Here is a 115343-nt window from a genome sequence, read left to right as displayed (position 1 = left end):
ATCACTGGGAGTGCTTGCCTGGTATCAATTTATTCGCCGTAAACTAGATTTTCAACCCACCCTGCTTAGTAAAATTAATACTGCCTTACAATTAACCTTGGTGACTTCTTGTTTATTTGAGTTAGCCTATTTTGAATTTCCTCCCTATTTGCTCAATGTTTTGATTATTTTAACAACACTGACTACCGCAATTACATATATAGACTATATTTGGACTTGGGGCAGAAAAGCATGGCCTAAAAAAGAACCCTCATAATGAACAAGCAGTTGTCCTTAGCGATTAAATTAAAAGACGAAGCGAATTTATCCGACTTTAATTGGGGAAGCAATCAATTATTACAACAGCAATTGCATAACATGCTCTTACATCAGGAGGAGCGGCTTCTTTATCTCTGGGGCAATATAGGTAGTGGCAAAAGCCATTTATTACAGGCATGCTGCCAATATACCAAATCCCAATCTGCAATATATCTCCCTTTGTCCCTTCTTAAAGAATGGGGACCCCAAGCTATTGAGGGATTGGAAGAACAAGAATTAATCTGTATCGACGATATTGATGTCATAGCAAAGGATTCTAAATGGGAAGAAGCTTTATTCCATTTTTATAATAGAATAAAAGATATGGAAAAAAGCATTTTAATTATCTCTGGCAATCAATCTCCTGCGACTATTCCCATACAACTTGCTGATTTACGTTCCAGATTAAGTTGGGGCTTAGTCATCCATTTAATGGAACTCAATGATGAAGATAAAATTGAAACTTTGAGACGTCAAGCTTTCAAAAGAGGATTTGATTTACCGGTCACTGTGTGCCAATTTCTTTTAAACAGATGCTCCCGGAATATGCATGATTTACAATTAATACTCAATCGATTAGATGATGCATCTCTTGCAGCGCAGAGAAAGATAACCATTCCATTTGTAAAAGATATTTTAGAAATATAAATTTTAAAATATTAGATAAAACAACATACGCTCTCATCTGTATATTCATCATCGATTGAAGAAACCAAAGAGGTGCTGAGCGGTTGTTGCACCTTGAAAAAAGTAAATAAGCTGTGCGTCATGATTTCATCTTTTACTTCAACGCTTTTTTCTGTAAGCATGGGAGAGTGATCCATTTGTTCTTCATAAATCATATGCTCCAAATAGGATACTTTATTCGTCAATTCTGAAACCAATTTAATCTTGTGTTCTAAACGTTCTAATTTTTCAGCTTCCTTTTTTATTGAAGCCTCATCACACAATTTCTCTACATTCTCCTCATTTAAGCCAAACCAACTGCTGACCAGTTTATCTAAAGAAGGGCGCTCAACAAACCAATAAAGGCTGAATGCGGCCAAACCCACCAGGATACTAAATAGAGTAACAGGCCAAAAAGCAGGAATAAGTGAATTTACGATGAGACTTGCTAAAAAAAGAGCTACTGATTGGCCGCTAAAAAAACCGCCCCCAAAGAAGAGAAATGCCGAAATGCCCGATATGAATCGTTTCACTGTTTTTATTTTTTCGCTATGAAGTGCCTTTTCAAATTGTTCACTTGCTTTGGTAATAGATTTAAATCGTTCTTTCAATAAGGAAACAATCTGCATCTGTTCTTTTAAGGCGGTGGCGGATAACACAGAAAGATCATAACCATCCAGTGTTTCTCGTAGTTCTTTGATCAATTGTAGCTGCAATAAATAGGTATCTAACAATTTATAAGCTTCACTCAGTTTTACCCCTAACGCGTTAGAAACTTTTACTAAATCAAATCCACAAAAAACAATGACTGATATCAATGAAAAAGCAAAACCAGCTCCTAAAATTATCAGGGATGGCAGGCTAAAAATACTGAGCATGGTCACAATGCCATCAAATCCCTGGCAAGCTGCTACCAGAATACCCGCCAAGGTAAGTAGTATGAATTTGATTTTGTCTTTACTTGAATTTTTATTTGCACCAGGCACAACAACATGATCTCTCCTCTCCAAAAGGAGGAGATCAGATAATAAAGAGGCTTGTAATGAGGCAAGAATATACTCGTTTTTTTGTTGAAGTCTTTTTGGTTGATTAATTTTTTTAGTTTGCTCTACGGTTAATAAATCAATCAGGGTATTCAGATCGATGATCGATATAGAGGGCATTTCGTAGGAAGATACGCCAGATGCTAATAAATATTTTTTTATTAAATTTTGAGAGTGCTGACTGACTTCAATTTTCATTGCTCGAATTTAATGTATCGTTTATTCCGTTAGAATTCGTGATAGTACAAATAAAGTTTACCGATGTGAACATGCTTTATCCAATTTAAATTAGCTAAGAGCTTGAAGTAAAAAGATTTTTCATCACTATATGATTTAAATATAACTTTTTTGAATTAAATATGACCTTAGAGTATAATTAATGTGCGAACATTAACTAAGGAAGCGATCATGAAAAAGCTTATTATCGCAGTTCTAGTGTTTGTACCTACACTTCTTCTCAGCGGTTGTTATGTTACAACAGCTACTCCTGGAAGTTACTATTATTCCAGCTATTATCCCTCATATTACAGCGGTTATCCTTACTCCTATTACTCAGGTTATTCAATTTATCCTAGATACTATACTGGCTGGGGCCGTCACCATCGTAACTGGGGTTATTGGGGAGGCAATAACTGGCGTTGGCATGGTGGTGGTTGGCATGGTAGCGCCTGGAATTTGGGTCATCGCCATTGGAGATAGACTACAAAGCGAGTTAACCTAAATTCTTCAAGAGTTTAGGTTAACATTTAAGTATGTGCCACCTTGTACACTTCTAGCAATATCAAAACAGCATCACGCATTTAGATCTGAAGCCGCTTAATCCGTTTGAATCATAAAACATCTTGATACAGAGTATTCGGCTTCTTTTATTTCCTGGTGCAAGTCAGATGGCTTTTTTACTGCGATAAAACGGCTCAACCTTGGTGATACCAACCACATGCATAAGGAAATCAATAATGTAACGATTCCGATACATGCAAATACATGAGTATAAATCATCAAAGATTCGACTCCTGGTTTAATCTGTTCAGGTAACGCTGTGTAGGATGCAACGCTCGCCCCGATAAATCCAGCTATTGCGGAAGTTAAGAACCACATTCCCATAACAAACCCTGCAATTTGTGCAGGCACCAGTTCGGCTACCATTGCCACCCCGAGTGCCGAAACCAACAATTCACCAAGGCTTTGAAATAAATAACTGATAATGAGCCACCAGGAAGAAACCATACCTTGTTCGCTATAGAAATAGCGGGCAAAGAAGAGCATTAAAAAGCTCAAGCCACACATAGTCATGCCTAAAGAAAATTTATAAGGAATAGAAAATCCAATTCCTTTTTTATTCAGAAAATTATAAAAATAGGCCAACACAGGACTCATGATCACAATCCATATTGGATTTAGTGCTTGAAAGCTTTGCGCATCAATGGTGATGCCAAAAAAAATAGGCACTACATTATTTACGGCAAATAAATTTAAAGAGGTTGGCATTTGTTGATATAAAGTGAAGAAAATAATCGCTTCCAACATTAGTATCAGGGCAACTAACATTCGCATTCTTGCTGCTTTGGTTTCTTTGCGTGCCATAAACAAATAATAAATAATAACCACAATGGTAATAAGCCAAAATAAATTTTTAGCAATCATCACGTGTTGTAATAAATATGCGGAACACTCCGTTAAAAAAAATATGCCCATTAAAATCAAAAACCATTGAATGAACGATATTTTTCGTTGGTCAGATTCCGTATTAATATGCGCTACAAATTGGTGTTGGAACCAATAATTGGCTAATCCAATAGATAAACCGATAGCGCTCATCATATAAGCATAAGAATAACCGTAACGGCTTGAAATCGCAGGTCCTGCAAATAATGCAATCATACTACCTAAGTTGATTGCCATGTAATACAAAGTAAAGCCACCATGCAAACGGGGGTCGTTTTCCTCATAACACTTAGCAAGTAAATTTGAGGGATTTGCCTTAAATAAACCGTTTCCTACACAAATTATGCCCAAGGCCAAAAATACATGTTCTTTATCTGTCACTGCTAAAGAAAAATAGCCTGCTGCTAAAGTGATAAGCCCAAGGACTATCGTCCTTTTGGTTCCTAAAATTCTATCTCCTAAATACCCCCCAATAACTACCATGCCATACACTAAAGCTGAATAAGCACCGAATGTATAGTATGAAATGGTTTCGTTATAACCTAAATAACGAATAAAAAACAAAGCCAAAATCCCTTGAACAGTATAAAACCCAAAACGTTCCCATAATTCCAATAGAAAAATCATGTGAAATGCACGAGGCTGTTCGCGAAGGATGTTCACCATGAATTTATTCCTTTAAGGTGGGTAAAATTTTAAATTAAAGGAGTTTTGAGTTTTTTGCAATGAGGTTTTTACTTAAATGAAACATATTGGCTGTGTTAAAAAATATTAATATGAACGGGAAGGTAAAATTTACTGCATCTATTTATTAAAGTATCAGCCCCAATAGAACTGGACAACTCTTGTCTTTTTCTATCGTGAGTCCATCAGCGCATTGAAATAGGGATTGCGTACCAGATAGCGAGAAATCATCATCTTCTTTATTAAGATATTTCTTGGCAATTTTTTTACTACCAAAAAAACGAGTTAGCATAGAGTCCGTTGAAAGCTCTTGATTCAATTCACAAGTTTGTTTCAATTCATTATTTGAGGTATTTTTGCAGTCTCCTAGTGGCAACTTACTTAAAATCCACTTTCCAACTGATTGAATTAAAGGTAAAGCAAAGCGAGCAATCAGGTACAACAGCGAAATGACTGATACTGCCGTTATAATTCCTAATCCTGCCATAGGAAAATATAAAGATACAATAAGTCCAACCATACCCAATATAGACAAACTCAGTCCCACACTTTTATCCAATAATGGTAAAAATCCGGTTTTTTTTATTTTTTTTCCTAATTTGGTTTCTTTTAAGCTGAGCTTCATGAGTAATTCCTTTTGCTTGATAGAGCGTTCCTCTAAAAATGCAATTTGTTCGCAAACTTTAAAGAGCTCCTGTTCCGTGTTGATTTTTTTTAAATCTTGATGGATCAGAGCAGCCTCAAGCTGAATATCTTCCATTTCAAGTTCTGCATGACGCCTCAATTTTTTAATCGTCTTTTTTTCTTTGAATAATCCGTACCATTTACCTAGCGTTTGGCCGATTAGAAATATACTTAAAGCTAAAGAAAATGAAGCGGTTGTAAAGGCAATTGCTACTGCTATCGCAGGAACACACAGGGCGGTTATAGTCAGTGCTAACAACAATGCGGAATACAGCCAGCGAGCATTATTACTCCAACTGATTGGCGCTTTTCCATCTAAAAGGTAACAAGAAAGATAAATTGCAGGAATGAGAAAAAAATCTAAAGAAGAAAGTACAATTGCGCCTATATTTAGCCCAAACTTAAGTGAATGAGAAGGCGTAATATCATTAAAAGTTCTAATTGATGAATCAATCTGCAACATTGCCTTGCCTGAGTCACCTGTAGTTTTAATAATATGGGATAAAAACAGGATAAATTTTGAATATTTTTTATTCTTTTTTTTAAAATTCCTTATAGATTTATATTCAATTGGACATTGTATCTTCTCAAGTCTTTCAGTTGCTTCAGACAAAATGTTAGCAATCTCAAACTCTCTCACATTGTCTACCATTTATTCATTGTGGATAAAATCGCATAATATAACATCTTTTTTAACCTTGTGGTGATTTTTTTTACAATCAATTAATAACTTGCTAATCCTATAGAAACTCAACTATATTTCCACATAGAAACCTAACGAATGCGAAAATTATAATCATTATGTCTAAAAAAGCTCTTTATTTGGCAGGTGGTGGTGCTCGGGGGGCCTATCAAGCTGGCGTTCTGAAAGCTATTTGTCATATCTTACAAGTAAAAACTTTGCCTTTTGAAATGGTCAGTGGCGTGAGTGTGGGAAGTATCAATGCAGCAGTACTTGCAGAAAATGCCGAGGATTTCCCGTCTGCCATTGATAAACTTGAGACCATTTGGAGTGAAATTCACTGCCAGCACGTATATAAAGCAAGTAATTTTGAACTGGGTAAATCGGTGATGCGTAATATGAGCACGATGATGCTTAAACAAAGACAAGCAGCTCATTTACTTGACACTTCCCCGCTTAAGGAAATGGTTGAAACTGGATTAGATTTCACCAAAATCGCGCAAAATATAAATGATGGCTATCTTGAAACCTTAGAAATAATCAGTAGTTGTTACGAAACACGCCAGACCATTTCTTTTTACGAACATAATAATCCGGAGTTTACAGACTGGAATTATCCACGCCATGGCAGCAAACGCGTTAGTTTCCAGGCAGAGCATATACTAGCTTCCAGTGCATTGCCCTTATTCTTTCCAACAGTATTGCTTGATGGCTTTCACTATGGAGATGGAAGTGTGGGTCTGGCTGCCCCCCTTCGTGGTTCCATTCGTTTTGAGGTAGACAAAATTCTTATTCTAGGTACTCGTGCATTACCTACATTTGTTGATCACGATAATTTGCGTAATGACGACGACATCCCTTTTTCCCATATTTTTGGGAACATGCTCAATGCCCTTTTTTTGGACAATCTAGATCGCGACATTGAGATGGTTAATCGAATGAATGAAATTGCCATGCTCCTGTCCATTTGGAAAAAACGTCGCTCGCCATGGCGTCCCATTACCACATTGCATATTCGTCCCAGTAGGGATTTAGCACCCTTAGCGCAATCCCACTTTAAAGCATTGCCTACTTTGCTTCGTTACCTTCTCAATATTTTAGGAGAAAAAAGGCATAGTGGTGATTTGTTAAGTTTTGTGCTCTTTGAAAGTGATTACACCAGAGAATTACTTGAGCTTGGTTTTCAAGACACGATGAATAATGCAAAAGAAATTATTGCTTTTTTTGAGTAGTTTTTAGTGAATATCTGTTCCTATATCGTTCTTCCCAGCTAAGTGATAATCAATACTTCAAAAAATCATCTCTGCCTTGAGCGGGACTCTTCCTTTAAAATATTGTGCTATCAATTATGGATTCCCGCCTGCGCGGGAATGACATAATTTCACGATATAAGTTCTTGTCCTTCAACTTAGGCGAAGAATGACATCAATTTAACTAAAGAATGCCAATGGACACAAAATTGATAATTTAATTAATACACTTATACCTGTCATTCCCGCGCAGGCGGGAATCCATCCTACAAATTCATTCTTCATTCTAATCGATGAGAGAAGTATCCAAGCGCGCGGATATGGCCAAATATTATAAAAAAACCTACAGTTCCGAAATTATTTATCATTTACAAAAAATAATGGATTTCAGGTTGACATAGACTGGCGCAAAAAAGTTAATACCTCTTGCGTTTCAGGCATCATCCCATGCCAAATAAAAAATGCTTCCGCAGCTTGTTCTACCAACATCCCTAAACCATCCACAGCAACACAATTTGATTCTTTGGCATATTGAACAAACGCAGTTATTCCGTTTTGTTTGTAAGATAAATCATAACAGAAAGGTTTTGCTGCCAAGCATGCTTCAGATAAAGCAATAAATTCTCCTGCTAATCCAGCAGAAGTTGCATTGATCACAACATCAAATTCTTCATTGATCTCATTTAACGGCAATCTCCTAATTTGAGGAAAAGCGCGTTGAAATTCCTCTGCTTTAGATAAAGTACGATTGGTTACCACTATCTCCTGGGGTGTATTTTCCAATAAGGGATAAATAATTCCACGTGCCGCGCCCCCAGCCCCTAAAATTAATAGGCGCTTCCCCGCCAATTCAATATATCGTGTAATATCTCGAACCAAACCAATCCCATCGGTATTATCAGCATGCAATTGATTTGCTTCCATCCATAAAGTATTTGCAGCTCCAGCTTTTAGGCAACGTTCACTGCAATTTTTTGCCATAGCAAAAGCGCGCTGTTTGAAAGGCAGCGTCACATTCATCCCCTTGCCATCCTGAGCAAAAAAATCAGATACTTGTTCCTCGAAAGAGGCCTCATCGCCTTGAATTTTTTCGTACATCAGTTGTACGTTCACTTGTTTCGCAAAGCACTGATGAATTATAGGAGATAAACTATGGGCAATGGGATTGCCAATAACTGCAAAACGTTGAGTCACTTCATCCTCCTCATTGGGGTTATTTGTTGCTTGATTGCCAATTCTTCTCAAGCTAAAAGTCTCTCAATTAACGTCTATTTAAAACTTAAGCCAGATAACCCGATTCAATCTGTAATTCAAAATTTAAATTTATATTTATCCCAGAATGAAAATTACAAACAATATGAAATTATTCCTTATCTAGAAAAATACCCATTGCATGTGACCTTATATTTGGCAAATTATCATCCCAAGCAAATACCGGAAATAATCCGTAAAGTAAAGAAATTAGTCCAGCATCAACACTCATTTTCTATCTCGACTTCTAAATTCATTCCAGAACGCAGCGGATACCTCATGTTGGGTGTAACAAGTAACCACACGATAAAAGATTTAAGTAAGAAAGTTTTAATTGAATTGGCTCCTCTCCGAGATTTAAATGCGGTGATACCGGCCTGGGCAGCACATGATCCTGTTCGTAAAACTTTATTCAGTCAATATGGGAGTCCTACTGTACTGGATTATTTTAATCCGCACTTATCTATCTTCTCCGCAGAACATTTAAACGACCAACAGAAAAGTGCTTTATTTTTGCAGTTATTCAAATTGATATCCAAATATAACCAATCCCATTCGACGCAAATTCAGCAGCATGTCTCTGAAATTGGGGTCGGGATAGCGAATGCGCAAGGGCAGATTATTAAGGAACTAGCGATATTTTCCATGAAATGATACGCGGTATTGCCGATAGTTTAAAAAATAAAAAAAGTAGCCTGGGTCATACCCCGGCTACTATAAATTTTAATCCGCCTCAATTAAACTTTTTGATATGACTTCCGCCAGGTCACGCGATAAATCTAACTTTGCCAATTGGTGTAATTGATGCCGCATCAAATCCTGACGCGCCTTATCATAACGTTTCCAGCGGGTAAAGGGATTTGCTAGGCGCGCTGCAATTTGTGGGTTGATTTTATCCACCGTAATCAGCATGTCTGTTAAAAATTGATAACCACTTCCATCGAGTGCATGAAAATTTCTGGGATTCGCCATACAGAATGCTCCAATTAAGGAACGTACTTTATTGGGATTTTTTATACTAAAAGCTCCATGTTGTAATAAAACTTTGACGTGGGTTAAAGTCTCTGGGAGCTCACTGGTCGCTTGGATTGCAAACCATTTATCCAAGACCAGATCATCTTTAGACCATTGTTTATAAAAATCATCGATGGCTTGTTCCCTTAATCCCTGGTTGGTGCAATTGACAAGTAAGGAAAAACTTGCGATTTGATCAGTCATGGTCTGGGCCGTCATGAACTGCTTTTGACATACTTCCATAGCACTGGCCTCTTTAGCTTTCATCATAAGCCACAAGCATACATTACGTAATTTTCTGCGGCCATAGGCAGGTCCATTCATGCGATGATCTTCCATTTGCCATAATTGCTTATAGAGGGAATGGGCTGTGTCATACAAATACCATCCTAATTGCTGGTGAAGAAAATCCCTGATGTTTTCTACGGTGCCTACATCCACAATTTCCAACTGATTGGCTATGTCTTCAAAACCTGGAGGAATTAATAATTCTGCTCTTAGAGAAGCATCTAATGAATCATCAAGCAATACATGTTGCAAAGCAGAAATGAGATCAGCAGGAATTAGCCATTTATTGGAAGGTTCAATCAAACAATTTTGAATACACTTTAGAATTAAACTTTGTGCTGCATTCCATTTGGCATAACCGTCCTCTTCATGTTTCAATAAAAAAAGTAATTCTTCCTGGCTTAAATTATATTTTAATTTTACAGGTGCAGAAAACTCGCGTAATAAAGAAACAATGGGTTTATCATGCAAATTGTCAAAAGTAACAATTTGTTCCTCTTCTTTCAATTCGATAATGTCCCTCTCAATGGCTATCTGATGTCCCTGTTTATCATATAAAGCAACCCGGATGGGAATATGAAAAGGTTTCTTCTCTTTGCACTCCGGGGTTGGCGGACAATGTTGTTTCATTTTTAAAATCAGCTTGCCTTTTTTCATCTCACTGGTAACGGTTACTTCCGGGGTTCCTGCCTGACTGTACCACCGTTTGAATTGAGTTAAGTCCACTCCATTTGCATCTTCCATCGCCCCGACGAAATCATCGATGGTAACTGCCTGGCCATCATGGCGTTTAAAATATAAATCCATTCCCTTTCGAAAACCTGCCTTACCTAAAAGCGTATGTTGCATGCGTATGACTTCCGCACCTTTATTATAAATCGTCGCGGTATAAAAATTATTGATTTCTTCATACGATTCTGGGCGGACAGGGTGCGCCATTGCACCGGCATCTTCAGGAAATTGGGCATTAAGTAAGGCTTTAACGTCCATAATTCGATTCACATCCCGAGAGTTCATATCCCGAGAAAACTCTTGATCGCGAAAAACAGTTAATCCTTCCTTCAAACTGAGCTGAAACCAATCGCGGCATGTAACTCGATTACCAGTCCAGTTATGGAAATACTCATGAGCAACGACTCCTTCAACATCTGCAAAATCCTGATCTGTTGCAGTATCTGGCCGAGCCAGAATGTATTTGGAATTAAAAACATTTAAACCTTTATTCTCCATTGCGCCCATGTTGAAATCACTCACAGCGACAATCATAAAAATATCTAAATCATATTCGCGTCCATAGACCTCTTCATCCCAGCGCATGGAATTTTTTAAAGATTCCATAGCATGGGCACATCTGTCCTCATTGCCTGGTTCAACATATATCCTTAAATCAATTGGGCGATTAGAACAGGTGACGAATTGATCGCAGACGCATGCCAAATCTCCAGCCACCAAAGCAAATAAATAAGAGGGTTTTTTAAAAGGATCATTCCAAACTACCCAATGACGTCCATCATCGGTTACGCCTGAATCAATTAAATTTCCATTGGATAATAAAATGGGATATTGTTTTTTATCGGCTGAAATTCGCGTTGTATATATCGCTAGAACGTCAGGACGATCCAAGAAATAGGTTATCCTTCGAAAACCTTCTGCTTCACATTGGGTGCAAAACAGATGATTTGAGCGGTAAAGTCCTGATAATTGGGTATTTTTTTGAGGATAAATCCGCGTTACTATGGCTAATGTGAACTCATCGGGACAATTTTCGATAATCAGTGACTCAGGATCGGCCTTATATTCAGACGTCTCCAATTTTTGGCCATTCATATGCACACTGATTAATTCAAGCTCATCACCATATAAATGCAGAGGGCCTTCGTGTTGCCTGATTAATTTAAGTTCACTATGTACCAGAGCATGATCGTCATAGAGATCAAAATTTAAATCCACAGTCTCTATTGAAAAAAAAGGAGGCTGGTAGTTTTTTAAATAAACGGTTGTGTTAGGCATGAGTAGTACATCCTATGAAAATGCATTAAGTTTATTGAGTTATATATAAAAATTTTGTTAGTTTAGCCTATAATGATTATAAAGGGGTAACTTCTTAGGTCAATCTTTAAGTAATACGAAGTTAGCTGGAAACCATTTATTGCTTTTCAGGGAAAAATGCAATAAATGTAAAGAAACAAATATATCCTTCCAAGGATTAAAGGGGATGGCATATGAATACTCAAGACTTTTTAACCAGTTATACCAAACGCTTTGTCGATAACAAAGAAGAAGAAATGAGTTTGGAGGAATACCTGGAACTGTGTAAAAATGATCCTTCTGCTTATGCCAATCCAGCAGAACGCTTGTTAATGGCAATAGGCGAGCCTGAAATGGTAGATACGCGCCATGACCCTGTCCTATCAAGGCTTTTTTCGAATAAAATTATTCCACGTTATAATGTATTTGCCGATTTCTATGGTATGGAAGAACCCATTGAACAGATAGTAGGGTTTCTAAAGCATGCCGCTCAAGGACTTGAAGAAACAAAACAGGTGCTTTACCTCTTGGGTCCCGTAGGAGGCGGTAAATCCTCTATTGCTGAAAAATTAAAAGATTTAATGGAGAAAATACCTTTTTATGCCATAAAAGGCTCACCGGTATTTGAATCTCCGCTGTCATTATTTAATCCAGTTGAAGATGCTGAATTACTTAGAGAGCGTTTTGGGATTCCTTCAAGATACTTACGTTATCTAATGTCTCCCTGGGCAGTGAAGCGGTTACATGAATTTAATGGTGACATCAGTAAATTCAGGGTAGTTAAAGTAAGACCATCCCGTTTAAAACAAATTGCTGTAGCCAAGACTGAACCTGGAGATGAAAATAACCAGGATATTTCTTCTCTGGTCGGTAAAGTGGATATCCGAAAATTGGAAGAACATTCACAAGATGATCCTGATGCATATAGTTACTCTGGCGGACTATGCCGCGCAAACCGTGGCCTTTTAGAGTTTGTCGAAATGTTTAAAGCGCCAATAAAAGTGTTGCATCCCTTATTAACCGCAACTCAAGAAGGGAACTACAATGCAACAGAAGGGTTATCCTCAATCCCCTTTGAGGGTATCATCCTGGCGCATTCAAATGAATCCGAATGGCAAACCTTTCGCAATAATAAAAATAATGAAGCATTTATCGATCGTATCAATATCGTCAAAGTACCTTATTGTTTACGCGTTTCTGAAGAAATTAAAATTTATCAAAAACTGATTGATAACAGTTCACTAACCCATGCTCAATGCGCCCCTGGTACTTTGGATATGTTGGCTCAATTTTCAGTCTTAACACGTTTGAAAGAACCTCAAAACTCAAGTATTTATTCCAAGATGCGGGTATACAATGGCGAAAGTTTAAAAGATACCGATCCTAAAGCTAAATCTTACCAGGAATATCGAGATTTTGCCGGTGTCGATGAAGGAATGAGCGGTGTATCAACCCGTTTTGCTTTCAAAATTTTATCAAAAGTATTTAATTTCGATCATAGCGAAGTTGCTGCAAATCCAGTTCATTTAATGTATGTGTTGGAAAGACAAATTGAACAGGAGCAATTTCCTCAAGAAATACAAGAAAATTATTTAGCCTTTATTAAAGAATATTTGGCCCCCAAATATGTAGAATTTATAGGTAAGGAAATCCAGACAGCCTATTTGGAATCTTATTCAGAATATGGACAAAATATATTTGACCGCTACATCACCTATGCCGACTTTTGGATTCAGGACCAAGATTACCGTGATCCGGATACTGGTGAGATTTTTGATCGCGCACTATTGAATCAAGAATTAGAAAAAATTGAAAAGCCTGCTGGAATATCCAATCCCAAAGACTTTCGTAATGAAGTTGTGAATTTCGTTTTGCGAGCACGAGCAAATAACCGTGGTAAAAACCCAGTATGGAACAGTTATGAAAAATTAAGATCAGTGATCGAGAAAAAAATGTTCACCAACACTGAAGACTTATTACCTGTTATCTCCTTTAATGCGAAAGCCTCTGAAGATGACAAGAAAAAACATGAAGAGTTTATCTCTCGCATGGTGGATAAAGGATATACCCGCAAACAAGTACGATTACTTTGCGAATGGTATTTGCGAGTACGTAAGTCACAATAACAAATAGATTCTCCCGCTCCGATGAGGGGAAGCTAAGGGACTGACTATTTTAGTTAGGGTTGAAGCACCTAATGTATGCTTTCTTGTGTTGGTTTTAGGACATATTCAAACTATAAACAGGTGCAGAACGAAAGATTTTTTGTGGGGCTCATTATGTCTCAATTGATTGATAGACGGCAAAATGCAGGTAAAAAAAGTACGGTGAATCGTCAGCGCTTTCTTCGCCGTTATAAAAATCAGATCAAGCGTGCTGTTTCCGATGCAGTTGGTAAGAGAAGTATTACCGAAATAGATCAGGGCGAGCAAATTACGATTCCTGCTAAAGACATTTCAGAGCCCATGTTTCACCGCGGTCAAGGTGGACATATAGAACGTGTATTGCCTGGAAATGACAATTTTATTGCTGGGGATAGAATTAGACGGCCTAGCGGGAGTTCGGGAAGCGGTGGTGATGGCTCGGATGCCAGCGACAGCGGTGAAGGGGAGGATAATTTTGTTTTTGAACTGTCTCGTGAAGAATTCCTGGATCTGTACTTTGAAGATTTGGAACTTCCAGATTTAGTGAAAAAAGAATTAGCACGAATCAGTACCTTTAAAACAGTAAGGGCTGGTGTAACCACCAGCGGCATACCAAATAACATTAATGTCTTACGCTCCATGAAACAAGCCACTGGCCGCCGGGTCGCTTTAGCATCTCCCTACAAACGGCAATTGAAGGAAGCGGAAAAGGAGCTGGAAGAATTAAACCAGCAGCCTGTTCCTGATACGGACACGTTGAAAAACTTACAAAAAAAAATAGAGTTCCTCAAAAAGAAGATAAAAACCGTACCTTTTATTGACACGATTGATCTGAGGTATAATTTTCGTATTCGTGTCCCTTCTCCTTCTACTCAGGCTGTCATGTTCTGTGTCATGGACGTTTCCGGTTCCATGGATGAGGCTAAAAAAGATATTGCAAAACGTTTTTTCATTTTACTGTATATGTTCCTTACTAAAAATTATGAAAAGATAGAGCTCGTATTTATTCGGCATCATACGTCTGCTAAAGAAGTGAATGAAGAAGAGTTTTTCTATTCCCGCGAAACCGGAGGTACGGTTGTTTCAAGCGCCTTAGAACTTCTACATTCAATTATTGAATCACGTTATCCGCCAGAAGCTTGGAATATCTATGTGGCACAAGCTTCGGATGGTGATAATTGGAATGCTGATTCACCCTATTGCCAGGAATTACTGCAAGAAAAAATTATGCCATTGTTGCAATATTTTGCTTATATTGAAATCATGCCGCGTCATCATCAAAGTTTATGGGAAGTGTATCAACTGGTTAAAGAACTTTATCCCAATTTTGCTATGGAGAATATTGATACAGTAGCCGATATATACCCTGTATTCCATGAGCTTTTTAAAAGGAAAACTGCATGAGAAGAAAGAAGCCTTTATCAACAGGTGCAGAATGGACCTTTGAATTAATACAAGATTATGATCGGGAAATCGCACGCATAGCCAAAGATTTCAAGTTAGAAACTTACCCGAATCAAATCGAAGTGATTACTGCAGAGCAAATGATGGATGCTTATGCCTCTGTGGGTATGCCTATTGGCTATCATCATTGGTCATTTGGTAAACATTTTGTCAGTGTCGAGAAAAGTTATAAACGTGGGCAAATGGGGTTGGCATATGAACTGGTGATTAATTCTAATCCCTGTATTTCATACCTTATGGAAGAAAATACCATGGCCATGCAAGCCTTAGTCATTGCCCATGCTTGCTATGGCCATAATTCTTTTTTTAAAAATAATTATTTATTTAAAATGTGGACTTCAGCAGATGCCATCATCGATTATTTGGTATTTGCACGAAAATACATCAGTGATTGTGAACAACGTTATGGGATCAATGAAGTGGAATCAATCTTGGACGCCTGTCATGCATTAATGAACTATGGTGTCGATCGGTACAAGCATCCTACCCCATTATCCATCCAAGAGGAAAAAATTCGCCAACAAAATCGCGAAATTTACATGCAATCTCAAATTAATGAATTGTGGCGGACTATTCCCCAAAGCAAACAAATCACGGAGATGTCCACGAAAAAACAATTTCCCGAGGAACCACAGGAAAATATTTTGTATTTTATCGAAAAAAATGCGCCCCTATTAGAACCATGGCAGCGAGAGATTGTACGTATTGTCCGTAAAATGGCCCAATATTTTTATCCTCAAGGCCAAACCAAAGTAATGAATGAAGGCTGGGCATGCTTTTGGCATTATACCCTTTTGCATGCTTTATATGATGAGGGTTTAGTTACTGATGAATTTATGCTGGAAATTTTACAAAGCCACACCAATGTGATCATGCAGCTTCCATATAATAGTCCCTACTATAATGGGATAAATCCTTATACCCTGGGATATCATATGATGCAGGACATTAAACGTATTTGTGAAAATCCCACTGAAGAAGATAAAGCATGGTTTCCATACCTTGCAAATACAAATTGGCTCAATAGCCTGGATAATGCGATGCGACATTTCAAGGATGAAAGCTTTATCGCCCAATTTTTATCTCCAAAATTAATTCGAGATTTAAAATTGTTTCATCTCGTGGACGATGATCGCAGCCCCGATCTTTATGTAAATGCCATTCATAATGAGTCAGGATATCAAAAAATAAGAGAAGCCTTATCCCGACAATATAATTTAGGCTATTTTGAACCGGATATTCAAGTTTATTCTGTGGACTTGCAAGGTGATCGTTCCATGACATTAAGATATGCGCAACAAAACCGCGTGCCGCTGGGTAATACAACACCTGATGTTTTAAAACATCTTTATTCGTTATGGAAATTTCCAGTCGTTTTGCAAGCCGTCAATTCTGATAATGAAGTTACGGAAGAGTATCATTGCCCTCCATTGACGAACAATAAAATATAATTGGTACTATTTATCCCTGGATGCATCCTTGGCCCTATCCAGGAATAAACCGATTGAAAATGATTTATTGTTGATGGAATTTTGCTTCCTCAATCATTTCAGTACTCGGATATATCTTAATTGCATCTTCAGAGTAGGGATCTAAGCGAAGCACTGCACCAAAAATTTTGGCGGCCACTTCATTTGTATTAAGAAACCAGTCACTGATATCATCGGAATAATACTGGATGATCATGGGTCTAAACAATGCATAGGCAGTCTCCATTTGATGCCTTATGCCTATCCCTGCTTTTATAAAATATTTGTTTCCTTTAAGCGCTTGATTCAGAAGATCTACAGTCTCTTTAATGGTCGTAGGAGCAATGGCTTCCACGGGATTATACTCCTCAGTATAAACCTTTACTGTAACCACCATATTACCAAAGTCATGTTGCCGATTAATGAAATAGGCGAGTGCGCGTGCTTTATCCTCTTTGCACACTTTAATTTTTATTTCCATATCCATGCCTTCGCCTGTTAAATCTCCTACTTTGACACAAGGATCGGCATCTAGCGCGGCCACTAACTGATGATTTAACAAGTACCATGGAGGTAGTAACATTTTATTGGCTGCGTGAGTAACAGAATACAGGCCATTTAATGTAAAAGATAAAAAAAGAGCTAGAAATAACTTGATCTTATGACACATAGATTGGCTCATTATTATTTCCCAAAAAATTAGATGCCCCTATCCGCATGAAATAGAGGCATGGGTGACTTACTCCGATGCCATTTCGATAGCGAAAGCAACGGCCAATTTAGAGAAATTGGTCATATGTTCCAAACTCAATCGGTCCATAGTATCCATAGAACTATGAATGTAAGGGTTATGATCTTCAAAATTGGATTCGCAAGGGAACGCTGCTGGAATACCTACTTCATCCCAAGAAGCATGATCGCTGCAGCCATAACCGCATTCTGAATAAGCAACTGGAACCTGAACATAGGTACTAATCAAATCAGCTACAAAATTACTTAACTTTTTATCGGTATAGTCAGTAAAAACCCACATGGTGGGATCTTCAGCCTGAACACGATACCCTGTCATATCAAACTGAATTGCTGCTTTGACGGGGATTGATTTATCCATGAAGTGCTCAACGACATACTGAGAACCGACCAACCCACGCTCTTCCGCAGCATACCATATGATATAGATGGGACGTTTAAAGGTCGTTTGAGAAGACAGTAAAACCCGAGCCATTTCCATGATGGAAGACGAGCCGCTTCCATCATCCCCTGCACCAGGCATACGCCCGTCCAGGGTATCCATATGGGCCCCTATCACTACAGCAGGTGCCTTAATGTCTTTACCAATGACGGTAACCAATGAGGGTTGTTTGTAATAAGAACCTGTTTTCACGAAAAAGGTGGCTGTATCAGTTCGCCCACTCGCCGCGGCCATCTCTTCAAATGACTTTTTCAACCAATTTGCCGCATCTACTCCAGTATCTTTAGTCGCTGAGCGGTTATGGAAAGAGGTCAGATGAGTCAATGTACTTCTTATATTTGCTGAGTTGACTTTCTCTAGGGCAGTATTGACTTCATCCTGGTGCTTGATTTCATAAGATGAACTCTGTGGTTGCACAGTCTTAATCGATTTTTTATTTAAAATTAACTTGGCAGACTGCTTTTTCGCAGGCAGTAACGAACCCAGAATATGATGGCTTACATTCACAAAGCGACCACAGTTTGATTGATCGGCCAAACGAATTAGTGAATCGATATCTGAGGCAGCAATGTCTATAATTTTGAATTCTTTATTTTCTGCCAAAACCTCATATGGAGTAGCAATTTTTGCAGCAAGACATTGAGGTACTTGCAATTGTTCATGAATAGGGGTATTTGCCGCCAAAACAGTACTATTTGCAAGCATAGCCCCCATCCCGATAAAGGTCATCCATCGATTCAAACGCATTTCTACTCCTAAAGTTAAGTTAAATCACAACGCGGTTACATCGTAAAAATCCACTTTACCTAAATTCTGCCGTTGGATCTACTGTTTAATTTAAGTTTCCTTCTATAAAAAAATAACCAACTGGGTTTTTTTTGCTCTTATTGCTATTGATAATCATTTTCATTTGGGATACAGTGATGGACCTTATCCATTCATTGAGCAAATAAATGGCAGTTACTAAAAAATTTAAAAAAATTCCTCGTTACATTGCTCTGGGGTCGCTAACCGTAGGCGCTAGTTTAATCCTTGGCTTTCTAAGTTTTGGCGGGATGTATGCCTTATACCCAGCCCTATATCTGGCATTTGCTACATTCGGCTTGTCAGTAGCCTATGAGGGAGAAATATATTTAAAAAACATCAACGGAGCATTCAAAAAATTATTTAAAGGTGATTATTTAGAAAACCATTTAGCCAAAGAATATTTACTCGAACATTTCCCTAAAAATCCTGATTCAGAAGACTGCCCGTTCTTTAAAGATTATGAAGTGCAACTAAATTTGCTCAAGGAGTTTAATCATAAGCCACTTAATAAAGAAAGCCGAAAACGGAAAAAAGAAATAGAAAAAACTTTGGCTGACATGGAAAAATGGTTTGCCCTACAATTATTTTCAACTAAAAAAAAGAAAAAAGCGGATGATTTAGAGGGCGTTTCTGAATATACAAAAAAATTAAGATCCTGGTTAGTAAAACACGGACAAGAACAATGGCAGAAACGATTAGAAAAACGTAAATCCACTTTTAATCTCGTCAAAGGTTTTAGTCTATTGGCTGCAACATTCATGGGCTTAGGAAGTACCTATCTTATTGTTGAAGCATTTAGTGTTATCCCCTTGATTGCCGCAATACCTTTTGCTTTTTGGCCCATTCTGATCGTCCCTATGGCCATAGTGGCAGGTGCTGCTTACGGCATGCTAATTTACAATACAGTCACTGATCTCATTAATAATGACACCATAAACAAATGGTACAAAAGACTTCGTGATGATTTAAGCAAAGGTTTAACCGCCCGTAATCTATTTATGGCAGCAACGGCTTTATTTCTAGTCACTTTAGCCATTACTCTCACCATTTGTACCGCAGGTACCTGGTGGACTGTAGCAACCAGTGCCCGCCCCTTGTTTGAATGGATGAAGAAAATGCCCAGTTTTATCATGGGCATCATTAACCCTATTATTACGGGTTTGTCTGCAATATTCTTTAATGTAGAGAACTCTGCCGAATCCCTGGAAATGATTTATGAAGCGACGGAAGAGAGTAAAGACTCCAAAGATCGCCCTAATATATTGAAACGTGCTTATACTGCAATTGCTGATGCATTAAATCACCTATGGGAAACAGAAAATGCCCTGCAAAGGCTAAACCCATTCCGTCTCCTATTGAAATTAACGGTTACGCCACTTCGTATTTTACTTTTCTTGGGTCATTTAGTTAGCGTGGCGTTGACATCTGATCGGATGCCAGGTGTCCCGCAGATTCTTTCAGCGCTCGTAGCGATTGTCAGTGAAGGTTTTGAAGACGCCCATTATTTTGTTGGCTCCAGCACCAAAGAAAAATCAATACTGGAGGAGCGCTTAGGGGGTGGAGAAGCGCACGATGAAGGCAAAGATATTCCGACTCGAATACTCCAGTTTTTTTCTTCCCCTTTATATTTCCTTGCTGCGGGTTGGGATTGGATGATGAGTCAAAGGAATTTTGCATCTGTTGGCGATCTAAATAATAACCGCAAGGTCCTTACCTTCAGACAAGCCTGGAATAAACAACTCGGAATTGAAGAAGAAATCGATGTGACCCTCGATCAAAAAGCAGAACGCCCATCAAAAGAATGGCAAATAGAGCATACCGTTTCATTAATTGATAAATATCAGAAAAAACATTTAAATGCAGTCTGGTTTGGCGAGGAAGTCGCTGAAGATAAAATACAGCAACTCAATGTTTTGAAATCTAGAGTCAAAGCGACCGCAAATAATGATAGTTCATTAAATGAGATCCTCGCAGAAGAAAAAAATAATGGTGCTTATAATCGCCACCGATTATTTGCTCTGCAAGAAGATGAAAAGACCGGAACACAAGAATTCATCGAAGCATTACCGCAACGCATTCACGCCATGTAAGCCATCAAAGTAAAACAACTCACCAGCCCTACTCAAGGTAGGGATTAGGTGGGGTTCACTATCCAGATTCAATATCATCACAATTTTTATTGTGTCTATACTATAATCAATGATGACTTTTTGTTCAACGAGGTTTCCTAATGTTTGCTGAGATAGATGCATCTATTGCAAAAAAACAAGCAGAATTTAAGGAAAAACACAAGAACAGTACGCCACCCATTTTAGAAGAGGAAGTTTTTCATGCGCGAGAAAAATATATAGAGCATTCGAGTGAACCGCTCGATGGAATACCCTACTATGACTCTTTACTAAAATACCAAATAAATTATGTGATTTTACTAGAGATATATTGTGACAAACTCGAAGACAAAACCAAAAAATTACAAGCACTGCAACAGTTAGAGTCGTCCTATAATGTTTTAAGGGATATTTTGATTCAAGCACGATTTCAACAGCTTAGGCAAGCACCCTTTTCATCACAAGAACTTCGACGAAAAAAGATTACAGAAGAGTTGGATATGCAAAAGGCAGAACCTCAAGATAAAGAGGCACAAGATTTCATTTATTTTATGAATATCTTTAAAGATAAGCACAGGTATATTTCCTTACAGGCGGTAAATTATTCTTTAGACTATTATGAGGATGTACAACCCACTCTGATAAACCAGATAAAAGAAATTCAATCGAGATTAAGCGAATTACCCAAAGAAATTGAATCATTAAAAGAGCAGCAAAAAATGCAAAAACCATTAACCCGACTTGAAAAATGGGGACTGGATACGGCTTTTAATAGAGCAAATCCTTTAAAGCAATTATTTGTATGGCTCTATAATTTAGGTACAAGAGAATCCCTTGAAGAAAAAGCAGAGCAACGTTACCGTGATTTGGCACGCACGGATGCTGAAATAAGATCTAAAGAAGAGAGCATTCAAAAACTCCAATTAGAGTCAAAACTTATAGGAGGAGAAATAAGCGCTGCTGAACAAAAAATCGCGCAAGCTCATCGTAGGCTAAAAGAGATAGAGCCATCAAAAATAATAATGGATGAAGTTGCAGCACATTCTGCGCCCTATCAACACAATAACAATTAAAAATGGAGCCCCCTAGTATGGGAGTCACAACCGTCCTGGTACTTTTAATGTGGAGTAATCATAGCAAAGTGTGCTAACCACTTTGGAGTAATAATTCTTTAGCGTGGGATCGTGTTTGCTCTGTGATTTTCAATCCTCCCAGCATCCGTGCAATTTCATCTATTTTTTCAGAAGATTTTAATAAAGAAATATGGGTAAACGTTTCGTTGTTATCGCTACGCTTTTCTACCATGAAATGGTTATGCGCTGCTGCAGCTACCTGAGGCTGATGGGTGACACAAAACACTTGTAATCTTTCCCCTAATTGACGAAGCATCTGTCCCACTAAAGCAGCAGTAGGACCACCAATACCCACATCCACTTCATCGAATATCAAGGTAGGGGTTGCGCCTTGTTGTGCCGTAATCATTTGGATGGACAAACTAATTCGAGACAGTTCACCACCAGATGCTACTTTACTGAGTGAATCAAGCTCCATACCGGGGTTGGTGCACACTTTATATTCCACCTTATCCATTCCGTGAACCTGCATTTTATCTAAAGGAGATATTTCAATTTCCACCCTTCCTTTAGGCATTCCCAGTTGTCGGATACTGGCTGTTATTTCCCTGGCTAATTCTTTTGCTTGGGTTTGACGAACTGCCCTGAGTTTCAATGCAGCTTCTTCATAGGCAGAAGCCATTTCATGATAATTCTTTTTTAATTGATCTAAACGGCTTTCACTGTCGTGCAAATCATCTAATTCTTTTTGAAAGCTTTGTGCCAGCTCGTGAAGTTTACTGCTGTCAATGTGATATTTACGGGCAAGCTGATGGATGGCGCTCATTCTTGTTTCTATGTCATTGAGACGTTCTGGATCTAGGTGGACACGCGCAACAAATTGGTGCATTTCATCAACTGCTTCTTCACACTGGATCAGCGCACCATTAATTAGTTCACAAGTATTTTTAATTTGTGTTTGTTCTTGGGGTAACTGGCTTAACAGGCTTACAATTTGATTTAAACTGGTGCAGATATTAGGCTCATCATCTGAATTCAGCAAATCATGTATTTGCTGGCTTTTTTGTAAATATTCTTTTGCATGATGCAGCATTTGATGCTCGGTATACAAAGTCTCAATTTCATTTTCCTGAAGGTTTAAAGTGGATAACTCTTCAATTTGAAATTCCAGTAGAGTAATCCTGTCTTCTTGGTGCTCTTTGCTTTGCAATAAATCGATTTCTTGCTGGATTTTCTGACAGTGCTTATAGAGTCGGGCAACCTCATCGAGTAAGGGTTGATTCTTGCCATACTGGTCTAACTGCTGGCGATGAGTTCCATGATGCATTAAGGTTTGATGTTGATGCTGGCCGTGAATATGGACTAATTTTTCACTTAATTCTTTTACTTTCTGCAAAGGGAAAGGTTGGCCATTAATGTAAGATTTTGAACGGCCTTCTACATAAATGACGCGTCTTAAATAAATTTCACCATCATCGCAAGGGATATCATTTTCTGTAAGCCATTGGGCTGGTTCTGAGTCCTGACCAATAAAAAATCCCGCAGTGATATCGCACTTTTCTTGACCAGGACGAATCACCGAAGCATCAGCCCTTTCTCCTAAAACCAACATCAAGGCATCAATCATAATGGATTTTCCGGCACCGGTTTCCCCGGTAAAGGCGGTCATCCCTTGAATGAAATCTAACTCCAAGTGCTGCACAATCGCAAATTGTTCAATACACAAAGTAGTAAGCATAATTGTCCTATCCTTGATGTTTGGATTCCCAACCCAGCTTTGATCGTAATGTATCATAATAATGATAATCAAGAGGATGCAACAGACGAAGCTGACGACTATTTTTTTGTATGGCAACCTTTTGACCTGGTTTTACCATTCTGGATTCATGACCATCACAACTGATGCGCAAATCAGTTTCATTAAACTGGCTGATCTGAAGTTCTATATTGGCTTCACCATCAATAACCAAGGGGCGTGAGCTTAGGCTATGAGAAAACATGGGAACAAGGACAATTGCATTGAGTTGTGGATGCATGATCGGTCCGCCCGCTGATAAGGCGTATGCAGTGGACCCGGTGGGCGTCGAAAGAATCATCCCGTCGGAACGATAATGACTCACTAATTGCTTATTGACATAAACTGAAAATTCGATAAGGTGAGTTTCCTTTCCTCTTCCTAAAACCACATCATTGAGTGCATCCCCCTCAAAATAAGTGTGTTCCTCATCATAAATTCGAGTATGTAACAGAAAACGCTTCTCCTCTTCATACGACCCGCAGAGCACCGCACTTAATTGCTTTTCCATTTCATTGGGCAAAATATCAGTGAGAAATCCCAAACGCCCCCGGTTAATTCCAATGACCGGGGTGTCCACTTTGATTGCCATCCGTGCCGCAGAAAGCAAACTTCCATCACCGCCTACAACAATGATTAAATCATTTTTTTTTCCCATATCGTCCCGAGACAGTACAGGTATTTCCATATCAAAACCTGTGGCCGTATCGGTATCCTGATAGATTTCAACTGCTTGTTGTTTCAGAAAATCCACCAAACGATATAAGCTTTCATTAACACCTTGGTTTGCCCTATGCTGGCGCGCATACAAGATGATCCGTTTGAATTGAATATTATTCTTCAATATTTGCTGTTCTCGATGCTTTTTTTCTTTCATGTTCTTTCAATGATTTTTTTCTTAATCGAATCGAATCTGGAGTTACTTCAACTAACTCATCATCATCTATAAATTCCAACGCCTGCTCTAAAGTTAACTTCACCGCAGGTGTTAATATAATATTTTCGTCAGACCCTGATGCACGGATGTTGGTTAATTGCTTTTCTTTTGTTACATTCACAACCAAGTCATTATCCCGAGCATGAATTCCGACGATCATTCCTTCATAGCATACAGCTTGTGGTTCAACAAATAATCTGCCACGCTCTTGTAAGTTGAATAATGCAAAACCACGCGCCATGCCCTGGCAGTTAGCAATCATGACTCCATTTGCTCTTTTGCCTATCCGGCCTTTGATTGCAGGACCATAATGATCATAAACATGATACATTAAACCGGTACCTGAGGTAGAGGACAAGAATTCATTGTGGAAACCGATAAGACCACGGGTAGGAATCATGTAATCAAGACGTACTCTTCCTTTTCCATCTGGAACCATATTTTGCAATTCACCCCGGCGCTCACCAAGTTTTTCCATAATAGCGCCTTGATGGTTTTCTTCAACATCGACAGTCAAATGCTCATAGGGCTCTTGTTGCTCACCCTCTACTTCGCGAATGATCACCTCGGGTTTACTGATTGCTAATTCATAACCTTCACGGCGCATTGTTTCAATCAAAATGGATAAATGGAGCTCGCCACGACCGGACACCCTGAATTTATCTGGATCATCACAATCCTCAACACGTAAAGCAACATTATGCAATAATTCGGTTTCCAGGCGCTCGCGAATTTTCCGAGAAGTCACATATTTTCCTTCTTGACCAGCAAAGGGGGAATCATTGACTTGGAAAGTCATACTAATGGTGGGTTCATCTACCGAAAGTACAGGTAGCGCTTCAACCACGTTGGGATCACAAATTGTGTCGGAGATTTTGATGCCTTCAATTCCTGTAACCGCAATAATATTACCCGCACTGGCTTCTTCAACTTCAATACGTTCAAGACCTTTAAAACCTAATATTTGCAATAAACGACCTGATCGGATTGAACCGTCTTTATCAATAATTTTTACTGGGGATTTCGCCTTTATTTGGCCACGGGTAATACGTCCTATACCTATAGTGCCAACGTAAGAAGAATAATCCAGAGAACTAATTTGCATTTGGAAAGGTCCATCTGGATCCACTTTAGGTGCTTCAACCTCATCGATAATGGTTTGCAACAAAGCGCTCATATCTGTCGCTTCATCTTCCAAGTCCAGCTTCGCATAACCATTTAAAGCTGAAGTATAAACCACAGGGAAATCCAGTTGCTGATCGGTTGCACCCAAATTGTCAAAGAGATCAAATACTTGATCCATGACCCAATGTGGTCTTGCCCCGGGACGATCAATCTTGTTAATCACCACAATTGGATTTAAGCCACGGGCGAAGGCCTTTTGCGTCACAAAGCGTGTTTGGGGCATAGGTCCATCCACTGCGTCCACTAACAACAATACGCTATCAACCATCGATAAAATACGCTCTACTTCTCCACCAAAATCAGCATGCCCTGGGGTGTCTACAATATTAATTTGATGATTCTTCCAATAAACACAGGTATTCTTGGCCAGAATAGTTATTCCACGTTCTTTTTCTAAAGCATTGGAATCCATCACCCGTTCAACTTTAGGCCCTCTCTCATTTAAAGTACCTGTTTGTTGAAGTAATTTATCTACTAAAGTGGTTTTGCCATGGTCAACGTGAGCGATGATGGCAATATTGCGTATCTGATTAATCATAAATAACCTTTGAAGGAAAAGCAGAGTATTTGTACATAGTTTTGACATTATACATGAATAGGCCGCTAAAACCTATCTGCTTGTTATATTTTGTAGTCTGGTTGCAGCGGGCGAAATCTGTAAAGGTATTTTATCAAGCCTGGGTTCCGCTGCGCTGCTCCAGGCTACATCGCTACAACCTGTCTCTCACATTTGAGTATAGCAAAACTGACCCCGGAGCTCGGATTGACGCGATGAACCCAGAATAACTATGACTTTCCTTTCTTTTCATGTGTTGATTTGCAAATCACAAACAAATTCAATATCACCTCATTTTTTTATTAACTGCTAAAATAGTATTGAGGGGTTAAAAAAAAGGGAGTAATTATGAAACCATTAATTTTACATCCCACAGATATTAGCCAATGGCATGCATTGGTTAATGAGGCTCAAGTTGCGACGCAACTGATGCTTCCGGAAAATACTGAGAGTTATTTGGTATTTTTATTAATGCGCTTTTCTCAAGGTCCCAAGCTTATTGAGTCTATTGTTGCGCTGGATTTTCTGGAGTCCATGCACAGACCGAAAAACATGCAGATGGAATTGTTACGGGATGTGGGGGATAAAAGCCTTCTTTTTTGCGGCCTATTTCCTGGTATTGCCAAGAGACGACATGTGAGTCTGGATTATTTTTCAGAAATGGGGCAAGCAGCTTATTTAACCATTGGAGAATTAGAAGGAAAACACACTGATGATCTATACACTCAGCTTAGCGAACAATTTCTTACCTTAAGACAAGTATTGCAAGCGATGCGGGGAGAATGTGTGGAACTCGTCCAATCAGATAAGGACATATTATCTTCTATAAAATTCACGTTACAATAGCCCTGATTTATGATTAAAGGTAAATTCCTGTCATTTCTCATAGAAGCAGAATTCATCTTTCAAGAAAAATTCACGAATGAATGGGGAGATGGATTCCCGCTTACGCGGGACTGACCTGTTTAGATTTTCGAACAGCAGAGGACACTTAAATGTTGCGTTCTCTTAACCCTTGTGGAATAGCATCGTGACATCGATTGGATCCAAGGTGTATTTTTTATTGCAAAAATCGCAGCGAATGGCAATTTCACCTTGTTCTTTCAGTAGCTCTTTTGCATCTTCTTCCCCAAGAACAGTCAATACCTGTTTCATTTTCTCCAAACTGCAGCGGCATTTAAATTGTGTTTTACGGCTATCGAAAATCCTAAGCTCGGTTTCATGATAAAGTCGGTACAGTAAGGTTTCATTATCTAAATTGAGAAGTTCTTCTTCACTGACTGTTTGTCCCAATTGCACTGCATATTCCCAAAATTGCTCTCGTTGAACTGTATTTTGCTCAGGCATTAACTGCAACAACATTCCAGCGGCAGCATTTTCATTCACAGCCAACCAAACTTGGGTAGAGACTTGCTCTGATTGCGCAAAGTAGTTCATAAGATTTTCGCTCATGGATGTCGACTGAATCGGTACCATACTTTGATAAGAGTTCGTTTGATTGTGTTGGTTTATCGTAATCACCATCTGTCCTTCAAGAAATGCTGAAGCATATTCTTTAGTGTCTAGATTCTCAGTAAATTGAGCAAAAGCCCTTACATTAAACTCATGATCACTTTGTACCAATAGTAAGGGAAGGCGGCTATCTCCTTGAAACTGTAAATTCATGCTGCCCTGAAATTTGATACTTGAAGCGAGAAGCAGACAAGAAACAATGGCTTCACCCAATAAATGTTTGACCATTGGGGGATAATTTCGTTGGCTCATTATGGTTTGATACGTATTCTCAATATGAACAATTTCACCGCGAATATTAGCGTGTTCAAATATAAATCGTTGTAGGGTATCGGCTTCTTTCATAAATAAACTCTGATTAAATAAGGTGATTATTACGCACTGATATTAAATTTAATATACAACTCTTTTGATTATGAGTTTTTAAGCGGTATATGCTTCTCTCTACTGGATAAAAATCCTAAACAGCCAAGATGCTGTCATAATAAAAAAGGGACCTAAAACAAATGGGCACAAACCCAAAGTATACCACAATTTTTTTCCAGTTTTCCTGGAGAAAAAATTATCTTGAACTATGCTTTTAAAACCTCCCGTGAAATTTAAAGGACTAATCATGATAGATAAAAACATTTTAGCACCATTGTTTAAAACCATTGATAAGGTCTTTTTTGGTATTGAGGAGTCAAAAGAACCAGAGCCCAAGTCTGATTTTATTGAACTAGATACTGAAGAAGAGTTTGATGTTGAACGCTCCATTAATTAGTTGTTGCTTCATACAAACTATGCGGCAATAATCGCTCTTTTTTGAGTGAGAAGCCTTAAAGATGTTGAATAGCCAACAAATGGCAGCAGTACGTTATATAGACGGACCTTTATTAGTGCTTGCTGGAGCTGGAAGCGGTAAAACACGAGTGATAACGCAAAAAATAGCTTACCTAATCAATACGTGCGGGTATGCCGCCAATACTGTATGTGCTGTAACCTTTACCAACAAAGCAGCCAATGAAATGCGTTCTCGCGTTGCCGCCATTCTGCCCGCAGCCAACCGTCGCGGTTTAAAAGTGGCTACCTTCCATACTTTAGGCCTAAGTATGATCAAACGGGATTTTTCATTGTGCGGGCTGAAAAAAGGTTTTTCAATTTTTGATAGCGAAGATTGTTTGCAAATATTACGTGGGTTTTTACCTGCGAATAAATCCTCGGATCGGGACGTCCTTTATCAAATACAACAACATATTTCACGATGGAAGAATGATCTCCTATGCCCAGAACAAGTAGTCCAAAAAGTGGCAGAAGCGCCCTACTCTGAAGAGGCAGCAGTGCTATATCCACGTTATCAGCAGGCGTTAAAAGCATATAATGCCGTGGATTTTGATGATTTAATCCGCCTTCCTGTAACCTTATTAAAAGAGCATGCTTCCCTCGCTGAGTACTGGCAAAACAAAATTCGTCATTTATTAGTAGATGAATACCAGGATTCAAATACCAGTCAATATCTTTTGGTAAAACTATTAACGGGAATACAGGCACGGTTTACTGTTGTGGGCGATGATGATCAATCCATTTACGCCTGGCGAGGTGCCAGGCCTGAAAATTTAAAACAATTACAGAGTGATTATCCCAATTTAAAAATAATTAAACTAGAGCAAAACTATCGTTCGACTAATATCATTTTACATTCTGCGAATCACCTGATAGCCAATAACCAACATTTATTTGAAAAAAAATTATGGAGTGAGTTTGGTCATGGAGAACTTCTACGTGTCGTCTCTTGCAAAGATGAAAATGATGAAGCGGAACAAGTTGTGGCGGATTTAATTAGCCATAAACTGCGCTATAGAACTCAATATGGTGATTATGCCATTTTATACCGTGGAAACCATCAATCCCGCGTTTTTGAAAAAGTACTCCGGAATTACGGAGTTCCATATACAATCAGCGGCGGTCAATCCTGGTTTGCAAAAACCGAGGTTAAAGACATTTTTGCCTATTTGAAATTGTTATGTAATGAAGCGGATGATGCTGCTTTTTTAAGGGTCATCAATACCCCCAAAAGAGGGATTGGCGAAGCCAGCCTCGATGCTTTGGGTCATCATGCCCAAAGCAGAGGGTTGAGTTTATATACCGCATCAGACCATATGGCATTGAGTGAATTCATTTCTGAAAAACCTCGTGCGGCACTGGTTCATTTTAAAAATTGGATTGAAGGGATAAAAAAGCAGTTGACTACGGAATCCATTACCGAAATCCTAAAACAAATGGTGGAGGAAAGTGGTTATGAGGCGTACATTTATGAACAGTGTGATACCCCGGCGAAGGCCCAGAAAAAAATGGATAATGTGTGGGAGCTGTTAGAATGGGTAGGACGCCTGTTGGCCAAAAATCCAGAACAAACATTGGCCGACATCATCAATAAATTGATTTTAATTGATATTTTAGAACAATCGGATGAACAGGATAAAGAAAACTTGCAACTGATGACCCTTCATGCCTCAAAAGGCCTTGAGTTTCCCTATGTTTATTTGGTCGGCATGGAAGAAGAACTGTTACCGCATCGGGTTAGCATTGATGAAAATCAAATTGAAGAAGAAAGAAGGCTGGCTTATGTTGGAATCACCCGGGCACAGAAAGGCCTATGTTTCACCTTGGCAAAGCAAAGAAGGCGCTTAGGGGAGTTACAAGACTGTTTGCCGAGTCGATTTCTCGAGGAATTACCCTCCGAGCATCTCGAGTGGTTTGGTAAGAATGTGGAACGTTCGGAAGAGCAATCAAGAAATCTGGCAAAATCCCATTTAGCAGGCTTAAAAAGTTTATTGAGTGAATCCTAGTAGAATAGCCAATAGTCAGATTTATCAGTGATTGCTATACTGAACCTATGAAAAAAAATATCATTTTATTTATAGTTTCTTTTGCAATGTTCATGGAAGCGGTAGATACAACCATTCTCAATACCGCTATTCCGGTGATGGCGCAAAGTTTAAATGTCAATGCTGTGGATTTAAAATTAGCGTTGATAAGCTATCTTTTAAGCTTGGCCATCTTTATTCCGATAAGCGGCTGGATTGCTGATAAATTTGGAATAAAAATTGTGTTCATTACTGCACTTTGTATTTTTACTTTAAGTTCTATTTGGTGTGGTTTTACAAATACCTTAGGTGAATTAATTTGCGCCCGAATCGCTCAAGGATTAGGTGGGTCATTAACCATGCCCCTTGGCCGTCTCATTATTTTACGTACTTGTGAACGACATGAATTGATTAACAAAATGAGCATTGTCGTGATGGTAGCCTCGTTAGGTTTAATGCTTGGCCCCCTTCTTGGCGGAATAATTACCAATCATTTTTCATGGCGTTGGATTTTTTGGGTCAATATACCTGTAGGGATATTGGCTGTGGGGTTAGCAAGTAAATTATTGCCCTACATGCCTCCTCGTCCTGTCCCCCCACTTGATAAGCTAGGCTTTATTCTTTTTGGTTGTGGCTTGGCCACATTAACCTTCAGTTTGTCTATGGTTAGTGAATCCCACGTGACCATCATGCAATTTTTGACAACCTTTTTTATTGCCCTACTCCTCCTTGGAGGGTATATCAAACACTCCTATAAAAGACCACACCCCATTGTCAAAGTAGAACTTCTGCGGACACGTACTTTCTGTATTTCAATTATAGGCAATCTGTTGGCGCGTTTAAGTTTTGGCGGGGTTCCTTTTTTATTGCCCTTGCTATTACAAATTGCGTTAGGCTATTCCCCGAGTTTATCCGGGCTATTACTTGCTCCTACTGCTGTTGGCGTTTTTTTAGTCAAACCGATATCTTTCTATATTTTACGTTATTTTGGTTATAGAAATTTACTCATCTTAAATACACTACTGGTAAGTATTTCCCTCTGGTCCTTTTTTTCCATTAATGAACATACTTCAGTATATGGTATTGCACTTTTGACTTTTATTTATGGATTTCTTATAGCCCTCCAGTATACAGGAATTAATTCTCTAGCTTATGCCAACATCCATGAAAACAATATGAGTGCCGCCACAAGCATAATGAGTACCATTCAGCAATTGGCCCAGAGTTTCGGTGTTGCGGTTTCCGCCATTTTAATTAGTCTATTTACTTATCTCTATTCTGCAAATCATGTTTTATCGGTGCAAATATTCCATGATACCTTTTTTATGCTGGGAATTTTTACATTTTTATCAGGAATCATCTTTACCTTTTTAAAAAAAGAAGATGGCCTGGAATTAATTGAAATCCCCAATCATTAAATTCATGTCCTCAAAAGAACTCCTTTTTGCATAAAAAAGATTAAAAGATTGCAAAACATTAGAATTTTTAGACAAGATGCACTATGATGGAGGGGCATTATTTTATTGTTTTGAAGTTAAATTTAAAAAAAATTAAAAAAATTTAACAAAAAAACGGCACAACTAATAAAATAATGTTACAATATCCTGGTAACAATTTAGGAAATTAACATGTCAGAAAAAATTCGTGGTACAGTAAAGTGGTTTAATGAGTCCAAAGGTTTCGGTTTTTTAGAAAGTGGCGGTAAAGATTATTTTGTGCATTTCAGTGCTATTTTAGGCTCTGGATTTAAAACTCTCGCTGAGGGCGCAACAGTAACATTCAAGCCAAGTAACGGGCAAAAAGGTCCTCAAGCTGAAGAAGTTGAAGTAGTTTAAACATCAATTTACTGAGACCCCCTATTCACTTAAATATGAGAGTATTTCGATGGATAGGGGGTTTTTTATTGGTATAAATTCAATACGCAGAAAAGTTCCGGTAACATTTTTATCCCCAGGATAAGCTATTATGTAGATTAAATGCCTCATACAAAGGAGTGTATCATGAGTCAACGAATTGCAGTTCTAGTCGGGAGTTTGCGTAAAGAATCCTACAATAGAAAGCTGGCTAATGTACTTCTCTCCATTGCCCCTAAATCGCTAAGCCTGCACATAGTGGACATTGGCAATTTGCCTTTATACAACCAGGATTTTGATGATGAAAAACGCCCTCCGGCTTCGTGGGTCACGTTTCGTGAGCAAATGAAAACCTTTCAAGGGGTAATCTTTGTTACTCCCGAATACAACCGTTCTGTCCCTGCTGTTCTTAAAAATGCAGTGGATGTTGGCTCTCGTCCTTATGGGAAAAGTATCTGGAGCAAATTACCCGGGGCAGTGATTAGTGTTTCCCCAAGTGCTATTGGCGGATTTGGTGCCAATCATCATTTAAGACAATCTTTTGTTTTCTTGGACATTCCCACCCTACAACAACCAGAAACTTATATAGGCCATGCAAATGAGTTGTTTGATGAACAAGGTCAAATTAAAAAAGAGGATACCCTTAAATTTTTGCATCAATTTATGGAAGCATATGCCGATTGGGTTGAATTAAATACAAGGCAATGAAAAAATTCTGCAAATTTTGTTAAACCTCATTGCCATTTGCCCATTAAATAAGCAAAAATAAGCCTAATTAATCAGCCCTGATTTATAATAAGAGCTTGATTAATGAACAATAATATTGAGAAAATACTTTAGATTCCTGTTATTCATGGGTTTTTAACGTTTAGAATGGAACCTTCAGCGTTTGAAAACAGTAAATATAAAATCCATAATGTATGATAACAGAACTTCAATTTGCGAGAGGTGCTTTATGAAAAAATTAATAATGTTATCTAGTCTCCTATTTACTTCAACCGTTTTCGCAGATTCCTGCACGTTTAATTTAACCTTTAATGATAAATGGACTAACTTCAAAAACTGGATCATTATTATTACAGATGTCTCAAGTCCAGGAATTCAGGAAGTCGTGGGTGGTCCGCAATTGTTTTATGGAAAATTTCCTGATTCTGGTACATTAAAAGTTCCGGTGCCAAATTGCACAAAGAGCACTCAGATTGGTCTTTTTGCACATGCTCCTGGTAAAGCGCCAGTCACAGATAGTGGCGTACTTTCAAACACCAACTCTGGATTAAAACCTCAAGCATATGCACCCAATAGCTTTCTGGAGGGTATGGCTCATTGCGTGGGAGATATCAATCCAGGTGATTTAAACAACATCAATTTGGAAGTAGGAAGTATCGGCAAACCCGGTGATTTCGCATTTACATCTAAACCAGCTGGTAGTGAACCTGATTCCTGGACCAAAGCTCAATTGGGTGTCACTTGTAAAAACAACGAGCTGACTTCCGAACAAGATAATCCTTCTTTCTAGTTAGTTCATAACAAGTGTGTTGGTATTCTTAGCTTCATTTGCAAGAAGAGCAAAGGCATATCAACACACAGTTAGTCTTTAATATCTTCTTATTGGATTATTTCTCAATAACATGCCCCATTAATTTTGGCAAAACTCCTTTTTTATTTTGCTCAGGAACTCTATTATGCAAGCAGGCTTTAAAAAAATTAAGGGATAATAAATCATATTTATGAATCAAATAAATCGTTCCACCCTTATAGGTATTTTTTTAATCAGCTGCGCCATTTTAATAGTGGAAATTACGCTTACAAAGATTTTTTCAGTGACTTTGTGGTATCACTTTTCATATTTTGTCATTTCTTTAGCAATGTTTGGAATGGGATTTGGTGGACTGCTCATTTACCATCTGGAAGAACAATTCCAATATGAAAAAAGTAAGAATTTATATTTACTTAGCATTGCGCTCGCCATCAGTATTATCTTGAGCTTGTATGCTGTCCTATCCTATCACCTACCCGATACATTCAATTGGCAAAGCCTGTTACAGTTTGTATGTGTTTATATATTATGCACCTCACCTTTTGTATTGAGCAGTATGATTCTTTCAGTACTTTTTTTAAATTGGCCTGAAAAATCAAATGTTATTTATAGCTTTGACTTACAAGGTGCCGCTATTGGTTGTCTTGGTTGCGTGCTGTTGATTAGTTATTTCACGGCCCCACAGGTTTTATTGATTGCCAGCTTCATCTGTGTTGTTGCTGCTATTTTATTTGAATTGCCCCTACTTCGTATACCGTCCTTGATATTTTTATTTGGGATGTTGATTTTAATTTACATCGGAAACTCTTTATTTCAAATCACTCAAACAAAGAATTACTCAGAATTGGAATATGTGAAGATTTTTGAAAAATGGTCCCCATTATCCCGTATTACCGTATCTCCTGAAATATATTTCAAAGGATTGCAGAATGTTTCGCCCTTTGGATGGGGGATAAGCAGTACTTACAAACAAAAACATCCATTTACCCAATTATGGATTCAGCAAGATGCCAGTGCTATAACACCTATTGTTCCATTTGACGGTGATTTCAATAAAGTAGATTTTTTAAAATACGACATTACCGCCATACCTTATTATTTGAAAAAAAATCCAGATGTTTTTGTTTTAGGTGTTGGTGGCGGGCGTGATATTTTAACCGCATTGGCTTTTAATAGTCATCATATCACGGGTGTGGATATCCATCCTGTTATTGTTGATCTGCTTCAAAATAAATTTTCAGGATATGTGGGTCACATCTACCAAAATGACAAAGTACATATCGAAGTTTCAGAGGGACGCACTTATCTTGAATTAAAGAAAAAAACTTACGATATCATTCAAATTCCTTTAATCGATAGCTGGGCTGCGACCGTTGCAGGTGCTTTTGCTATGGCGGAAAACAGCATTTACACCATTGAAGCATTCAAAACTTATTTAAAATATCTAAAGCCCAATGGCATCCTAAGCGTTTCCCGTTTCTATTTTAAGCCAGATAATCAAACAATAAAGATTATTTTACTTGCACGAGCTGCTTTAGAACAAAGCGGAATTACTTCTCCAGAAAGGAACATCGTTGTAGTTAAAAATCGAGGGAATAATATTGATGTTGCTACCGTTTTGGTTCAAAAAGAACCTTTCTCTCTAGAACAAATCCATGAGATCAAAAAAATAACACATCAGTTCGCATTTGAAATTATTTATCTTCCTTCGGATGTTCATAATGAACCCCTGTTTCAAAAAGCCCTGACCAGCAAAAATCTAAATCGATTTTTTCAAAATTATTATTACGACATACGCCCAACAACCGACGACAGACCATTTTTTTTCCAAATGCTTTATTTCTCTAAAGTGAAAGACTTACTGACCGGTAAAAAAATAACGGGGCAAGTGTTTAATTATTTCGGGGTAGCCATCTTATTTATTTTACTCATTATTTCATCCATTTTGGTCTTATTGTTTTATTTTTTACCCTTATTATTCTCCAAAACATCCAAAAAGCCTCCGCTTTTATGGGGATTATATTTTGCTTTATTGGGGTTGGGTTTTATGCTTGTAGAAATACCTACCCTCCAACTAGGCTCTGTTTATTTAGGAGGACCGACTTATGGATTGTCTGTAGGTTTATTTTGTTTGTTATTTTTTGGGGGGATGGGCAGTATTCTCAATAATTATTCTCAAAAAGAGCGAATGCTCCAGGTTCTAAAAAGAAGTTTATTTTTTGTGGTGATGTTGGCAATTATTTTACCCTTTTACCTCCATTGGTTGATGTGGATTACCTTTGGTTACAATTGGTATTTCAAATTGGTTTTAATTATTTTAATTCTTATACCTATAGGTTTTTGCATGGGAGTTGCTTTACCCTCCGGTTTGCGCCTTGCACGGGATCTACATAGGGAGAGTATTCCTTGGTTTTGGGCTTTAAATGGAGCATTTTCAGTTTTAGGCTCCATTATCGCCATGGCCATCTCCATGACATTTGGCTATAGTTGCACCATGGTTTTAGCTTCGGCATTGTACTTGTTTACCTGGGTCTTGATTAAAAGCGGGATAACCAAATGACCCATTGGTTTAAAGAGTGGTGCACAGCAGTAATTAGGACTAATGTCGCCAGGACAAAATAGCGATCAATGTAATAAAGCATACTGGTTTTTACTTCAGAAGAGACAGGCATGCGATCATTGATCCAGCTCTTTAATGCAATACATACGGGCAGATAGAGCATTAAAACGATTTCACTAAAAATGCGTACCTCTGGAAAGTTACCTATCAGGAGCAATACAATAAAATAGAATAATGCCACGTATCGTAATGGGCGGAAAAGAAGCGGAATATAGTCATAAAATGCGAACCAAAAGAACGGTATTCCTGCAAAACAAAATATAAATAAAAAGATGTGTTGTTCATTCAACAACCATTGAAAATTCACTTTAAAATGGGTGTCATTCGAGGATTTAAAATACCATTCCAACAATGTACCTGAAGCATCGTGTAAAAATATAAGTACCAAACTGCGTGCAAGAACATACACGGCTAAAGACAGAATTATTTGCTTATAAACGGCATGCAAATGATTCCAATGTAAAGCGGGTATAAAAAGTATCAGCAGAAGACTACTTTCTCGATTTATCGTAGCTACGAAAAGTAAGGGTAGGAAGTATAACCAATTCGAACGAAGACAAAATAAGAATCCCAGAGTGAGAAAAAAAAGACTGGGCGAATCATAATAAAAGAAAAAGGTCGCAGGTCCGCCCGTAGTAAATCGATAATTGATAACGGTCATTAAGGGTAAGAGAAGAAGAAATAACCAACTAAGCAATTGCGATTGACGCAAAGTAAATTCATACTGCATCAACTTTAATAATGCAAAGTAAAATAAACTGATGAACATCCATTCAATTAAAAAATAAATTTTATCAAGATCTAATGGGGTAAAGTAGGAAATAACATGGGCGAATAACGGGATTAAAAGCCGTTGTCCAAAAGTAATAGGGGCAGAAAAGTTGGCCAGTTTATCTAATGTCACCTTGAAATAAACCCCAGTAAGCTTCACATGCATAAAGGCATAGCCAAGAAGCAAAGTCAATGTGATAAACCGCGTTTTATACCGGAGAAAATCTTCATTCATAGTTTTAACTTGATTATCTTTTATGATTTGAGATTGAACTAGAATATTAACTGATATGATTTGGATATAACTATTCCTTTTTTTAAATATTTGTCTTTGGCGGAATGATTCAATGAGTTTGTTTCTACTCCCGCGGCATCGCTCTTTATTCATTAAGGTATGAAGCAATTAGATTCCCAGCAAAAAAGGCTGTATAATAATTTCTCATTTTAAACGGTTTACAAAGTAAATAAGTGGAAAATCCTGTAATAAAGAGTTAAATTGCAGGAACAGAAATACTCCCAAATTAACAGAGAATAGACTATGCAAAATACCGTGAATGCAGAAGAAACATCCATTGTAAGTTCTTTTCCCATTGGCATCATCACCAGTCTTTTTAATCGAGAAATTACCCAAGCCTTGCAAGAGGGAGCAATTTCCCAACTTTTAAAACGTGGTATCCATCAGACAGACATTATTTCTTATGAAGTTCCCGGCGCAGTAGAAATTCCTTTGGCTGTGAAGCGCCTGGCCCTGCAAAAACAAGTGCAATCCATAATCACGTTTGGTTCTGTCATTCGCGGTGAAACCAGCCATTATGATGTAGTATGTCAGATGGTGAGCCAAGGATGCATGCAAGTTTCATTAGAGTATAATATCCCTGTTTTATTTGGGGTACTGACTACAGAGAACGAAGAGCAAGCTTGGGATAGACTTGGTGGAAAGGGAGGACACAAAGGTAAAGATGTTGCCAATGCTGCCATTATGATGCACCAAACTTTACGTGACATAGAAATAGGATATAAATGACAAATAATTATGAACAGTTTGAGCAACGCAAACAAGATCATATTAAATTGGCCTTAATGTCTGAAAATCAAACGACTGAATTTGGAACTTTTGATACAATTCAATTAATCCATGATGCGCTTCCAGATATCAATTTTGATGAAATTTGTATTCAAGGATCACGCTTTGGCCGTCCTGTTGAAAAGCCTTTCCTGATAAGCTCCATGACAGCGGGACATCGTCGAGCAAAACACATTAATCACCATTTAATTGAAGCTTGTGCGCTAAATGGCTGGGCCATGGGTGTGGGCTCTCAACGACGTGAACTGACCGATGCCAAGGCTGCATTCGAATGGCATGATTTACGCAAAAAATTTCCTCAGGTCAGTTTATACAGTAATTTAGGCATCGCCCAGTTAATCTCGACCTCGACCAGTGATGTTCAACGTTTAACCGATGCATTGCAAGCCGATGCACTCATTATTCACTGCAATCCCCTTCAAGAAAGTATGCAGCCTGAAGGTACTACTAATTATAAAGGGTGCTGGCAAGCTTTAGAAAAAATAGTTCAGGAACTACCCTTGCCTGTCATTATTAAAGAAACAGGGTGTGGTTTCTCAAGTCAGACTATGTCGCGGTTAAACGATATCGGCATCGCAGCAATTGATGTAGGCGGCCTGGGAGGGACTCATTGGGGTCGAATTGAAGGACGAAGGGCGATCGAAGATCCAATTCGCCAGCAGGCAGCACTCACTTTTGGCAATTGGGGTATCGATACGGTTACTTCTGTAAAGCAAGCTGCAGCACTGAATCCTTCTTTTGAAATATGGGGGTCAGGTGGCGTTATCAATGGGTTAAATGCGGCTAAATTATTTGCTCTGGGCGCAACAACCGTGGGTTATGCAAGGCCATTGCTCGAAGCTGCCTTGGAATCTTCGGAACGGGTGAGCTTATGCATGCAAACCATTGAATATGAACTTAAGGTCGCCATGTTTTGTACCGGAAGCAAGGTATTGTCTGATTTAACACAGAAACTAGGTTAATACACTTTATCATGAGTTTAAGAGTTTCCCCTAACTGCCAAAATGCGTCGGCACATTATATAATGCGCTTTATCGTTCATTCAAAAAATCTAATTTTAGAACAGATGCATCAAATCAATATTTTAAATAGAAATATGGAACCTTAAAAGAATATCGATAAGGTAATTTTTTTGTGAACCATTGGCAGGTATAATTAAAAAAATTAAATCAATGTCACTGAACCCAGGAAATTTATTTTACCTATTCATGATCTCTATCCGCTAAAAAGCAGGAAAGCAAAAATAGAGGTTTGATTCAGGTAGAAAGCGAAATAAAATTTATTATGTATCGCATAGGATTGTGAATGAATTTTTTTTTACCTGTTAGTAAATTAATTTCTTTTAAAAAGAAAAAACCAACAACTGCCAATCAAGAAACAGCCATGAATCGGATTTATTTTCTTGATGGTATCCGTGGCTGGGCGGCAATTATTGTGGTACTTTTTCATTTTTTTGTATTTCGTTTCCCTATTGCTCCAGCAGCATCTAAATTTATGAAAAAAATATTTTTCTTAAATGGTGGCATGGCAGTTTATATCTTTTTTATCACCTCAGGATTTTCTTTAACTATTGGTTATTTTAAAAAACAGAATCCGCTTATATTAAAAAAAATACTAGCTGGACGCTATATTCGACTTATTATTCCCATTGGTATTGCCTCTTTAATGTATTTTATCGCTCTGAAAACCAAGCTGATCCCGCCACTTGCATTACGCCCAGAAAAGTTTAGAAGTTTTCTTGTTGAAGTTCCGAACTTCTTCGATTTTTGCCGATTCCATTTTTTCCAGGTGCTTTATCACTATGATAAAAAGCAATCATTAATTCCACCTCTTTGGACCATGCAAATAGAATTTTTGGGTTCAATATTTGTCCTATGCTCCTTGTTGGTCATAGATAAATTAAAATTTAAACCTGTTTTCATTTTAATTTTTAGCATCATTGCCATGCAATGGAATATTCTCTATAGCCTTTTTTTTATTGGGGTGATGCTTGCCTGGGTTTACTCTAAATATCCTTCCGTTAATAATACTTTTATAGGGTACCTCACTTTATTCCTGGCACTTCTGTCCTCTTGGTTTTTTGATCATCATTTTCACAGTCAAATTTCATTTTCATTTATTTTTAAGGTTTTTTGCCTTTTAAATTTTTTTATCGCAGCGATGTACTGTAAACCAGTACAAAATTTTTTATCTTCACCATTAAGTATTTATTTAGGCAAAATTTCATTTTCTTTATATCTCATTCATTCGCTGGTCATTTGGACAGTTGGATTAAGATTGATGAATTCAATAGATAATCTATGGATTGATTGTATTGGTGTACTAATTTCATTAATATTAGCGCATTATTTAACATATGTGGATGCTGTTGGAATTAAACTATCTCATCAGGTAGGGGATTTAGTTTCAAAATTAGAAATTCATAAAAAGAATAATACTATTTTGCCAAGTAATGCTTCTTAATATTTCCAGGAATAAGATGTAACCATGAACAGAATAACATTTAATCGACCCTACAAAACAGGTAAAGAAATACAATATATTGCGGAAGCCCATAGCTACAACCATCTCTCCGGTGATGGCCAATTTACCAAACGTTGCCACACTTGGCTTGAAGAAGAAACAAACTGCACGAAAGCACTCTTAACTCATTCTTGTACGGCAGCATTGGAAATAGCCGCTTTATTGTTAAATATTCAACCTGATGATGAAATCATTATGCCATCATATACCTTTGTATCCACGGCCAATGCATTTGTATTACAAAGAGGGAAACCCGTTTTTATTGATATTCGTGAAGACACACTAAACATTAATGAACAATTAATAGAAGCTGCCATCACTCCTAAAACCAAAGCGATTGTTCCCGTACATTATGCAGGCGTTTCCTGCGAAATGGACGTCATTACAGAAATCGCGAAACGGCATGGCCTAATGGTTATCGAGGATGCTGCACAGGGAATAATGGCAAAGTATAAAGATAAAGTTTTAGGCAGTATTGGTGACCTTGGTGCTTACAGTTTTCATGAAACCAAAAATATCATATCGGGTGAAGGGGGCGCTCTTTTAGTAAATAACCCTGAAATGGCACTGCGCGCAGAGATAATACGTGAAAAGGGAACGAACCGCAGCCAATTTCTGCGAGGAGATGTTGATAAATATACCTGGCATGATGTGGGGTCCTCCTATTTGCCTAGTGAGATTATTGCTGCATTTCTATACGCTCAACTTGAAGATGCGGAAAGCATCACATATCGACGTATTTCGATTTGGAATCATTATCATCAACTTCTGAAGCCTTTGGAAGAAGCAGGTATTCTTCGTCGCCCCATAATTCCGGCACATTGTCAGCATAACGCACACATGTATTACATTATTCTCTCTCCGGAATTTGATCGTCAAATTATTATCAATCGTCTAAAGGAGCAAGGGATACATCTCATATCCCATTATGTGCCACTACACTCCTCGAAAGCAGGTCAATGTTTTGGTAAAACTCACGGAGATTTGACTTTGACTGATTCACTTTCTGAAAGAATTCTTAGATTGCCCTTATGGATTGGATTAACTCAGGAGCAACAAGAGCGAGTTGTTGAAGAACTTCACAAGGCCGTTACTAGAGGGTTTTAGTATCCCTTTAGTTTTTGGATGGAAGCCAAACATTTCCTTTATCGTGAATCCGTCAGTTAATAGGAATATGTCAGCTTCCCTAACCTGGATTCGAAACGCTTGTCAGAAAGTATGCAACAACTTATGCTTGTGTTCCTTCTATTTATACTGATAGCGGAGAATTGTTTTGCTAAAACGAATTTTTGATGTAACAGCAGCAAGTGCCCTACTCATTCTATTTTTGCCCTTACTCTTGGTTATTGCATTCATGATTCGTTGGCGATTAGGTTCTCCTGTCTTTTTTCGTCAAGATCGTCCAGGATTGCATGGCAAAAAGTTTCAACTCATTAAATTTAGGACGATGAAAGAAACATACAATAAAAAGGGTGAAATTTTACCGGACAAAGAGAGAATTACGCATTTTGGGCGTCTTCTTCGTGCATCAAGCTTAGATGAGTTACCTCAATTGTGGAATGTGCTCAAAGGCGAAATGAGTTTTGTTGGTCCGCGACCTCTACTAATGGAATACCTTTCTCTCTATAATGATGACCAAAAAAGACGCCATGATGTAAAACCCGGTATCACCGGATTAGCTCAGGTTAATGGCCGTAATGCCTTAACCTGGGATGATAAATTTAAATTTGATTTATGGTATGTTGATAACCAGTCTTTTTACTTAGACTTCAAAATTCTTTTATTAACCATGAAAAAAGTATTAATACGAGAAGGCATTACTGCCCAAGGCAGTGTCAGTAATGAAAAATTTACAGGAAATCCTTCATGAGATCCCTGGCGATACTTGGTGCAGGCGGGCATGCTAAAGTTGTAGCGGATACAGCGTATTGTTCTGGTTGGCAGAATATTAGATTTTTTGATGACCGATGGCCTCAAATAACCCAATCAGGAAACTGGGAAGTTATTGGAGATACTCAGTCTTTCCTGGCACAAGCCGCTGAATTTGACGCAGCTATAGTGGCTATTGGAAACAATTTCGTGCGGATGGAAAAAATAGATTATTTATCTGGGCAAAACATTCCCTTGGCGACACTTATTCACCCCTCTGCCATCATAAGCACTTCAGCTCAAATTGGAGAAGGTTCTGTTGTTTTTGCCAGAGCAGTATTAAATCCTGATTGTATTGTTCACCCGGGATGTATTATTAATACTGGTGCAATCATTGAGCATGATTGTCTTATCGGAAGAGGTGTTCACATCTCACCAGGAGTTAATTTAGCAGGGAACGTGCAGGTAGGTGATTTAAGTTGGGTAGGTATTGGAACTTCTGTGCGTCAATGCATTAAAATTGGCAAACAAGCCGTGGTTGGAGCAGGCTCTGCCGTTGTAACCGATCTCGCCGATCATTGCACAGCATTTGGAGTGCCCGCTAAAATTTATCAACAAAATTCAAAGGAATAAGGGATCAATTATGCTCAATACAGCGTTTTCACCTTGGCCTTCTTACTCCGAAGAAGAGGCAGATGCGGTACGCCAAGTGCTCCTATCGAATAAAGTAAATTATTGGACTGGAAGTGAATGCCGAGAATTCGAAAAAGAATTTGCCCAATGGGCAGGAACAACCCATGCAATCGCCTTGGCAAATGGCACGATTGCACTGGATGTCGCGCTTAAAGCAATTGGGATAGAACAAGGTGATGAGGTGATTGTGACCTCACGGACTTTTATCGCATCTGCCTCCTCTATAGTCACTTGTGGCGGTACTCCTGTATTTGCGGATGTTGATGCAAACAGCCAAAACATTACTGCAGAGACCATTCAAGCTGTGATGACGCCCAAAACAAAAGCCATCATTTGCGTTCATCTGGCTGGTTGGCCTTGTGACATGGATCCTATCCTGGAATTGGCAAAAAAATTCAATTTATATGTTATTGAAGATTGTGCTCAAGCTCATGGGGCCAAATATAAAGGACGCTCAGTAGGTTCAATTGGCCATATTGGTGCATGGTCATTTTGCCAGGATAAAATAATGACTACAGGCGGTGAAGGAGGCATGGTCACTACCCATGATGAGAAATTATGGGCCTGCATGTGGTCTTATAAGGACCATGGAAAATCATGGGATGCCGTATATAACGAACAGCATGAACCTGGTTTTCGCTGGCTCCACCGTAATTTTGGCATGAATGGTAGAATGATTGAAATGCAGGCGGCTATAGGAAGGATACAACTAAAAAAAATGACTGCCTGGCAACAGCAAAGGCTTGGAAATTTAAAAATGATTTATGAGGTGGCCTCTACACTAAAAGGGCTGAGAGTCCCTCAAATTCCTGATGATATTGTGCATGCAGCTTATAAGTGTTATGTCTTTGTAGAAGAAAATGAATTGGCTCCAGGCTGGAGCCGTTGCCGCATTCTGAATGAAATAAACCATCGTGGCGTCCCTTGCTACCAAGGCTCTTGTTCCGAAGTGTATTTGGAAAAAGCTTTTGATGGAACCAAATCGCGTCCCTTGAATAGGCTGCCAGTGGCTATGAAGTTAGGGGAGACCAGTCTCATGTTTTTAGTACATCCAACCTTAATGAAATCAGAAATTGAGAAAACGTGTCAGGTCCTTCAGGAAGTTATGTTAGAAGCGACTAGTTTGAAAGCGATGAATCAGTAAATTACTTCTTTATCATTTAAATGGACTGACAAAATAATTCTGAACCTAAACAAAATAGCATGATTACCAGTGAATACCATAGCTAAAACTATGGTATTCACTGAATGTTTACAAGATGCACAATACGAAAGAAAGTGCTATCATGATGCCGCCTCTTTTTATACTTATTCTTATGTCAATTATGGAAGCAACTATTAAAAATATCAGAAAGGAATATATTATGAGTTTTTTTTTAAAAAAAACTGGTTTTCAAGAATATTTGCCCCTGATATTAATAGAAACTTTCTTTAGTTTAGCTTATCTTTTATACCGGTTTGGACCATGGATGTATCCATACAGAAAAGACAATGTCACCCTCATATTTTTTATGGGCTGCTGTTTTCTTTTTTGTTTGGGCTATTGCATTGCGACAAAAAAATATAACCGAAAATGTATTGACATTGATTTAACTGATCCTGATAAATTAATTCATGTTTTAGTAGGTATTGGTTTGATTACTTTCATTCCTTACTGCTATGTAAATACTGGAAGTTTTTATCCAAAAATTTGGAGCTCCTTTAACGATTTAGGGTTGGCATATCAAACCGCATTAAATCGTCTACCTTTAGGTACAATTTTTAAAATTAATTCCTTAATTGTTGATATCATCAAATTTCCTTTAGTTATCATATTGTATATTTGCTGGAATAAAATCAATAATCCATTAAAGTATGCAGGTTTTTTCTTATCTCTTTGGTTCTACGCAACTGATTTATGTATTGGTAGAAATCGATCGGTGATGTTTGTTTCTATCTGCTTTCTCATCATGTATTCAGCCAAAGTTGTTCGGGGGGCGGTTAAAAACATTAAAGAAGTGTCTTTAAGAACAACCATTATTACGCTAGTTATCATTCTGGTTGGGCCATTATATTTTGCTGCAACTATGAATTCACGAGGAAGCGCAGCAGTGGAGTATGCAAATTTTTTGGCTCAGAGTGGCAAAAATTCAAGTGAAGACAAATTTATAAAGGATATTGTTAAAAAGAAATGGGGCTATGTTCGTCCTAAAGTAGTTCGGTATAAAAAGAATATTAACGAAGTGGATAAGCTTGAATTTAATATAGCCATCAAACCTGGTAAAGTGTCGAGTGAAGTGGTTCGGCATAAAAAAAATATTATCAAATTGGATAAGTTTAATGAATTTGATATGGTCATCAAACCTGGTGAAGTTTCGAGTGAAATAGTTGAGCGATATGAAAAATATGCCCCTCAGTCTAAAAAAGTTCATCCTTTTTATGCCAATGATTTAACCTATGCTTTTGTAAATGTTGGTGATCCTTTTTTTGCAAAATTACCTTCAAGAGTTCAGTATCTTTATGCACAAGTTTCAAATTATTTAAGCCATGGGTTCCAGGGGCTAACCATTGGTTTAAGAACAAATTTCAATTGGACTTTTGGGTTTGGCCAAGCCCTGGTTCTGCAAAACAAATTTGAAAAAATGACAGGTATAGACATTTATTCCCGAAGTTATATTTCCAAAGTTAACGCGGCAGGTTATCCCATTTCATATCAATGGTGCACAGCCTTTTTACAATTTGCATCGGATTTCACATTTATTGGAGCAGTTCTATTTATGGGATTTCTTGGTTTTCTTTTTGCTAGTTTATGGATAGAAACCATTTATAAGGAAGATATTCTTGCAACTGTTCTTCTTGTTTATTTAAGTTTTAGTTTATTATTATTAACCTCCTGGTGGCAACCCAGTTTATCACCAGCGGATTTTTTAGTTTTTTATGGTGGAATATTTACCTGGTTAATGAAAAAGAGCTTTTGGTACAACCGCGAATTAACTGTGGGTATTAGCATTCAAAATGGTTTGAAATTATGAAATGGAATCTCAATTAACCTGGTATAATCTATTACAAAGCGAAATGTAGACCTTTATGTATAAATTATCACTCGCGATGATGCTTTTAACTCTGGTTTCTAAAGTAACTGGATTTGCTCGCATCATTTCGCTATCTTACTATTTTGGTATTTCATATATCAGTGATGCGTTTCTCATATCACAAACCATTCCGGTCACTATATTTACATTCATTGGAACCGGAATTATTACAAATTACATCCCCATTTTTTCTGACATTTTAGTGAAAGAAGGATTTGACAAAGCAAATCGTTTTTCTAATAAAGTTTTTAATTTACTGATGGTATTAAGTTCTGTAATCGTTTTGCTTGTTCTGATATTTACTGAACCTATCGTCAAAATTTTTGCATCAGGATTTGATGGGTCTCAATTGAATTTAGCTGTAATTTTGACACGGATCAGTATTTTTAGTATCTATTTTTCCAGCATGGTATTTCTTTATTCTAGTTTCTTGCAAATTAGAGGTAATTTTCTTATTCCTACTATTGTCAGTATTCCCATGAATATGATTACGGTGGCTTCAATTTTTCTGGCTACGAAAACGACCATTACCGTTCTCGGCATAGGAAGCGTCGTTGCAACTTTTTCACAGGTTGTACTTCTAATACCCTATGTAATAAAGAATAAGTATCGCTTTCAATTCAACTGGAAATTTAAAGACGCCCATATAAAAAAAATGCTGTTACTTTCCTTACCAGTTATTTTGGGTGCATCAGTTAACCAAATCAATATTATTATAAGCCAAACACTGGCTTCAAATGCTGGATCAGGTGGAATTGCTGCTATGAACTATGCCGTTTCTTGGGTAAATCTTGTTCATGGAGTCGTCGCTACCACCATAGCCACGATCATGTACCCCACTATTTCAAAGTTGATTTCAGAAAATAAAATTACGGAATTGAAATCTTCGATTGCAAATTCAATGAGCACTATGATTTTACTGGTTGTTCCAATAGCAGTGGGTACCATCTTTTTTTCAAATCTTATTATTCAGCTCTTATTCCAAAGAGGGGCTTTTGATCAAACCGCAACAGATGTGACAGCATCCATACTGGTTTTTTATGCCATTGGCATGCTCTGGTTCGGTCTTATGGAGATTTTATCCCGTTCATTTTATGCTTCAAGCGATACGCGAACGCCCACCATTAATGCAGGAATAGCCATTGTCATTAACATCATACTGAGTTTTATCTTATTTCCTGTTTATGGCGTGCCGGCTTTAGCCGCATCCTCTAGCATTTCCGCTTTTATTTCTACCCTACTTTTAATCAGAAGTTTAAGAAAAAAGATAGGGACTTTTGGACTTAAAAAAGTATTTGTTTTATTTACTAAAGTTGTGATTTGCTCTGTACTCATGGGAATCATTTCTAAAATGGCCTTTGAGCTATTGAAAAAAACAAACCTGAATGAGTTATTTTCATTTGCTATCACAGCCTTTATCGCAATATTGGTGTATGCGCTACTTTTAGTATTGGTTAAGGGTACTGATGCCAACCATTTTATTCAGTTATTTAAATTGAAAAGAAAAAATGCACTTCAAATAACAAACGGACTTTAACCGTTTAAAGGGTCATGAGATGTTCAAGGAAAAAAAAGTATTAGTAATAAGCCACAATCCCTTTTCCGACACCAGGAACAATGGAAAAACTCTTTCATCTTTTTTTGAGAAATGGCTGCCGCAGAATTTGGCGAATTTATATTTAACACCAGACATTCCCGATTTTACAGTTTGCAAAAATTATTTCCAGATAACCGATCTTGAAATCTTAAAAGCAAACATCCTATTTAAAAAAGCACACGGTAAAATTTATAGATCAGCGGAACTTAAAAATTTTACTCCGAAACATAATGGACGACTTTATAACCTAGTGAAATGGTTTTTCGTCAAAAGAAATCCATTTGCAGAGTTTTTTAGAGAACTATGCTGGAAAAAATCTAAATATCAGTCAGAAAATTTGTTAAAGTGGTTAGATGATTTTAGCCCGGAAGCCATATTCTTTCAGGGCAGTAATATGCCATTTGCTTATAAAATGGTGGAATGGATTTGCGACAAATATAATTGTCCCTTATTGTTGCAGTTAACTGACGATTACACTTTTATTAAATCCCGTATTTCTCCCTTTGCCTGGATAAATCATTTGATGTATATGAAGGAATTTAAAAAAGGATTAAAAAGGGCTAAATCAGTTTACGTCATTAGCCCAGCAATGAAAATTGAATATGAAGAACGCTTTCGCTGTAACCATATTTTCATTGCAGCAAATAGCGTAGAACCCATAGAAATAGGCGCTAATAAAACCACCAATTTTCTTCGGTTAATCTATACCGGAAGCGTTTCCCTAGAGAGATGGCGGGTACTAAAGTTTCTTGGTGAATGCTTAAAAGAGTTAAGGGAGGAAGGGTTTGCTGCAATACTCGATGTTTATACACCTCTTGCAATCGATGATAGGTTAAAATCGCAACTGACCATTCCAAATATTATGAGTTATAAAGGATGTTTAGATTACAGTGGATTAATTCACGAAAGAACACACAGTGATGTATTTGTTCACATCGAATCGTTTTTAAAATTTCAAAGGAAAATAACCCGACTGTCGCTTTCTACAAAAATTCCAGAATATATGGTTTCAGGCCGTTGTATTTTGGCCATTGGACCCCACGAGATTTCATCCATTAGTTATTTAAAAAATAATGATCTCGCTGTGGTTGTTACCGAAGAAAGCAAAGATGAATTAAAAAAAGCAGTAAGGGAAAGTCTATTTGACGCGACGAAAAGGGACAGCTTAGCCACGAAAGCTCGCCAATTTGCAATGGAGAACCACAACAAGGATGCAATCCAAAAAATAATCTACAACCACATGCATGGATCAACAAACGATGAAAAAAATATACAGAATGAGTTTCCTGTTTTTTGATAGATGTCCCAGAGATTATGTGTCAGCAGGAAATCTATTTGCAAGCTTTCTAACCTAGTTATGCACAACCAGGTAATTAATCGTTCTATCGTTTTTCATTTAAGCTGCATTGATACGCAAAGATTTAAAGTTTAAAGCCACCTTCTCTTGTGGTGCATTAGGGGAGTTCTTTTTATCAGCGACTATCTTGATGACATGTTTTCCATCATTTAAATGTATCGGTAAATTTAATCGATAATAATCTTTTGTTTTTTCCGAGTAGTCGTGGTGCCAAATAGGTTTGTCGTCTAGAAAAATGGTGACCTTCCCATGATCAAAATTGGTAAGAATTTCAGAAGTTAAAATAGCTGTTTGCTCTCCAATGGATTGAGTTTCCAGGATTATTTCTTCCTGCCCAGCAGCAATATAAGGTAATAGATCAAAGTGAATGTTTCTTATAAATTTAAATTCTTTGATTGGTTCTGCGATTGTTCGGGTAAGGGTTATCTCCGCCAGACGGGCAACGGCATGGGGTAAAATATCTGAGTGAATAAACTGCTTAACCTCGAAATCTTTGATTAGCTCCCACCCATCAAATTTTTTCAATAGAGTATTTAGAAGAATTATATCGGCCTGATGGGCATCAACAATTTTTATAGTGTCATGAGGCGCTAGCGGCTTTAATTCTATCCCCTTAATTGGCTCCCAACCGCCAAATTTTTTCAAAACTGTTTCTAATAGATTTTTTTCCTTTTTAATAAGCAAGTGGTTTTGAGTTTTCACAATATTAATATGGGGAAGCTCTTTTTTCAGAAGATCAATCAAACGCTGGCTATACAAGTCCTTGCCAAGATCATTCATATGATAAACCGTATCAAAGTATAACGATTTATCATACATTGATTGATAAGGATTACCTAGAAAGGGGATTCCTAACTGAGCATAATGCTCTTTGATTTTTTTTATATTTTCCTTGGATACATTATTTTTTATATTATCAAAAAAGATATGGGTTGGCGCAGTTGCCAATACGGTTATCCCATTTTCTTTACACCATGTTGCAAATGATTGTAAATGCTGCCAACTGTCTGAAAGGTCAGTATTTCCAAATATGCCACCATCAAGTTGTGACGTGTCTCTATACTTGCGAATGTGATCGGTTATAAATATACGGTTATTCGAATGAACATCACCAAAGGCATTATAATTTGTGTGTACATAAGTTAAAGGATCTTGATCCCATGGCTTTGATTTAAAAAATTTCTCCTTATAGGCTAACTTGATTCGTTTAAAGGAAATCCGTAAGGCAAATTGGAGTTGCTGTTCGAAGGTCAGTGTTTTCAAAAATTCTGGATCACGAGAAATATGATCAAGATAAACCTCGTTATACTTAAGTCTCAGATGGTAATAAGTATACTCGGGAGCCAATAAAACAATATCTCCCTTCCTTAAAACTTGCTTTATTTTATATAACAAATACTCAATATCTAATCCACCGTATGTCCCATAGTTTATTGTAGGTATTCCTAGTTCCTTAGACATTTTTTCAGCACTCACAGAGAAATGGGTCCCTGAACCACCAAAGATGAAAATTCTTGTCCCTTTAAAATGGCTGGCCGCTAATGCTTTTTTTTTGTAGAGTTCAGTGACCCACTGGCTTGAAGGCGTGGGAAATCCCAACTGAGCGATTACAGCACCAAACCAGAGCAAAAACAGTAGAATTACTGCAGAAAATAGGCTTAATAAGTATCGAGAGGAGATAGACATGATGACCTTAAAAAGTAAAATACATAAATTCAGATGGTGGTGAAACAAACAGCGATAACAGGGAGATAAATAAAATAAATCCCATAACAAACCCCATCTTAGGTGATAAAGAAAATAACCTTTGCTTCGTTTTGGTAACCATCTCTATACCAAGTGCGGGTGAGTATTGGTTAAAAATCTGTTGTGTATTCGGAGTAAACCATATAATAAACAACAAAAAAGCAATCCAGCGAATAGGTGCTTTTTGATCATTATGTAATATTGAAAAATCAAATCCATTTAATCCAATCATAGACTCTAGTAGCACTTTGACCGAATGAAGATCATGGGCGCGGAAAAATACCCAGGCAATCATCACCGCAATGAAAGTGATGCCGCAACTTAAAATTTTTGTGGGTATCCATCGTGTAATACGTGGATTAAAAGTTCGGGAAAAACTCTGCCATATGTTGTTGATCACGAGATAAAAGCCATGAAGAAAGCCCCAGATCAAAAAATTAATGCTGGCGCCATGCCAAATACCGCCTAATAACATGGTTAACCAAAGATTGATATAACGTCGTGTTTTTCCTTTCCGGTTTCCGCCCAAGGGGATGTAAAGGTAATCTCGCAAAAATTGTGAGAGGGTCATATGCCAGCGACGCCAGAAATCAATGATGTTCAGGGCTTTATAGGGCGAATTGAAATTAATCGGTAATTTGATGCCAAATAATAAGGATAAACCAATAGCCATATCAGAGTACCCGGAAAAATCAAAGTAAAGTTGTAAAGTATATGAAATAGTTCCTATCCACGCGGCAAAAAAATCGGGGGTATGGGGAATTGAGCTTCCTGTAAATCCATACACCAGTCCCACATTGATCATCAAACTGTCCGCGAGCATGATTTTTTTAAATAAACCGATAATAAAAATAGAAAGACCAATGGCAATATCTTTTGGATCAATAGACACTTGTTGCGCAAATTGAGGCGCAAGTTGTTTGTGATGAACGATAGGCCCCGCAATCAAATGAGGAAAGAATGTGACAAACAAGCAGTAATGTAAAAAATTATATTCTCGTGTTTCATGCTTATATGAATCAACTAAAAACGCAATTTGGGTGAAAGTGAAGAAAGAAATTGCTAAAGGCAATATAATATATTTTAAATTAAAATGCGTTTGTGCCGTCGTATTTAAAATTGAAATGAAAAAATTAAAATATTTGTAATATCCCAATAAAATCAGGTTCGCACCGATGCCAAAAATGAGAATCGGCTTTCGTCCACGTGTAAGAGAACTAAGGAATTTGCCGCATAGAAAATTAAATACCATGGATAAAATAATAAGACCGACATAAACAGGATTCCACCAGCCATAAAAAAATAAAGAGCAGAATACCAGCCACACCATGCCTAAGGTTACTTGTTTGGTTTTAAGAAATATATAATAAAAAAACCATGTTAATGGCAGGAATGCAAAGAGAAAAATAAGAGAGTTGAACAGCATAAATGCCTCCCACTAAAATCAAAAAATACTTCCATAGAACCTTTATCTTTTATTTCAAAAGAAGCTTGTTTGAGGTAATCGAATCCCTCTTTTATTTCGCTGAAGAATTCAGCTCAACTATATAATGAAACATTTTCAAAAAATTCGCGACTCCCACATTCATAGACAAGCACTCTTTATAATAATGGGCGCCCTGGCTACCCATTTCCGTAAGCTTACTCGGTGATAACTCTGCCATTTGCAATACAGTTTCTGCGATGCGTGAGACATTTTCCGGCTCAGTATTCATTCCTGCTTTGGCTGTTAACACTAAGTTAACGGCATCCCCTTTGGCTGCAATCAAAATCGGTTTTCCAATCGCAAGGTAAGCCTGTATTTTGGAGGGAATCGTTATTTCAAATAAGGGATCATCTTTAAGATGAACCAATAATACATCACTTGCCCGTAAGATTGAACCAATTTCATGAGTGGGAACTCTGGGTAAGAAATGAATGTTCTTTATTGATTGATCAACGGCCATTTGCTGTAGTCTTTCTTTTTCAATGCCACCCCCAATTAATACAAAGTTGACGCGGGGGTTTATTTCCGAGACTTTTTTTGCAGCTAATAATACGGCATCCAGAACTTGAGCTTTACCCATAGTTCCTGCAAATACAACATTGAAATTTTCTTTTTTTAAGTAAGTTTCTGCAGGTGCTAATGTTGAATTAACAATGGTTTCTTCATCGCACCAGTTATAAATCACCTCAATTTTTTCCGCAGGGACATTTCTTTGAATCAATAATTGTTTAAAACCAGGTGAGAGCACCGTAATGCGCGATGCGCGTTTATATAACCACTGACACATTGTTTCTATAATGGTTAGCAGCCCTTTTTTATTTAACATGCCCGTAGCACGCAATGTGTCTGGCCACATATCCTGAATATCAAGAATAAATGGGGTGCGTCTCAAAAAGCCAATGATGGCTGCTGATAATCCTGTTGTTATGGGCGGATGATACACATAAATAATATCAGCTTTTTTAGCAAAAAAAATTCCGTAAAGACAGGAAGAGAGAAAAAAACTGCCATAATTTAATATTCTTTTGAGGGCAGACTGATCATGACTGGGATATAGAGCCACTCGGTTGATTAGAATACCATTATGGTATTCACGTTTTCTCCACTTCATTTGATACCCGGAATAAATTTTACCTCCAGGATAATTTGGAAAGCCAGTAATGACTTCTACGTCATTCCCTGCCTGCTTCAGAGCATTTGCAAATGCTAGACCCCTTGGAGTTGGTTCTGGATCAAACCATTGTGTCAAAATAAGAATCCGCACTTCTTTCTCTCAATTAAAGTTTTTCCATACTGTCTGTTTGATGTAATCTGTATAACTGTGAATAATACGAACAACCTTGTCCGCCACATTGGGCATTGAATAATCATAAACCTGGCGCAGGTTTCTTGTTTGACCTCTTGCTTGGGCATCCAAAATGGCCAAACACTGTAGTATCCGTTCCACCGATAAGCCGGACATCATCACGGCGCCTTCTTCAAATCCTTCGGGGCGTTCGTGTGCTTCCCGTATATTTAATGCTGGGAAATTGAGAATTGAAGACTCTTCGGTAATGGTACCACTATCGGAAAGTACCGCTTTAGCAGATTGTTGCAACTTGACATAATCTGAAAACCCTAAAGGTTTTAATAACTTAATTAATGGATTAAAAGTAATACCATGTTTTGTAATTTGTTTTTGGGTTCGTGGATGGGTTGAAACCACAACTGGCAATTGATACTGTTCTGCGATGCAATTGAGTGAATTGACTAATTGTAAAAAATTGTGTTCTTTATCAATATTTTCTTCCCGGTGGGCACTGACAACAAAAAAACACTCAGGGTCCAACTCTAATTGTTTCACAATCTCGGATTGTTCTATGTTATTTTTATAATACTCTAGAACTTCAAACATCGGACTGCCTGTTTTGATGACTCGATCGGCAGGGAGCCCTTCCGACAATAAATATTCACGGGCAATAGAGCTATACGTCAAATTCATATCTGCAATATGATCTACTATTTTTCTATTCGTTTCTTCAGGTACTCGTTGATCAAAACAGCGGTTTCCTGCTTCCATGTGAAAAATAGGTATGTGACGGCGTTTTGCCGGGATAGCTGCGAGACAACTGTTGGTATCACCTAGTATCAATAAAGCATCAGGATTTTTCTCAGCGAGTACTTTATCCACTGCAATGATGACATTTCCAATGGTTTGCGCCGCATTTTCACCTGCAGCGTTCAAAAAGTAATCGGGTTTGCGCAGGGCTAAATCATTAAAAAAAATTTCGTTCAGCTCATAATCATAATTTTGTCCTGTATGGACAATAATATGATGACAGTGCTCGTCTAATTTTGCCATCACTCGCGACAAGCGAATAATTTCTGGTCTAGTCCCTACTACTGTCATCACAGTTAGTTTTTTCATTTTAAACCTCATGCATGATAGTATCAGGATGATTCCGATCAAAAATTTCATTAGCCCACAAAAGAACCATCATTTTTGATTCTCCAACATTGGTAATATCGTGAGACCATCCTGGAATAGTTTGAACGATTTCAGGTTTATTACCAGAGGTGAAGCACTCGTACACTTCCCCGGTGATAATATGACGAAAGCGAAAACGCGCCTCTCCTTCGATCACTAAAAATTTCTCTGTTTTGCTATGATGATAGTGGCCGCCACGGGTGATTCCAGGATAGGCAGTGAAATAGGAAAATTGTCCTGATTGTTCAGTTTTTAACATCTCAACGAAAACCCCTCTGGGATCTTCATGTTTCGTGACTAAATAAGAGAACTGTTTGTTTTCCAGATAACTGACGTACGTTGAATACAAAGCGTGTGTCAGACCTGTCCCAACGTTAGGAATAATTCCAGAAGTTCTACTTAGTTTAAAGGAGGTCAATATTTCTGTTAGCTCGCCTACTGTTGTAGAATAAACAGGATTCACCTTACAAAAAACATCAGAAGCAGGTTCTGATATATTTTTGATAAATGTCTTGACCACATCGTCAATATATACCAAATTGATTGCCGCAGTGGCATCATGAATGTGTATGGGTAAGTCATTGATAATATTATAACAAAAGGTAGCTACAGCCGAGTTATAATTCGGTTTGCACCATTTACCAAACACATTAGGGAGCCGGTAAATATAAATAGCCGCTCCCGTTATTTTATTATAATGAAGTAAAGCCTCTTCCCCTAAACGTTTACTGGCACCATAGGGATTATCCAGTTCCGCCTGAGTAGAAGAAGTATAAATAATAGGAATTTTTCGGCCTGCTGAAATAATTAAATCACATAAGCTGCGTGTGAATTCTGCGTTAATTGTTTCGAATTCATCAACATGTTTTGGCCGATTAGCACCTGCCAAGTGTATGATAAACGAAGCTTCTTGTATTGCAGCCGCTAAATCAGCTTCTGTAGATTGCCGGGTAATGGGTAATACTGCTATTTTCTGCTCATGAAGCGATATAACAAGATTTTTTCCAATGAAGCCATCAGCTCCTGTGACCAGTACCTTCATGCTCAGATCACTCCACCGGTTCCAAATTAAATTTTGCTTTTAAAGCTTGGACACAATCAAGTTTTAGTAATAACTCTTTCAAGCCTTCTATATCCAGTTGGTTTGTATTGTGTGAGCTGTAATCTTGGCTAGTTGAGATGCTGGGTTCGCCCTCTTCTACGAATTTACTGTAATTTAAATCCCTAAGATCAGGGGGAATCCGGTAATAATCGCCCATATCTTCAGCGCTTGACATTTCTTCACGGCTTAGTAAAGTTTCGTACAACTTTTCACCATGACGGGTTCCAATGATATTGATGCCGTGATCGGGCTTATTAATAAGTTCCAATAAAGATTTAGCAAGAATTTCTATTGTGGCTGCGGGTGCTTTTTGCACAAAAATATCGCCATTTCTGCCATAGAGAAAAGCATAAACAGTTAATTCTACGGCTTCCTCAAGGGTCATCATAAAACGGGTCATTGACGGTTCAGTAATCGTTAAAGGCAAATTATTCATAATTTGGTTTATGAACAGCGGGATAACCGAACCGCGGGAAGCCATAACATTACCATAACGCGTACCACAAATAATCATTTGCTCATCAGAAAGGTTCCGCGATTTTGCAATCATTACTTTTTCCATCATTGCTTTGGATATTCCCATAGCGTTAATCGGATAGACTGCTTTATCTGTACTCAAACATACAACGCGACTCACGCCAGAGCGTATTGCCGCCTCAAGGACATTTTCAGTCCCAATAATGTTCGTTTTAACTGCTTCTATAGGATGGAATTCGCAAGAAGGTACTTGTTTCAGCGCAGCGGCATGGAATATATAATTTACTCCAGCCATGGCATTCATAAGACTTTGATAATCCCGAATATCTCCAATGTAAAATTTGAGTTTGGGGTTATTATATTTTTTACGCATCGTATCTTGCTTTTCTTCATCTCGACTAAAGATACGGATTTCGCCTATACTTGTTTGTAAAAAACGGCGCAATACGGCATCACCAAAAGAACCCGTGCCGCCTGTAACCAACAGAGTCTTCCCTTTAAAAGGATCAATTTCATTGATGCCAAAATAGGAATGTGCATTCATCGTAATAATCTTCCGTAGTAAACTAATTCTATTTTAAGAACTTTTTTATTGAGTTTAGATTTTCAATAATTCCTTGGGTGTATAAATTCAAGTAACCACCCTTAATAGGCAGTGGGACAAATAAAAATTCGTATCAAAGCGAAAAACATAGCTTCCTTCAGAATATTCAAATTAAATTCATTCTTCTGCGAAAACTATTTCATTTATAGTGCACCAATTGAGCTTCTATATAGATTGATTCAAAAATATACTAGAACCCATTGTGCAAGCGAAGCATATATTACTCATATTTAAAATTCAAGACAATGATCATTAGGGGATAACTCTATTTTCAATCTGGTGAATACTTATTTGATAGATAATGTTTCCCACCATATGGTCACGGAATAACTTGGTTTTAGACACCGCGGACAAGCCGCGGTGCGTAGGCAGATGGGATACAACCATTGGAAGACATCACTCATTTGAGCCTGCTTACTTTAAATTATTCTCTTCTCATTCAGACTCAGAAATGCTTTTGTTTGTCATCAAAAGATTTTGCTTTTCTTGATAAATAAACGCCATTTTTTTTGATTAAATTGAGACAACTCGACTCACAACCAAAAATCTTGTACATAATCTAAGGTTCTGAACAACACCCAGCATCCTGCGGCAATTCAAATTCTGAGCCAATATTCATGTTCCTGCAATAAACCCCAAACTTCCAAAACAATTTGCATGCATTATTCGTAAATCCAACCTCTCGCCGTACCCCTCAACAATTTCAAACGTTCTGGGCCATATCTAAAATCTCGCAGTAATACCCCCCATATTTTCCAGAACAATTTACAAACCTTGTTCGTCAAATACAACATCTCGCAATAACACCCCAAACTTCCGCGACAATTTTCAAACGCTCAGCGTCATATGCAATGTTTCGCTATCCACCCTAAACTTCCCTCAACAATGCCCACGTTTTCCTATCCAACCGCTCGCACAAATATTAAACCTTGCACATATATACCCAACGTCCCACAGAAATATCCCCTAACCATCTCACAGAAATATCCCCTAACCATCTCACAGAAATATTCCCTAACATCTCACAGTAATATGCCCCAACATCTTCACAGAAATATACCCCAACATCTTCATAGAAATATCCCCCAACCACCCCGCGCAATGTTTCCCTACGTCCCGCGACTTGTTCGCGGGATCCAGGGTTATTTGAAACCGTTAAAAGTACTTTTTAGTCAAGAGGTGTATCACACTACAAAATAGGTGTAATTTTGCGTTATTTTTTGTAATATAATCTCGCCTTTCAAGACGCGTACGAATCACAATTATTGTATTGAATCATCGCGCAATACAGGATTATTAATTTGTTCCCTTTAAATAGAAAAGACAAGAATTTTTCCCTTAATTCGCCATTCTTCCATTTTAGAACTAAGTTACCTCAGCAAATACCGTTTCTCTTCTTAATGTTATTGTGTCTTGCCCTTCTTTCTGGAATATTTTTACCTGTTTACTCCGACGAAGCGGTTACCAAGTGGGGCGCAGCGCGGTTTTTTGAAGAATCGGGGAAGGCAATGTCCTATTATCCTCAATGTTCAAAAACTCTAAATCTAAATTTATCTTGGATTTTCTATCCTGCAAACCTGTTTTATTCTTTAATTTATGGGAAATTGTATCCTTTGGGTTTAAGAATAAGCGGTATCATTTTCTCGTTTTTTTGGTTTCTGGGTATTGGATATTGGTGCTTTAAAAAAGAAAAATCAGTCTTGCCAGCAGTCTACCTATTTACCGCAATAATCGGTGTGGGTTTTGCTTTGGGCGTTATGCCCTATCTCTTTATTCTGGCACGCCCAGAACAGATGTTAACTCTGACCCTTCTGCTCTGTTTTCTTTACTGTATCTTTTGGCGTAACAGGTGTTCTGTAAGCTGGCACTACTTGGCTGGATTTATTTATATCATTTTGATGTCCTGCTTTTTTTTCGCACATCCTAAAACTTTATTTTTTTTGCCTTTTATGATAGCCGTTGCTTATTTAATAAGCGACAAAACTCATCCTGTTTGGCGGGTACTTTTAATTCTAGCCCCTTTGATATTTGCGTATTATGCCTATCACCGTGCAAGCTTGTTAACTCACTGCTCAGGTACTCCCTTACTGAATAAAATGATGGCCAGTAACTCACTCTACCCCGGTTTATTATTCGATTCACCGTTAGAATTTTTGAAACAAGGTTTTACAAACCTGATAGAAGCACCGCGAAAAATTATAAACCATATTATATTCCAATCAGCTTACCAATCGGTCTGGCTCCCAAGTACAATCATTCCGGCCTTAGGGATTAAGTTATTTAATCTGGGTATTAAGTTGTCTCTTTATATTCTTATTATTGGTACTCATTTAGCAGCTATGGTTTTATTGATTTATCAAATGATAAAACGCGCGCCGCAGCCATCTATACTTTTAGCCGGCCTGTTGGCCATAGGGACTTTTTTTAATTTTTTCTTTTATAAAACCTGGCATTTTTATGGAGGAAATCAGAATATTCCTATTTCTATTTTACTCCTGCTCTCTATCATTTCATGTTTGCCCAGAAAAATACCTTTTGACAAAATTCGTACCGTTTCAATAACAATAACACTCTATGCATCCACTTCGATAATTATATTACTCTACAATTATCTCCCCGCTCTGGTACATAACTCAAAAAACAAAGAGGCGGAAATTAAAGGACAATTTTTATCAATACCTGTCTTTGGCGTGCCACACCACATCAAAACAATAAAAGCACTTGCCAAACAATGTGGCTTAACCACTAATAATGTGAGCCATCTCGTTTTAGATCATATGACTTATTATGCTTTTAGGGAAAATAAAAGTCCTATTCATGTTTTATATGTTTCTGAAATAGGTTTTGGCCCGGATTTAGCCAATGGAAAACTGGAGCCTTTTCTACACAAATTAAATAGCCCAGGGATTATTGCCCAATGCCCCTACATACCCGAGCAACTCCGTTCACTCCCTCATATGGAAAATAATGGTTATTGCTGTATTAACCTATATGCCCTCTCTACGGGCTGATGGTTTCTAAAAATAGTTTTCTTTATTTTATTATGGAACATAAAAGAAAGGGCATGTGAGAATGCAACTTGTAACTTAAGTGGTGATTCTCCTAAATCCAAGCGCATGTCTTGTAGCGCAATAATGAAACATGCTAACCGAACCTGCTACAGATAGAAGTATCGGGATGAAAAAACTGAAATTAATACCTGTAAATTCAATGATTAGGACAACAGCGGTAATTGGCATTTTTTGAGCTGCGGCAAGAAAAGCTGTTCCTCCTACCACTGCGAAAGCAGACAATGATATACCTGGCCATACATAATTCCAGAGAATGCCCAAAACAATGGCCATTAAAGCACCATTTGCTAAAGAAGGAGTGAGAAGTCCCCCTGATGCACCAGCCTGAATGCTGGTGCAGACTATGAGAACTCTCAGTATTAAGATTTCCAAAGCGAAGCCAAAACCTAACATGTTCCCATCAAATCCTAATTGTGCTGCAGATCGTCCATTTCCTAATATCTGCGGAAAGTAAATACCTAATAAGCCAATAATGGTGAAATTAAAGAGGCAGGTAAGAATTATCTTCCATCCCCGTGGTGCTTTACTTTGAGCTCTATTCGTAATTTCTTTAAACCAATAAGCAGAAAATCCAAAGATAGGGCCTGCTAAAATTGACCAAATCACTACCGAGGCATCTAATGTTAAAGGGGGTACAAGATATAAAGATTGATTGCCAAGCCCTATCCAAGAAATGACTGCAGCAATAGCCGATGTGGTTATAGCTGGAATCACCGCAAACCAATGAAATGAACCTAATAGAACTTCTAAAGTAAACATCGCACCACCAAAAGGTACGTTATACACTGCAGCCAAACCCGCTCCTGCAGCACAGGCTACAAGTATTTGGCTCTCTTTAGGGTGTAACTTCAGTTTATTTGTAAACCAACATGCAAACGTCGCCGCTAATTCTCTGGGCGCCACTTCTCGACCCATAGGTGATCCCAAAGCAACAGTGATGATTTGAAGCAATACATGCGCCAGGGTAGTTTTGATCGGCATATAGGGCCGTGAGGATTTGAGTGCGCTGGCAATACTCACTAAAGGTCTGCCGTAACGAAAAACAGCCCACCATCCAAAACCTGCTATGAAACCACACAGCAGAAGGGCTACCATGATTCTTATTGCTGATGAGTCACGAACCACTTCTAAAAAATGTTCATTTCCTAGAATAGGAAATACTGTATGTTGGTAGGCTAAATGTTGAATAAAATGGAGTAATATGGCTAAAAACATCCCGCCAAAACCAGAAACAATCCCGATGACAATAGTGGCGACAAATACATAATGCCATCGGGACTCCAAATGTTGGGCCATGAATCACTCCTTAAATATCTAATCAACACGACACCTTAAATTTCAGTTGTCGTCTTCAGAAGGTAATAGAGTTAAGCAAACGCCATCCTAGCAATACTTTCACTAAATTTTTAATAGGTCAAATTCAAGGAAATAATCGCCCGATTTGCACCCTCATGATTATTATTTCAAATGACACTGCCTTTATTTTCTAATAATTTCATTAAACCGCGATGTATTCATTCCTGGCTTAAATGTGTCCGTCTTTCTTGCATGGTTTCCACACTGTTTATCACGGTTTGACGACAGATTTCCTGCATCACGGGTATCTCTTTCAGAAGTGTTCCTTCGTGAATGGTATAAGCGATGAGAAAACTATCACGCCATAATTTTTCATTACTTCTTTTCTTGGATTTCATCCACATGGCAATCCATAAAAAATGGAATTTCCATTTTTCCCGGTTTAATTCCATTTCCTCATCAAAAACAGCATCCATGGCTTCTTCCATACGGCAGACTCTAATCCCGTCAACAAAACTGCTGTTGTGATTAACTATTTTATCTATTAAGGCATTTTCCAAGAACCATGATTCTGTGAATGATTTATTTTTTAGCCAACTTTTAGACCGTCGCAACGAATCAGAAATAACTTCGGGAGTAAATGGAACAATTTGTACGCTTAACTGCTTGATAATATCGTCTAAATCTAATTTACTCGGTCGCAAACGGACTCCCAATAGCTCTTGAATTTCTAAAAAATGCACATTTGGAATTTCCCCTTTTTCAATGGATACAGCTAAAAAATGTTCCACCATCATAATAAAATAAGAGAGATCCACTTCACGTAAAGTCACATTTTCATCAAAAGCTTGGGTGTAATAGTTTCTTACGTCTTTACCCGCTACTGGCGGGGTAATCCAGGCATCTTTAATGCCTAATTCGTATTTTAACAACAAACCACATAATCTATTTTTTCTTTTTTTATTCACGTGCAGAAAAACACCTTGAGACCCAGAGCCGTCTACTTCCGTAGCGCGTATTATCGTGCGGGCAACTTCAGGTTCTGGTGCAAAGACTACACCTTTTTTCCTTTGGATTTTTATCCATGTATTAAAAAACGGGTGGTAGCGCTCAGGATACCAAAATTTTATGGTTTGTAGCCGCGAAAGGGATATGGAAGAAAACGTCACCGATTCGATCAGATGATTCAACGTTTGAATAGCGACTTCGCGAACCTCTGCTTTGGGATGTAATAAAACAAGTAAGGCGATATCGGAGCCTTCTTCAATGTTGTACAAGTCAACCATGAGGTCGATAAAAAAATCAGGGGGCATGGCATAGCTTTGAGCAAAAAAATTCTCGGCGATTTCAAAAACATTAAGATCTGATAACTCGTGAATTAAATCACGAATTGCATCTAAATGAGATATCGGTTCACCCTCGGGTACCAATTCTTCTTCTTCACTTGCAAGATCATAATAAGCATTTTTTAACTCTTCGGTTAATTCTACATTCGACTCGTAAAAAGAATTGAGTACCGGAAGCCAAAAGCTTAGTGTATGTTGACGAGAATTAATCAATTCAGCGAGGTGGTTCATTAACTGGATTAAGGTTTTTTCCACCACTTTGTTTTTTGATTCCACGGCACCTTGCAATTGAGCGACACAAATATCCAGAGCAAAAACACAAGCAGAATAGACCGAAATCTCTTCATCAAGTTTTTCTTCTAAATTACTTATAATATCCAGTAATCTAAAAGCGAGTTCGGGTTGCTGGAAAAATAAAGTATATAACTGTGGATCAGGCTCCGCATTTTGTTCAATTAAGGTAGCCATCTCGGTGAGTAATTGGTGAAGCTCAGGCATCGTACTGGTCATATTTCTTTAGGCACCTGTCTTGCTCTACCTTCTTTATCTAAAGCAACAAAAACAAAAACTCCATCCGTGACTTGGTATGCATCATTTTGGGTTGCAGGATGTGCCCAGACTTCAACATTAAAAGTCATCGAGGTATTACCTTGTTTCACCAGGCTTACGTAGCAACTCACAAGATCACCTACATGAACCGGCTTTAGGAAACTCATGGAATGAATGGCAACTGTCGCGACGCGTCCTAATGCTAATCTTTTTGCCATAATCCCAGCAGCCAAATCCATTTGCGATACAATCCATCCACCAAAAATATCCCCATTGGCATTCGTGTCCGCTGGCATTGCCAGGGTTTGGATGGTGAGCTCTCCCTTCGGCATGTTGGTCATTGTTTTCCACCTTAATCGTAGCCTGGGTGCAGCGCAGTATAACCCGGGTGTCTTAATATCGATAAACTCAACCCGGGGGCATTTTGCTTCCCCCAGGCTACATAAAGTTCTTAATTTCTTTTTAACTTAGCCAATGCATCTGCCATTGCTGTATTGAAGACCGTTTTTTTAACCGGCTCAACCTTCTTCGCTTCAGGTTTTTTCTTGTGCTCATGTTTTTTAACAGGAGCTGGCTTTTTCATTTCCGAAGGAGCAGCTACTTTTTTTATCGGTTGGCTTGCGGGTTGCTCTTCCAATTTCATGCTTAAACCAATACGCTTTCTTTCTTTATCTACTTCAATGACTTTTACAGTCACGATATCTCCGGCCTTTACCACAGTGCGAGGATCAGAAATAAATTTGTTTGTCATCGCTGAAATATGAACCAAACCATCCTGATGCACTCCTATGTCGACAAAAGCACCGAAATTAGTCACATTACTCACGACACCTTCCAGAATCATTCCTTCATGCAAGTGTTCAATGTCTTCCACACCTTCTTTGAATTGGGCGGTTTTGAATTCTGGCCTGGGATCACGGCCAGGTTTTTCCAGCTCGCGCAAAACATCCCTAATTGTAGGTAGACCAAATTGATCATCGACAAATTGCGCTGCATTGACGCTCTGTAATAGCTCTCTGTTGCCGATTAGTTTTTTAATGTCTATGTTCCTATCCTCAATAATTTTTTCTACTAAAGGATAAGCTTCAGGATGAACGCACGAGGCATCCAAAGGGTTATCTCCATTCATGATGCGTAAAAACCCGGCCGCTTGTTGGAAAGACTTCTCACCCATACGGTTTACATTTTTTAATTCCATACGATTTTTAAAAGCACCATGCTCATCACGATAGAGTACAATACTTTTTGCAAGTGTTTCATTGAGACCAGAAATATGGGATAGAAGTGCTGCGGAGGCTGTATTTACATCCACCCCTACAGCATTCACACAATCCTCGACAACACCATCAAGACAGCGGGCAAGACGTGTTTGATTCACATCATGTTGGTATTGTCCTACGCCTATGGATTTCGCTTCAATTTTAACTAATTCTGCAAGAGGATCTTGTAATCTGCGCGCTATTGAGACTGCACCTCTTAAAGTAACATCCAAATCAGGAAATTCTTGTGAAGCGATTTCAGAAGCGGAATAAACTGATGCACCCGCTTCACTGACAATAACTTTGGTCAATTTAAGATCAGGATACATTTTAATTAAATCAGAAACCAAGCGTTCTGTTTCACGAGAACCTGTTCCATTTCCAATGCTGATCAAATTGACATTATATTTGGCTGCCAATTTTGCCAGATCTGTAATACCTTGGTGCCATTCATTTTGAGGTGCAAATGGGAAAATAACGGTATAGTCCAATAATTTACCTGTTGAGTCCACAACAACCACCTTGACACCAGTCCGAATTCCAGGATCCAGGCCAATAGTAATTTGGGGGCCTGCCGGTGCTGCAAGCAACAAGTCACGCAAATTTCTTGAAAATACTTTAATTGCCTCTTCATCTGCCATTTCACGCAGTCGCGTCAGCAATTCCAATTCCAATTTGGTAAATAGTTTGATTTTCCAGGTAAGGCGAATGGTTTCCAACAACCAGTTGTCTGCTTTTCTTTGTTTGTCCGCAATGCTGAAATATGCTGCTAACTTATCTTCACCATAAGATGCTTCTTGCTCCGGTAAGGTAAGGCTTACTTGCAAAACGCTTTCGCGGCGGCCACGGAATAAAGCCAAAGCACGGTGGGATGGTATTTTTTTAATTGCTTCAGAATAATCAAAATAATCCGAAAACTTGCTGACTGTCTCTTTCTTTTTAGAGCTGCCAACCGACTTGACAATACCATGTTGCCACAAATGTTCCCGTAACTCATTAATCAAATCCGCATCTTCAGCAAAATGCTCCATTAGAATATGACGAGCCCCCTCTAATGCGGCTTTTACATCTTCAACAGCTGCCTCGGGATTAATGTACTTCGCCGCTTCTTCTTCAGGATCTAAGTCAGGATTTTTCCAAAGAGCTTGAGCTAAGGGGGCTAAGCCTGCTTCTATGGCTAATTGCGCTTTAGTCCGGCGTTTTGGACGGTATGGCAAGTATAAATCTTCTAGACGAGTTTTTGTATCCGCAGCTAAAATACTCTTTTCAAGCTCCGGAGTTAATTTCTCTTGTTCCCGGATAGACTGTAAAACTACTGTCCGTCGCTCATCTAATTCACGCAAATAAAGAATGCGTTCGTCAATATATCGCAATTGCGCATCATCAAGTCCTTCCGTAGCTTCTTTGCGGTAACGAGCAATGAAAGGAACGGTTGCCCCTTCATCGAGCAGACGAATGGCTGCTTCAGCCTGCGCAGGTTTTACTTTAAGCTCTTGCGCAATTATCGCAGCTAATCTCAAAATCTCTTGAGTCATTTACATCCCCGTAAAACATAAATTAGATAACATAGATTGCTTCCCCATAAACCTTACTGGAATTGTAGCTGAGTGAAGCTTTGCAATACTCCAGTAATAGCATATTACTATATCTAGAAGATCATACTTGCCTTTACTCACGCCATACATTCTCATTTTAAAAACACGCACCTGTACCAAGAAAGGCGATAGAAGGGTGTCTCGTTAAAACCGACACATTATTACTCAACCGTTACTGATTTGGCAAGATTACGAGGCTGATCCACATCGGTTCCTTTTGCAACAGCAACATGATAAGCCAATAATTGTAGCGGAATCGTATATACAATAGGTGCAATCCATAAACCACAATAAGGTACCTTAATCAATCGAGCACCATTTGCTCGCCAGCTTTGGGAATCATCAACAAAAACAAATAACTGTCCGCCGCGAGCACTCACTTCGTGTAAATTGGATTTTAATTTATCCAATAATTCATCATTTGGTGCCACAGCAACCACAGGCATGTTTTCATCTACTAAAGCCAAAGGACCATGTTTCAACTCCCCGGAAGGATAGGCTTCAGCATGAATATAGGAAATTTCTTTTAATTTCAGAGCCCCTTCTAAAGCAACCGGGTATTGCACACCCCGTCCTAAAAATAAAGCATGTGCCTTATTCACAAATAATGATGCAAGGCCTTCAATTTCTTCATTCATCTTTAATACGCGCTCACAACATGCAGGTAATTCCTGCAATTGTTTTAAAACTTCCTGAGCACGACCGTCTCCGCAAAGTGTTGCGGCTAACATCAAAAAAGCAGCCAATTGTGTGGTAAATGCCTTAGTAGACGCCACGCCAATCTCAACTCCAGCGCGTGTTAGAAAGACGCAATCAGCTTCCCTGACTAAAGTACTTGTTGCGACATTACAAATAGCCAGACTACCCAAATAATTCATATTTTTAGATTTTTGTAAGGCAGCTAAAGTATCTGCTGTCTCCCCCGATTGGGACACGGTGATAAATAATGTATCTTTAGGAACTACGACATCGCGATAGCGATATTCACTGGCAATTTCAACCTGGGTAGGCAATCCAGCCAATGATTCTAACCAATATTTAGCAATCATTCCTGCGTGATAGCTGGTACCGCAAGCAACGATGTGAATCTGTTTTACAAGCGGAAATATATGAGAGGCACGTTCGCCAAAACTGGATTTAAGCACCTCCAAACTATTAACGCGGCCCTCTAATGTATCGGTCAGTACTTTAGATTGTTCAAAAATTTCCTTGAGCATAAAATGGCGATAACGGCCTTTGCTCACAGTTTCATTATCATTGGTTAAAGGATGAGTCGGGCGATCGGTCAAGGATTTGGACGAATCATAAATTGATATTTTTTTCGAAGTAATAAAAGCGCTGTCACCTTCCTCTAAATACATAACCGACTGAGCAAAAGATTTTAAAGCCAATCCATCCGAAGCAATAAAATTCTCTCCAATCCCTATGCCAATGACCAAAGGACTGCCCTTACGAACGGCAACCAGCTCCATAGGTCTTTGCTGATGGATTACGCCTAAAGCAAAAGCGCCCTCCATTTCTGCGGCTGCGGCTTGTACTGCTTCGAGTAAATTTTTACTTTGAAGATAGTGGTAGTGTATTAAATGGGCAGCTACTTCCGTATCGGTTTCCGAAGTAAATTGATAACCTCTTGTAATCAAAGTGTGTCGTAAATTATCGTGATTTTCGATGATGCCATTATGGACTAAGGCTATTTGATCATGTGATATATGGGGATGCGCATTTTTTTCTGAGGGTTTTCCGTGTGTGGCCCATCTCGTATGTGCAATACCTGTATTACCCGAGATAGCAGTTTCTTGCATGGCATCGGCTAAATTTTGAACCTTCCCCTGAATTCGCACTCGTTTTAAAAGGCCATCATTATCTATCACTGCAATCCCTGCAGAATCATAACCCCGATATTCTAAACGACGTAACCCCTCCAGGAGAATTTTACTGATATCCCTTTCAGATACAGCCCCGATAATCCCACACATACCCTACTCCTCGTTTCAAAAACCGCACATGAACGCTATATCAAATAAAAAAGGGAGCCATTATGCCATAAACATAAATAAATCACTAACATGTTCCATGCGGTAAGTTTGAGAAAATTTTCTAACTTATATTAATCTAGCTTAGCCTGAATTGATGAAAAGAAAACCCGGGTTTAAATCATCATTCAAACCCAGGTTATTTTGAAACTGTCTTTCCCCAACGTTAACTTTTATTTAATGGATTGTCGCAAGTCACGGCATACCCATGCGCTTTCATCGCGTTACAGATCTCAAATGCGAGTAAACCGTGAGCACGCGTACTTGGATGAATTTCATCCCAGAATAAATAACTTTCTGGAGTATCACATACTTTATAATTCTTCTCTCCCGCAGCAAAGCTGGGATCTCTATATTGAAGTACTTGTGCATAGCGCAATACAAAGTTATTTGCAAAAGGGGAATTACCAAAAGCATGATACATTGGAAGCTTCACATCAATGCAAGCTTCTGTTGTATTTGTAAATCCATACATTGCAGGATTTTTTAGAGCACGCTCCAGGTAATCGCTCATGTCGATATAGAGAAAGTTTGTGTCAGGATAAACCTTGGCCCACTCCTGCATTTGAGTTTGCAACCGTTCATTATGCATATCGATTGCATTATTTAATACTTCCCTATCGCTCGTATGGACCGCACGGGGTGTATCTCCTATATGAGGCAAACCCATGATCACAAATTGCCGTGCCCCAGCATGCATTAATTTCATGACTGCAGAGCTTGCGTTTGAAAGCACGTTGTCCACATAGGTACTCATCACTTCGGTATTATAATTGTCTTCAAAAAATAAGACATTCACGTAATCGTTATTTCCAGAGAAAATAAAGAATACCGTTTCATTATTCAAGGCGGGATGTTCTAACAAATAAGCCTGTACTGTTAAACCAAGGCTTGGTGGAACCAATTTCCCGACAATGAGGTTTTTAATAGTACCTAGTGGATGTCGGATTAAATTCCAGACTGTGAGTTGATAATCGTAAGTTGCTGCCCAACTTCCGCCAAATGCCCGGTTCAAATAAACCTCTTCATCTTCTGGAGAAAGGGAAATCATTTTTGCCAAATATTCATTCCAAACTTGACCATTGGAGAAACGCGAATTCCAGTAGGGTTGTCCTGGCAATACAGGCACCATTTTCACTTTACTGACTAAATTGGCGATGTAGGGGGCCAATTGATTATCAAAAAAATCAGTCACAACAGCGATGCCGGAATCCAGAACCATTTGCGGAACATAATATTCATCAGCAAATTCAACCATTTTATTAAGAACAAATGCTTTAAAGGGGGCTACTAAAAAAGCTGGGTTTTCTTCATTACGTAAGCTTTTAAGCAAATGAGTTGTATTTCCTGTATCAGACAAACTGTCGCCAAAGACCACCATCGATTTTACAGGAGTAGCGGCAAAACTCAGGAATGGAATAAAGGAACAAAGGATCAAGAACCAACGCAACTTCCGAATGTAATGGGCCATATTATCTCCTTATAAATAAGCCGCGGAACGAAAAGCACTGATAGCTTTGGTATATAACAGTATGATCGCTAGTTAGTTTTTGTCAACGAAATTGTTAATTTTTGTTCCAAATAGGCAAAGAGACCACGATGCATTTTATTCAAGCCTATTGATTAAATTCTGTGTAAATGGTAATTTTTGCTGAATATTTTTGGGTTATTTTTCAGGTAGTACGATGAAAGAAATAGTTATTGCAGCGTTTTATAAATTTGTTTCCTTGGAAGATTTTGAAACAATGCGAGAGCCTATGCTTGCCAAAATGCATGAGATTGGAATTAAAGGTACTGTCATATTAGCTTGTGAAGGGATCAATGGCAGCTTTGCCGGCACAAGGGAACAGATGGATCAATTTTATCAGTTCATGCGAGAAGATCATCGATTGACAGATTTAAAATTTAAAGAAACTTTTGATAAAGAAAACCCATTTGAGAAATCAAAGGTTAAGCTTCGCAAAGAAATTGTGACCATGGGTATAACGAATGTTGACCCTTTAAAAGAAGCAGGAACTTACTTAAGTCCTGAGGAATGGAATGAATTAATACAAGATCCCGACGTTGTCTTGATTGATACACGTAACGATTATGAATTCGAATTAGGTACATTTAAAAATGCGATAAATCCCAGTACTGAAAATTTCAGAGACTTCCCTGAATATGTACGCCAACATTTACTGGATAAAAAAGACAAAAAAATTGCCATGTTTTGTACTGGGGGGATACGTTGTGAAAAATCTACAGCTTATTTAAAGAATTTAGGTTTTGAAAATGTCTATCATTTACATGACGGCATTCTCAACTACATAGAACAAATGCCTAAAGAAGAATCGCTTTGGGAAGGACAATGTTTCGTGTTTGATAATCGTGTGGCAGTTGATGATCAACTCAATAGAGTCTATCCTCAATTACCTTTGGATTACAAACACGATCGCGTTAAAGAATAATATGACCCATAAAAAACAATCCGATTCCACCATTGTGATGAATCGAAAAGCAGGTTTTAACTATTTTATTGAAGATCAGTATGAGGCAGGCTTAGTGCTTCATGGATGGGAAGTCAAAAGCCTGCGTGCGGGAAAAATCAATCTGACAGATGCCCACATCATTATTAAAAATAATGAAGCCTTTTTACTGGGTGCGCAAATACAACCTCTTCTCACTGCATCTACCCACACAATTCCTGATCCGACACGCACGCGTAAGCTCTTGTTAAACAAAAAGGAATTAAATCATCTCATTGGAAGTGTTGAACGCCAAGGTTATACCATCGTTCCCCTATCCATGTATTGGAAAAAGAACAATATTAAAATTAAAATTGCCCTTGCCAAAGGAAAAAAAGAACACGATAAGCGAGATTCAATAAAAGATCGTGAATGGCAAAGAGATCGTTCTCGCATTATGAAAAAAACAGGGAGAGATTAATGAATGTAGGTGATACAATTCCGGATTTTACATTTACGGCAACCAATGGACTTCAAGCCAAACTAAGTGATTATCGCGGACAAAATGTAGTTCTGTATTTCTACCCTAAAGATGCGACTCCTGGATGTACAACAGAAGGCCAAAATTTTCGCGACGCGTACCCCCAATTTCGAAATTTAAATACACAGATTTTTGGTGTTTCGCGCGACAGTTTAAAATCTCATGAAAATTTTAAAGCCAAACAGAATTTTCCTTTCGAACTCATTACGGACAGTGACGAACACTTATGCCAATTGTTCGATGTCATTAAAATGAAATCGATGTATGGCAAGCAAGTCCGTGGGATAGAGCGCAGTACTTTTCTTATAGACGCAGAAGGAAAACTGAAAAAAGAATGGCGCAAACTGAGTGTTAAAGGGCATATTGACGACGTACTCAGTTCGTTAAAATAAATAGATTATTCTTGACTGAATCTCATCCCCTAAGCAGAATGAAGGAAGCGAACACAATAATAACCAGGTAGAATTCCGATATACGTACAGCGGACAAATTGCGGGAAATTCGGATAGACCCGTGGGTCATCAATCTACATGGTGGCTTTCGCTTCACTCAGGCAACACGTGAATTACAATTGTTCCATCATAAAAGGTGAATTTATGGATAATAGCAATGCCCGTCGAAAACTGTTTGTACTGGATACCAACATTCTCATGCACGATCCTACTGCCATTTATCATTTTGAAGAACACGATATCTATTTACCCATGGTGGTATTAGAAGAATTAGACAGTCATAAAACGGGTACCTCGGAAGTCGCGCGAAACGTTCGGCAAACCAACCGTATGTTGGTGGAGCTGATGAGTAATTCTTCCCATGAGCAAATTGTATCGGGGTTAGAAATACCCAATTATTTTAGCTCAGATAAAAAGAAATGCAGCGGAAAGCTATTTTTTCAAACGGATGATTTCGATCAGGTCGTTCCATCTACTCTGCCTGGACACAAAGTAGACAATACCATTCTTGCTACTGCTTTAGGATTGCAAAAAAAATATGCTGGCCAAAGGCAAGTGATTATCGTATCAAAAGACATCAACTTGCGCATTAAGGCAGGAATCCTTGGAATCTCTGCAGAAGATTATTACAGTGACCAAGTGCTCGATGATGTCAATTTGCTGCATCGAGGATTGCACATCCTTGAAAATAATTTTTGGGAAAACCATGCAAAAGATATGGGTTCCTGGCAAGAAAGCGGTAAAACTTTTTATAAAGTCACCGGGCCTTTGATTCATCAATGGAATCCCAACGATTGCATTAGTACTGAAGACAATCAGTTTCAAGCCATCGTAAAAAAACTTGAAAGCGATCACGCAGTCATTCAGTTAATACGAGATTACACCAAGCATACCGTTTGGGGAATTCATGCAAAAAACAGAGAGCAAAATTTTTCATTAAACCTTCTTATGGATCCTGACATTGATTTTGTGAGCTTACAAGGTCCTGCTGGCACAGGAAAAACCCTCCTCACTATTGCTGCCGGATTAACTCAAGTTCTTGATCAAAACCGCTATACAGAGATTCTGATGACACGGGTCACGATTCCGGTTGGTGAAGACATTGGATTTCTGCCAGGAACAGAAGAAGAAAAAATGACACCTTGGATGGGCGCATTAATGGATAATTTGGAAGTGTTGCACAGCACTCAGGTAGGCGGTACTTTTGGACGTGGCGCAACGCAGGACTTGCTCCAAAATAAAATTAAAATTCGTTCCCTTAATTTCATGCGCGGCCGTACTTTTTTAAATCGGTACATCATAATCGATGAAGCGCAAAATTTAACCCCCAAACAAATTAAGACTTTGGTGACCCGTGCAGGCCCTGGATCAAAAATTATATGCCTGGGGGATATCAAACAAATAGATACTCCTTATTTGAGCGAAACAACCTCCGGGTTAACTTTTGCAGTCGATCGTTTTAAACACTGGGAACACAGTGCACACATGAGTTTAACTCGAGGTGAGCGTTCAAGACTTGCATTTTATGCTGCAGAGAATTTATAGTATGCACTTTAAGGATTTACCATGATTGATCATGCCATCACTTTTGATGATGTTCTTCTCATTCCCTCGTACAACCACCATGAATCAAGACGGGTAGTGGAAACCACCAGTACAGATAGATTGGGCAAATTAAGCTTAGAACTGCCTGTAATTAGCTCCAATATGGACACCATTACTGAAAGTGCGATGGCTAATTTCATGGGCTCTAAAGGAGCGATGGGCGCATTGCACCGTTTTATGTCCATTGAAGAAAATATTGAAGAATTTAAAAAGTGCGACAATAAAGTATTTGTATCCATTGGATGCACTGCCGCAGAGTTGGAACGAGCAGAAGCATTGCGCGATGCGGGAGCAACCTATTTTTGTGTTGATGTGGCTCATGCCCATGCCAAATACGTGGGTAAAACCCTAAAAAATTTACGCCTTCTTTTAGCGGATCGGTGCATTATGGCTGGGAATGTTGCCACCTATGCCGGTGCCGATTATCTGGCCTCCTGTGGCGCCGACATCATTAAAGCAGGTATTGGCGGCGGTTCTGTCTGCAGCACCCGCATAAAAACAGGCTTTGGGGTACCCATGTTAACCTGTATTCAGGATTGTTCCCGCTCCGATCGTTCCATTGTCGCGGATGGCGGCATCAGAACTTCCGGGGATATCGTGAAAGCATTAGCTTTTGGCGCCGATTTTGTCATGATAGGCGGCATGTTAGCGGGAACCGCCCCCACTCCTGGGGAAGTCATTCAAAAGAAAGACGGCACCAAAGTTAAACGTTATCGGGGAATGGCTTCCAAAGAAGCTCAGGAAAATTTCATGGGTCAAATGCATGAGTGGAAAACTGCTGAAGGGGTAGCCACTGAAGTTCCTTATAAAGAAAATCCCGATTCGATTATTGCCGATATCATTGGCGGACTAAGATCTGGATTGACTTATGCTGGCGCAGACACCATCAGTGAACTACAACGTAAATTAAACTATGTTGTGGTGACTCAAGCCGGTCGAGTTGAAAGTTTGCCGCATAAATTACTGGGATGAAGTTAGATTATTTATAGATCGGGTGCAGTGCAAAAATCTGGGGTTTTGCACTGCACAGGCTACTAGCTTATTTCAAGCCCAGAGAGTCCGTAGATTCTTCTACAGGGGCTGGCTGTTGTTTTGTTGGAGTTTCTTCAAAAAGATCATTCCAATCTTCCATAGATCCAAACGCTTCATTTGCCATGGACATTGGTTCAGTAGAGGTACTCTCAGGACTCGACATATCTAATGTTTCAGTATCGTCGACTTCCTGCTCATCTACTGCCTCATCAACTTCCAAATCCTCCATGCTCACTTCTGGCGTTTTACCAATATTTTGTACTTTTGTAGTGGCTGATTGAATGGCATCAATAATTTTATCACTCACCATATCCGGAAGAGATTTGATAGTATCTTTAGCAGAGCTTATGGCATCTACCGCTTTAAAAACTTTATCACCTACAGGGGTTTGCTTGAACGCTTCCATTCCTTCATCAAATTTATCCGAGATTTTGCCTTTCAAATCTCCGGCAAGCTCGCTCACCTTATCTGATACTGCATCCTTCAACCCTTTTAAAGCCTTGCCTGTTGCCGTATTAGCAGCGGCATCAATACCTTTTTTTGCCAAACCGGTGACAGCCTCAGTAACCGATTTGTTAATGTCCTCAACCATCTGCTTCATCATATCAAGCATTTCTTCCCCTGGCGACTTCTTCTTCTTATCGCCTTCTGGGCTTGCATCTTTTGCCTGTTGCGGGGCTTTATTAGCCTTTTCGTCTGCTTCTCTTTCCGCGCCAGTTTTTTCTTTGGGTTGGGGTTTAGGCCCATCAGATATTGAAGGTGCTGTAATAATATCTGGCTTCGGATCAGGTTTTGGATCCGGAGGAGGATTGTTCGCCGTGGATTGCGTTGTTTTATCTATAGGACCTTGACTCATAGCTAATACCTCAAAATATCTACCCCTATTAATAAAAGATAGCACATTGTAAGAAACCTTACCTTAAATAAATGGCGCAGGTGGATTCTTTTCAGATACACTAATCATATCAAAGACAATTTATTAGCGATTGGCTTTTAACATTATTTACAATATTTTTTCAAAACAAAACTACAGGGAAGAATATTCATTATGAATCCTAATGATTTTTGCTACATGCGCAGGGGCAAACAAGTTGACGATTTAAAAAAAGAAGATTTAGCACTTCTTGAACCAGTCAAACAAAAAGGAGCGAAAAAAGACCGGGCTTTACTGCTTTTTCACGGATTTACCTCCACACCCGCAGTTTACCGCTATTTAATTCCTCAATTAGAACATTATGATGCTTTAGTTTGTCCGGCCTTACCAGGGCATGCCGACAGCATCGCTGCTTTTTCACAAACCAAAATTGAAGACTGGTTGGCCTGTGGCATTCAGGAATGTGAACCCTTGTTTAAAGAATATGAAAAAATCGATGTATTAGGTTTGTCTTTGGGAGGTATCATTGCTTGCGAGTTAAGTAAAACTTTTGCATTCAATCATATGTTTCTGTTAGCCCCCGCATTTAAACTACAGATGAACATGCATCAGAATAAAAATATTCTGTATGCATTAAAAAAGCTGGGATTTTGCGAAATTAGAGGCAGGGCAGGAAATATTTCCTCCGATAAATATGCCGAACTTTCCTATCGTAGAATTCCTATTCCTGCGTTAATTGAGTTGTTTACTTTGATTCATGAATATCTATGGGTGGCACCTAGTTGCCCTGTTGATCTCTTTTTGGGTGCCCATGATATTGTCGTTGATTCGAATGATGTGGAAAGTCTTTTTTCCGATTTGGAAAATACAGCAATCCACTGGCTTCCAAACTCAGCACACGTTTTACCTTTAGATAATGATCTTGATCAGATTGTGCAATGCATTAATCAACGCTCAGGGTCTGATCTTAAAAAAACCATTTGAAGTTGGCTGGGCTAAGGCTTAAAACCTTAACCCTGGCTACTATCCTGAAATGGACTCATGATTAGGGAAACTGGTGGTTATAGCGATTGAAATCTTTCAAATCAAACTGATTCCACTCGCGCATATCCAATACGGAGCCATTATAAGCCATAAAGTCTGCACGTGTCGTTGGCAGATTAAAATAATAAATATCACTGGCATCTGTAGCCAAATTGCTTTGGTGTTTCGCGACTGAAATCTCTGCAACAGAATGATCGTGTGTTTTTACAAAACTGCGTTGTGCCCTTAGATATCTGCCTTTAAAACGTGCATTGCCCCATAATTCTACATCAAGCCGGTTTACTGCACCCGCTAATTGGATTCTTGTCTTATTTTTCGCACGGACAGTCAAGTTATCCGTTTTTACCCAATATAGACTAAGCCAAGCATCTCCTTGCATATTTAAATTCGCTAAATTGACCATACCTGATAGCTGTACTTTTGGGCTTCCTTGCAAGTGAAGTTGTAAATTTGGACTGTACACCCCATTAATTCGCACCAGTCCTTTTCCTTTCACATCGAGCACCCGCAAACCTATGGATCCACCTAAACGGACATTGTCCGTATCCTCTAAATAAATATCTAACAAACGAGTATTGATTCTATCTCCAGTAACAATTGGAGTTTTCTTAGCCATCAATCGATTCAGGAATTGGCCTCTTACTTCCGCATATATGGGCGCATGTAAGGGAGAACCTTTGCCAATTAGAGACAAATATAAAGTGTTTTGGGTCACTTCAGCTTTGACAGTTGTTAAATCCCGGGCATCCCCCGATAAAATAACTTGGGGCTCTTTATAACCCGTATGCAAGCTCACATTAATTTGTCCTTCGACGTGGACTTGATTGAAAGAAGGAACGCGTCTGACTTGTTTTGTCTTAATCACTTCTGGAGGTGGAAGCTCATTTTTAGGTGCGCGGTGCGCACATGATGTTAAAAAAAAGGCAAATACAATCAATAAGTAATACCGCTTTTGCATAGACTATATTCCTGAATCAATAATTCCTCTACATTAGAGGAAGTTCTGTGAATGTGCAAGGCTAAGTTATAGGGTGTGGATGCGCAACATAACCCAACATTAAATCAATCAAGACAAAGAGTTTATTTGGGCAGACAGGCACTCAAAACCAGGATCCTTTATTAAAGTTTGAGAGCATCACTCTAGAAGGGCATGTATCCTTCACAGGAGAATTGGGCGCATCTTCAATTAAGGATTCTATAGGTTCATTCAAAGGAATTAATGCAGGCAATTGGATATAAATATCGACTAAAATGCCATTCTTACATCCTAAAAAAACTTTTCCCGAATTGTCCTTACCAAATGCTTGTACAATCATTTCCCGCAAATCAGATAAGGGTACCTTTTGCCCCTGATGCTGGGTTAAATATTGCCCGAAAATTGAATTATCTACTGAGGTAGTTAAACGCATGGCCAAGGCAAAATACACATCTGCCGATAATATCTGGCAACTGCCGTGCTTGTTCCATTCATGACGTTCCAAACAGCTCCCATAATAATAACTGGGCATCATTTTTTTTAACTGTTCTGCTACTTCAGGGGATAAACTAAGTGATGGATAGGAACAATGGTTGGTTTTTTGTTCTACGCCGCAGTACCCATAACTTTGACCACAAGCATTTTGATTGGGCCATAGCCCATGTAAAGTCAGGTGTTTTGCTTGATAAGAATTTTTAGATAAATTCTGGCATTCAGGCTTTCCCGCTTCGTAACCATAAGTTTGACAGAATCCAGGCTGTGAACTGAGCGCTAAAACATAAGAATCAGACATTCCTGCATGGGTATCGCAAGTGTCTCCAAACTCTCCAGAAGCAACGACGACTGCAGAATAAATTAGCAACAACAGGGTAGTGAGTTTCTTCATGAGACACTCCGAGCAGGCTTCTTAAAAATATTATACAGAAGAAGTTACTGAAAACCAGACCTACTTTTAAGAAAGTTAAGGGAGTGCCTCCGCTGGAGGATTCTGATTCAAAAGGGATTTTAGGATACGAGGCCATCTATAGAAAGAAGTCGGCTGATCGATAACCAGGCGCAGCTTTTATTTTATATCAGTAGGGGATCGTGAAAATCCGTGGAATCCTCATTTATTTTTTTCTCTACCTCTCCTTTTTTACCCGGAGATTGATAATTTTTAAAGAAATTAAGTGATCTTTCCGTAGGAGCTTCATTTTCAATTAATTCATCACAAAAAGCTTCGTATTCATCCTCGTCAAACTCCAATTCCTTTTTCTCTTTGGGTTTCAATAGAGCATTAATAACCAGCTGGGACGCAATTCCTATTGCCAAAACAATTCCTGCCGCTATCAGTAGTGAAGCTGCGCCAATACCTGTAGGTAAAAGGATGATACTCATCAAAATAAGCGCAGGAATCACCGTCTCCAGAATAATATTGCGAGCGAGGATAACCGATTGATAAGCCATCATTTGCTTTTGGTATTCCGTTTCAGCCTGACATTTCTTTATTTCAAGATACAGAAGCTTTTTCTCATCTGAATTTAAATTGGGATTCCTTTTCAATAATTTCAGCAATTCATTTATCTTCTCTTCATTATCTTTCTTTTGCTCTTGTATCGTTTTATAGGTTTTATAAAGTTCAATACCACCTTTGACCGCGTTATTTATTACGGTGAATGCAAGACATAATACCGCACCCGCAATCATCATCGAGGCCATCACTGGCGCTGCAATCGGCATAAATGGCATCGTCAAAACCATGAAAGCCATCATGAGACCCACCGCGTAAGCGATATTATTAATTAAAGAAATTTTCTGCAGCTGCCATTCCCGTTCGCATTTGGATTTCTCACGTTTTAATGCATTCAGTTGGGATTTAATACAACGCTTTTGTTTTAGATCAGCATCATTTAAGTCTTCATCATTTCCAAATCGGGCAAGTTGGCCTTTTAATCTCTGAATATCTTCTTCATACTGCAGCATGGCTTTATTGTATTTTGTTTTTTGTTCCTCGAAATCCCAAACGGACATCACAATATCAAAAATTAAAAGGCCAAGAGTCACTGCATCTCCGGCAGTACCTAGTGCACCTTTTCCAGTTAGCCAGAAATAACAGATTAAATTTGCACTACCCCAAATCGAATCATTCAATAGTGTAAATTTTCTTTGATCCCATTGCGTCAGAAAGCGGTCCTGCCAAGGTGTTTGTGCCTCCTCCTTACTCATCCAGGGACCTCTGATGGTATGTTTTAATAAAAGCCCGAGATTCATGGCAAAACGTGCATAATATAATCCCCAGCTCAAGGCACCGGTATAAGGATCTGGAGTTCTTATCGTGTCGCTTGCCCCATTGGCTGAATTTTCGGGGATTAATTCAATGATTGTTTTTAAAAATGTAGAACCCCATACCCAATACAATCTCCAGTAATTGGTATCATCCATAGCATTTCTAATCTTCTTGGTATCTCCACCTGATGTTTTTGTGATGGCTTTAATTTTCTCAAGATCTTCATCAGTCATACCAACCAGGGAATCTCTGATTTCTTTGAGATTGTTTCCAGACATATCAACCATTTGTCGTGCCATTAATTGGCCGAGAGGAATACCAAGATATTTTGTGAGATGGACATCAGAATATTCAAAGAGTGCTGAATAGGTCATACTTTGATAAACTGGATCAAGCGCCTGCAGAAAATCTAAACATCTTCTGATTTGCGTCTCATAATTTCTTATATTTTCTGTTTTTTGATATTCTTGCTCATGTTGCTCTTGGGCCAAAAGAAGCAATAATGTAATTTGAAGCTTGACTCTTAACTTTTCTTTTTGAGCCTCATTCATATAACGAAACATGACTTTATCCGTATCACTTAATATTCCCAAATAAAAATTAAGTGAAGGAAGAAAATCATCACTACGATGTTCAGCAAACACACGGCCAGTCAAAGATTTAACCCAATCCAGTTGACGCCCTTTTGCACGTTTATAATCTGGAGAACATGCTGCTTTAAGCTGTTGAAAGTGAGCCAGCAATTTTTCATCTTCTGGCTCAAATAATTCCTTAATTATTTGTTCCTTAGTATCTACATAGAAAAGCTGATTTCCATAAAAAACTATCCCTGGATTTTCTTTTAATAGTAATTTTAAATGTTCGAAATTGGTCAGGGGATGAAAATCAATTTGGATTAGGCCGCATTGTGCTCGATTATATTGGAGCAAATCCTCACTTATCTCAGCAAGAGTCTTTTCTTTTAAAGAGTCTCTAAGAAAGGAATGAAGGATTGCACTGCTTGTTGCCATAAATATCACCTCTGCGCCTATGAATAGTGACACCTAATTCATTTGATCACAGTAAAAAAAGTATATGTTCTTTTTTATAACATAGCACTAATTTTAAAAACAAGCTGTTCATCGATTGATTTACACAATTGAAACTAAAATTTTGGGGAAATTAATGATTAAATATGAAAAATACCCATTCAATGGAATAATTACTTATGTTTGAATAAAGATACCGTTATTTTTATAAGAATTCGATTTATCCAACCAATATTCAAATAGCTCATAAAAGAGCACGTGCATAAAGATCATCAAAACGTTTAATGTCGTCTTCCCCTAAATAATCGCCGCTTTGTACTTCAATCACATAAAGCGGTTCGTTCCCCGGATTACTTAATCGGTGAAGGGTATTTTGTGCAATGTAAGTAGACTGGTTGACGGACAAGTGAATCGTTTGATTGTCGTTAATAACCTCTGCAGTTCCTGAAACGACAACCCAGTGTTCGGCACGATGCTGATGCATTTGCAGCGACAAGCGGGCACCAGGTTTTACCATGAGCCTTTTAACTTTGAAAGAAGATCCTTCCGCCAAGATTTCATAATAACCCCAGGGACGAGAAACACGTTGGTGATCCTGGGTTAGTTGATGGTGATCTTTATTTAAAGAATTGACTAAATCTTTAACCTGTTGCGAATATTGTTTGTCTGCGACCAAAACAGCATCTTGTGTCGCTACAATGATTTGGTCTTGAACGCCTATTGCGGTAACTAAAATGTCATTACTGTGGATGAGGCAATTTTTACTGTTTTGAGCAAGTACTTTACCGGTCACTGTATTCCCATCTTGATCAGGTGTATTTGCATCGGCCACAGCAGACCAGCATCCTAAATCACTCCATTGCATGGAAACAGGAATTACAGCAGCTTTATTCGTTTTTTCCATAATTGCATAATCAATAGACTCTGATTCGCAACGGGTAAAGTAATCTAAATCAAGCCGTAAATAATCATGGTGATGCTGTGCTTTTAAAATAGCTTGCTGACTGAAGTAATAAATATCGGGCTGAAATTCTGCTAATTCTTGAAGGTATATACCCGCACGGCAAACAAACATGCCGCTATTCCAAAAATAATTTTTACTGGCAATAAATTCCATGGCACGCTCAAGAGCAGGCTTTTCCCTGAAACTTAATACTTGCTGAACTCCTTCTGCAAGGGGTAAGCCCGCTTCGATATAACCATAACCTGTTTTAGGACTATCTGGTTCAATTCCAAAGGTAATCAACGCTTCTTGTTCTGCGGCAAATTGTGCACCTAAAATCATTGCTTCTTGCCAGGCTTGGTCATCCGCTATCCAATGATCGGAAGGAAGAACCAGCATGACTGCATCCGGTCCCGCGATTTGGGACAGGTAATGAGCAGCACAGGCAATTGCAGGGGCCGTGTTGCGTGCACAGGGCTCCAAAATATAAGTCATCGCTTCGGTAATATTATTTAACTGATCCTGGCATAGAAAATAATGAGCATCATTGCTGACAATGATTGAATGGTTCTTCGCCAAGTTCTGGGCTCTTTTTACAGTTTGTTGCAGAAGGGATAGCTCTCCATTTAAGGCCAGAAATTGTTTTGGATAATTTTTTCTTGATAAAGGCCATAAACGGGTTCCAGATCCTCCAGCTAGGATAACGGGATAAAGAGTAGTCGTCATAAAGTTCCATGTTATGGCATAATGTGCGAATTCTATCAGCATTTTTCACCTAAAAAAAGATAACTTCTCGATAAACCTGGGCAAGAAGCGTACTTGAGTTTGTGATGAATTGATTCTGTTCGTATTGAGAAGTACAACTGGAGATTAATAGTTATGAAGAAGGCGGTCATCCTTTTATCTGGTGGTCTTGATTCTACGACTTGTTTGGCTTTAGCAATCTCAAAAGGTTTTACATGTCATGCGATAAGTTTCTCATATGGACAAAGACACTCAGCCGAGTTGCTGGCTGCACAGCGTATAGCTCGCTTCTATGGAGTCACGCATCATATTCTATGCTTGGATACGGAATTGTTCCGAAATTCCGCATTGACTGACTCTAATATAGAGGTCCCATCTTTTAAGGGGGGCTCCGATATTCCGGTGACCTATGTACCTGCACGCAACACCATTTTTTTGTCCATGGCGCTTGGTCTTGCAGAATCGATAGGAGCAAGAGACATTTTTATTGGTGCGAGCTCGGTAGATTATTCTCATTATCCAGATTGCCGCCCTGAATTTATTGAAGCCTTCCAAACTCTGGCGAACCTTGCCACTAAGGCCGGTGTAACAGGCGATCAATTTACTATTCACGCCCCGTTACAACACCTAAGTAAAGTACAAACCATCCAATTAGGTATAAACTTAAACGTGGATTACAGTTTAACGGTTTCATGTTATCAGGCCAATGAATCAGGCGAAGCCTGTGGCCATTGCGACAGTTGTACCTTTCGTCATCAAGGATTTGCGGGAGCCGGTATTGATGACCCTACGCGGTATCACAATTCGCATCCAAAATAAGGTAAGAATCTCGTCATTTTGTTGGTTTTTCATTCCCTGTGTCCACTGTTAAAACTTAAGGACTTATTAATATATAAACTGCACATTATTTACACTATTAACTAAAATAAATCAAACTTTTTTACACTTTTGTTACAACAAATTGAGCATTTTTGATTCACATATGGCAAATTGATTGCTATTATTCGCCCTGATTTATAACCTTGGAGTAAACAAATGAAATTTAAAGAGTTCATGGGCCATGTTGCTATGGCACCAGCTAATGCGTTTAGTGGTTTAACAAGTTTAATTTTAGGTTCTTATCAAAGAACTAAAGGTGGTCGTATAAAGACTGATGATGAAACTGGCGAAAAGCTTGAGAACTGGAGTTTGTTATATATTTTAACTACTGCTGCTCACATCGGAATAGAAGGTATAAAAAGAGCTGGTGTTGCGGTTGCTGAATTTGTTTCTGAACATAAAAAAGCGATTGCTGCTGCAGCCTGGATTTCTTTATTAGCTGCTGGTGCTGTTGCATTAACTTTATTCTTGTGGCCTGCTGCTTTAGCTGCTGTTGCTTCTTTCTCAATCGGTGGTTTGTCTATTGCTGCGATTGCTGGTCCTAGTGCTCTTGCTCAAATCGGCCTTGCTGCTGGTTTAACTGCTGCTGCTGCTTCTGTTGCAACTTACGTATCTGCTGCTGTTGTTAAGGGAGTTTCCGCGCTAATTGATTTCTGCAAAGGTTGCCGTAAATCAAGCCAATCTTCTTTAGTAAGTGAAGTAACTTCTGAAGTTGATTCTCGCCCCACTCATGGCCAATTTAGAGGTTTAAATACTGGAAACACTCGCGGTGGCCTAAGTGTTGTTTCTGAGTTACCGCCTACTCACCACCAATCTCCTCTTGCTAAAACAACAGCTCGACGTGAAGACAGCGAACCAACAGTCGATCTTACTTCAACTTCAAAATTGACTGCTAGCTAATAAAGCAATCCTTTTGATTTAAAAACGCGGCTTATGCCGCGTTTTTTTTATTTTATCGTCTGTGAATGGTCTTTAGTAAGTTTTCTCTTACTCTGTAATCATTTCTTATCAATGGAAAAGTTACAGACCATTAGCTACAGCATTTATCACGCAGATGCGTTATAATCAGTCATTTCTTGATTCAGGTATGGAATTCATGGTGAAACAACGTAAAATGCTGGTGTCCAGCGCATTGCCCTATGCAAACGGACATTTACATCTGGGGCATTTAGTGGAACACATACAAACAGATATTTGGGTTCGCACCCATAAAATGTCTGGTATTCATTGCATCAGTATCTGTGGTGATGATGCGCACGGCACCCCCATTATGTTGAAAGCGGAACAAATGGGCATTACACCGGAGGCTTTAACTGCTGAAATCAAGCAAAGCCACGAGCGGGATTTTAAAGCATTTGCCATCGATTATGACAGCTACCACACCACTCACTCACCAGAAAATCAAGCACTGGCTACAACCATTTACCAATCCTTGCAAGCCAATGGTTCCATTATTAAAAAAACCATACGTCAGGCATATGATCCTGTTAAAGAAATGTTTTTACCCGATCGCTATGTCAAAGGTACATGCCCAAAATGTGGCGCAAAAGATCAATATGGCGATAACTGTGAAGTCTGTGGCGCGACCTACTCGCCCACGGACTTAATTGATGCGGTATCCGCTATTTCTGGCGCCAAACCCATTGAAAAAGATTCAGAACATTATTTCTTTGATTTACCGCGTTATGAAAAACTTTTAAAGGAATGGACTCGTAGCGGTCACCTACAATCTGAAGTGGCAAATAAACTGGATGAGTGGTTTGCCGCTGGGCTAAAGCAATGGGATATCTCTCGGGATGCACCTTATTTTGGTTTTCAAATTCCAGGGACAACAGACAAATATTTCTATGTCTGGCTTGATGCCCCGATTGGCTATATGGCCAGTTTCAAAAAATATTGCAATGAACAAGGCATCTCTTTTGAAGAGTTTTGGGATAAAGACTCTACTACAGAATTGTATCATTTTGTGGGTAAGGACATCGTTTATTTCCATGCTCTATTTTGGCCAGCCATGCTTGCAGGTAGCGGACATCGCATGCCGACAGCAGTGTACACCCATGGTTTTTTAACTGTGGATGGTCAAAAAATGTCAAAATCTCGTGGCACGTTCCTAGAAGCAAGAATCTATTTAGAACATCTGCATCCTGAGTATCTACGCTATTATTTTGCCGCAAAGTTAAATGGTCGAGTTGATGATTTGGATTTAAATTTTGATGATTTCATCAATCGAATCAATGCCGATCTCGTTGGGAAAGTTGTCAATATTGCCAGTCGCTGTGCCGGTTTCATCAATAAACGATTCGATAATTATCTAAGTGATAGCTTAAGCAATACTCCATTATACTCCGAACTTTTAGAAGCACGCTCGGAAATTATAGAATCCTATATTTCCCGTGATTACGCCCGCGCAATTCGCCAGATTATGGAGTGTGCCGATAAAGTGAATCAATACATTGACACGCACAAACCTTGGGTATTGGCGAAAGAAGAAAGCAGGTTGCCTGAAGTCCAATCGATTTGTACTATGGGCATTAACTTATTCCGAGTTTTAATGACCTATTTAAAACCAGTATTGCCTTTGATGGCTAAGGCTTCCGAAGAATTTTTAAACTGCGAGCCCCTGACCTGGGAGTCCATCAATCAACCTTTATTAAATCATAAGCTCAATACATTCCAACCATTAATGGTCCGTGTTGACAAAGAAAAAATAATTGCCATGCTGGAGCAATCCAAACAGGTGAATCATGGCCTCAGTTAAAGAAATTGACGCGCTTTTGCCACAAACTCAATGTGGCGAATGCGATTTCCCGGGCTGTTTGCCCTATGCTGAAGCATTGGCTCAAGGAACCGCTGCAATCAACAAATGTCCTCCTGGAGGTGTGACTACAGTCAAAGCTTTAGGTACTTTACTTGAAATTGATCCTGACCCATACCTGCAAAAAGCAGAAAGCAAAACCCGAGCACCGTCCGTTGCTGTAATTCAAGAGGCGGAATGTATTGGCTGTACCAAATGCATCAAAGCATGTCCAGTCGATGCGATTATAGGAAGCGGCAAATTGATGCATGCGGTCATCGATCATGAATGTACGGGTTGTGGCTTGTGTGTGGGACCATGTCCTGTGGATTGTATTGAAATGGTTACAATACCTCAAATAAACTATGATAAAGAATTGGCAAGAAAGCGATTTAATGACAAACAGACCCGTATTTTGCGGGAGGAACATGAAAAACAAAATGCTTATCGAGAAAAAAGGCAGCTTGCATTAAAGGTAGACAAGAACCAAGAAATAAGAGCCAAACAAGATTATATTCAGCAAGCATTAGCGCGAGTCAAAGCGAAAAAATCATGAATAAACTTCAACGCCGTGAAATTTTTACGCGTTTTCAAAAACAAAATCCACATCCGACCACGGAATTGGTTTATCACTCGCCTTTTGAATTATTAATTGCGGTCGTGCTTTCTGCCCAAGCCACTGATGTCGGAGTCAATAAAGCAACTGCTAAATTATTTCCCGTAGCAAACACACCGCAGGACATACTACAGTTAGGTTTGGAAAAATTAAAAGATTATATTAAATCAATTGGACTTTTTAACACGAAAGCGCAAAATATTATAAAAACTTGTGCGTTGCTGGTGACCAAATATCACGGAGAAGTCCCGAATACCCGCGATGAATTAGAGTCTTTACCTGGAGTGGGCCGCAAAACAGCCAATGTGATATTAAATACAGCATTTGGCCAACCTACTGTGGCTGTTGATACCCATATTTTTCGCGTAGCCAACCGTACAGGTCTTGCAAAAGGAAAAACACCTTTGGAAGTGGAAAAAAAACTGACTCAAAGTATTGATACTGAATTTTTAAAAGACGCCCACCATTGGCTGATATTACATGGCCGCTATATATGTACCGCCAAACGTCCTCAATGCAAAATCTGTATTATTCGGGATTTATGCGAGTACCCGGATAAAAACTTATAATGAAAGTTTAACCCTTCTTAGTCTAAAAGAAGATTGAAACTTCAATAGAATCATCACAATGTCATCTTCCTGAACTTCATGAGAAAAAGGCTAGCATTTCTATTTTTTTACTCTTACAATAAAATTTCGTTGTTGCAGGGAGGGCAAAAACTATGAGCTGGTGGACATCTGTTGGTGATGGAGCAACATGGGTTTGGAATAACGCCGTGAAGCAAACGGTGGGGTATGCTGCAAATACAGCATTCTACGTCGCAGAGCAAGTATTGGCTTTGCGGGATGCAATACCTGCGGTGGTCACGCCTCCGGTTATGAAAATTGTCAATGGAGCGGGCAACATCCTCTTTTACGATGTACTTCCTGTTGTTGCAGTCTATTATGCCAATAATACCGCTCAGAATTACCTGCGCCCATCCGATCCAACCGGAATGGTTGCTTCCTATCTCGTAGTACCTACCTTATCTTTAATGAATTATGCAGCGTGGGGATACACCTACAGACAAGCCCCTAAATTAATCGCCCATACTTTGGCGTTGGATGTATTAGGATCATCTTACATCAACGAGCATAAAGGAAAGCTCACGACTCCCCCACCAACTATTTGTGGGGAAGCAGAAGAAGATTGTAATTTTAAGCGTAAGTTTAAAGGTTCATTACGTGAACCGCTGGTATTGGCTTTCAACGATTTGATGCTGTGGGGTATCAGTAAATCACTTCCCTACGGGGAACAGATTGCCTGGATATTGGCCATCTTTTTTTATGGCGAATACATTACACGTATGGCAACACCAGAACGGTGCGAAAGACATAAAGCAATGAAGTCTGAATCGATTCTATCATTGGGTTTGGTATTCACTTTAACCGCTTACTTAATGGATAAGTCACTTGAATCAACTGTGGGAATGCCTCCCTATCTTTATCACAGGACAATGCGGCATTTATTACTGTTGGCTCATATTAATTTAGCATCGCATATGACTTTACCCCTAGTCAGGACTGCCAAAGATTCAATACCCATTGATCCTTTGGTCATCTATGATCGAACCAAGCGGTTTGCTGTTGATGTCCTATTTGCAGGCCTGATGAATAGAATACCCATTGATTTTAAGCCACCCCAAGGCTCAAAACCATTTATCCCGCTTTCTACAGTTCTGAAGTTTTTTACTCGGGTTCTCGAAAGTGATTTAGAGCAAGTAAAACCAGCGCAACCAGGCTTTTTTAAGAAAACGACCAAATATATTTTACCCAGTATGTTTCATAGCCCCAAAAACGCAATTAATGATCCGGTGATTAAGCAATTTTGGCCAGAGATTCGGAGTGATTTACTTTATATTTTTGACATCGTCGAATCAGCAAAACCGGTAAAAAGTTTAACCACGGCAGCAAAACCCATTGCCTCTACTGTAAAATATACATTGCCTGTTATTTTATATTACCGGTTCGGTTTGCCTATAAAACTCACGGAATTTCTTTTATCGTTGGCTAAAAAAGAAGATTTTTGGGATTTTGAAGCGGCATTCAAATCTTGGGTGGTACGCAATAATGTATCCTTTGAGGTTATTTTGGCTAAAAAAACCCCCAATGTGGGTCTGCACGAAGACAGCAGGATAATCGAACTTCCTCCTGAGCCCCAATCCAAAGTTCTGCCTTCAGCCAATGAGTTGACTGCACCTAGGACCCCGGTTACAACGGAAGCCAAAAAGTTAATTTCTCAAAAAACTGGAACTGTGGTTACGGCAAATAGTTTATTTTCCACCAAGCAGAGATCAAAATTACTAAACAATGCGATGCAAAAAAAGGATACTGGGTCATCATCCCAAATAGAGGAACAATCTTCATCACTCGAGTACAGCTAGTATATCGAGGGGATTATACATCTGTTGTGACCTTTAATCCCCTCAATCTTCCCTACTGAAACGCATTGGCTTTCCGGTTTTCCATAGCGTATCAATCTCATCCAAATGATTGAAGTGCAACTTATCCTACCAATATCCCTATCGATAAATAGCCTTCAATTAATGCATGCGAATACTCTCTAGAAAGGAGGTTAGAATAGTTGCTTGCCACAATAAATACATGGTGTTATATTTACGCGCGCATTAGCTTATTACAAGGCAATCACCAGCAAAGACCAAGGCAAATTTATGGAAATCCTCGTTATATGAATCACTCATTGCCTTCTCAGCGCTCTTGCTGCTTCTTATTTCTTAGCGTCGGTCTTATTACCTCACTTATTTTATTAATCAATGTATCTTTTAAAATAGTTCTTATAGAAGGGCTCATGTTTTCTGTAACCAGCCTTATCTGTCCATTAATTGCTGGATTGTATTTATCCGTATTAAGAAATTGCACCATAAAGGAACAAAGGCATTTATTGAACATCTCCTTATTGACCTTATATGTATTTTGCATCGGTGTTTATATTCTTATTAATTTACCTGCAGCTGAATACATGCACAATAATCCAGTATATCAAATCATATTTGAAGACATACCCAAAAAATTTTTTGCAACCACTATTGCATTTGCTTTGAGTTTCTATCTCCCACACTTAATGTTTTACCCAAAAACAAAAAAGAGGTTGCCTTCGCCGAAGCAATGTATGCTCCTTGCAGTATTGGGTGGAATTTGTTTCTTTACTTTGGATTTTTTCCTGCTTTTTTCAGGAACGCATCTTCCAAGTTATAAACATATTTTCATTGATTCGTTTATGATTGCATCCATCATTTTGCTGCTTATAGGCGTGTTTTACCTGGCTTTTTTGCTCAAATATCAAAACATGCCTGTCAATCCAGACAAAGGAAAAGAAACGCTCCCCCTATACCATTATTTTATATGTGTTTCGATGGTAGTGATGCTCATTTGTTTGGCCTGTGAGTACAGAATAGTAACCATTATCAATAAATCGATGGTTTTATCGGCCAGCTCTTTATTTTTCCCCATCGCTTTAGCCATTAGCACCATCCTAGGTGAACTATGGGGTTATCGAGTGAATTTAAAATTATGTTTCATACTCCTTGCTTCCCAGTTTACATTTGATATTTTGCTCATGGGTATCGTAGCCTTACCCTCACCCACCTTTTTTAATCTGAATCCCTTTTATAATTACATTATGTTAAAAAGATTACCCACTGCTTCTTTGACACTCTTTATTGCATTTATCAGCAATGCGCTGCTTTTGCATTTTTTGAAAAAACCTAAATGGGGCTCTAACAGGCCTTTGCGCATCTTTATTGCGAATTTTTGCTCCAACTCTCTATTGTGCTTCATTGATTACAGCTTATTGTTTGGAGGTGTTTATCCTTATGAGCAAATTCAAAGTTTGGTTTTGAATGTTTGGCATTATAAACTAGTCATGGCTTTAGCCTCTCTCCCTATCATTTTAGGGTTCTGTGCCCATATAGAAAAAAACAGACCCAGAGTCTTACAATTTGAATGATGTGCAGGGCACTGCTCCGGGTTAAGTTCACATTATCAAAATATTTTAAATGAGAATGGGGCAATTTCTTAAAATACGTACATACAATTGCATGTACGCATTCCTCCGGATTTTTTGTTTAGGTAAGTGTGCATTAAGACCCCTGCTCCAGTAAAACCTGTTATTCTTTTTTTACTGGCCTTTTCCAGCCATATACTGTTTTCTGTTTGGATTCGGTTAAGGTGAGTTCTCCTGGAGGAACATTCTTACGGATTGTACTGCCTGCCCCTATAGTGGCATAGGCGCCTACCGTTACTGGAGCCACAAATTGAGTGTCTGAACCCACAAAAACCCCATCTTCAATAATTGTTTGGAACTTATTTACCCCATCATAATTACAGGTTATCGTGCCTGCGCCTACATTGACTTCTTTTCCTATCGTTACATCGCCCAAATAGCTGAGATGGCTTGCTTTAGTGCCTGCATCAAATACAGCATTTTTAGTTTCAACAAAGTTACCTATTTTGCAATGTGCAGCAAGCTGTGTACCTGATCTTAATCGGGCAAAGGGACCTATGGTACAATCATTGGCTATTTCACAACCTTCTAAAACGCTATTGGCATAAATCTCACAGCCTGAGCCCAAGCTCACATTTTTGAGAACACAATTTGGTCCTATAGAGCAACCATCCCCGAGAATTACTTTTCCTTCAAAGACGCAGTTCACGTCAATGAACACGTCTTTACCGCAGCTTAGCTCACCCCTTACATCAAAGCGGTTCGCATCAGCCAAGGTTACTCCTTGCATTAATAATTTTTCTGCTTGCCTTACTTGCCATATTCGTTCTAATTGTTGTAGTTGCAATCTATTATTGACACCTTGTATTTCGGAGATATCTTTCACGCTTAATGTTTTAATTTGGACATGACTCTGGACTGCTAAAGCAATGATTTCAGTAAGATAATATTCAGCTTGAGCATTTTCATTATTGAGATTGGGTAACCATTTTTCTAAATCATCCGAATTGACACAACATATACCTGAATAAATTTCTTTTATATTCTTTTCTTGCTCATTTGCATCTTTTTCTTCTACAATGATGGAAACTTCACCTTGGTTGTCTCGAACTATACGCCCAAGACCGCTAGGATCTTCGAGATGAGCAACTAAGAGTGACAGTAGGGATTGATGAGCATTTGCTGTATTGCTGCACTCAATTAAAGCGCGCAGTGTATCTGCTTGTATAAGCGGTACATCAGCAGATAGCACAAGAACTTGTGTTTTTGGTGGAATAAAAGGTAATGCTTGCATGACTGCATGACCAGTACCTAATTGTTCTGCTTGATAGACCCAATGCACAGGTAAGTCAGGGAGTGAGTTCTTAAGTTGTTCACCACCATGACCGTATATAACATGGATTGCATCAGGATTTAGTTGCTGTGCGGTTTCCACTACTCTACTTAACATTGGCTTCCCAGCAATTTGGTGAAGTACCTTAGGAGTATTGGAGTACATTCTTTTACCCTGACCTGCAGCTAAAATAATAATTTGTAAGTTCATGTAAATATTTTTTCCTAGGTTAAAACAATAACAGGTATGCAATTACACAGTCTGCCGTAATGTTATTAAAGAAGTAAATACTGGTATGATAAAAAAATTGCAGTCAAAGGAGTAGAGCAATGACAATTTTTATTAAAGCAGTTAAGATATTAATGCTTCAATGCCTAGATGAATCAATGGACGAGGCAAGCGCTAAAAACCAAGGCTGGCTTGGTGGGTGGAGAAATGCAGAGCTCTGCAAGAAACAAAAAGAGCTCACTTTAAAATTAAGAAGAAAAATTGAAGATTTTGTGCCTCTTGATACTGACGCCCAAAGCCTGGTTGCCTTAAAAAAGGCAATAAGCGAAATTGATGCAGAGGTGGAAGAAACACGTAAGAGCTATGAATATGCACGGGGTAATCTCAATAAAACTTTAACCCAAATGAGTTCAGATCTGGAGCGCTTTTATAATACAGTCTCCAGCTTATCTTATAAGTTAAACGACATAGAAGATACGAAGCATCCATTTCATATCCTTTGCGCTCATGCTGCTTACTATTTTGGAGAAAATATTTTTTACCCTTCAGATGAAGGATATCTTTCTAAAGCAGTTTCCTCACTCGTTGGTGCAACTCCTACAGTTAGTGTGAGAGAACATAAAGAAGCCTGTTTGTTAGCTCATCTTAAGAAGTGTGACGAAAAATTAAAGTCTGTAAAAGAAGGAGATGAATTTAATGAGATGCGCAAAGAATTGGTTCTTCTCGAAGTAGATGCGATTCAAAGGGAAAATGCTGAAATTTGTAAACACGCGCAGGCCATAACCAGTGTTCCGATTAGCATTTCTTTTTTTGCTACAGCTAATGTGAAAGCACCAACCCTGAAACCCAGTAGAGGACGACTTGAGCTGTGTATGAAACATGTTAAGGAAGAGCTTGATTCGCTCAAAGTATTGGAGCCCATTAACAGTTAGCATCTCCTAATGTGCGTGCCGGATGGTGTAAAGTCTGGTACTCAATCCAGCAGAACCGAAGTAAGAAACTTAAGGTTCTGCTTTGATATATCAATTATGAAGTCAATTCTCCACAGAGATCAGTTTCCATCAACTTCTTAATTTCTAAAACATCCAATGGTTTACTGAGCAAATACAGTAATTTACAATGTGCCGCTTCAGGAGTCATATCATGCCCGCTGACCAACCCTGCTTCTTTTAAAGAATGCCCGGTAGCGTACTGGCTCATTTCCACACCTCCTTGCTGACATTGAGTACAATTGATAATGATGATGCCACGGGCGCAAGCTTCCTTGAGCACCTTTAAAAAACGAGGATCATTATTTTGAGCATTACCTGCCCCATAAGTTTCAAGGATTAACCCACGCAGGGGTTGATTTAAAATATAAGTTAGGACTTCAGTGACAAATCCTGGAAATAAACGGAAATTGGCTATAAATTGGGGTTCAACAGTCTGCAAGTGAAATGGCTTGTTTGGCCTTTTCAATAAAAGGCCTTTATTTACCTTTATTTCAATTCCTATTGCTGCTAAATGGGGGTAGTTCGGGGAATCAAAGGCCTTAAATCCTTGTGAACTGATTTTTTGAGTTCGATTGCCTCGTAACAAATGCTGATTGAAGTAAATACAAACTTCATGGATAGGCTGATTCGCACAAAGCCACAATGAGGTAGCCACATTATCTATTGCATCATTTCGAACTTCCGACAGAGGTATCTGAGACCCCGTAATGATGACTGGTTTACCCAAATTCTCCAGCATAAAAGACAAAGCAGAGGCGGTATAAGCCATGGTGTCCGTTCCATGAAACACCACAAAGCCATCATAGTTTTCATAATCATAAGCAATATCCTTGGCGATCCGATTCCAATCGTGAACGGTCATATTGGAAGAATCAAGCAAAGGGAAGTATTCTTTAATTGAGTATTCAGGCATTTCCTTATGTTTCAATAAAGGAATTTGTTGCAAAGCGGCCTCAACATATCCAGCAGCAGGTTCATAACCATTTTTTGTTTTAACGCTACTAATCGTGCCACCCGTATTAATGATTAAAATTTTCTTTTTCATAGGATCGTTTATTTGAACATTTGTTCCAATTATATAGCGAAATGTTCTTAATAGTGAGATTAATAGAAGTTTTATCTTTTCTCTCTCTTCTTATGACAGATACATCCATACTTTGCTTTGAATGGATCCACTAGACCCGCGGCCAAACCGCGGGACATACGCCAGATGTGTGTCCTATTCGACTGGCCTGGGCTTATATCTAGTATTCTATTACCCCTTCCCCGTGGTTATCCCATCTGCGCAACTGAACAGTGCATTTCTACGTCCCGCGGCTTGTCCGCGGGATCCATAAATGAAGATAGCAGCAAACCTGAAATTGAGATTTTTCAGGAAAAAATAGAATATCAAAAATAGAGAATGATGGTTTTTATTGAGTAGTTATCTTTTTTCAATAATAATTACATATTTAATTGCCAAGCTCTTGCTGTTTATGGAAAAATCGAGCTATTAGCGGTTTAATCAAAAATAGTGACATCATGGTGATCGATCGTGCCGGTTATCGGTTGAATGTAGGTATAATCCTAGTCAACGCACAAAATAGAGTTTTTTGGGGTAGAAGAACTGGTCATGATGCATGGCAATTCCCACAAGGCGGTTTGTCCGCTGGAGAAACTTCTTTAGAGGCCATGTTTCGGGAATTGCATGAAGAGGTAGGTTTAGACAAGGAGGATGTTGAGGTCATAGGCTCTACCAAGCGGTGGCTAAAATATAGACTTCCGAAACAATATCTGCGTCATGGCAGTGAACCTTTGGTGATAGGCCAAAAACAAAAATGGTATTTGTTAAAGCTAGTCGCCAGTGAGCAAAAAGTGAAACTGGATTTGAGCGACTCTCCAGAATTTGACAGCTGGAGATGGGTTGATTTTCACGAGCCAGAAGGGCAGGTCATCTTTTTTAAACGCCAAGTTTATGCACAAGCGTTGAAAGAGCTAGAACCATTATTAAAAAAGAATCGCCGTACGCCTTACGGCATTAAACGAAAAAAGAGGTAATCATACGCTTAGATGCTCAAGGTACTTAAACGGATAGTTCAAGAAGTCACTGCAGCCAAGCAGCTCTCCGAAGCACTTGGCATTCTAGTGCAACAAATTAATAAAGCCATTAATGCGGAGGCCGCTTCCGTTTACCTCATCGATACCAAACATGCTGAATATGTTCTTATTGCAACTGAAGGCTTGAACAAACAAGCCCAATTTCGTGTGCGTATTGCATTTGATAGTGGCTTAGTAGGACTTGTTGGTCGACGCGAAGAACCTATCAATTTTGAAGATGCGCCCTCTCACCCGGATTTTTATCATAATCCCTTATTAGGTGAAGAACATCTGAAAGCATTTTTAGGTGTACCAATTATTCAGCACAGAAAACTTTATGGCGTTCTCATTGTTCAACAAACCGAACAACGTTACTTTGACGACACTGAAGAATCTTTTTTAATTACTTTGGCTGCCCAACTAGGTGGCATTATTGCCCACGCTGAAGCAACGGGTGAATTGGCTGAATTAACCCAACCCAAGCCTTTAGGAGATGCCAAAAAGATTGAAGTCAGCACTGCAGCACTTGCAGGTATTGGTTCTGTCCCCGGTATTGGTATCGGTACTGCGGTCGTGGTGTATCCGCAAGCAGATATTGATGCGGTGCCTCAAAATCTTGTGGAAACTCTAGAAGAAGAAATCAATGCATTTTATGACGCGCTGGAATCCACGAGAGAAGATATGCAGCGTCTGAGCAGACGCATGAAATCCGTTGTTGCGGAAGAAGAGCATGCGTTATTCGATGTTTATATACGAATTCTGGATAAAGACAGTTTAGGTACTGAAGTAGAGCAAGTGATCCGTAATGAAAAAATCGGAGCTCAAGCAGCCTTGGCAAATGTGATTAAAAAACATATTGCTCAATTTGAAAATATGGAAGATTCCTATCTACGTGAGCGGGCAAGTGATTTCCGTGATTTAGGGCGCCGCGTTTTGGCTTCCTTACAATGGTCGCAACAAGAAGAGGTAGTTTATCCGAAAAGGACCATCCTGGTGGGCGAGGAAGTCACCGCGGCAGCATTGGCAGAGGTTCCCGAGGGTTATTTAGCAGGGGTTATTTCTGCCAAAGGATCCAATAACTCACATGTTGCGATTCTTGCACGCGCTCTAGGCGTTCCCACGGTAATGGGTGTCCGAGGATTAAAATTAGATTCCATTTCACGTCGGGCCGTGGTGGTCGATGGTTATTACGGTCAGGTTTACATTTCCCCAACAAAATCAGTTCTTGCAGAATTCAAGATATTAGAGCAAGAAGAGCAGGCATTGAACCAAAGCTTAGTGAGCTTACGAGATAAGCCTGCAGAAACAATAGACAACTACAGAGTTTCATTGCAAGTCAATACGGGTTTGGCTATGGACGCAGGTCTGTCCATGAGTGTCGGTGCAGAAGGTGTAGGCTTATATCGTTCCGAAGTGCCATTTATGAGTCGAGACCATTTCCCTTCAGAAGATGAACAAACAATTATTTACAGACAAACCCTGAAAGCATTTGCCCCACACCCAGTAACCATGCGCACTCTGGATATTGGGGGTGATAAAGTTCTTCCCTACTTCCCTGTTGCCGAGGATAATCCATATTTAGGCTGGAGGGGGATTCGTGTTACCCTGGATCATCCCGATGTTTTTCTCATGCAAATCCGGGCCATGATGCGCGCAAGTGAAGAGTTGAATAATTTACGAATCATGCTGCCTATGGTTACAAATTTAAGTGAAGTGGAAGAAGCTTCCTATCTTATTGATCAAGCATATACGGAATTATTAGAAGAAGGTTGTGTCATTGAAAAACCTAAATTAGGCGTCATGATTGAAGTCCCTGCAGCCGCTTATTTGGCACGAGAAATTGCCAAACGCGCTGATTTTATATCAGTTGGCAGTAACGATTTAACTCAATATTTCCTTGCCGTTGATAGAAACAATGCGCGAGTCGCAGCTCTATATGATTCAATGCATCCGGCGATGTTGCGTGTTTTGCTCAAAGTAGTTGAGGGTGGGCATGCAGCAGGTGTCGAAGTGAGTATATGTGGTGAAATGGCCAGTGATCCTTTAGCTGTCATTTTACTTATTGCTATGGGGTTTGATACATTAAGCATGAACTCATCCAGTTTGCCCCGGGTGAAATGGGTTATTCGAAATTTCTCTATTGCCAATGCGCGTAAAATCCTTGCTGAAGTATTAGAGTTTGAACATCCAGCACAAATACGTTTTCATTTGCAAAAAGCTTTAGAAGAGGAAGGGTTAGGCAGTCTCATCCGCGCAGGAAAGTCTTCATGATCACAAAGTTGAGTGAACATTCTATCAAATCATTAAAGCTTTTGTCTCGATAAAAAGGAACTTAAAATCATATGATTCAATATCCGTATATAAACCCTGTAGCCTTTTCCCTAGGTCCAGTACAAGTACACTGGTATGGATTAATGTATTTAATAGGCTTTATGAGCGGATGGCTACTCGCTCATTGGCGTGCGAAACACTACAAACTGGACTGGACCTCCGAACAAATCAGTGATTTGATTTTTTATGCCGCTCTGGGTGTGATTATAGGGGGCCGTTTAGGCTATATGCTTTTTTATAATTTTCCTGAATTAATGCATGACCCTTTGTTGCTATTTAAAATATGGCAAGGAGGAATGTCATTTCATGGAGGCCTAATTGGTGTTGCCATTGCTGTTTGGCTTTTTTCCCGTAAAAGTGGCAAATCGTTCCTGGAAGTAGGCGATTTTATTGCGCCATTGGTTCCTATAGGCTTAGGGGCGGGACGTATTGGAAATTTTATTAATGGTGAATTATGGGGCCGGGTAACCGATATGCCTTGGGGCATGGTTTATAGCCATGTAGACAATCAACCTCGCCACCCTTCAGAGCTCTATGAATTTGGTCTGGAAGGTATTGGCTTGTTTCTGCTTGTTTGGATTTATGCGCGCAAGCCCCGTCCGGTAGGCCGGATATCTGCCGTTTTTTTAATAGGCTATGCGATATGCCGCATTATTGCTGAATTGTTCCGGCAACCTGATCCGCAACTGGGGTATCTTGCTTTCGGATGGTTGACTATGGGACAAATTTTATCTATTCCCATGTTGTTATTGGGATTTTGGTTATGGTGGATCAAACGATGAAAACTTATTTAAACTTGTTAGAACATATTTTAAAGAACGGGACAAAAAAAACAGATCGAACAGGCACAGGGACATTGTCCGTTTTTGGTTATCAAATGAGGTTCAATTTGCAAGAAGGTTTTCCTTTGGTGACTACCAAAAAATTACACATGCGCAGTATTGTTCATGAATTACTTTGGTTTTTAAAAGGCGATACTAATATTGCCTATTTAAATGAAAACGGGGTAACCATTTGGGATGAGTGGGCAGACAGGAATGGAGATTTAGGCCCAATCTATGGGAAACAATGGCGAAACTGGCCAACGCCAGATGGCCGCACCATTGATCAACTCAGTGATATTGTACAGCAAATTAAAACCAATCCTGATTCCCGCCGATTAATAGTCAGTGCTTGGAATGTAGGAGAGTTGGATCAAATGGCTTTAATGCCTTGCCACGCTTTATTCCAATTTTACGTGGCCAACGAAACACTTTCTTGCCAGTTATACCAACGATCAGCCGATGTATTTTTAGGAGTGCCTTTTAATATTGCTTCTTATGCTTTATTGACTCATATGGTGGCGCAGCAATGTCATCTCAAAGCGGGTGAATTTATCTGGACTGGCGGAGATTGCCACTTATATCTCAACCACTTGGAGCAGGCACGTACGCAATTATACAGAGAGCCCTTACCCTTAGCCTCATTGAATATCAAACGTAAACCCCTATCTTTATTTGATTATGTTTATGATGACTTTGAGTTTTTAAATTATCAATCTCATCCGGCAATTAAAGCACCCATTGCAGTTTAAAATCGTCGGATAAATGCCTTAATCCACCAGGAGAAAAAATAGCTATCCTGACAGAACACAGCGTGAGTGCATGGATTTTACCACCTACCCAAAACGCACTCTGTTGTTTGATTAAAGCATCGGGGTCTGTCCAAGTGATATTGATTTTTTCGTGCTCGCACACAGCGCGCGTAAAATAAATACCATTTCGCCACCCCTCCAGCTGCTTTCTTGGTTTGAAAAAATCTGTACCCCTATCCTTAGTTCATAAAATAGTGCTTCTCTTTTTTAAGAAAGACATTTCACTGAATTGAGGTCATGATAGATCTGCCGAAGGTGGCAGGGCAGTAGGTTTTTTTCGCACGCAGCGGGTTAAAAAGTACTGCACTGACAGGACCTTTAGTTGTTGCCCTGAATTTGAAAACCCGTTTAGAAAGAAAGAATATTGTGAAAACTTTCTTTCTGAAATGGACCGATTATTTAAAATAATTTGCGGATTTCATCAGGTATTGCCACTGATTTATTTTTTTTATAATCTACCCAAACGATCTTACAACTCCCCTGTGCCATGAGCACATCATCCTGATACAAATCATGATCCATCATCATGCTGGAATTTCCAAGGCTGTGGATTTTAGAATGTAAAGTGACTGTTGCAGGATAAATTACTGGTTTTAAAAAGGTACAGGCCACGTGAACCACTACAGGACCAGTATTTTCGCTCATACTGATGTGAAGCGCTCTTAGCCATTCAATGCGTGCTTCCTGAAAATAATCAAAGTAACGGGCGTTATTTACATGGCCCAATGCATCCATATCCCCCCACGCAATAGAAAAACTTTTTTTATGTATTTCAATTTTTGAATTAGACACTTTTTATCTCCCTTATGATAAATCCATAGGATCAACATCCACATTCCATCGCACACCACTCCCTAATTTATTTCCTGCCAACCACTCACGCAATTGAGTTAAACTGGTTTTTAGAATTTTTCTGGATGAAGATTTAATTAGCAATTGCATGCGGTATTGATTGGCCTTACGAGGCATTGGGGCAGGTGCAGGCCCCATGACTGTAATGGGATAATTTTTAATGTGATCTTTAGCTAAATGTAAAAATTTCAAAACATGCCCGGCTATTTTTCCCTGGGCTCTAAGGATGGCCAGGTAATGATAAGGCGGTAGTTGGGCTTGTTGTCGTGAAGCCAATAAAGCATTTGCAAAAGGTTCATATCCCTGTTGGATTAATAAATTCAGAAGGGGGTGATTTGGCAAATGAGTTTGAATAATAATTTGGCCTTCATGTTCTGCTCGGCCTGCCCTTCCTGAAACCTGCAATAATAATTGTCCTAAATGCTCCATAGCACGAAAATCTTGATTATAAAATCCAGCATCCGCATCCAAAATCACGACTAATGAAAGTCGAGGGAAATGGTGGCCTTTGGCTAACATTTGAGTTCCAACGATAAGTTGCGCTTCACCCCGATGTATTTTATTTAAATGTTCATCCAAAGAATTTTTTTTGCGTACTGCATCTCTGTCAATTCGCACCACTTCTGTTTTGGGAAAATATTCACTTAAAAACTCATGTACACGTTGGGTACCGGCACCCACTGGAATTAATTCAATGCTGTGGCATTTACGACAATACTGTGGCGTGTTTTGGGTTAATCCACAGTGATGGCAGATCATTTTTCCCAATTGCTTATGTAGTGTTAAATGACTGTCGCAATTCCGGCAATCCACCATCCAACCACATTGGTGACATAAAAGAACAGGAGAAAAGCCGCGGCGATTAATAAATACCAAGACCTGATTTTGCCTTTGTAAATGCTCATTAATTATTTGTAAGGTCCGCACTGCCAAACCTTCTTGAAGACTTTGACTACGCAAATCGATGAGCTGGTAATGTAACGGAGTTTTTGACAGCGCTCTTTGAGTTAAGTGCAATACAGTGTATTTCTTTTGTAGCACGTTGTGCATACTTTCCAGGCTTGGTGTGGCTGAACCTAAAATAATAGGGATGTCTTTAAAATGCGCCCGCATTAATGCCGTGTCCCGGGCAGAATAGCGGACGCCATCCATCTGCTTCAAGGAAGGGTCATGTTCTTCATCAATGATGATGAGCCCTAAATCCGGCATCGGAGTAAAAATAGCAGCACGAGTTCCTATGACTATTTTCATTTTACTTTCTTTTGCCAATTGCCAAGCAATCTGTCGTTCTGTTTCATTTAACCCGGAATGAATGACGCCTACAGGTTGTTCAAAACGTGCAGTAAAGCGGGACACCAATTGCGGTGTTAAACCTATTTCTGGGACAAGAATTAAAACTTGTTTCTCTTGTGCTAATACCTTTGTAATCACCTGCAAATAAACTTCGGTTTTGCCACTTCCTGTAATCCCTTGCAATAAAAAACAATGATAGTGGTCTAACTTTTCTGTAATTGCCTTGACCGATGCAGTTTGTTCGGTATTTAAGGTTAATGGATGTGACTGAGCTTTAACTTCTTTTTGGGGCAGTATGATTTCTTGGGATAAAGAAATGATGTATTGATCAAGTAAGCTATTGAGTTGCTTTTGGCTAAATCCTTTTTCTATTAAAAGACGTTTGTGAACTGGTTGATGCTGCGTACTCAGAAATTCTGCCAACTCGAATTGTTTCTTTGCACGAGCCGGGATTAATTGTTTTGCCTCCTCTAAAGTCATAGCCATTTGATAGAAATCGCCCGTAGGTAGCTGACAAGGTTCACCCAATCGATATTTTTTAGGTATGGCTAATGGCAATACCTCTGATAAAGGAGATTGATAATAATTGGCAATCCATGAGCATAAGGTCAATATTTCTTTATCCAGTAGAGGTTCTGCATCTACAAGGGAGCAGATGGTTTTTAATGAGGATTTTGGCTGTGAGGAAGCTTCTTTTCCGATAACCAATCCTAAACGAATTTGCTTACGAAAGGGGATCCAAACCCGGGATCCTATAAGCGGATTAACATTTTCGGCTGTATAATCAAAAAAGTCTCTATGGGTATGTGGTATACAAATCTGGAAGATCATCTCATTTTGCTCGCTCTCGCTGCCAGGTAAAAGAGAGTCCTCCAAAAAATGAGTTGGCTTATTTTTATTCATTCTCTCTTTGCCATTGATGGCTGGCTGATTGTCCTGGAGCAGAAAATACTTTAACTATAATCTTTTCAATACGATGCCTGTCTAATTCTTCCTTGTCCTTGATTAACTCTTGAACAAACCAACGCGACAGTTCTTCTACGGTAATATTTGAAACCGGTAATAAAGTCACATCCTCTTTAAGGAAAGGAATTTTTTTGTGGTTAAATGTAAAATAATAATACTCATCATCCTCAGCATATTCCAAGAAGGGAGAAAATTGAGGCATAAGAAATGTTTGATTTAAATAGCGGCATAGTTTGTGCGTACGCTCTTTATAATAGCGGTAATCGAAAGTCATTCCATTTTCTTCAACCCAAGTTGTGAGCGCCAAGTAAACCCCATACATATGGCCGTGTAATGGTTCTCTTTCTGTTGCTGAGAAAATTGTTGTATGACCCGCAGAGAACTTCATGGATTCTTTTTGTAGTTCTACGGTTGTAAGGTATTTTTTTTTGTTCATAAACTCACTCGTTTATCATTTAATGCAAACCCGATTAAAGGCATATCCACATCTTTACTTAAGGCAATCACTTTAAAAAGCTCCCCCATTTCGCTGGGATGGGTAAGCTGTTTTATTGCTTGTTTTGCCCGTATTTGTTCTAATTCACCATCCATAGAATTAAGTAAGCTTAGCAAACCGTTAGCCAGCAAAAAAGAGGCTTGGTTAGTATAACCTGCAACATGAAACCCGGCTTGCTGTCCTGCTTCCGCTACATGGGTAAAATCTACATGGGCGGTAATGTCTTGCTCTCCAGGGTGCAATAAAGGATTGGGATGGCTTTGGTGTTGGTAATGACACATTAATGTCCCTTGATTTCTGTCTGGATGGTAATACTCGTGACGCGGAAATCCATAATCAATTAAAAATACAACGCCTTTTTCCAGCATCTGGAAGATATTAGAAATCCAACCATCAATAAAAAGGTTTACTTCGGAAAGATAGGTTTTTTTTTGCAGTGCTAGCCGGTGCTCAATATAATCTAATAATCGCTTATTGTGGCAAGGTTTGAACAGTTCAATAAGCTGCTGCTGTTCATTGTAGTTCACATAGCTTTCCAAAATGCCTTTTTCGGTATTCATAAATCGATGTACCGGCATCGCATCTAAAACTTCATTTGCCAATACCACCCCATTAAAAGGAGTCTCGGGTAATTGGTCAAGCCAGGATACTAGATGTGCCAGATGAGGAATTCTTTGGTTTATCGATTCCCGCTGACGATGTTGTAAATTGCCGCTCACTTCCAGAATATAATATGCCTCAGGTAAAGTGCCAATCTCTTCGAGATGTTCTAAAATAGAAATGCAAAGCGCTCCTGAACCTGCACCAAATTCAAATAATACTGGATTTTCAAGCGCCCTTAATACTTGTTGACACTGGTTCGCCAGAGATTTTCCATATAAAGGGGTCAGTTCAGGTGCAGTAATAAAATCCCCGTGCTTGCCAAATTTTTGTAACCCAGAAGTGTAATACCCTTCACCAGGCGCGTATAAAGCCAGCTGCATGAACTCGACAAAAGGTATTGCCTCATGCTCATTTAATAATGTATTTAAAGTGTGTAATATACTCATATTTAGTCATTGTAATCGTATGTAGGTGAAACATAGCAAGTTCATTGAGACTTTCTTCCCATGTTTTTTTTCAGCGAGATCTATGAGATTTTGCACTAATTCAAGTACCGCAGGCAAGCTGCGGACGAGTTTGGAAGGCTTCCATGAATGCAAATAAAGTAAGGCTTCGCTTCACCCCTGTAAACAACAATAGAGAACCATACATTGAATCCGACAAACAAACAAGAAGCGAAAATTGCTTTAGTGACTGGAGGCGCACGACGGATCGGTGCTGCAATTGTAAAAAAATTGCATGCCAACGGATATAAAGTAATCATCCATTGCCATCAATCCTTACCAGAAGCGCATACTCTTGCAGCAGGCTTAAACGAGAAAAAACAAAACAGCGCTTTTGTATTACAAAGAGAATTATCAGAGGCATGCGCTGCTACTGAGATAATGGAAACGGTACTCAATTGGACTGGCCGACTGGATCTCCTCATTAACAACGCTTCTGTTTTTATTCGTACTGAATTTACAGAATTTGCTGATGCAGATTGGAATGCCCTTTTTGACATCCACGTGAAAGTCCCTTTTTTACTTAGTCTTGCAGCACGGCCTTTATTGGCGAAACAAAAAGGGGCAATTATTAATATTACGGACACGCACTCAGATAAACCATTAAAAGGTTATTCAGCTTATTGCCAAAGCAAGGCCGCGCTAGAAATGCAAACAAAATCTCTAGCACGTGAATTTGCACCTGAAATTAGAGTGAATGCCGTAGCTCCAGGCGCTATAGCCTGGCCAGAAAACACCAATACATTATCTCCTGAGGTCCAACAAAAAATCATTGCAAAAACTCCTTTAAAAAAGCATGGTAATGCAGAATACATTGCCCAAGCGATTTTAGCTTTAGCTGAAAATCCATTTATCACAGGGCAAATTCTGAAAGTTGACGGTGGGAGAAGTTTGAATGGCTAGAGTGATTTATGCTCATTCGCAATCCATTGATTATTTATCTTAACTATTGAATAATAGCTAAGATTTAACAAGGATGGATTAAAATTCATGAAGAAAACTGCCACTTTTTTAGTAAGTATATTCAGTATTGGAATCTCTCAAGCTGGCACCATGGGTCCTGTATGTACTCCCGACTATGTGACTGTTTCATGTCCCTGCAGGGGTTGGGATTTCGGCATAAGTGCCTTGTATTTACAACCTAATACGAACTCACCACTGCTTAATCCTATTTTGCATGAAACCCACAGCGATACTGAGAGCTCCCATACAATTCGTTCCTCTTGGGATTGGGGATTTTTACTTGAAGGAAGCTATCATTTTAATACCGGGAATGACTTAAATTTAAATTGGATGCATTTTGAAAGTAATCCTAGCGAACATTTCGCGATTTTTTTCCCGGATGCACCAGCATTCCCAACAACACTTTATTCTGATTTTAAATTCGATACAAAAATAGATGTAGTCAATTTAGAATTTGCCCAAACAACCCATTTTGGTAAAAAAACGGATGTACGTTTACATGGCGGGGGGCAGTATACGAATGCCAGAATCCGACGTGCGGAATTCGAATCAGAACAATTCCCGCCTGATCCTACAATAAGCCTTTTCCAACAATCCCTTATTAAAACGAAATATGAGGGTGCTGGTCCTCGGGTCGGAGTCGATATGACCCATCATGTTAAATATGGATTTAATCTATTTGCTCAAAGCGCCATGAGCCTTTTACTAGGTCAGGGCAAAGCGAAATTAGCCGGGGAAAACATCAGTGGTCCCAATGTGTTTACTTTTGATGCACTCCGAAAAAAAACGTATATGGTTCCTGAATTAGAATCTAGATTAGGTGCTGGCTATCAATGGGCAGGCGGCATGGGTGAGTTTAGTATCATGGCAGGCTGGATGTGGCAGCATTATCTACATATTTTTTCATTACCTCCAGGAACCACAAGCATCCAGGGCACCAATTTTACACAAAGTGATTTAATGCTAGATGGTCCCTTTATTAAAGGCAAATGGATTTCGGGATGTTAAATTCAGGATGTTCGATGTTCCATGAAATACAGAATTCCCTTAGTTAATATAAAAAATGGTTATAAATCCGTGGGAATTCTGTTTTTCCTCATACTCGCTGCATCATTTGTATTTAGGGGAACAGGGGATTATTCGGTTCTACTGATAAGTTATGGTGCGCTTATTACCGCGGTAGCTTCTTCTATTCATTTTTTTCGTAAGACTGAATTCATCCGTTTTTCTTTATTAACTCTTCTGCTTTTTTTTTGGTTGGGATGGATTGCTCTCCTTCCTGCCCTGGGTCTGGTTTCTAATACCGCATTTTTTGGCATTTTTCAGTGTTCAGGATGGATATTTTGTTTTATTTTATTCACCAGTCATCAATCAAAATGGTTATGGAATCACTTTATTAAATTACTTTGGATATTCAGCTTATTTTGTAGCGGTTATGCCCTGATCCAGCTCTTCCTTCGAAATGCAATGCCTACAGGATTTTTTGCAAGTAAAAACACTGCCGCCGCTTTTTTTATGGTGATTGACCTGCTCCTAATTGGTGAATATCTTAAATTAATTTGCCCGGAATTAAATAAATTAACCCTGTCTAACTCATCCAAATTGGTGCAAAAAGCCTTACTTTTGGTGAGCGTCTACATCATTACTCTAGCTTTATTGACCGCATTGAGCCGAGGAGTTCTTCTATGTTTTACAGCATTCTGCGCCTTTGAAATATTTTTATGTCGCAATAAAATCCAATTCAAAAATATCTGTCCACTGTTGGCGTCTTTACTTTTTTCCTTGGCTACATTGCTTCTCTTTGCACAACCTGCCATTGCACACCGCCTCGAATTACTTGCTCATGAAAAATCTCGTCTTATCCTTTGGCAAGGCGCTTGGCATTTATGGCAAATCACGCCCTGGTATGGATTAGGTATTTTTAATTTTAAACACTATTATCCAGCTTTTAGTATGCCGGGTGATGGGTCTAATCTCGAGTATGCGCATAATGATTTTTTACAATTATTCATCGAAACGGGAATTCCTGGTAGTGCTGTTTTAATGGGAATTTTAGTGACCGTAATTGCTTATGCCATTCGTTATTTAAAGCATCCCAGCCAAAACCCTGTTCTCCATATTCAATGCGTTGCCTGTTTTAGCGCATTAGCTGCATTAACAACTCATAGCTTTATCGATTTTAACTTTTATGTCCTTCCCATGAATTTGCTCATAGGTTGCTGCTTGGGATATTTTCATTATTGTTTAATGCAAGAAGGAATTATTCGAATTTATTCTCTTTCGGGTAATAATTTCCGGGTTTTACGTGTCGCAACAGCCGTATTTATCCTATTCATTAGCTTTTATTTTATTCGTTTGATACTTTTTGAAAATTCCATTCGCCAGACCCAAGCAGCAATTCAAGCAAAACAGTTCAATAATGCGATAATAAAGGGTGAACAAGCACTTCATTTATTTTCCTTTGTTGAAATCCTAAGTCTTAAAATCGATGCTTACTTGCAATTGATTCAGCAGACTCAATCCCCCGAGGATAGGCGAATTTTGATCAGCAAAACAGAAAATTCCTTGAAAAGAGCCATGGAAATGAATCCTTATTTTGCGCGTACTTATTTTCAAATGGCTTTACTACAAAGTGCCGTGTTGAATCATGAAGGGAAAGCAAAATTATATTTCATAAAATCATTAAAAAATAACCCTCACTTTTGCTTGGCCCGCCTTACTTTTGCTCGATTTTTAATTGAACAAAAAGATTTGCATTCCGCCCAGGAGATTTTGGAAGCTGGCCTGCACTATCCCATTCCACCAGAATACATTGAAATTTACTTAAACTATTTAGCTAAACTTCGTTTTGAGAATGGGGATGTAAATGGGGCAGAAAAAGCAGTGAATCGTTTGTCTCATCTAAGAATGTATCAGCAAGATTATAGTGATTTGATTTAGCTTGATTTTAAGTATTGTGGCATTGCATCTAGGAACCGATAAATTTCATCTAAAGAGTTGAACGTATAAAATTGATTCAATAAAGAGGCATTCAGTAATTTTCCGAAATAATATCGAATTAAAGATTTACTTTGTAACACCGCTTTCATCTCGTTCTCCAGTTTAGCTAATTGTTGTAAATGTCCCCTAAAAATCATTGCCTGTTCTTTAAAATCTATGGATTGCTTTTGTTGCTCTAACAATTCTTTATAAAGCCAGGGTTTACCTGTTCCTGCACGTGAGATCATGAATGCATCACAACCGCTGAGTTCTATCGCTCTTTGCAAGCTGGCCAAATCATGAATGTCGCCATTTGCTATGACAGGAATCGAAGTCATTTTTTTAATATGGGCAATTTGTTCAAAGTCAGAAGCAATATCATAATCATCAACCCAGCGCCGTCCGTGGATTATCAGGGCATCTGCTCCTGCTTCCTCAATTTTTTTTGCCAACAACAGGTCGTTGTCATTCCCTTGAATACGAATTTTAATGGTTAAAGGGATAGCTATGGCCGCACGTACTTCTTCAATAATTCGGACTAATTGTTCTGGCTTTTCCAGTAAAGCGCTTCCCGCTCCTTTCTTTCTAATTTTGGATTTGGGACACCCACAATTAATATCGATGATGTCTGCACCATGAACCTGTAGCTTTTGTGCCGCTTTCGCCAATATCTTGGATTCTGTCCCTGAAATTTGATAGGAAAGGAGATGTTCTTTCGGAGAGCGATATACATAGCGAGAGTTCAAAGAATGTTTTTCAAGAATATCTTTAGCAGAACTCATTTCGGTAACACAATAAGCAGGGGATCGATAATGATTAAATAAGACTCTAAAAGGGGCACAACTATATCCTGCCAGGGGACCTTGTATCAGCCTGTTGGGTAATGTTAAAGAACCAATTTTAAAAGAACTGTTAATAAAAGCGTGCATCAATCAAATTCAGGGATATAATGAGTGCCAATATTAACATACTTGAACTGAAATCGAATCAACAGGAAAACTCCTTTATGGACAAACGTTATTTATCTCCTTTGGAAATGCTCCATATCGCTACACAGCATGCTTATGCAGCTGATTATTTATTACAGCAAATCAGCAATTGGTCCTATAGGCAAACTGATCCGCTCAATGTTTTAACCCCAGTTACTTCGCTAATGTATCAAGCTTTTCAACTGACCTTGAAAGCGTATAGCTTACATGATCATCGTCCAATAAAAGAATATAAGAACCTTGTGGAGCTGGTCGAATTAAATAGCCATTTGGGCTTCTCTCAACAAGAAATCGTTTTATTGAAAACTTTATCAAAACAACAAGTTTTCCTTAAGGGAGCTGATTATGATCTGTGGGAGAACCCGCAGCAGATTCATGTTTTTTGTGAAGAGATCCTCACACTTTATCAAAAACTGCAAACCATGATGCCACTTGAACTTCATCCTGATTATCTACAATAACAAGGATTCTCTTTTAAACCCCACGGATATTTGATTTGAAACCCCAAAATTGAGATAAGCTGTTATCATAATCCGCATTATTTTGGGGAATTTCAGTTTTTTATGGACGTTTAGTTCCAGTGGTTGGTTCAGTCATCCGAGTATGGCAGTCCTGAATTAATGGATCCTGATTTTCTTCAAACATTTCATAAACCTTGTTTAAATTAGCATAAATTCCATTTCTTTTGAGCGATTGACTCACAGATAATCCTTTGGTTGTTTGTGTTTTAAATGAATCAATTTCATCTAATTGATCTAAAAGACGTTCTTGTTGTTCTAATTGCTGTTTGTAAACATCATTTTTCTTTTCCCAATCTTCTTGTAAGTGTTTGTACTTTGTTTCTGCTTGAATGACACGCGCCTCTAAAGCAGCCTGTTTTTTAATTAGCGTATCTATTTTGTCTTGGAGTTCTTTATGCTGCTTTTCACCCTCTGTCTGCAGCGATAAAAGTTCTGCAATGGTATTCTGTAATATTTCTATCAATTCTTGGGATCGATCAATTTTTGACTGCAATTCTATTTCTAATTGTGTTCTCATTTCCTAAATCTCCTAAATCCACAACTACTACTTTTCAACAAAAAAAGGGTTATATATTATAGATTTTTAAAATGAAACACTAACGAATTTAAGAACAACGCCTTGATGGTCAATTATTAAGCAAATAATCATTGCAAATACTTGGCAGCGAGTGCAATTCACGTTAGGATAAGTTTCTTATTAAACTCAGTTTAATGTTATCTAGATAAAGGTAGAAACTATGGAGCAGATAGAAGACAATAAAACTGTAAACCCAGTGCAACAACAAATCCTACAGTTAAGTCATCGCTTAAATTCCCAAATTTTAGGTCAAAGTGGATTAATTTCCCGTTTGCTCATTGCCCTACTTGCTGATGGTCATTTACTTGTTGAAGGAGCACCAGGGTTAGCAAAAACGAGAGCTGTTAAAGAGTTATCGGATGGGGTTGAGGGTAGTTTTCACCGTATTCAGTTCACTCCCGATTTATTACCCGGAGATTTAACAGGTACGGATGTATATCACCCACAAAATGGAACCTTTGTGTTTCAACCTGGTCCAATATTCCATCACTTACTTTTAGCAGATGAAATCAACCGTGCTCCAGCAAAAGTACAGTCTGCGTTATTAGAAGCCATGGCAGAGAGACAGGTCACAATCGGAGGGAAAACTTATCCTTTACCTGAATTATTTCTAGTCATGGCAACCCAAAACCCAATTGAGCAGGAAGGCACTTACCCCTTACCTGAAGCACAATTAGACCGTTTTTTAATGTATGTAAAGATTAGTTATCCGGATGCACAGGTAGAACATGATATTCTGGCGTTATCTCGTAAAGAAGCTTTAGGCGCAGCTATGGCTAGTCAAACTCATTCATCACCAAAATTATCCCAAAAGACATTATTTGAAGCCAGAAAGCAAGTGCTGAATGTGCATACAAGTGAGGCATTGGAAAAATACTTGGTTCAATTAGTGGTAGCAACACGAAATCCAGGCATGTACAGTGAGGAATTAAGCCGTTGGTTGCGTTTTGGTGCCAGCCCCCGGGCAACAATTGCCCTAGATCGTTGTTCCAAAGCCCATGCCTGGCTTCGGGGAAGAGATTATGTCACACCAGATGATATTCATGTGATTGCTCATGATGTATTACGTCACCGAATTCTACTAAGCTTTGAAGCAGAGGCAGAAGGCATAAATAGTGATGATTTTATAGACACTTTATTGCGCTTGGTTGCTGTTCCATAGCCTAGCGGAGCGAGTAACGCAGGATGAATAGTTATTCTTTCTAGATTATGGCTTTATCTGCACACAAACGATACCTAATCAGTTTTGAATAAGATGAGGGTGTAAGAGGTTTTTATGACTAATGGCGTTATTGCAGAATTAAATGAACTCATTGATTTAAGACGTTATGTACAATCCGTTCATTATCGACCTGAAGGCAGAGCAATACGATCAGGAAATCATTTATCTAAATTACGTGGTCGAGGGATGGATTTTGCCGAGGTAAGAAATTATCAGCCAGGTGATGAAATTCGCCATATGGAATGGCGGATTACTGCACGTACCGGTAAACCTCATGTAAAAATTTATCAAGAAGAACGGGAACGACCTGTAGTGCTCCTTACTGATTTTAACCCATCAATGATTTTTGGAACTCGCATTGCGTTTAAATCTGTAATTGCTGCACGATTAGCAGCACTTCTTGCTTGGACTGTCGTTAAGGAGGGAGACAGAGTAGGCGGAGTTTTCTTTTCTGCCACAGAGCACAGTGAATTTATTCCCCGCGGTCGAGATATAGGCGTCCTGCCCCTCCTGTCTTCTTTAAGCCAATACACAGCGCAAACTGAAAAGCAACGTGAAGCGCAACCTAGATTGTTCAGCGATGCGTTAGTGCGCTTACGTCGCGTAGTGAAGCCTGGAAGCATTCTGGTTTTAATCAGTGATTTCTATTCAATGGATGGTGAATGCGAAAAGCATTTAAAAAGATTACGCTACCATAATGACATTTTAGCTTATCATATTTGTGATCGAGTCGAACTTGCTCCGCCAAAACCGCAACAATATGCGATGACGAATGGACAGCAAGAAATTATACTCGATACCGGTTTGCGTACCGTAAACAAAGCTTATGAACACTATTGCCAAAAACGTATTGCTGATCTACAAGATCAATTACGGCGTTTGCATATCCAATATATTCAAGTGACGTCCGATATGGATTTAACACCTTTAGTGCGTCAAACATTTCCCCGGAGGTCTCGTGGCTAGCCCTGATCCTTTAGCACAATTAAGAGACATTCATCTACCGGAACCCATTGGCTGGTGGCCATTGGCTATTGGGTGGTACATTTTGATAGCTTTGGGTTTACTTTCAGCAATTATCATAGCCCATTGGTTGTATAAAAAGCATCGGCATGCTCTTCCAAAAAAACAAGCTTTACGTTTGTTAAATAACTATATAAAACAATATGAGCAAGAGCGGAATGGAACCCAAACTAGCGCACGTATTTCCGAATTATTACGCCGGGTGGCTCTTGTTTATTTTCCCAGGGAACGTGTTGCAAGTTTACATGGGGAGGAGTGGCTTAAATTTTTAGATGAAACTGGGAAAGAAATCGATTTTAATCGAGTTAGAGATTTATTACTCAATGCACCTTTCAAAACCAATGCCCAATTGGATCTGGATTTAAGCCCTCTTTTTAGTAGAGCAAAACTTTGGATTAAACAAAGGAGAACCCCATGTTCGAATTAGCTAATCCTTGGGTTTTACTCCTTAGCCCTTTACCTGTTCTTTTCTGGTATCTCATGCCTCGCGCAAAAATACAATTGCCGGCTGCATTAAAAGTACCTTTCTTTGCTGCCATGATGGACATAGCAGACCAGGAAAAACGTTCCGTTTCAGCCCAATATTCATTATTGATCCCAACACTGATTTGGCTATTAATCGTTTTTGCTCTCGCTGGACCCCGCTGGATTGGGGCCCCGAAACCTGTTGAGCGTGAAGGTTTTAATATTATGATGGCATTGGATTTGTCAGGCAGCATGGAAATCCCAGACATGCTCCTGCATGGGCGACCCGTAAGTCGTTTAAGTGTAGTAAAAAATGCTGCAGAGCAGTTTGTACGTGATCGTTCCGGTGACAAAATTGGTTTAATTCTTTTTGGGACTCGTGCTTACTTGCAAACGCCATTAACCTATGATCGGCATAATATTCTCCTTCGGCTTGAAGATGCTACTGCTGGACTTGCAGGTAAAACAACCTCCATTGGAGATGCGGTTGGTTTGGCTGTAAAAAGATTGGAACACGTCCCTCAAAAGGGAAGAATTCTTATCTTATTGACAGACGGTGCAAATAATTCCGGCATACTCGCTCCTTTGAAAGCAGCCGAACTAGCTAAAGATGAAAAAATTAAGATCTATACCATAGGATTAGGATCGGATGCCGAATCAAGGCCATTTTTCGATGGTTTTGCCATGCAAAATGCTTCAGCAGATTTGGATGAAGAAACATTAAGAAAAATGGCAGATATGACCGCAGGCCAATATTTCCGTGCGACAGATACTGAAACCTTACATTCAATTTATGAAAAAATTAATCAACTGGAAACTATCAATCAGGAGAAAGCGACCGTTCGTCCTCAAAAGGAATATTATCCCTGGTTTGTTGGATTTGCATTAACGGTTTGCTTTTCATGGTTAATTAAAAAATCAAAATTGAATGTATACTCCTCAGTTCCTAATCGGGAGGCTTTGAAATCATGATTTCTGATTTTCATTTTTTAAGACCATGGTGGCTGCTACTGATTTTACCGTTACTGGGATTCATTCTCATTTTGTGGCGACAAAACCCCAAATTACAGGCATGGACTGAAATTTGTGACCCCCATTTATTGAATCATCTCATACAAAAGAAGAGCCAAGGTCAACGCACAAGCTCCATGCTTTGTCTGTTTCTAAGTATGTTATTCATGATTCTTAGCATTGCAGGACCTGCGTGGCTTAAATTGCCTGTCGCCACCTATAAACCCATAGAACCTCGAGTTTTGGTTTTAGATATGTCGGACAATATGATGGTTAAAGATTTAACTCCCAATAGGCTTGGCCGCGCTAAATTCAAGTTACATGATTTATTTGCCCACAAGGATGTCGGCCAATTTGGACTCATTGTTTTTACCAGCGAACCCTTTGTTGTCTCCCCTCTCACCGATGATGGGCATACGATTTCATCCCTACTCTCATCTCTGACTCCAGATATTATGCCTGTAAGCGGACAAAATCTTGAAAGTGCCTTAAAAGAGGCAAGAAAATTATTCAAACAGGCGGGTTATCAACAAGGGCAGATTTTAGTGTTAACGGCAGATAGTCCTTCCACTGAATCAATCGCCACGGCCAAGAAACTGGCTGCATCAGGCATTTACTCATCCATTATGCCGATAAAAGCAGATAAGGATCTTAACCCCCTGTTTCATCGATTCGCAGATGCGGGGGGCGGACAACTCGTTAAATATACCTCCGACTCCAGTGATTTGGAGCAATGGCTTAATTCCAGCAATAATAATGATTTCTTATTGAATAAAGAGGAAGATATTTCACTTTGGCGAGACGAAGGAAGATGGTTTTTAATTCCTACTTTATTGTTTCTATTGCCTGTATTTCGTCGTGGTTGGATGCAGAGGGCCTTGGTATGAAGCAATTTTTCAATAGAATGCCAAAAATATTTCTTTTGCTGTGGCTATTTTCAGCATCAAGTCATGCGGTGGATTGGAACGATTTATGGTCCACTCCGGATCAACAAGGACGTGACTATATGGCTAAGAACCAATTTAAACAAGCAAAGGAAAAATTTACTCGTAATGATTGGGCAGCTGCAGCAGCTTATCGAGCAGGCGATTATCAAAGGGCTGCCGAATTGTATCACGATTTAAAAAACGAACAGGGATATTATAACCAAGGCAATGCCCTAGCCCATATGGGACAATATGAAGAAGCAATCAAAGCATATGATAAAGCCTTGGCAATTAATTCTGGAAACCAAGATGCTGCTTTTAATCGGAAGTTAATACAAGATCTTTTAAATAAAGAGAAAGAAAAAGAACAGAATCAAAATCAGCAAAACAAAGATAAGCAAAGCAAAGATAAGCAAAACAAAGAACAACAAAACAAAGAGCAGCAAAACAAAGAGCAACAAAACAAAGAGCA

94 protein-coding genes (1 of these 94 cut by a window edge) are annotated in these 115343 nt (G+C 38.9%); 57 read left to right on the top strand and 37 right to left on the bottom strand.

Annotation, left to right across the window (positions count from 1 at the left end; translation table 11 throughout):
* Positions 1 to 256 carry the end of a CDP-alcohol phosphatidyltransferase family protein gene (locus tag BU07_RS0114240; protein WP_031567146.1) on the top strand. The gene continues 302 nt to the left of window position 1, outside the view, so 256 of the gene's 558 nt are visible here — the last part of the coding sequence; its start codon lies off the left edge, out of view; its stop codon occupies positions 254 to 256.
* Complete coding sequence (gene hda, locus BU07_RS0114235) at positions 256 to 945, top strand: DnaA regulatory inactivator Hda (RefSeq protein WP_031567145.1); 690 nt, start codon at positions 256 to 258, stop codon at positions 943 to 945. Before BU07_RS0114240 ends, hda begins: the two co-directional genes overlap by 1 nt.
* Before the next feature lie 11 nt (positions 946 to 956).
* Here the strand turns inward: hda and BU07_RS0114230 are convergent, their stop codons facing one another.
* On the bottom strand, positions 957 to 2204 hold the full coding sequence (locus tag BU07_RS0114230; RefSeq protein ID WP_031567142.1) for a hypothetical protein: 1248 nt from the start codon (positions 2202 to 2204) through the stop codon (positions 957 to 959).
* Positions 2205 to 2414: 210 nt separating this feature from the next.
* On the opposite strand from BU07_RS0114230, the gene BU07_RS0114225 reads away from it, so the two are divergent.
* Complete coding sequence (locus BU07_RS0114225; RefSeq protein WP_084157896.1) at positions 2415 to 2705, top strand: hypothetical protein; 291 nt, start codon at positions 2415 to 2417, stop codon at positions 2703 to 2705.
* Positions 2706 to 2822: 117 nt separating this feature from the next.
* Here BU07_RS0114225 and BU07_RS0114220 read toward each other — a convergent pair whose 3' ends face one another.
* Positions 2823 to 4337, bottom strand: coding sequence for an oligopeptide:H+ symporter (locus BU07_RS0114220; RefSeq protein WP_031567138.1), 1515 nt, complete (start codon positions 4335 to 4337; stop codon positions 2823 to 2825).
* Between the two features lie 145 nt (positions 4338 to 4482).
* The gene (locus BU07_RS0114215) at positions 4483 to 5502 is read right to left on the bottom strand and encodes a hypothetical protein (RefSeq protein ID WP_133134470.1); all 1020 of its coding nucleotides are present in this window, start codon (positions 5500 to 5502) and stop codon (positions 4483 to 4485) included.
* Positions 5503 to 5840: 338 nt separating this feature from the next.
* Here BU07_RS0114215 and BU07_RS0114210 point away from each other — a divergent pair, with 338 nt between their 5' ends.
* Positions 5841 to 6953 (top strand): patatin-like phospholipase family protein, encoded by a 1113-nt coding sequence (locus BU07_RS0114210; RefSeq protein ID WP_031567132.1) that lies wholly within the window; start codon positions 5841 to 5843, stop codon positions 6951 to 6953.
* A gap of 405 nt (positions 6954 to 7358) precedes the next feature.
* Here BU07_RS0114210 and aroE read toward each other — a convergent pair whose 3' ends face one another.
* Positions 7359 to 8165, bottom strand: coding sequence for a shikimate dehydrogenase (gene aroE, locus BU07_RS0114205; RefSeq protein ID WP_031567130.1), 807 nt, complete (start codon positions 8163 to 8165; stop codon positions 7359 to 7361).
* Here aroE and BU07_RS0114200 point away from each other — a divergent pair.
* Entirely contained in the window at positions 8124 to 8876 is a 753-nt protein-coding gene (locus tag BU07_RS0114200) for a 2'-5' RNA ligase family protein (RefSeq protein ID WP_115262245.1), read from the top strand. The genes aroE and BU07_RS0114200 overlap by 42 nt on opposite strands.
* Before the next feature lie 69 nt (positions 8877 to 8945).
* On the opposite strand, the gene pepN is transcribed toward BU07_RS0114200, so the two are convergent.
* Positions 8946 to 11534, bottom strand: coding sequence for an aminopeptidase N (gene pepN / locus BU07_RS0114195; protein WP_031567127.1), 2589 nt, complete (start codon positions 11532 to 11534; stop codon positions 8946 to 8948).
* A gap of 212 nt (positions 11535 to 11746) precedes the next feature.
* Here pepN and BU07_RS0114190 point away from each other — a divergent pair, with 212 nt between their 5' ends.
* The 3 genes from BU07_RS0114190 (at position 11747) to BU07_RS0114180 (ending at position 16611) form a co-directional block, all read left to right on the top strand.
* Positions 11747 to 13678, top strand: coding sequence for a PrkA family serine protein kinase (locus BU07_RS0114190; protein ID WP_031567123.1), 1932 nt, complete (start codon positions 11747 to 11749; stop codon positions 13676 to 13678).
* 153 nt (positions 13679 to 13831) lie between these two features.
* Positions 13832 to 15100, top strand: coding sequence for a YeaH/YhbH family protein (locus BU07_RS0114185; RefSeq protein ID WP_031567121.1), 1269 nt, complete (start codon positions 13832 to 13834; stop codon positions 15098 to 15100).
* The gene (locus BU07_RS0114180) at positions 15097 to 16611 is read left to right on the top strand and encodes a SpoVR family protein (protein WP_031567118.1); all 1515 of its coding nucleotides are present in this window, start codon (positions 15097 to 15099) and stop codon (positions 16609 to 16611) included. The genes BU07_RS0114185 and BU07_RS0114180 overlap by 4 nt, the downstream gene beginning before the upstream one ends.
* Positions 16612 to 16675: 64 nt before the next feature.
* On the opposite strand, the gene BU07_RS0114175 is transcribed toward BU07_RS0114180, so the two are convergent.
* Together BU07_RS0114175 and lapA are read right to left on the bottom strand one after the other, a co-directional pair.
* On the bottom strand, positions 16676 to 17299 hold the full coding sequence (locus tag BU07_RS0114175; RefSeq protein ID WP_242601889.1) for a group-specific protein: 624 nt from the start codon (positions 17297 to 17299) through the stop codon (positions 16676 to 16678).
* A 69-nt stretch (positions 17300 to 17368) separates the two neighbouring features.
* A complete protein-coding gene (gene lapA, locus BU07_RS0114170) occupies positions 17369 to 18568 on the bottom strand; it encodes an aminopeptidase LapA (RefSeq protein WP_031567114.1) in 1200 nt (399 codons plus the stop codon).
* A 206-nt stretch (positions 18569 to 18774) separates the two neighbouring features.
* On the opposite strand from lapA, the gene BU07_RS0114165 reads away from it, so the two are divergent.
* Positions 18775 to 20718 (top strand): hypothetical protein, encoded by a 1944-nt coding sequence (locus BU07_RS0114165; RefSeq protein ID WP_031567112.1) that lies wholly within the window; start codon positions 18775 to 18777, stop codon positions 20716 to 20718.
* Between the two features lie 140 nt (positions 20719 to 20858).
* Entirely contained in the window at positions 20859 to 21809 is a 951-nt protein-coding gene (locus BU07_RS0114160; RefSeq protein ID WP_031567110.1) for a hypothetical protein, read from the top strand.
* A gap of 73 nt (positions 21810 to 21882) precedes the next feature.
* On the opposite strand, the gene recN is transcribed toward BU07_RS0114160, so the two are convergent.
* From recN to typA, 3 genes are read right to left on the bottom strand one after another with little or no spacing between them, the layout of a single operon-like run.
* Entirely contained in the window at positions 21883 to 23547 is a 1665-nt protein-coding gene (gene recN, locus BU07_RS0114155; protein ID WP_031567108.1) for a DNA repair protein RecN, read from the bottom strand.
* A gap of 7 nt (positions 23548 to 23554) precedes the next feature.
* Positions 23555 to 24481, bottom strand: a complete 927-nt coding sequence (locus tag BU07_RS0114150) for an NAD(+) kinase (RefSeq protein WP_035899138.1) — start codon at positions 24479 to 24481, stop codon at positions 23555 to 23557.
* Positions 24438 to 26264, bottom strand: coding sequence for a translational GTPase TypA (gene typA / locus BU07_RS0114145; RefSeq protein WP_031567104.1), 1827 nt, complete (start codon positions 26262 to 26264; stop codon positions 24438 to 24440). Before typA ends, BU07_RS0114150 begins: the two co-directional genes overlap by 44 nt.
* A 366-nt stretch (positions 26265 to 26630) precedes the next feature.
* Here typA and BU07_RS0114140 point away from each other — a divergent pair, with 366 nt between their 5' ends.
* Positions 26631 to 27128 (top strand): hypothetical protein, encoded by a 498-nt coding sequence (locus tag BU07_RS0114140; RefSeq protein WP_031567102.1) that lies wholly within the window; start codon positions 26631 to 26633, stop codon positions 27126 to 27128.
* 162 nt (positions 27129 to 27290) lie between these two features.
* Here BU07_RS0114140 and hslO read toward each other — a convergent pair whose 3' ends face one another.
* On the bottom strand, positions 27291 to 28139 hold the full coding sequence (gene hslO / locus BU07_RS0114135) for an Hsp33 family molecular chaperone HslO (protein WP_031567100.1): 849 nt from the start codon (positions 28137 to 28139) through the stop codon (positions 27291 to 27293).
* Between the two features lie 268 nt (positions 28140 to 28407).
* Here hslO and BU07_RS17560 point away from each other — a divergent pair, with 268 nt between their 5' ends.
* The 7 genes from BU07_RS17560 (at position 28408) to BU07_RS0114090 (ending at position 36590) form a co-directional block, all read left to right on the top strand.
* A complete protein-coding gene (locus tag BU07_RS17560; protein ID WP_165482411.1) occupies positions 28408 to 28557 on the top strand; it encodes a hypothetical protein in 150 nt (49 codons plus the stop codon).
* A gap of 61 nt (positions 28558 to 28618) precedes the next feature.
* Positions 28619 to 30622 carry a UvrD-helicase domain-containing protein gene (locus BU07_RS0114120; RefSeq protein ID WP_031567096.1) on the top strand — a complete coding sequence of 668 codons (2004 nt, stop codon included), beginning with the start codon at positions 28619 to 28621 and terminating at the stop codon, positions 30620 to 30622.
* Positions 30623 to 30669: 47 nt separating this feature from the next.
* The gene (locus BU07_RS0114115; RefSeq protein ID WP_031567094.1) at positions 30670 to 32058 is read left to right on the top strand and encodes a DHA2 family efflux MFS transporter permease subunit; all 1389 of its coding nucleotides are present in this window, start codon (positions 30670 to 30672) and stop codon (positions 32056 to 32058) included.
* Between the two features lie 210 nt (positions 32059 to 32268).
* Entirely contained in the window at positions 32269 to 32475 is a 207-nt protein-coding gene (locus tag BU07_RS0114110; RefSeq protein ID WP_031567092.1) for a cold-shock protein, read from the top strand.
* A gap of 165 nt (positions 32476 to 32640) precedes the next feature.
* Positions 32641 to 33201 carry an NADPH-dependent FMN reductase gene (locus BU07_RS0114105; protein ID WP_031567090.1) on the top strand — a complete coding sequence of 187 codons (561 nt, stop codon included), beginning with the start codon at positions 32641 to 32643 and terminating at the stop codon, positions 33199 to 33201.
* 247 nt (positions 33202 to 33448) lie between these two features.
* Positions 33449 to 34009 carry a hypothetical protein gene (locus BU07_RS0114100; protein WP_031567086.1) on the top strand — a complete coding sequence of 187 codons (561 nt, stop codon included), beginning with the start codon at positions 33449 to 33451 and terminating at the stop codon, positions 34007 to 34009.
* A 211-nt stretch (positions 34010 to 34220) separates the two neighbouring features.
* Complete coding sequence (locus BU07_RS0114090; protein WP_031567084.1) at positions 34221 to 36590, top strand: spermine/spermidine synthase domain-containing protein; 2370 nt, start codon at positions 34221 to 34223, stop codon at positions 36588 to 36590.
* On the opposite strand, the gene BU07_RS0114085 is transcribed toward BU07_RS0114090, so the two are convergent.
* Positions 36568 to 37656, bottom strand: coding sequence for a hypothetical protein (locus BU07_RS0114085; protein ID WP_031567082.1), 1089 nt, complete (start codon positions 37654 to 37656; stop codon positions 36568 to 36570). The two genes, BU07_RS0114090 and BU07_RS0114085, sit on opposite strands and share 23 nt — an antisense overlap.
* A gap of 303 nt (positions 37657 to 37959) precedes the next feature.
* Between BU07_RS0114085 and ribH the strand changes: the two genes are divergently transcribed.
* The 10 genes from ribH to BU07_RS0114035 all read left to right on the top strand — a co-directional run bounded on the left by ribH (position 37960) and on the right by BU07_RS0114035 (position 49555).
* Positions 37960 to 38445, top strand: a complete 486-nt coding sequence (gene ribH, locus BU07_RS0114080; protein WP_035899137.1) for a 6,7-dimethyl-8-ribityllumazine synthase — start codon at positions 37960 to 37962, stop codon at positions 38443 to 38445.
* Complete coding sequence (gene fni, locus BU07_RS0114075; protein WP_031567079.1) at positions 38442 to 39467, top strand: type 2 isopentenyl-diphosphate Delta-isomerase; 1026 nt, start codon at positions 38442 to 38444, stop codon at positions 39465 to 39467. The genes ribH and fni overlap by 4 nt, the downstream gene beginning before the upstream one ends.
* Before the next feature lie 343 nt (positions 39468 to 39810).
* A complete protein-coding gene (locus BU07_RS0114070; RefSeq protein WP_031567077.1) occupies positions 39811 to 40968 on the top strand; it encodes an acyltransferase family protein in 1158 nt (385 codons plus the stop codon).
* A 24-nt stretch (positions 40969 to 40992) separates the two neighbouring features.
* Positions 40993 to 42135 (top strand): dTDP-4-amino-4,6-dideoxygalactose transaminase, encoded by a 1143-nt coding sequence (gene rffA / locus BU07_RS0114065; RefSeq protein WP_031567075.1) that lies wholly within the window; start codon positions 40993 to 40995, stop codon positions 42133 to 42135.
* A 166-nt stretch (positions 42136 to 42301) separates the two neighbouring features.
* Positions 42302 to 42898, top strand: coding sequence for a sugar transferase (locus tag BU07_RS0114060; RefSeq protein ID WP_031567073.1), 597 nt, complete (start codon positions 42302 to 42304; stop codon positions 42896 to 42898).
* The gene (locus BU07_RS0114055; RefSeq protein ID WP_031567071.1) at positions 42895 to 43530 is read left to right on the top strand and encodes an acetyltransferase; all 636 of its coding nucleotides are present in this window, start codon (positions 42895 to 42897) and stop codon (positions 43528 to 43530) included. The genes BU07_RS0114060 and BU07_RS0114055 overlap by 4 nt, the downstream gene beginning before the upstream one ends.
* Before the next feature lie 10 nt (positions 43531 to 43540).
* The gene (locus tag BU07_RS0114050) at positions 43541 to 44734 is read left to right on the top strand and encodes a DegT/DnrJ/EryC1/StrS family aminotransferase (protein WP_031567069.1); all 1194 of its coding nucleotides are present in this window, start codon (positions 43541 to 43543) and stop codon (positions 44732 to 44734) included.
* 220 nt (positions 44735 to 44954) lie between these two features.
* Positions 44955 to 46601: a hypothetical protein gene (locus BU07_RS0114045; RefSeq protein ID WP_133134469.1), complete on the top strand. Its 1647-nt coding sequence runs from the start codon at positions 44955 to 44957 to the stop codon at positions 46599 to 46601.
* A gap of 55 nt (positions 46602 to 46656) precedes the next feature.
* On the top strand, positions 46657 to 48198 hold the full coding sequence (gene murJ / locus BU07_RS0114040) for a murein biosynthesis integral membrane protein MurJ (protein WP_031567065.1): 1542 nt from the start codon (positions 46657 to 46659) through the stop codon (positions 48196 to 48198).
* A gap of 19 nt (positions 48199 to 48217) precedes the next feature.
* The gene (locus BU07_RS0114035; RefSeq protein ID WP_031567063.1) at positions 48218 to 49555 is read left to right on the top strand and encodes a glycosyltransferase family protein; all 1338 of its coding nucleotides are present in this window, start codon (positions 48218 to 48220) and stop codon (positions 49553 to 49555) included.
* Positions 49556 to 49654: 99 nt separating this feature from the next.
* On the opposite strand, the gene BU07_RS0114030 is transcribed toward BU07_RS0114035, so the two are convergent.
* From BU07_RS0114030 to BU07_RS0114005, 6 genes are all read right to left on the bottom strand, one after another.
* Positions 49655 to 51301 (bottom strand): hypothetical protein, encoded by a 1647-nt coding sequence (locus BU07_RS0114030; RefSeq protein ID WP_031567061.1) that lies wholly within the window; start codon positions 51299 to 51301, stop codon positions 49655 to 49657.
* Positions 51302 to 51308: 7 nt separating this feature from the next.
* A complete protein-coding gene (locus BU07_RS0114025; RefSeq protein WP_031567060.1) occupies positions 51309 to 52787 on the bottom strand; it encodes an MBOAT family O-acyltransferase in 1479 nt (492 codons plus the stop codon).
* Positions 52788 to 52878: 91 nt separating this feature from the next.
* Positions 52879 to 54096, bottom strand: a complete 1218-nt coding sequence (locus tag BU07_RS0114020; RefSeq protein WP_207384426.1) for a glycosyltransferase family 4 protein — start codon at positions 54094 to 54096, stop codon at positions 52879 to 52881.
* Positions 54097 to 54120: 24 nt separating this feature from the next.
* On the bottom strand, positions 54121 to 55254 hold the full coding sequence (gene wecB / locus BU07_RS0114015) for a non-hydrolyzing UDP-N-acetylglucosamine 2-epimerase (protein ID WP_031567055.1): 1134 nt from the start codon (positions 55252 to 55254) through the stop codon (positions 54121 to 54123).
* Between the two features lies 1 nt (position 55255).
* Positions 55256 to 56356 (bottom strand): UDP-2-acetamido-2,6-beta-L-arabino-hexul-4-ose reductase, encoded by a 1101-nt coding sequence (gene wbjC, locus BU07_RS0114010; RefSeq protein WP_031567053.1) that lies wholly within the window; start codon positions 56354 to 56356, stop codon positions 55256 to 55258.
* A 7-nt stretch (positions 56357 to 56363) separates the two neighbouring features.
* A complete protein-coding gene (locus BU07_RS0114005) occupies positions 56364 to 57437 on the bottom strand; it encodes a polysaccharide biosynthesis protein (protein WP_051635596.1) in 1074 nt (357 codons plus the stop codon).
* Between the two features lie 1361 nt (positions 57438 to 58798).
* Here BU07_RS0114005 and BU07_RS0114000 point away from each other — a divergent pair.
* On the top strand, positions 58799 to 60508 hold the full coding sequence (locus BU07_RS0114000; RefSeq protein ID WP_133134468.1) for a hypothetical protein: 1710 nt from the start codon (positions 58799 to 58801) through the stop codon (positions 60506 to 60508).
* Between the two features lie 75 nt (positions 60509 to 60583).
* On the opposite strand, the gene BU07_RS0113995 is transcribed toward BU07_RS0114000, so the two are convergent.
* The 6 genes from BU07_RS0113995 to plaC form a co-directional block, all read right to left on the bottom strand.
* The gene (locus BU07_RS0113995) at positions 60584 to 61864 is read right to left on the bottom strand and encodes a chloride channel protein (RefSeq protein WP_031567048.1); all 1281 of its coding nucleotides are present in this window, start codon (positions 61862 to 61864) and stop codon (positions 60584 to 60586) included.
* A gap of 218 nt (positions 61865 to 62082) precedes the next feature.
* Positions 62083 to 63720, bottom strand: a complete 1638-nt coding sequence (locus BU07_RS0113990; protein WP_031567046.1) for a hypothetical protein — start codon at positions 63718 to 63720, stop codon at positions 62083 to 62085.
* Positions 63717 to 64100 carry an acyl-CoA thioester hydrolase YciA gene (gene yciA / locus BU07_RS0113985; protein WP_031567044.1) on the bottom strand — a complete coding sequence of 128 codons (384 nt, stop codon included), beginning with the start codon at positions 64098 to 64100 and terminating at the stop codon, positions 63717 to 63719. The genes BU07_RS0113990 and yciA overlap by 4 nt, the downstream gene beginning before the upstream one ends.
* A gap of 110 nt (positions 64101 to 64210) precedes the next feature.
* Positions 64211 to 66553, bottom strand: coding sequence for a Tex family protein (locus tag BU07_RS0113980; protein ID WP_031567042.1), 2343 nt, complete (start codon positions 66551 to 66553; stop codon positions 64211 to 64213).
* Positions 66554 to 66774: 221 nt separating this feature from the next.
* On the bottom strand, positions 66775 to 68589 hold the full coding sequence (gene glmS / locus BU07_RS0113975; protein WP_031567041.1) for a glutamine--fructose-6-phosphate transaminase (isomerizing): 1815 nt from the start codon (positions 68587 to 68589) through the stop codon (positions 66775 to 66777).
* A 223-nt stretch (positions 68590 to 68812) separates the two neighbouring features.
* The gene (gene plaC, locus BU07_RS0113970; RefSeq protein ID WP_031567039.1) at positions 68813 to 70117 is read right to left on the bottom strand and encodes a lysophospholipase/glycerophospholipid:cholesterol acyltransferase PlaC; all 1305 of its coding nucleotides are present in this window, start codon (positions 70115 to 70117) and stop codon (positions 68813 to 68815) included.
* 214 nt (positions 70118 to 70331) lie between these two features.
* Between plaC and trhO the strand changes: the two genes are divergently transcribed.
* From trhO to BU07_RS0113945, 5 genes are all read left to right on the top strand, one after another.
* Complete coding sequence (gene trhO, locus BU07_RS0113965; protein ID WP_031567037.1) at positions 70332 to 71096, top strand: oxygen-dependent tRNA uridine(34) hydroxylase TrhO; 765 nt, start codon at positions 70332 to 70334, stop codon at positions 71094 to 71096.
* A 1-nt stretch (position 71097) separates the two neighbouring features.
* Positions 71098 to 71574, top strand: a complete 477-nt coding sequence (gene smpB, locus BU07_RS0113960) for an SsrA-binding protein SmpB (protein ID WP_031567035.1) — start codon at positions 71098 to 71100, stop codon at positions 71572 to 71574.
* Entirely contained in the window at positions 71574 to 72026 is a 453-nt protein-coding gene (locus tag BU07_RS0113955; RefSeq protein ID WP_031567034.1) for a peroxiredoxin, read from the top strand. The genes smpB and BU07_RS0113955 overlap by 1 nt, the downstream gene beginning before the upstream one ends.
* 204 nt (positions 72027 to 72230) lie before the next feature.
* Positions 72231 to 73631, top strand: a complete 1401-nt coding sequence (locus BU07_RS0113950; RefSeq protein WP_031567032.1) for a PhoH family protein — start codon at positions 72231 to 72233, stop codon at positions 73629 to 73631.
* A 21-nt stretch (positions 73632 to 73652) separates the two neighbouring features.
* Entirely contained in the window at positions 73653 to 74663 is a 1011-nt protein-coding gene (locus tag BU07_RS0113945; RefSeq protein ID WP_031567030.1) for a guanosine monophosphate reductase, read from the top strand.
* Positions 74664 to 74730: 67 nt separating this feature from the next.
* Here the strand turns inward: BU07_RS0113945 and BU07_RS0113940 are convergent, their stop codons facing one another.
* Entirely contained in the window at positions 74731 to 75579 is an 849-nt protein-coding gene (locus tag BU07_RS0113940; RefSeq protein WP_031567029.1) for a hypothetical protein, read from the bottom strand.
* Between the two features lie 216 nt (positions 75580 to 75795).
* Between BU07_RS0113940 and BU07_RS0113935 the strand changes: the two genes are divergently transcribed.
* Positions 75796 to 76581, top strand: a complete 786-nt coding sequence (locus BU07_RS0113935; RefSeq protein WP_423202584.1) for an alpha/beta hydrolase — start codon at positions 75796 to 75798, stop codon at positions 76579 to 76581.
* 61 nt (positions 76582 to 76642) lie between these two features.
* On the opposite strand, the gene BU07_RS0113930 is transcribed toward BU07_RS0113935, so the two are convergent.
* The 4 genes from BU07_RS0113930 to BU07_RS0113915 all read right to left on the bottom strand — a co-directional run bounded on the left by BU07_RS0113930 (position 76643) and on the right by BU07_RS0113915 (position 82580).
* On the bottom strand, positions 76643 to 77599 hold the full coding sequence (locus BU07_RS0113930; protein WP_031567026.1) for a GIN domain-containing protein: 957 nt from the start codon (positions 77597 to 77599) through the stop codon (positions 76643 to 76645).
* 142 nt (positions 77600 to 77741) lie between these two features.
* Entirely contained in the window at positions 77742 to 78503 is a 762-nt protein-coding gene (locus BU07_RS0113925; RefSeq protein WP_031567024.1) for a ribonuclease T2 family protein, read from the bottom strand.
* 182 nt (positions 78504 to 78685) lie between these two features.
* On the bottom strand, positions 78686 to 80893 hold the full coding sequence (locus BU07_RS0113920) for a hypothetical protein (protein ID WP_031567022.1): 2208 nt from the start codon (positions 80891 to 80893) through the stop codon (positions 78686 to 78688).
* A 262-nt stretch (positions 80894 to 81155) separates the two neighbouring features.
* Positions 81156 to 82580, bottom strand: a complete 1425-nt coding sequence (locus tag BU07_RS0113915; protein ID WP_031567021.1) for a mannose-1-phosphate guanylyltransferase/mannose-6-phosphate isomerase — start codon at positions 82578 to 82580, stop codon at positions 81156 to 81158.
* Positions 82581 to 82733: 153 nt separating this feature from the next.
* Here BU07_RS0113915 and queC point away from each other — a divergent pair, with 153 nt between their 5' ends.
* The 7 genes from queC (at position 82734) to BU07_RS0113880 (ending at position 90892) form a co-directional block, all read left to right on the top strand.
* Complete coding sequence (queC, locus tag BU07_RS0113910) at positions 82734 to 83417, top strand: 7-cyano-7-deazaguanine synthase QueC (RefSeq protein ID WP_031567018.1); 684 nt, start codon at positions 82734 to 82736, stop codon at positions 83415 to 83417.
* A gap of 216 nt (positions 83418 to 83633) precedes the next feature.
* The gene (locus BU07_RS0113905) at positions 83634 to 84377 is read left to right on the top strand and encodes a hypothetical protein (RefSeq protein WP_051635595.1); all 744 of its coding nucleotides are present in this window, start codon (positions 83634 to 83636) and stop codon (positions 84375 to 84377) included.
* A gap of 196 nt (positions 84378 to 84573) precedes the next feature.
* Positions 84574 to 86235, top strand: coding sequence for a methionine--tRNA ligase (gene metG / locus BU07_RS0113900; protein WP_031567014.1), 1662 nt, complete (start codon positions 84574 to 84576; stop codon positions 86233 to 86235).
* Positions 86222 to 86827: an RnfABCDGE type electron transport complex subunit B gene (locus BU07_RS0113895; protein ID WP_031567013.1), complete on the top strand. Its 606-nt coding sequence runs from the start codon at positions 86222 to 86224 to the stop codon at positions 86825 to 86827. The genes metG and BU07_RS0113895 overlap by 14 nt, the downstream gene beginning before the upstream one ends.
* Complete coding sequence (gene nth / locus BU07_RS0113890; protein ID WP_031567011.1) at positions 86824 to 87456, top strand: endonuclease III; 633 nt, start codon at positions 86824 to 86826, stop codon at positions 87454 to 87456. Before BU07_RS0113895 ends, nth begins: the two co-directional genes overlap by 4 nt.
* Before the next feature lie 152 nt (positions 87457 to 87608).
* Positions 87609 to 89309 (top strand): hypothetical protein, encoded by a 1701-nt coding sequence (locus tag BU07_RS0113885; protein WP_031567010.1) that lies wholly within the window; start codon positions 87609 to 87611, stop codon positions 89307 to 89309.
* A gap of 305 nt (positions 89310 to 89614) precedes the next feature.
* Entirely contained in the window at positions 89615 to 90892 is a 1278-nt protein-coding gene (locus tag BU07_RS0113880; protein WP_031567008.1) for a VUT family protein, read from the top strand.
* A gap of 160 nt (positions 90893 to 91052) precedes the next feature.
* Here the strand turns inward: BU07_RS0113880 and glmU are convergent, their stop codons facing one another.
* Positions 91053 to 92432, bottom strand: a complete 1380-nt coding sequence (gene glmU / locus BU07_RS0113875) for a bifunctional UDP-N-acetylglucosamine diphosphorylase/glucosamine-1-phosphate N-acetyltransferase GlmU (protein WP_031567006.1) — start codon at positions 92430 to 92432, stop codon at positions 91053 to 91055.
* A 119-nt stretch (positions 92433 to 92551) separates the two neighbouring features.
* Here glmU and BU07_RS0113870 point away from each other — a divergent pair, with 119 nt between their 5' ends.
* Positions 92552 to 93382 (top strand): hypothetical protein, encoded by an 831-nt coding sequence (locus BU07_RS0113870; protein ID WP_031567004.1) that lies wholly within the window; start codon positions 92552 to 92554, stop codon positions 93380 to 93382.
* A gap of 94 nt (positions 93383 to 93476) precedes the next feature.
* Here BU07_RS0113870 and ansA read toward each other — a convergent pair whose 3' ends face one another.
* Positions 93477 to 94487, bottom strand: a complete 1011-nt coding sequence (ansA, locus tag BU07_RS0113865; protein WP_031567002.1) for an asparaginase — start codon at positions 94485 to 94487, stop codon at positions 93477 to 93479.
* Between the two features lie 476 nt (positions 94488 to 94963).
* On the opposite strand from ansA, the gene BU07_RS0113860 reads away from it, so the two are divergent.
* The 4 genes from BU07_RS0113860 (at position 94964) to thyA (ending at position 99422) form a co-directional block, all read left to right on the top strand.
* Positions 94964 to 95479, top strand: coding sequence for an RNA pyrophosphohydrolase (locus tag BU07_RS0113860; protein ID WP_031567000.1), 516 nt, complete (start codon positions 94964 to 94966; stop codon positions 95477 to 95479).
* 12 nt (positions 95480 to 95491) lie between these two features.
* Positions 95492 to 97789 carry a phosphoenolpyruvate--protein phosphotransferase gene (gene ptsP, locus BU07_RS0113855; protein ID WP_031566998.1) on the top strand — a complete coding sequence of 766 codons (2298 nt, stop codon included), beginning with the start codon at positions 95492 to 95494 and terminating at the stop codon, positions 97787 to 97789.
* Between the two features lie 71 nt (positions 97790 to 97860).
* Positions 97861 to 98631, top strand: coding sequence for a prolipoprotein diacylglyceryl transferase (gene lgt / locus BU07_RS0113850; protein WP_031566996.1), 771 nt, complete (start codon positions 97861 to 97863; stop codon positions 98629 to 98631).
* Positions 98628 to 99422, top strand: a complete 795-nt coding sequence (thyA, locus tag BU07_RS0113845) for a thymidylate synthase (protein ID WP_031566995.1) — start codon at positions 98628 to 98630, stop codon at positions 99420 to 99422. Before lgt ends, thyA begins: the two co-directional genes overlap by 4 nt.
* Before the next feature lie 459 nt (positions 99423 to 99881).
* Here thyA and BU07_RS0113840 read toward each other — a convergent pair whose 3' ends face one another.
* From BU07_RS0113840 to BU07_RS0113825, 4 genes are all read right to left on the bottom strand, one after another.
* On the bottom strand, positions 99882 to 100274 hold the full coding sequence (locus tag BU07_RS0113840) for an acyl-CoA thioesterase (RefSeq protein WP_031566993.1): 393 nt from the start codon (positions 100272 to 100274) through the stop codon (positions 99882 to 99884).
* 12 nt (positions 100275 to 100286) lie between these two features.
* Positions 100287 to 102458 (bottom strand): primosomal protein N', encoded by a 2172-nt coding sequence (locus tag BU07_RS0113835; protein WP_031566991.1) that lies wholly within the window; start codon positions 102456 to 102458, stop codon positions 100287 to 100289.
* 64 nt (positions 102459 to 102522) lie between these two features.
* Positions 102523 to 103029 carry a 6-pyruvoyl trahydropterin synthase family protein gene (locus tag BU07_RS0113830; RefSeq protein ID WP_031566989.1) on the bottom strand — a complete coding sequence of 169 codons (507 nt, stop codon included), beginning with the start codon at positions 103027 to 103029 and terminating at the stop codon, positions 102523 to 102525.
* Positions 103026 to 104138 carry a class I SAM-dependent methyltransferase gene (locus tag BU07_RS0113825; protein ID WP_031566988.1) on the bottom strand — a complete coding sequence of 371 codons (1113 nt, stop codon included), beginning with the start codon at positions 104136 to 104138 and terminating at the stop codon, positions 103026 to 103028. The genes BU07_RS0113830 and BU07_RS0113825 overlap by 4 nt, the downstream gene beginning before the upstream one ends.
* A gap of 204 nt (positions 104139 to 104342) precedes the next feature.
* Between BU07_RS0113825 and BU07_RS0113820 the strand changes: the two genes are divergently transcribed.
* The 3 genes from BU07_RS0113820 (at position 104343) to BU07_RS0113810 (ending at position 108098) form a co-directional block, all read left to right on the top strand.
* The gene (locus BU07_RS0113820) at positions 104343 to 105098 is read left to right on the top strand and encodes a pteridine reductase (protein WP_031566986.1); all 756 of its coding nucleotides are present in this window, start codon (positions 104343 to 104345) and stop codon (positions 105096 to 105098) included.
* Between the two features lie 87 nt (positions 105099 to 105185).
* A complete protein-coding gene (locus BU07_RS0113815; RefSeq protein WP_031566984.1) occupies positions 105186 to 106166 on the top strand; it encodes an Lpg1974 family pore-forming outer membrane protein in 981 nt (326 codons plus the stop codon).
* 21 nt (positions 106167 to 106187) lie between these two features.
* The gene (locus BU07_RS0113810; protein ID WP_242601888.1) at positions 106188 to 108098 is read left to right on the top strand and encodes an O-antigen ligase family protein; all 1911 of its coding nucleotides are present in this window, start codon (positions 106188 to 106190) and stop codon (positions 108096 to 108098) included.
* On the opposite strand, the gene BU07_RS0113805 is transcribed toward BU07_RS0113810, so the two are convergent.
* Entirely contained in the window at positions 108095 to 109066 is a 972-nt protein-coding gene (locus BU07_RS0113805) for a tRNA dihydrouridine synthase (protein ID WP_031566981.1), read from the bottom strand. The two genes, BU07_RS0113810 and BU07_RS0113805, sit on opposite strands and share 4 nt — an antisense overlap.
* A gap of 77 nt (positions 109067 to 109143) precedes the next feature.
* Between BU07_RS0113805 and BU07_RS0113800 the strand changes: the two genes are divergently transcribed.
* Positions 109144 to 109587: a hypothetical protein gene (locus BU07_RS0113800; RefSeq protein ID WP_031566979.1), complete on the top strand. Its 444-nt coding sequence runs from the start codon at positions 109144 to 109146 to the stop codon at positions 109585 to 109587.
* A 100-nt stretch (positions 109588 to 109687) separates the two neighbouring features.
* Here BU07_RS0113800 and BU07_RS0113795 read toward each other — a convergent pair whose 3' ends face one another.
* On the bottom strand, positions 109688 to 110164 hold the full coding sequence (locus BU07_RS0113795; RefSeq protein ID WP_031566977.1) for a hypothetical protein: 477 nt from the start codon (positions 110162 to 110164) through the stop codon (positions 109688 to 109690).
* Positions 110165 to 110384: 220 nt separating this feature from the next.
* On the opposite strand from BU07_RS0113795, the gene BU07_RS0113790 reads away from it, so the two are divergent.
* From BU07_RS0113790 to BU07_RS17760, 6 genes are all read left to right on the top strand, one after another.
* Positions 110385 to 111386, top strand: a complete 1002-nt coding sequence (locus tag BU07_RS0113790) for an AAA family ATPase (RefSeq protein WP_031566975.1) — start codon at positions 110385 to 110387, stop codon at positions 111384 to 111386.
* A gap of 114 nt (positions 111387 to 111500) precedes the next feature.
* Positions 111501 to 112412 (top strand): DUF58 domain-containing protein, encoded by a 912-nt coding sequence (locus BU07_RS0113785; protein WP_031566974.1) that lies wholly within the window; start codon positions 111501 to 111503, stop codon positions 112410 to 112412.
* A complete protein-coding gene (locus BU07_RS0113780) occupies positions 112405 to 112896 on the top strand; it encodes a DUF4381 domain-containing protein (RefSeq protein ID WP_031566972.1) in 492 nt (163 codons plus the stop codon). The genes BU07_RS0113785 and BU07_RS0113780 overlap by 8 nt, the downstream gene beginning before the upstream one ends.
* On the top strand, positions 112884 to 113906 hold the full coding sequence (locus BU07_RS0113775) for a VWA domain-containing protein (protein ID WP_031566970.1): 1023 nt from the start codon (positions 112884 to 112886) through the stop codon (positions 113904 to 113906). Before BU07_RS0113780 ends, BU07_RS0113775 begins: the two co-directional genes overlap by 13 nt.
* Positions 113903 to 114832 (top strand): vWA domain-containing protein, encoded by a 930-nt coding sequence (locus BU07_RS0113770; RefSeq protein ID WP_031566968.1) that lies wholly within the window; start codon positions 113903 to 113905, stop codon positions 114830 to 114832. The genes BU07_RS0113775 and BU07_RS0113770 overlap by 4 nt, the downstream gene beginning before the upstream one ends.
* A partial coding sequence (locus tag BU07_RS17760; protein ID WP_428829205.1) for a tetratricopeptide repeat protein occupies positions 114829 to 115343 on the top strand: 515 nt, incomplete at its 3' end. The genes BU07_RS0113770 and BU07_RS17760, both read left to right, overlap by 4 nt.

The organism is Legionella wadsworthii DSM 21896 = ATCC 33877 (assembly GCF_000701265.1).
In the GTDB taxonomy this organism is placed as follows: Bacteria; Pseudomonadota; Gammaproteobacteria; order Legionellales; family Legionellaceae; genus Legionella; species Legionella wadsworthii.
Note: the sequence above shows the minus strand (reverse complement) of the source record. Positions and strands in the feature narration are given on the sequence as shown.

Coding starts and splice junctions, on each gene's coding strand:
- hda (WP_031567145.1), top strand. CDS start 256: ATGAACAAGCAGTTGTCCTTAGCGATTAAATTAAAAGACGAAGCGAAT.
- BU07_RS0114230 (WP_031567142.1), bottom strand. CDS start 2,204: ATGAAAATTGAAGTCAGTCAGCACTCTCAAAATTTAATAAAAAAATAT.
- BU07_RS0114225 (WP_084157896.1), top strand. CDS start 2,415: ATGAAAAAGCTTATTATCGCAGTTCTAGTGTTTGTACCTACACTTCTT.
- BU07_RS0114220 (WP_031567138.1), bottom strand. CDS start 4,337: ATGGTGAACATCCTTCGCGAACAGCCTCGTGCATTTCACATGATTTTT.
- BU07_RS0114215 (WP_133134470.1), bottom strand. CDS start 5,502: ATGTTGCAGATTGATTCATCAATTAGAACTTTTAATGATATTACGCCT.
- BU07_RS0114210 (WP_031567132.1), top strand. CDS start 5,841: ATGTCTAAAAAAGCTCTTTATTTGGCAGGTGGTGGTGCTCGGGGGGCC.
- BU07_RS0114200 (WP_115262245.1), top strand. CDS start 8,124: ATGGGCAATGGGATTGCCAATAACTGCAAAACGTTGAGTCACTTCATC.
- pepN (WP_031567127.1), bottom strand. CDS start 11,534: ATGCCTAACACAACCGTTTATTTAAAAAACTACCAGCCTCCTTTTTTT.
- BU07_RS0114190 (WP_031567123.1), top strand. CDS start 11,747: ATGAATACTCAAGACTTTTTAACCAGTTATACCAAACGCTTTGTCGAT.
- BU07_RS0114185 (WP_031567121.1), top strand. CDS start 13,832: ATGTCTCAATTGATTGATAGACGGCAAAATGCAGGTAAAAAAAGTACG.
- BU07_RS0114180 (WP_031567118.1), top strand. CDS start 15,097: ATGAGAAGAAAGAAGCCTTTATCAACAGGTGCAGAATGGACCTTTGAA.
- BU07_RS0114175 (WP_242601889.1), bottom strand. CDS start 17,299: ATGTGTCATAAGATCAAGTTATTTCTAGCTCTTTTTTTATCTTTTACA.
- lapA (WP_031567114.1), bottom strand. CDS start 18,568: ATGCGTTTGAATCGATGGATGACCTTTATCGGGATGGGGGCTATGCTT.
- BU07_RS0114165 (WP_031567112.1), top strand. CDS start 18,775: ATGGCAGTTACTAAAAAATTTAAAAAAATTCCTCGTTACATTGCTCTG.
- BU07_RS0114160 (WP_031567110.1), top strand. CDS start 20,859: ATGTTTGCTGAGATAGATGCATCTATTGCAAAAAAACAAGCAGAATTT.
- recN (WP_031567108.1), bottom strand. CDS start 23,547: ATGCTTACTACTTTGTGTATTGAACAATTTGCGATTGTGCAGCACTTG.
- BU07_RS0114150 (WP_035899138.1), bottom strand. CDS start 24,481: ATGAAAGAAAAAAAGCATCGAGAACAGCAAATATTGAAGAATAATATT.
- typA (WP_031567104.1), bottom strand. CDS start 26,264: ATGATTAATCAGATACGCAATATTGCCATCATCGCTCACGTTGACCAT.
- BU07_RS0114140 (WP_031567102.1), top strand. CDS start 26,631: ATGAAACCATTAATTTTACATCCCACAGATATTAGCCAATGGCATGCA.
- hslO (WP_031567100.1), bottom strand. CDS start 28,139: ATGAAAGAAGCCGATACCCTACAACGATTTATATTTGAACACGCTAAT.
- BU07_RS17560 (WP_165482411.1), top strand. CDS start 28,408: ATGATAGATAAAAACATTTTAGCACCATTGTTTAAAACCATTGATAAG.
- BU07_RS0114120 (WP_031567096.1), top strand. CDS start 28,619: ATGTTGAATAGCCAACAAATGGCAGCAGTACGTTATATAGACGGACCT.
- BU07_RS0114115 (WP_031567094.1), top strand. CDS start 30,670: ATGAAAAAAAATATCATTTTATTTATAGTTTCTTTTGCAATGTTCATG.
- BU07_RS0114110 (WP_031567092.1), top strand. CDS start 32,269: ATGTCAGAAAAAATTCGTGGTACAGTAAAGTGGTTTAATGAGTCCAAA.
- BU07_RS0114105 (WP_031567090.1), top strand. CDS start 32,641: ATGAGTCAACGAATTGCAGTTCTAGTCGGGAGTTTGCGTAAAGAATCC.
- BU07_RS0114100 (WP_031567086.1), top strand. CDS start 33,449: ATGAAAAAATTAATAATGTTATCTAGTCTCCTATTTACTTCAACCGTT.
- BU07_RS0114090 (WP_031567084.1), top strand. CDS start 34,221: ATGAATCAAATAAATCGTTCCACCCTTATAGGTATTTTTTTAATCAGC.
- BU07_RS0114085 (WP_031567082.1), bottom strand. CDS start 37,656: ATGAATGAAGATTTTCTCCGGTATAAAACGCGGTTTATCACATTGACT.
- ribH (WP_035899137.1), top strand. CDS start 37,960: ATGCAAAATACCGTGAATGCAGAAGAAACATCCATTGTAAGTTCTTTT.
- fni (WP_031567079.1), top strand. CDS start 38,442: ATGACAAATAATTATGAACAGTTTGAGCAACGCAAACAAGATCATATT.
- BU07_RS0114070 (WP_031567077.1), top strand. CDS start 39,811: ATGAATTTTTTTTTACCTGTTAGTAAATTAATTTCTTTTAAAAAGAAA.
- rffA (WP_031567075.1), top strand. CDS start 40,993: ATGAACAGAATAACATTTAATCGACCCTACAAAACAGGTAAAGAAATA.
- BU07_RS0114055 (WP_031567071.1), top strand. CDS start 42,895: ATGAGATCCCTGGCGATACTTGGTGCAGGCGGGCATGCTAAAGTTGTA.
- BU07_RS0114050 (WP_031567069.1), top strand. CDS start 43,541: ATGCTCAATACAGCGTTTTCACCTTGGCCTTCTTACTCCGAAGAAGAG.
- BU07_RS0114045 (WP_133134469.1), top strand. CDS start 44,955: ATGAGTTTTTTTTTAAAAAAAACTGGTTTTCAAGAATATTTGCCCCTG.
- murJ (WP_031567065.1), top strand. CDS start 46,657: ATGTATAAATTATCACTCGCGATGATGCTTTTAACTCTGGTTTCTAAA.
- BU07_RS0114035 (WP_031567063.1), top strand. CDS start 48,218: ATGTTCAAGGAAAAAAAAGTATTAGTAATAAGCCACAATCCCTTTTCC.
- BU07_RS0114030 (WP_031567061.1), bottom strand. CDS start 51,301: ATGTCTATCTCCTCTCGATACTTATTAAGCCTATTTTCTGCAGTAATT.
- BU07_RS0114025 (WP_031567060.1), bottom strand. CDS start 52,787: ATGCTGTTCAACTCTCTTATTTTTCTCTTTGCATTCCTGCCATTAACA.
- wecB (WP_031567055.1), bottom strand. CDS start 55,254: ATGAAAAAACTAACTGTGATGACAGTAGTAGGGACTAGACCAGAAATT.
- wbjC (WP_031567053.1), bottom strand. CDS start 56,356: ATGAAGGTACTGGTCACAGGAGCTGATGGCTTCATTGGAAAAAATCTT.
- BU07_RS0114005 (WP_051635596.1), bottom strand. CDS start 57,437: ATGAATGCACATTCCTATTTTGGCATCAATGAAATTGATCCTTTTAAA.
- BU07_RS0113995 (WP_031567048.1), bottom strand. CDS start 61,864: ATGGCCCAACATTTGGAGTCCCGATGGCATTATGTATTTGTCGCCACT.
- BU07_RS0113990 (WP_031567046.1), bottom strand. CDS start 63,720: ATGACCAGTACGATGCCTGAGCTTCACCAATTACTCACCGAGATGGCT.
- yciA (WP_031567044.1), bottom strand. CDS start 64,100: ATGACCAACATGCCGAAGGGAGAGCTCACCATCCAAACCCTGGCAATG.
- BU07_RS0113980 (WP_031567042.1), bottom strand. CDS start 66,553: ATGACTCAAGAGATTTTGAGATTAGCTGCGATAATTGCGCAAGAGCTT.
- glmS (WP_031567041.1), bottom strand. CDS start 68,589: ATGTGTGGGATTATCGGGGCTGTATCTGAAAGGGATATCAGTAAAATT.
- plaC (WP_031567039.1), bottom strand. CDS start 70,117: ATGGCCCATTACATTCGGAAGTTGCGTTGGTTCTTGATCCTTTGTTCC.
- trhO (WP_031567037.1), top strand. CDS start 70,332: ATGAAAGAAATAGTTATTGCAGCGTTTTATAAATTTGTTTCCTTGGAA.
- smpB (WP_031567035.1), top strand. CDS start 71,098: ATGACCCATAAAAAACAATCCGATTCCACCATTGTGATGAATCGAAAA.
- BU07_RS0113955 (WP_031567034.1), top strand. CDS start 71,574: ATGAATGTAGGTGATACAATTCCGGATTTTACATTTACGGCAACCAAT.
- BU07_RS0113950 (WP_031567032.1), top strand. CDS start 72,231: ATGGATAATAGCAATGCCCGTCGAAAACTGTTTGTACTGGATACCAAC.
- BU07_RS0113945 (WP_031567030.1), top strand. CDS start 73,653: ATGATTGATCATGCCATCACTTTTGATGATGTTCTTCTCATTCCCTCG.
- BU07_RS0113940 (WP_031567029.1), bottom strand. CDS start 75,579: ATGAGTCAAGGTCCTATAGATAAAACAACGCAATCCACGGCGAACAAT.
- BU07_RS0113935 (WP_423202584.1), top strand. CDS start 75,796: ATGCGCAGGGGCAAACAAGTTGACGATTTAAAAAAAGAAGATTTAGCA.
- BU07_RS0113930 (WP_031567026.1), bottom strand. CDS start 77,599: ATGCAAAAGCGGTATTACTTATTGATTGTATTTGCCTTTTTTTTAACA.
- BU07_RS0113925 (WP_031567024.1), bottom strand. CDS start 78,503: ATGAAGAAACTCACTACCCTGTTGTTGCTAATTTATTCTGCAGTCGTC.
- BU07_RS0113920 (WP_031567022.1), bottom strand. CDS start 80,893: ATGGCAACAAGCAGTGCAATCCTTCATTCCTTTCTTAGAGACTCTTTA.
- BU07_RS0113915 (WP_031567021.1), bottom strand. CDS start 82,580: ATGACGACTACTCTTTATCCCGTTATCCTAGCTGGAGGATCTGGAACC.
- queC (WP_031567018.1), top strand. CDS start 82,734: ATGAAGAAGGCGGTCATCCTTTTATCTGGTGGTCTTGATTCTACGACT.
- BU07_RS0113905 (WP_051635595.1), top strand. CDS start 83,634: ATGAAATTTAAAGAGTTCATGGGCCATGTTGCTATGGCACCAGCTAAT.
- metG (WP_031567014.1), top strand. CDS start 84,574: ATGGTGAAACAACGTAAAATGCTGGTGTCCAGCGCATTGCCCTATGCA.
- BU07_RS0113895 (WP_031567013.1), top strand. CDS start 86,222: ATGGCCTCAGTTAAAGAAATTGACGCGCTTTTGCCACAAACTCAATGT.
- nth (WP_031567011.1), top strand. CDS start 86,824: ATGAATAAACTTCAACGCCGTGAAATTTTTACGCGTTTTCAAAAACAA.
- BU07_RS0113885 (WP_031567010.1), top strand. CDS start 87,609: ATGAGCTGGTGGACATCTGTTGGTGATGGAGCAACATGGGTTTGGAAT.
- BU07_RS0113880 (WP_031567008.1), top strand. CDS start 89,615: ATGAATCACTCATTGCCTTCTCAGCGCTCTTGCTGCTTCTTATTTCTT.
- glmU (WP_031567006.1), bottom strand. CDS start 92,432: ATGAACTTACAAATTATTATTTTAGCTGCAGGTCAGGGTAAAAGAATG.
- BU07_RS0113870 (WP_031567004.1), top strand. CDS start 92,552: ATGACAATTTTTATTAAAGCAGTTAAGATATTAATGCTTCAATGCCTA.
- ansA (WP_031567002.1), bottom strand. CDS start 94,487: ATGAAAAAGAAAATTTTAATCATTAATACGGGTGGCACGATTAGTAGC.
- BU07_RS0113860 (WP_031567000.1), top strand. CDS start 94,964: ATGGTGATCGATCGTGCCGGTTATCGGTTGAATGTAGGTATAATCCTA.
- ptsP (WP_031566998.1), top strand. CDS start 95,492: ATGCTCAAGGTACTTAAACGGATAGTTCAAGAAGTCACTGCAGCCAAG.
- lgt (WP_031566996.1), top strand. CDS start 97,861: ATGATTCAATATCCGTATATAAACCCTGTAGCCTTTTCCCTAGGTCCA.
- thyA (WP_031566995.1), top strand. CDS start 98,628: ATGAAAACTTATTTAAACTTGTTAGAACATATTTTAAAGAACGGGACA.
- BU07_RS0113835 (WP_031566991.1), bottom strand. CDS start 102,458: ATGATCTTCCAGATTTGTATACCACATACCCATAGAGACTTTTTTGAT.
- BU07_RS0113830 (WP_031566989.1), bottom strand. CDS start 103,029: ATGAACAAAAAAAAATACCTTACAACCGTAGAACTACAAAAAGAATCC.
- BU07_RS0113825 (WP_031566988.1), bottom strand. CDS start 104,138: ATGAGTATATTACACACTTTAAATACATTATTAAATGAGCATGAGGCA.
- BU07_RS0113815 (WP_031566984.1), top strand. CDS start 105,186: ATGAAGAAAACTGCCACTTTTTTAGTAAGTATATTCAGTATTGGAATC.
- BU07_RS0113810 (WP_242601888.1), top strand. CDS start 106,188: ATGAAATACAGAATTCCCTTAGTTAATATAAAAAATGGTTATAAATCC.
- BU07_RS0113805 (WP_031566981.1), bottom strand. CDS start 109,066: ATGCACGCTTTTATTAACAGTTCTTTTAAAATTGGTTCTTTAACATTA.
- BU07_RS0113800 (WP_031566979.1), top strand. CDS start 109,144: ATGGACAAACGTTATTTATCTCCTTTGGAAATGCTCCATATCGCTACA.
- BU07_RS0113795 (WP_031566977.1), bottom strand. CDS start 110,164: ATGAGAACACAATTAGAAATAGAATTGCAGTCAAAAATTGATCGATCC.
- BU07_RS0113790 (WP_031566975.1), top strand. CDS start 110,385: ATGGAGCAGATAGAAGACAATAAAACTGTAAACCCAGTGCAACAACAA.
- BU07_RS0113785 (WP_031566974.1), top strand. CDS start 111,501: ATGACTAATGGCGTTATTGCAGAATTAAATGAACTCATTGATTTAAGA.
- BU07_RS0113775 (WP_031566970.1), top strand. CDS start 112,884: ATGTTCGAATTAGCTAATCCTTGGGTTTTACTCCTTAGCCCTTTACCT.
- BU07_RS0113770 (WP_031566968.1), top strand. CDS start 113,903: ATGATTTCTGATTTTCATTTTTTAAGACCATGGTGGCTGCTACTGATT.